The following is a 112566-nucleotide window of genomic DNA, read 5'->3' as shown; positions in this document are numbered from 1 at the left end:
TTAAGATTTCTGGAACATGGCAAGCATGCGCCGGGTGACGAGGAAGCCGCCGAAGATGTTGATCCCGGCCATGAAAACGCTGAGCGCCGCCAAGAGGATCACCAGGTAGCTGCCCGAGCCGATCTGCATCAGCGCGCCCAGGATGATGATCGAGGAGATCGCGTTGGTCACCGCCATCAGCGGCGTGTGCAACGAGTGCGCAACGCCCCAGATCACCTGGAAGCCGACAAAGCAGGCCAGCGCAAAGACGATGAAATGCTGCATGAAGCTCGCGGGCGCAAACAGCCCGACCAGCAGCAGCAAGGCGCCGCCGCCCGCCAGCAGGGTGACCTGGCTCTTGGTCTGCGCCTTGAAGGCTTCAACCTCCTGGGCGCGTTTTTCCTCCGGGGTCGGCTCCGGCACGGTTTCCTTCGGCTTGGCCGCAATCGCCTGCACCTTGGGCGGCGGCGGCGGGAAGGTGATCTCGCCCGCAAAGGCCACCGTGGCGCCGCGGATCACGTCGTCCTCCATGTCATGCACCACCTGGCCGTCCTTCTCCGGCGTCAGGTCGGTCATCATGTGGCGGATGTTGGTGGCATACAGCGTCGAGGACTGCGCCGCCATCCGGCTGGGGAAATCGGTGTAGCCGATGATGGTGACGCCGTTCTCTGTCACGATCTTCTCGTCCGCGACGGTGAGCTTGCAGTTGCCGCCCTTCTCCGCCGCGAGATCAACGATCACCGAGCCCGGCTTCATCGCCGCGACCATGTCCTCGGTCCACAGCTCCGGCGCTTCGCGGTTGGGGATCAGCGCGGTGGTGATGACGATGTCCATCTCCGGCGCCAGCTCGCGGAACTTGGCCAGCTGCGCCTCGCGGAATTCCGGGGACGAGACCGCCGCATAGCCGCCGGTGGCGGCACCGTCCTGCTGCTCCTCCTCAAAATCGAGATAGACAAACTCGGCGCCCATGCTCTCGACCTGCTCGGCCACTTCCGGGCGCACGTCAAAGGCCAGCGTGATCGCGCCAAGCGAAGTCGAGGTGCCGATGGCCGCCAGCCCGGCCACACCAGCGCCAACCACCAGAACCTTGGCCGGGGGCACCTTGCCCGCCGCGGTGATCTGGCCGGTAAAGAAACGGCCGAAGTTGTTGCCCGCCTCAATGACCGCGCGGTAGCCCGCGATATTGGCCATTGAGCTTAGCGCGTCCATCTTCTGCGCCCGGCTGATCCGCGGCACCATTTCCATCGCGATCACATTGGCGCCCTTGGACTTGGCCAGCTCCATGCCGTCTTCGTTGCCCGCAGGGTTGAAGAAGGAGATCAGCGTCTTGCCCTTGGTCAGCCGCTTCAGCTCGGTTGCATCCGGCTGGCGCACTTTAGCGACGATATCGGATGCTTTCCACAGGGCGGCCGGCGTCTTGATGATCTCAACGCCCGCTGCCTCATAGACCGCATCGGAAAAGCCAGCCGCCGCACCGGCGCCGGTCTCGATCGCGCAATCGTAGCCCAGTTTCTGCAGCTGCTTCGCCGAGTCCGGCGTCATACCGACCCGGTTCTCGCCCGCAAATGTTTCTTTTGGTGTCCCTATTTTCACCTTATGGGTCCCCCTCGTCTTGCCCGTGCCAGCAATGCCTAGGTACGGATCACAATGATTTTCTCTACTACGCGCAAGATTATTGCGCAAGGATTTTGCTGCATTGCCGCAAAGTCATGCCGCAATGCCGCGTTCCGGTCAGATCCAGCGGCGCACCTTCTGTTCGTAGCGGGCCCAGTCCGCACGGAAGGTCCGGCGCAGCCTGTCTTCTTCGGGAATGACAAACCGCTTTTCGAGCAACCACAGGAAGATGGGGATCAGCGGAAGCGACAGCACCGCGTCAAACCACAGCACCAGACCCGCGAGGATCAGAACATCGCCCAGATAGATTGGGTTGCGGCTGCGGCTGAAGATCCCTGATTGCACAAGCCGGCTGGGCGTCTGATGCGGGATGACCGTGGTCTTTTGCCGCCGCATCTCAGCAATGGCGAGCAACGCCAAAAGGAGGCCGCCGCCCAGCAGGATGCCACCAAGGAACTCAGCCCATGCCCCGCCGAAAGAGAGCCTGAATGCGGCATAAGCCGACTGCAGCCAGGCCGCCAGAACAAACCCCGCCAGCCAGATGGGCGGCACATCCAGCCACCGCATCACGCGCTGCCCGTTTGCAGAATATGTCCTGAAATCATGTACATTCCGGGCAATCTTCCCTTATCCGGCTTGGTCGTCCAGACCAGTTCGGCCGGGACTTTCAGAAAAGGACAAAATGCCCCTGATGCCGCAGAAACGACGAATCTGTTCCGGCTTGCGGCATGATCCTGCATAGATTCTCTCGGAAGCCTACGTATATTTATGTGTACTGAGGCGGAGGGGCTTACTCCCACTCCATTTCTTCGAACACCCGGCCTGCGTTTTTGGTGGCCAGTTCCTCGAATGTGTCCAGTCTCTTCCAGCGCACTTGATCCACGTAATAGGCGCTGGCGAGGTCTCCGCCGTCCTCGATATGGGCGCCGACCTTGGCCCGCAGGTCCACCAGATAATCGAGGGTGTACCGGCGCAACTGCGGCAAATTGGTCGGGTGGCCATGGCCTGGGATGACATAGGCGGGCGCAAGCGGTTCCAGCTTGTCCTGCCAGGTTTCAATCCAGCATTTGGTGCAGGTGTGCGGGAACACCGGCAGCATCCGTTCGTGAAAGGCAATGTCGCCGGCGATCATCAGGTTCCAGTCCGGAATCCAGACCTGGATATCGCCGGGATCATGCGCCGGTCCCAGATGCAGAACCTGGACCCCGACCCCGCCAAGGGTCAGGTCATAGCGGTCGTCAAAGGACAGGTTGGCGTGTTCCACCCGGGTCTCGCCCGCGCGGTCCTTGTTGTAGCCGCGCATCCGCTGCAGGATCAGGTCGCTGTTTTCCTTTGTCTCTGCAATGGCTTCGGCATGGGCCAGCACGTCCACGCCCTGGTCGCGCCAATAGCCATTGCCCAGCATCGCGTGGCCCTGGCCGTTTTCATTGATCACCAGCACCACCGGCTGATCGGTCACCTGCCGGATTTCCTCATGCAGCGCCTTGGCCAGCGCGTCCGAGGCCCCGGCATTCACCACCACCACGCCTTCGCCGGTCACGATGAAGGACAGGTTGTTGTTGTGGCCTGCATTCTCATAGCTGGGCGGTGCCGTGGCGCCGATGGCGGAGAACACATGCGGGATGACCTCCACCGGTTTGGAGTAGAGTTCGGACTGGGGGTATTGGTCGGCGATGTCCTCGCTCGAATGCACGGCAAAGGGCATCAGCAGGGCTGCGCAAGCAGCGGCAGTCATGGCTTTCATCGGATCTCTCCCTGATCAGTTACAGCGACATTCACACATGCGAATATAACTGTAAACGCCTGACCCATGCGGCGTGACGGCACGGCGGGGTTGCCAGAGCGCTCTGCCCGGATAGGCTGAGCCGCAAAACAGGGAGTCCGGACGTTCATGACATTGACAGGCAAACACGCGCTGGTGACTGGCGGCGGCACAGGGATAGGGCTGGCCATCGCCCACGGGCTGGCAGTGGAAGGAGCACAAGTCACCATCACCGGACGGCGGCAAGAAGTTCTGGAGGAAGTCGCAACGGAGGGTCTGCACCCGCTGGCTATGGATGTGCGCAGCGAGGAGGACGTGGCGGCCAGGGTTGCCGCCGCGGTCGGGGCGCGCGGCCCCATTCAGATCTGCGTGGCCAATGCCGGAGTTGCAGAAGGAGCAGCGCTGCACAAGACCACGACGGAGTTCTGGCGCAACATGATGGCGACCAACCTGGACGGCGCCTTTTTAACCATCCGGGAGTGTTTCACCTCGATGCGGCAGACGGATTGGGGCCGGGTGATCACCGTTTCCTCCATCGCCGGACTGCGGGGGCTGAAGGGCGGCGCCTGTTACACCGCCAGCAAACACGGGCTGGTCGGTCTGACCCGCGCGCTGAGCGAGGATTACCTGGGCACGCCCTTCACCTTCAACGCGCTGTGTCCGGGATACGTCGACACGCCGATTATTGAGCGCAACATTACCTCGATTGCCCAACGCGCCGGGATGAGCGCCGTGGAGGCGCTGGATGTGATGGTGAACTCCAACCGCCACAAGCGGCTGATCGAACCGGAGGAAGTGGCCGCGGCGGCGCTGTGGCTGTGCGGGCCGGGGTCCGGGTCGGTGAATGGGCAATGCATCGAAATCTCGGGCGGGCAGATGTGATGGCCTGGTTCTCAGATGCAGCTGGCTGATTAAGCTTAGACCGTCACTGGCTTAATCAATGTGGCAAGGTACTCCCGGGTTTCCTTATCCCATTGTGCGGGATCCTCCTGGTGAGCAATTTGCGCATGCAACTCCATCAATCTCCAAACCTCATCTTCGGTTTCGGCGACGACAGAGGCAGGGCAGGCTTCCATTCCCTCGCAATCACGGCAAGCATAGGAAAATGCGTTCGGCATTTCTGACCCTCCAATCCAGTTAAGGCCTTTAATCTAAAGCTCCGTTGCAGGCTGACAAGCCGACCCTTTTCCCCGCGGGCACTGGACATGGTGGATAAGATCCGATACCACCGTTAAAGCTTTAAGCTTAAAATACCCACCAGACGCGAGGCCCTCCATGACCGATTTTGCCGCAACCAAGGCGATGTTCGACCTGCCCGAAGGGGTGATCTATCTGGATGGCAACTCGCTGGGCCCCCTGCCCTGCGCAGCCAAAGATCGCGTCGGAGCGATGATGCAGGACGAATGGGGCCGGATGCTGATCACCGGCTGGAACAAGGCCGGCTGGATGGACAAGCCCAAGGCGCTGGGGGACCGCATCGGGCGGCTGATCGGGGCGGAGCCGGGCCATGTGGTGATGGGCGACACGCTGTCGATCAAGGTCTATCAGGCCGTCGCCTCGGCGCTGGAGCTGAATCCGGGGCGCAAGGTGGTGCTGTCGGACAATGGCAACTTTCCCACCGATTTGTACATGGCCAGCGGTCTGCTGAAGTCGCTGGGGCCGGAGTATAAGCTGCGGGTGGTTGATCCGGAAGCGGTGGAGGAAAGCATCACCGATGAAATCGCGGTGCTGATGATCACCGAGGTGGATTACCGCACCGGCCGCAAGCACGACATGAAGGCACTGACCGAAAAGGCGCACGCAAATGGCGTGCTGACGGTTTGGGATCTGGCCCATTCCGCCGGTGCAGTTCCAGTGGACCTGGCCGGGTGCAGGGCCGATTTCGCAGTTGGCTGCACCTACAAGTATTTGAACGGCGGCCCCGGCGCGCCGGCCTTCATCTATGTCTCCCCGCGCCACGCCGAAACCGTCCGCCCCGCCCTGTCCGGCTGGCTGGGGCATGAGGCGCCGTTTGCCTTTGACCTCGACTACCGGCCCGGCAGCGGCATCGACCGGATGCGCGTCGGTACCCCGCCGATCCTGCAGCTGACCGCGCTGGAGGCGGCGATGGACATCTGGGACATGGCCGGCATGGACGCCGTGCGTGCCAAATCCATCGAACTTTGCGACCTATTCATCGCTCTGGTTGAGGAAACCTGCCCGCAGCTGGAGCTGGCCTCCCCCCGTGACCCCGCCTTTCGCGGCAGCCAGGTGTCGTTCAAGTTCGACGAAGGTTATGCGGCGATGCAGGCGCTGATTGCCTGCGGCGTGATCGGCGATTTCCGGGCGCCCGATATCATGCGCTTCGGCTTCACCCCGCTCTATATCGACGAGGGCGACGTGCGCACCGCGGCAGAGATCATCGCCGACGTGATGACCAACGCCTTGTGGGACCGGCCGGAATACATGGTCCGCCACGCGGTCACCTGATGCCCCTCATCCGCTCATACCATCTGCCGCTTTGCCGCCCGGCGGGCTGGGTTGCGCTGTGGCGCCGCCTCGCCCAATGCGGCACCCTGAACCGGAGGACGCCTTCCTTTCCCTGACATATACTGAACTTAGGAAAAGGAACGCTACGATGACCCAACCCTATGATCCCGCCGACGACGGCGCCCAGATGTCCTTTGACGGGCGCATGTCCTATGGCGATTACCTGTCGCTCGACATGCTGCTGAACGCGCAGAAGACATGGACCAATACCCATGATGAAATGCTGTTCATCATCCAGCACCAGACCTCCGAACTGTGGATGCGGCTGGCCATTCATGAGCTGAGCGCCGCCCGCGAACGGCTGCTGGGCGGCCAGGCGCGGCAGGCCTTCAAGATGCTGGCGCGGGTGGCGCGCATCTTTGAGCAGCTCAATTCCGCCTGGGACGTGCTGCGCACCATGACGCCCTCGGACTACACCGCCTTCCGGGATGAGCTGGGCCAAAGCTCAGGCTTTCAGTCGCACCAGTACCGGCAGATCGAATTCATGTTGGGCAACCGCAACAAGGCGATGCTGCGCCCGCATTCCCACCGGCCGGACATCCTGGCGCTACTGGAGGCGGAACTGGCCCAGCCCTCGCTGTATGACGTGGCGCTGAAAGCGCTGTCGCGCAGCTTCCCGCTGCCAAACGAGGTGCTGAACCGGGATGTGTCCAAAGCCTATGTGCCGCATGAGGCCGTGCAGGCTGCCTGGACCGAAGTTTACCGCGACACCGAAACCCATTGGGAGCTCTATGAGCTGGCCGAGAAACTGGTGGATTTCGAGGACTATTTCCGCCGCTGGCGCTTCAACCATGTGACCACGGTGGAGCGTGTCATCGGTTTCAAGCGCGGCACCGGCGGCACTGGCGGCGTCAGCTATCTGAAGCGGATGCTGGACGTGGAGCTGTTCCCTGAACTTTGGCATCTGCGCACAGAGCTTTGACGCGCGCGGGCCGGCCTATCCGGCCCGTATCACCGGGGCGTCAGCCCAGCGCCGGCTAGGGCTGCCAGCTGACGCACCCCGGCCTGATAGGTCTCATAGTCTGCGGCGGTCTGCTTGATCCCTTTCAAAGAGGCGCAGAGAGTGCGGGCAATCACTGCCGCGTCGCCGTTCAGCACAGCCCGGCCGGCACCGGCCTCTTGCTGCAGCCAGTCCGCATAGATCCGGCTCAGGGCGGCTTCGCCCTCCGCGATCACCTCACCCGCCACATTTTTGGTAACTTCGAACAGCTCCATCCCGTGCGGCGAAGCCATCATCATTTGCACGCCCTCTCCGGCCTGTCCCTCAAAGGCCGCCAGCAGCCGGTCAGGCAGCGGCCCCGTCTCTGCCAGGGCGGCACGCACCCCGGCAGCCGCAGTGCCGTAGTAGGCGGCCACCAGCGCCCGGAAGATCGCGTCCTTGTTCTTGAAATGCAGATACAGCGCAGGCCGCGACATGCCCGCGCCCTTGGCGATGTCATCCATCGAGGTCTTGCGGAACCCATAGGTGGAGAACGCCATCCAGGCGGCCTCCAGGATTGCCTGCTGTTTCGGATCAATGCCTGCCATGTTCATGTTTCCGCTTCTGACATTGTTTGTAAAAAATGTCAATTGACAAAATGACAAAAATAGTCAATTTTGTCATAAGCACAGCAAGGGAGTCCGCAATGCCAACAGACCTGCGCATCAATGGAAAATCCCATCAGGTAGACCTGCCTGATGATGTTCCCCTCCTCTGGGTTCTACGGGATGAGGTTGGTCTCACCGGCACCAAGTTCGGCTGCGGAGTGGCCGCCTGCGGCGCCTGCACCGTTCATATCGACGGCGAGGCTGTGCGCTCCTGTCAGGTGGCACTGTCGGATGTCTGGGGGGAGGTGACAACGATCGAGGGCCTCGGCACACCGGACGCCATGGCGGCGATTCAGCAGGCCTGGGTCGAGCATCAGGTGGCGCAATGCGGCTATTGCCAGTCCGGCCAGATCATGCAGGCGGCAAGCCTGCTGGCGGAAAACCCGGCACCTTCGGACGTGGAGATTGACGAGGCGATGCAGGGCAACCTGTGCCGCTGCGGCACCTACCCGCGCATCCGCGCCGCCATCCATGCCGCCGCCCAGAAGATGCAGGAGGCGTAACCAATGGCCAGCATTGCAAAAATCGCCCGCCGCACCTTCCTGATCGGCTCTGCCGCCATTGTGGGCGGCGTAGCATTCGGCGCCTATTACGTCAGCCGCCCTGCCCCCAACCCGCTGAAACCGGCGGAGGGCGAAGCGGCGCTCAACCCCTTCGTGCTGATCGACCGGAACGGCGTCACCCTGTTTGCGCCGCGGGCTGAGATGGGCCAGGGCGTGAAGACCAGCTGGGCCGCGCTGATCGCGGAAGAACTGGACGTGGAGCTGGACCAGGTCCGTGTTCTTCACGGCCCCGCCGCGCAGGCCTATTACAACTCTGCCTTCATCGCCGATGCGCTGCCGGGCAAGGGCTATGACAACGGCAACTTCAAACATGCCGTGGGCGAGGCACTGGGGCATTTCGGCAAGGTGCTGAACCTGCATGGCACCGGCGGCTCGACCTCAATGAAGGACGGTTTCAAGCGGATGCGCCAGGCCGGCGCTACCGCACGCGAGACGCTGAAACAGACCGCCGCAGAGCGGCTGGGCATCAGCCGCGGCCAACTGAGCACCGTCAAGGGCGCGGTGGTTACGCCGGACGGCACACAGATCCCCTACTCCGAGCTCGCAATGGACGCTGCCAAGCTGGACCCGGTGGACGCGGACCTGCGGCCCAGCAGCGAATGGCGGCTGATTGGCAAATCGCAGCCGCGGATAGATATGGCTGAAAAAGCCACCGGTTCCGCCGAATTCGGCATCGACGTGCGGTTGCCGGGGATGAAATTCGCCTCGGTCCGCATGAACCCGCGCCAGGGCGGTGGCATGAAGGGTTTTGACGCAACTGCCGCCGAAGGGATGCCCGGCGTAGAGAAGGTCGTGGACATGGGCGCGGGCGTGGCCGTGGTGGCGCGCAACACCTGGCTGGCGATGCAGGCGCTGGACGCCATCGAGGTGCACTGGGAGGACGCCCCCTACCCGCCTGAAACCGATCAGGTCTTCGCCAGGATTGCGGAAGCTTTTGACGATGCCCCGAACTCTGTCCTGCGCGATGACGGCGATGCGGACATGCTCCCCGATGGCGCAACCGAGCTGACGGCGGACTATCAGGTGCCCTACCTGGCCCATGCCACCATGGAGCCGATGAATGCCACCGCGCTGTTGCAGGACGGCAAGCTGACCCTCTGGTGCGGCAACCAGATGCCAACCTTCGTGCAGATGAAATGCGCCGAGGAAGCCGGGCTGGAAAGCGATCAGGTCGAGGTCAATACAACTTACCTCGGCGGCGGCTTCGGGCGGCGGGCAGAGTTCGACTATGCGGTGCTGGCCACCCGGCTGGCAAGACAGATGCCCGGCGCTCCGGTGCAGCTGGCCTGGAGCCGCGAGGAGGACATGCGCCACGACATGTACCGTCCCGGCGCGCTGGCTCGGATGCGCGGCGCGGTGAAGGACGGCCAAGCCGTGCTGGTGGACGGCAAAGTCGCCGCCGCCTCCCCGGTGGCGCAGGCCATGAAGCGGCTGGCGGACCTGCCACAAGCCGGCCCCGACAAGGTGCATGTGGAGGGATTCTTCAACGCGCCCTATGCGATCCCGAACTTCCGCATGGCAGGGCATCTTGCGGACATCCAGATCCCGGTCGGTTTCTGGCGTTCGGTCGGCAACAGCTTCAACGCCTTCTTTGTCGAAAGCTTCATTGACGAGATGGCTCATGCCGCTGGCGCCGATCCGCTGGAATTTCGGCTGGAGCTTGCCCGCCGCGAATGGGCGCCCGCCGCCGCGGTGCTGGACGCGGTCAAGGAGATGTCCGGCTGGACCGGCCAGACGCCCGCAGGAACAGGCCGAGGCGTTGCCCTTTGCTACAGCTTCGGCACGCCAGTGGCCGAAGTGATCGAAGTGGTTGAGGACGACGGCAGCATCCATATCACCAATGCCTGGATAGCCTGCGACGTGGGTCAGGCCATCGATCCGGAGATCGTCAAGGCGCAGATGTTCGGCGGCATGGCCTATGGGCTGTCAGCGGCCTGCTTTGGCGAGATCACCTTTGCGGACGGGGCAGCGGAACAGGGCAACTTCCCGGACTATGACGCGATCCGTATGCATACGATGCCGCGGACGGAAGTGCAGGTGCTGGAAACCCAGACCCAGCTCGGCGGCGTAGGCGAGCCCGGCACCCCGCCCGCGGCCCCGGCACTGGCCAATGCGCTGTTTGACCTCACCGGCAAACGCGCGCGCCAACTGCCTTTGATGCATGAATTTGATCTGAGGGTCTGAACCGGTTTGCGGCCTGCCTCGCCCGGCCGGCCGCTGGCCCGTTGTTCAGCCCAGGATCTTGACCATCCGGTAGTTGTGAATTTTCACACCGCCACGCTCAAATTCGCACCGTTTGTCCAAGGCAAATCCCATCCGCTCGAAAAAACTGCGCGCTGCTTCGCTCGCCTCGACATACAGCAGCCTGATCCCCTGGCGCAGCGCGGCTTCTTCCAGTTTGCCATAAAGCATCCCCGCAACGCCTTGCCCTGCCGCACGCGGATGGCAGAACAGCATGTCGATATGGCCATCCGCCTCCAAATCGATGAAGGCAACCGGCACATCCGCATCATCCGCCGCCACCCAGACTGCCCGGCCATCGGACAACTTCCGGAGGAAAGATTCACTTGACGGCGTCTCCGGGCACCATGCGCTGATTTGTGCAGGAGAATAAAACCGACAGGCAATACCGTGAACAGCGGATGCAAAAACATCCGCCAACGCCGCTGCATCACTCGCCCTGAATTGTCTAATCCTGCAGCATGACGGCCTTCTTCCCACCTCCTGCCGCACTCCAATTTTCATATTCGAACCTTTTATGCTGACCGCTGCAAACCAGCCTGCGCCCCGCCAGCCGCCCAGGCCCTGACCGCATCACCGAACGCCTCGAACAACGGGCGCGACACCGGATCGCTGGCCGCATCCCATTCCGGGTGCCACTGCACTGACAAGGTAAACCCGGCGGCGTCCTTGATATAGACTGCTTCGGGTGTGCCATCGGGCGCCTGCCCGTCTATCACCACGCGGCAGCCCGGGCGTTTGATCCCCTGCCCGTGCAGCGTGTTGGTCATCACTTCCTTTGCCCCGAACAAGCGATGGAACGCTCCGCCGGAGCTGAATTCCACTGTGTGGCGCAAGGCAAACTTTTCTTCCAGCGTGCCATCCGGCGGCATCCGGTGGTTCATCCGTCCCGGCAGGTCCCGGATCTCAGGGTGCAACGTGCCGCCCATCGCCACGTTGACCTCCTGAAAGCCGCGGCAGATGCCGAGGAACGGCTGGCCGCGCTCCACACAGGCGCGGATCAGCGGCAGGGTGATCGCATCGCGCGCCCGGTCAAAGGCTCCATGCGCTTCGGTCTCCGCTTCGCCGTACTCATGCGGGTGCACGTTCGGGCGCCCGCCAGTGAGCAAGAAGCCGTCAAAACTCTCCAGCAGCTCCTCTACCGTCACAAAACGCGGATCCGAAGGGATCATCAGCGGCATGCAACCCGCCACTTCAGCGATCGCCTCGGAGTTCATGGTTCCGCCTGCGTGGACAGGGTACTGATCGTTGATCAGGTAGGAATTTCCGATGATGCCAACTTTGGGTCGCGCCATATTCCGCTCTTCTTGTGCTGTCTAAATAAGAGCCTAGCCCCCTGCGGGCGCCACATCAACGGGGAGCACGGCGCAACAGACTGTTCAGCCGCGCACAACGTTGCGGAATGTCCCTGCGAACTCAGATCTCGCCCTGCAAACCAGCGGCCTCGATGCCAGCCAATGCGGCAATCGCGTCGTTGTCCGAGGTATCGCCTGTGACCCCCACGGCGCCGATCACGGCACCCTCGCTGTCCTTCACCAGCACCCCGCCCGGCACCGGCACCACCTGGCCGCCATAGACACCGTTCACCGCGGCCATGAAATAGGCCTGAGCTTCTGCCCGGGCCATCTGGGCGCTGCCCGCCATGCCCAGCATGACCGAGCCATAGGCCTTGCCGTGGGCAATGGGGAACCGGCCCGGTGCGGCGCCATCCTCGCGTTCAAAGGCCTGCACATGGCCGCCTGCATCCAGCACCACAACCGATAGCGGCTTCAGCCCTATCTCATGCCCTTTGTCCAAGGCCACGCGGATGATTGTGCGGGCCTGATCCAGTGAAATCTTTGCCATGGGCGTCGTTCCTTCCGTTTGCGTGGCGTTGCGGAACAGAAAAGGAGGCCAAAAGGCCCCCTTTGACTACCCCTTTTTGCGGGGAAACTGTTTCATCCGGTCGGTTTGCCGCGGTCAGCCAGCAGCTTCCTGCGCCTTCAGTTCCAGCCGGCGGGCGTGCAGCACCGGCTCGGTATAGCCTGAGGGCTGCACCCGCCCCTTGAACACCAGATCGCAGGCCGCCTGAAAGGCAATGGTGTCAAACCCCGGCGCCATCGCGCGATAGGTGTTGTCGCCACGGTTCTGCTCATCCACCACTTTGGCCATCTTGCGCAGGGAACCCATCACCTCGTCTTCAGTGACAACCCCATGATGCAGCCAATTGGTGATGTGCTGGGCCGAAATCCGGCAGGTGGCGCGGTCCTCCATCAGGCCGACATCGTTGATGTCCGGCACCTTTGAGCAGCCGACGCCCTGATCCACCCAGCGCACCACATATCCGAGGATGCCCTGCGCATTGTTGTCCACCTCACGCGAAATCTGGCGCGGAGTCCACTTGCGGTAGGTGGCCAGCGGGATTTCCAAGATGCCGTCCACATGGGCGCGGCGGCCGCCTGCCTTGAGCCGTTCCTGCACCGCAAACACATCCACCTTGTGGTAATGCAGCGCATGCAGGGTTGCGGCCGTCGGGCTGGGCACCCAGGCACAGTTGGCGCCGGATTTCGGATGCTCGATCTTCTGTTCGATCATCGCCGCCATCATGTCCGGCATCGCCCACATGCCCTTGCCGATCTGCGCCTTCCCTGACAGCCCGCACTCCAGGCCGATATCGACATTCAGGTTCTCATAGGCGCCGATCCAGCCCTTGCGCTTGATGAAATCCTTGCGGCTGAACGGCCCCGCCTCCATCGAGGTGTGGATCTCATCCCCGGTACGGTCCAGGAAACCGGTGTTGATAAAGGCCACCCGGTGTTCGGCGGCGCGGATGCATTCCTTGAGGTTGACCGAAGTGCGGCGCTCCTCGTCCATGATGCCAATCTTCACCGTGTGGCGCGGCAGGCCCAGAATATCTTCGACCTTGCCGAAAATGCGATCGGCAAAGGCGACTTCTTCCGGCCCGTGCATCTTGGGTTTCACCACATAGACCGAGCCATGGGCCGAATTGCCGCCGTCGCGCTTCAGGTCGTGCTTGGCGATCACCACGGTGATCAGCGCATCCAGCAGGCCCTCATAGGCCTCCTTGCCGTCCTGATCCAGCACCGCCGGGTTGGTCATCAGATGGCCGACATTGCGGACCCACAGCAGGGCGCGGCCCTTGAGGGTCAGCGCCGAGCCATCCGGCGCAGTGTAGCCGAAGTCCGGGTTCAGGCGGCGGGTGATGGTCTTGCCGCCCTTCTCCAGCTCCGCCTCCAGGTCGCCCCGCATCAGGCCCAGCCAGTTGGAATAGGCCAGCACCTTGTCCGCGGCATCGACGCACGCGACGGAATCCTCGCAATCCATGATCGCCGACATCGCGCTTTCCAGCCGCACATCGGCCAGCCCGGCCTGATCGCGGGCGCCGATTGCGTGGGCACGGTCAAACACCAGTTCCACATGCAGACCATTGTTGCGCAGCAGAACTGCCTCCGGCGCCTTGGGGTTGCCGCGGTAGCCTGCAAATTTCTCCGGCTGCGCCAGCGGCAGATCGTCAATCAGCAGTTGCCCGTCCTGCACATAGTAACGGCGCACATCGGCGTGGCTGGCGCCGTCAATCGGAAACGCCTCATCCAGAAACACCCGCGCCCGCGCCACAACCCGCGCGCCGCGGCCCCTGTCGTAGCCGCCCTTGGGCGCAGGGGTGCCCATTGCATCAGTGCCATAGAACCCGTCATAGAGGCTGCCCCAGCGCGCATTGGCCGCGTTCAGCGCGTAGCGTGCGTTGGTGATCGGCACCACCAGCTGCGGCCCCGGCACAGATGCGATCTCGGGGTCGACGTTCTGGGTCTCGATCTCGAAATCGCCGCCCTCAGGCAGCAGATAACCGATCTCCGTCAGGAACGTCTTGTAGCCTTCATGGTCATGCGGTTTGTCGCGATTGGCGATGTGCCAGGCGTCGATCTTGGCCTGGATCTCTTCCCGCTTGGCCAGCAGCGCGCGGTTTTCCGGCCCGAATGTGTTCACCAGCTCCGCCAGGCCGGTCCAGAACGCCTCGGCTTCGATACCGGTCCCCGGCAGCGCTTGTTTCTCGATGAACTCCGCCAGCTCCGGCGCAACCTGAATTCCCTGCTTTTCGACCCGGCTCATGACTTGCTCCCTTGGACGGTACACCACTGTATGCTGCCCCTTAACTAGGGGAGAAGTTTCCGATCGGCAACAAAACAGCCTACCTCTGAAACCGAACTCAATTTCTTGTTTTTCAAGAAAGTGCTGCGGATTCTTCTGAACCCGTTATTCTGCGGCCAATCCGCTTGCAGTCCCGCCCCTATCCTCTACACCTGAAAAGAAGCAGTGCAGAGGAGAGCGAGAATGGCCAAAGACACGCCCCAGACCTTCTACCTGAAAGACTACACGCCCTTTGGCTATGACGTCGAAAGCGTTCACCTGACCTTCCGTCTGACGCCGGAAACCACCCGCGTCCTCAGCAGGATCCGCTTTGCCCCGAAACCGGACGCAGCGGACAAGACCTTCTTCCTGCACGGTGAAGACCTGCAGCTGATCTCGGCCAGGATCGACGGGCAGGACATCTCACCCGAAGTGACAGACAAAGGCCTCAGCTGCGACGTGCCCGGCGCCCCCTTCACCTGGGAGGCCGAGGTGGAGATCAACCCGGCCGGCAACACCGCGCTGGAGGGGCTTTACATGTCCAACCGGATGTATTGCACCCAATGCGAGGCCGAGGGTTTCCGCAAGATCACCTATTACCCCGACCGCCCCGACGTGATGTCCACCTTCACCGTGCGGATCGAGGGCGACGAACCGGTGATGCTCTCGAACGGCAATCCCATGGGCCAGGGCGAAGGCTGGGCCGAATGGCACGATCCCTGGCCGAAACCGGCCTATCTGTTTGCCCTGGTGGCGGGCGATCTGGTGAATCACCCCGGCAGCTTCACGACCAGGTCCGGCAAAGAGGTCGAACTGAACATCTGGGTCCGCCCCGGTGACGAGGACAAATGCGCCTTTGGCATGGAGGCGCTGAAAAAGTCCATGAAATGGGACGAGGACGTCTACGGCCTCGAATACGACCTGGAGCTGTTCAACATCGTCGCTGTGGACGACTTCAACATGGGCGCAATGGAGAACAAAGGATTGAACATTTTCAACTCTTCCTGCGTTCTGGCGTCGCCTGAGACCTCCACAGATGCCAATTTCGAACGTATTGAAGCCATCATCGCGCATGAGTATTTTCACAACTGGACCGGCAACCGCATCACTTGCCGTGACTGGTTTCAGCTCTGTCTGAAGGAAGGGTTGACGGTTTTCCGCGATGCGCAGTTCACCGCCGACATGCGCTCGGAGCCGGTGAAGCGGATCGACGACGTGATCACGCTGCGCGCCCGGCAGTTCCCTGAGGACAACGGCCCCCTCGCCCATCCGCCGCGCCCGGAGGAGTTCCAGGAGATCAACAACTTCTACACCGCCACCGTCTATGAAAAAGGCGCAGAGGTGATCGGGATGCTCAAGCGGCTGGTGGGGGATGACAACTACTACAGGGCGCTGAAGCTCTATTTTGAGCGCCACGACGGCCAGGCCTGCACCATCGAGGACTGGCTGAAGGTGTTCGAAGACGCCACCGGCCGCGACCTCAGCCAGTTCAAGCTGTGGTACAGCCAAGCCGGCACCCCGCGGGTGAAGGTCTCCGAGGATTACGCCGACGGCACATATTCGCTGACGTTTGAGCAGTCGACACCGCCAACGCCAGGCCAACCGGACAAGGCCCCTCGGGTGATTCCGATGGCCGTTGGCCTGTTGTCGCCCAACGGTGATGAGGCGCGCGCGACCGAGGTTCTGGAACTGACCGAAGCCAAGCAGAGCTTCACTTTCGGCGGCCTCGCTTCCAAACCCGTGCCCTCGATCCTGCGCGAGTTCTCCGCGCCGGTGATCCTGGAGCGTGAGACCAACAACGCAGAGCGCGCTTTCCTACTGGCCCATGACACCGACCCGTTCAACCGCTGGGAAGCGGGCAATGCGCTGGCCAAGGAAACCCGCGTTGCCATGGTGCTGGACGGGGCGGCACCCGATGCAGCCTATCTGGACGCGCTGGAAAAACTGGTGCGCGACGATGCGCAGGACCCGGCCTTCCGCGCCCTGGTGCTGTCGCCGCCCAGCCAGGCCGACATCGCCCAGACCCTGCATGAGCGCGGCTTCACCCCCGACCCGCAGAAAATCTACGACGCGGCTGAGACCTTTACCCAGACGCTGGCGCAGCAACTGGAAACCAGCCTGCCCCGGCTTTATGCCGCCACCACGGTCGAAGGCGCTTACAGCCCCGATGCCGAAAGTGCCGGCAAACGCGCTTTGAACAGCCGCATCCTGTCGCTGCTGACTCGGCTCGACGGCGGCGAGCAAGCAGCGCGCCAGTATGCCGCCGCCGACAACATGACTCAGCAATACGCCGCCCTCGCCGCGCTGATGAAGGCCGAGAAAGGCGAAGCCCAAAGCCAGGCCTTCTTCGACCAATGGCAGGACAACCGGCTGGTGATGGACAAGTGGTTTGCCCTGCAGATTGCCTGCGCCGCGCCGGAGAATACCTCCGCTGTGGCGGCAGCCCTCACCAAGCACGCGCTGTTCGATATGAAGAACCCCAACCGCTTCCGTGCGGTTATGGGCGCACTGGCGGGCAATCACGCGGGTTTCCACCATGCCGGCGGTGAAGGCTATCAGCTGCTGGCCGAGAACCTCATTGCGCTGGACAAGCTGAACCCGCAGACTACCGCCCGCATGTGCGCCGCCTTCCAGACCTGGAAGCGTTATGATGCGGGCCGCCAATCGCTGATCCGCGCCCAGCTGACACGGATTGCCGGAACTGAGGGCCTCAGCCGCGACACCAATGAAATGGTCACCCGGATCCTGGATGCCTGAAACGCCTGATGCACCAGCCCCGGCGGAGGACTACAGCTTCTCCCGCCGGGGCCGCTCCGCCGCCGCCATACTGGCAACGGGGGGCTGGCTGGTGACGCTTGTGGTGCTGTGGCTGGTGCTGGATGCCGCCCTGTGGCTAGTGGCCCTGCTTACCCTGCCGGTCCTACCGGCCATTGCAGATCTGATCCGCAACCCTTTGTCGGGGCTAAATATTTCCCAGAACCGGATCAAGTGGTTCACCGGAAAACTAACAGGCAAGGCAGAGCTGGCTGAAATCGAGCGGGTACGGTTCGACACCCGCTGGGATTTCTCAGTCCGCGCCACGCTGATCCTGCGCAGCGGCAAACGCATCCGCCTGCCGCAAGAGGCCACCCCGCCGCACGCCGAAGCGGACGCCGAATTCCAGGCCCGCGGCATCACGACAGAACGTCATCATTTCACTGCGTTTTGACGGCCCTGGCCTTGAACTTGCGCATCAGCTGCCAAGACCGCCGCTCTCCCCCTCGAATGTTCCCATTGAGGCGTTAACTTCCCCAGTGCCGCCATCTTTGCGCCCCAATGCCTGACGACATTGTGAGCAACAATAAGCTGCCACTCATCAGGAAGCGCAAATGCTCACAACCTCTCGACAGGCGCGGGATCTCCTGTCCCGCATTTCAGGTCTGGTTTCCCACCGCTCCAAGCCTGCCGCCACTCTTGTTCCTGTTCCTGTTCCTGTTTCGCCCCCAGCCCCGGTAGAGGAACTGCTGAACCGCCGCCTGGAAGACAGCCTGTCGATCCCGGTCTGCAGCGAACAGGGCGATCCGGATTGCATCCAGGCCCAGGACCGCGGCCAGTTTCTGGCCCGCCAGGAGCGCTGGGACGAACTGTCCCGGCAAATCTGTGAAGCAGATCAAACCCGCGCCGCTGCTCGCTGCGGGCTGCCGCTGGCGGACCTCATCGCTTATGGTGCCAGGGCGGATGTTGTAAACGCAACCGAACATGCGCTGACAGAAGACCAGGATGCCTGCAGCCGCACATTGATCCGCGGCCTGATGGCTTTTGAGGCGTTGCGGGCTGAGAACCGCCATGACCCCTATCTGACAGCGCTGGTCGCCCTTGCCCATATCGACATCGGCTGGGCTTGGCGCGGGGCTGAGGGACACGATGCAGCGCCGCAGGCGAACCAACGCCGCTGCGCCGCCCATTTCGACCGCGCTGCAGCCTTGCTGGATCCATTAGTAAACGTGTGCCGGGACAGCCCATTCCTGAAAGCCGCACATTGCGCGCTGTTTGCTGGCCGCGCTGCCGGGGCGCAGCGGGTGGCGGACGAGTTTGGCGTCCTGATTGATCTTGCTCCTGGCAACCACCGGCACATGCGCACGCTCGGCACCCATATGCTGCCACGCTGGTCCGGATCCTACGCAGCCCTTGAACTGGAGGCCCGCCGAACCGCGTCGCGCACGGCAGAAACCTGGGGGGCCGGCGGCTATACCTGGGTTTACTTCGACGCCATTGCCATCGACGATCAGGCCTGTGCCCGCGTTGACACCCGGTTCTTTCTCGACGGGCTGAAGGACATCGTCAAAGCCAACCCTTCGCAGGAGATGATCAACCTGCTGGCCGCCTATTGCACGGTCTCGCTGCGCAAGAGCCTGGGGCAGACTCTGCAAGCCGACCTGCCGCGGTTGAAGATTGCCGAGGCTGCGAACTGGCTGATCCGCGACCACCTGACAGAACTGCATCCGCTGGTCTGGGCGCATGCCGCCGAAGGCTTTGACAACAGCGCCCGCATCCGCTCTGTCAACCGCTTTGCAGCCCGTGGCCATGCCGGTGCGCTTGCCGCCATCGCCGGTCAATTCCGCGAAGAAATCGAAGGCGGGCAAAAAATCGCCTTCACCGACCGGGGCCTGCAATTCAGCCTAGCATAACCGGCCTTTTCGAAAGAGAAAAACGGGGCCAAGGCCCCGCTGCTCTACTTCTTCTTAAAGGCATCCATCAGTGCCGCACCCAACGCGCCCGCGCCTTGGCGGCTGCCTTGCCCGCCGCCCTTCGGCCCCGCAGACATCTTACCCTTACCGCCCTGAGGGCCGCCCGGCTTGCTGCCGCGGCGCGGGCCTGGGCCCTTGGCCGGGCCGCGCGCGTTGCGGTCTTCTTTGGCCGAGGCGCCGCCGTCCTTCTTCATCGTAAGACCAATCCGCTTGCGCGGGACATCAACCTCGGTGACCGTCACCTTGACCACCTGGCCAGTCTTCACCACCTCATGCGGGTCCTTCACAAACCGGTCGGCCAGCTGACTGACATGCACCAGCCCGTCCTGATGCACGCCGATGTCCACAAAAGCGCCAAAGGCCGCCACGTTCGTGACGGTGCCTTCCAGCACCATGCCGGGTTTCAGGTCGGTGATTTGCTCCACCCCGTCCTTGAACGATGCCGTCACAAAAGTAGGACGCGGGTCGCGGCCCGGCTTTTCCAGCTCTTGCAAAATGTCCCGCACGGTGGGCAAACCGAAACTGTCACTGACAAAATCTTCAGCCCGCAGCCCTTTGAGGGCGTTCTCATCACCCATGATCTGGCGGATATCGCGCCCGCAGGCCGCCACGATCTTGCGCGCCACGTCATAGGCCTCGGGGTGGACCGAGGACGCATCCAGCGGTTCCTTGCCATCACGGATGCGCAGAAAACCGGCGCATTGCTCAAACGCCTTGGGGCCCAGCCGCGCGACCTTCAGCAGTTCCTTGCGGGACATGAACGCGCCATTCAGATCGCGGTGCGCCACAATTGCCTCCGCCAGACCGGGGCCAAGACCCGAGACATGCGCCAGCAGCGGCGCAGACGCCATGTTGAGGTCCACCCCCACGCCGTTCACCGCATCCTCGATCACCGCCTCCAGCGATTTCGACAGTTTATGCTGGTCCACATCGTGCTGGTACTGGCCCACTCCGATGCTTTTGGGTTCGATCTTCACCAATTCCGCCAGCGGATCCTGCAGGCGCCGGGCAATCGACACCGCACCTCGCAAACTCACATCCAGATCCGGAAACTCCCGCGCTGCCAGTTCCGAGGCCGAATAAACCGAGGCCCCCGCCTCACTGACCACCACCTTGGTCGGCGCTTTCACCTTGGCGGGCAGATGGTTCAGCACCTCTGCCACCATCCGTTCGGTTTCGCGGCTGGCAGTGCCGTTGCCGATGGCGATCAGCTCAACCCCGTGCTCGGCGATCAGCTTGACGATGGACACTTGCGCGCCGCGCAGATCGTTCTTCGGCTGGAACGGGTACAGCGTTTCGGTGGCCACCAGTTTCCCGGTTGCATCCACCACCGCCGCCTTGACGCCGGTGCGGATGCCCGGGTCCAGCCCGAGTGTCGGCCGCGCACCGGCTGGCGCTGCAAACAGCAGGTCCTTGAGATTGCGCGCAAAAACCTGGATGGCATCTTCCTGCGCCCGTCCGCGCAGGTCGCCCATCAGCTCCAGCATCATCGACAGCGACAGCTTCACCCGCCAGGTCCAGCCCGCCACCTTGCGCAGCCATTTGTCGCCCGGGCTGGTGCCGCCCGCCTCCAGCACCGCCGCCACCATCGCCTCGGCGCGCACCACGCCCGCCTCCGGCTCCGGCCCCGCGTCCAGCGTCAGCACACCTTCGTTTGCGCCGCGCAGCATCGCCAGTGCCCGGTGCGAGGGCACATCCGCCCAGCGTTCAGTATGCGCAAAATAGTCCGAAAACTTGGCACCTTCCTGTTCCTTGCCCACAATCACCTTGGCGGTCAGCAACGCCTCTTTCTGCAGGAACTCCCGCAACCGCCCCAGCAAATGCGCATTCTCGCACAACCGCTCGGTCAGAATGTCCCGCGCCCCGTTCAGCGCGTCCTTCACCGTTGCGACCGCCTCGGTCACATACTCACTGGCCAGTTTCTCGGGATCAGCGCTGCGGTCGGACAGAATGGCATCTGCCAGCTGCTCCAGCCCGTTTTCGCGGGCAATCATCGCCTTGGTGCGCCGCTTGGGCTTGTACGGCAGATAGATGTCCTCCAGCTGCGCTTTGGTCTCCGCCTTGGCGATTGAGGCCATCAGATCATCGGTCAGCTTGTCCTGTCCCTGGATCGAGTCAAGGATCGCAGCCCGGCGCTTCTCCAGCTCGCGCAGGTACTCCAGCCGTTCCGCCAGGGTGCGCAGCTGGGTATCATCCAGCCCGCCCGTCACTTCCTTGCGGTAGCGCGCGACAAAGGGAACGGTTGCGCCCTCATCCAAAAGTCCGACAGCGGCGGTCACCTGTTTGGGTGCGGCACCGATTTCTGCGGCGATTGTCTGGGCGATACGGGCGGAAGTGTCCAAGGCGGCCTCCTGTTGGTCTGCTCGGACTGCCAGTTCTAGCCGCCTGTCCGCGCCGCGCCAAGAGGACAATGCGCAACTGGCAGCCGGTTGCCGCCACCGTTAGGATCCGTCTGGCAGATCCGGAGTATGCGCTTCCCCCCAGGCCCGGATCGCACTCATGACCGGCGCAAGCGCCTCACCGCGCTCAGTCAGGTGGTATTCCCACCTCGGTGGGTTTTGCGAATAAGCCCGCCGTTCCAGAACACCGCTGTCTTCCAGCTTGCGCAACCGCCCGGACAACGTGTTAGGTGACACTTTCAGAATGTCCTGCAAGTCCTGGAACCTGCGCCCCCCCTCCAGAAAGAACTCGCGCAGGATCAGCAGAGTCCACTGATCCCCCATCACATTCGAGGCCCTCAGCACCGGGCAATTCTGGCGTGTTATCTGGCTCATACATGAAAATGTAAGGGGCAAGCTTTCAAATGTGAAGTCACTACCTATTTTATAGTTACTTCAAAATTGAAACCAACAAAACCCGGGCTATCAGGAGCAAGGACATGTTCGAAACTTTCGCAACTGCCTACGTGCAGGCCTTCGCCGTCATCCTTCCGGCCTTCGCCGTAGGAATCCTCAGCATAGGAGCTTACAAATCCGGCCTCCCGCTCCGGCAATCGGCTACTGCTGTGGCTGTGGCGACTGTCGCCCTGGGGCTCTGGCACCCGTTGGTCGTCCTGCTAGCCAAAGCCGGGATCCTGATGCCGCCCTTGGCGGTAACCGATCCGCCATATGCCCTCATGCCCCTGATCGGCGGAGCAGCCTTCCTGTGGGGGCTGGGCCGGCTGACAGTCACCGGCCGGGCGATTCTCGGCAGTTTGGGGCACGCCGAATTGATCAGCATTCAAAGCCTCCGGCTGATGGGCAGCGTGTTTCTTCTGGGCTGGCTGATGGGCCCCCTGCCCTGGCAGTTTGCTCTGCCTGCGGGCATTGGTGACATTCTGGCCGGCATTGCCGCGATCCAGGCCATGCGCGCCCTGAACCGCGGCGATGCAAATGCCGAGGATCTGGTGCGCCGCGCCAGCTATATCGGCCTGCTCGATTTTGCCATTGCCGTCAGCCTTGGCATCGCGACATCCGCAGGCGCTTTACAGTTCATGGCCTTCGACAACCCCAACGTCATCAATGCCTACCCGCTTGCCTTGTTCCCGGAATACTTTGTGCCGGTGTTCATCGCTTTCCAGCTGTTTTCTCTCGGCGCCCTGCGCCGCAACAGCCAGCGGCTGGCCGCAGTCTAAGTGCTCCACGCGGCAGCTCGTCGGGGCTGCCGCTCACTTCCGCAATTTGCTCCGGCCGTCAGGCAGCCAACCCCATTTCAGGCCGCCTGTTGCTTTTCCCCGCCTTGCGGCTCTTGCCCCCCCTGCCGCACTGGCCTAGAACGCTTGCCAACATCGGACATTCGGATACGGCGGAAAACCATGCTCGACCTGACATATGAACTCCCCAAGCCCAAGGTGATCGCGGGCGCCAAGCATGACTGGGAACTGGTCATCGGTATGGAGGTGCATGCCCAGGTCAGTTCCAAGTCCAAGCTGTTCTCCGGCGCGTCCACCAAATTTGGCGCCGAACCGAACTCCAACGTGGCTTTCGTGGACGCAGCAATGCCCGGCATGCTGCCGGTGATCAACGAGTTCTGCGTTGAGCAGGCGGTGCGCACCGGGCTTGGCCTGAAGGCGGATATCAACCTGTGGTCGGCCTTTGACCGCAAGAACTATTTCTATCCCGACCTGCCGCAGGGCTATCAGATTTCGCAGCTGTACCACCCTATCGTGGGCGAGGGCGAAGTGCTGGTGGAACTCGGCGACGGCACCGCGCGCAACGTGCGGGTCGAGCGCATCCACATGGAGCAGGACGCGGGCAAATCGATCCACGACATGGACCCCAACATGTCCTTTGTCGACCTCAACCGCACCGGCGTCTGCCTGATGGAGATCGTCTCCCGCCCCGACATCCGCGGGCCGGAGGAAGCCGCCGCCTATATCGCCAAGCTGCGCCAGATCATGCAGTACTTGGGCACCTGCGACGGCAACATGCAGAACGGCAACCTGCGCGCCGACGTGAACGTTTCGGTCTGCCTGCCCGGCCAGTACGAGAAGTACCAGGAAACCCAGGATTTCGGCCACCTCGGCACCCGCTGCGAGATCAAGAACATGAATTCCATGCGCTTCATCCAGCAGGCCATCGAAGTCGAGGCGCGCCGCCAGATTGCGATCATCGAAGCAGGCGGCAAGATCGACCAGGAAACCCGGCTGTACGATCCGGACAAGGGCGAGACCCGCTCCATGCGCTCCAAGGAAGAGGCGCATGACTACCGCTATTTCCCCGACCCCGACCTGCTGCCGCTGGAAATCGAACAGGCCTGGGTGGATGAGATCAAAGCCAATCTGCCGGAGCTGCCGGACGAGAAGAAGGCGCGTTTCATCAAGGACTTCGGGCTCAGCGACTATGACGCCTCGGTGCTGACAGCCGATGTGGAATCGGCGGCCTTCTTTGAAGAGACCGCCCAGGGCCGCAGCGGCAAGCTGGCCGCCAACTGGGTCATCAACGAGCTGTTCGGCCGCCTGAAGAAAGAAGACCACAGCATCACCGACTCGCCGGTCTCCCCGGCGCAGCTGGGCGGCATCATCGACCTGATCGCCTCGGACGCGATTTCGGGCAAGATCGCCAAGGACCTGTTCGAGATCGTCTACACCGAAGGCGGCGACCCGGCGCAGATCGTCGAAGAGCGCGGCATGAAGCAGGTGACCGATACCGGCGCCATCGAGACCGCCCTGGACGAGATCATCGCCGCCAACCCGGCCCAGGTGGAGAAGGCCAAGGTGAACCCGAAGCTGGCAGGCTGGTTTGTCGGCCAGGTGATGAAAGCCACCGGCGGCAAGGCCAACCCCGCCGCCGTGAACAAGCTGGTGGCACAAAAACTGGGCGGCTGAACCCTCCCGGAAACCGGACACGGAAAGGGCGCCGCACGGGTGAAACCGGAGCGCCCTTTTTGTACCCAGCCAAGAGGGTGACATGCGTGCCCCCCCCCCCTGTGCCCTCCCTCCTGTGTACTCGGGATGACAAATCACGGAGGGCCGCGGCCTGTCTCAGGCGGGTGCGAAAATCGCTTCTTTGAGTCCTCTCCCCTGCCACTACCCCTGCCACCGGGCGCAGCACAGCCTGCAGCGGGTCCGGCACAGGGTCCGTATCAGGCTTGCCCCCTGCTCATCAAACTGGCCAATTCACCACCCGGATAAGCCTTTGCAGCATAGGCAAAGCTCCCCTCTTGCAGGATTTCCTCGCCTGCACGGCGCAGCGCCCCCAAGGCCGCCCGCGCCAAGGAGCCCCCGGTGCTGATCCGCGTCACTCCGGCCTCAGACAGTTCTGCAACGTTCAGCACCTCCCCCTGAAGTCCCGCCACAACATTTACTGGCTTGTCCACTTCCGAGCACAGGGTTCGGACTGCGGCCAGGTCCGGCAGCCCCGGCGCATAGAGCACATCTGCCCCAGCCTCTGAAAATGCCTGCAGACGGCGAATGGTATCCTTCAGGTCAGGCCGCCCCCAGAGAAAATTCTCAGCCCGCGCCGTCAGCAGAAAAGGACGCCCCCGGGCGGCTTCAACGGCCGCAGAGATCCTGTCCACCGCCTCGCTGATCTCATAGATCGGGCGCTCCGCCTCCCCTGTTGCATCTTCTATGGCCCCGCCAACGGCTCCGGTTTCCACCGCCTCGATAACGGTCTCGGCACAATCCTGAGGCAAATGCCCAAATCCATTCTCCAGATCGGCGGACACCGGCAGCTCCGCCGCATTGGCGATCTGCCCTGCATTCCGCAGGACTTCAGCGCGCGACAGCTCTGCAAATGAGTCTCGCTTGGCCACGGAAAATGCATACCCTGCACTGGTTGTCGCCAGCGCCCGAAACCCCATCGCGGCCAGTATCACCGCCGAACCCGCATCCCACGCATTGGGCATGACAAAGGTTTCACCCTGCTGGTGCAGCGCCCTGAACGTCTCAAATTTCTCGACCTGCGTCTGCATGGTGTTTCCTCCTGCGGTATCGTCAATCCAGCCCCCTAGAATTCCCGCGATTGGTGCGGCTCTCAAGCGGCAATTGTTCGCTCCGGAACGAAGCCTATGGCGGATGCGGGACCGCAAGCACAACCCGCGCCTTGACCCCCGGCCCTCTTCCGCTAAACCTGCTCTTCAAGACAGGAGAGCCGCATGCCAGCCTTTGAATACAAAGTTGTCCCCGCGCCCGCCAAGGGCACCAAGGCGAAGGGGGTTAAGACCCCTGAGGCCCGCTTTGCCAATTCGGTGGAGATCCAGCTCAATGAAATGGCGGCGGACGGCTGGGAGTTCCAACGGGCGGAGCTGCTGCCGAGCGAGGAACGCTCCGGCCTGACAGGCTCCACCACCAACTGGCGCAACGTGATGGTGTTCCGCCGGGCTATTGCCGCGGATCAGGCAGCAGACCCGCCCGCGCCGGGCCGCAAGGAACCTGCAGCCCCCTCAGTCGAGTTCCGGCATTCCGAGCCGCAAACCCCACCGCTCACGGCGACAGCCGGCGACCCGGAGGCGCCGCTGGAAGCCATACCGGTGCCGGGACCAGGCGCCGCCAAGATGCAGTCCGATGACGGTGTCGAAGAACTCAGCCCGGTTGCAGGCATGACCGCAGCGCTGAAGAAACGCGCCGAACAGAAAGGCGACGGGGAGGACTGATCCTCCCGCGCCCTGGTGCCTAGACCCCGATATCCAACGCCAGCGCGTGAATGCGCGGCACGATACCCCCCAGCGCCTTATGCACAGCGCGGTGCTGCGCCACCCGGTTCATCCCCTCAAAGGCTCCGGCGCGGATCATCACTGCAAAATGGCTCTCGCCCGAGCCATCGTCGCCGGCATGGCCTGCGTGTTTGTGGCTTTCGTTCACCACTTCCAATGCGCTGGGGGCAAAGGCCGCCTGCAGCGCTGCTTCCATCTCTTCCTTCACGTTCATTTTCCGCTCATCCCCATATTTTTTCGGCGCGCCCCCTTCTATCTGGCGCACCTTAGACTAAACTGCTGCCTCCGAGTCGAACAGATGCGTCTAGAAGGTGCGCCCCCATGAGCAAGTCCGATCCCTTTGGCTTTGATATGTCCATCCGCTCAGCCAAAAAGAAGAACCCGCGCGGACGCCGGGCCGCCACCGGCGCGTCCGAAACTTCCGTCCGGCAGTGCGACAAAGACGGCTGCGAGGAAGCCGGCAAGTTCCGCGCGCCCAAGGCGCCGGATGTGCTGGATGATTTCTACTGGTTCTGCCAGGAGCACGTGCGCGAATACAATAACGGCTGGAACTTCTTTGAAGGCACCACCGAAGCCGAACTGAACGCGCAGCAGTCCAAGGACAAAGTCTGGGAACGCGAAACCAAGCCGATGGGCGACCCGGAGGCGCGCGCCTGGGCCCGTCTCGGCATTGAGGACCCGCATCAGGTGCTGGGCGTCAACGCGACGCAAAACCCCGGGCGTGCCGCCAAGGCGGGCCGCCGCCTGCCGCCCACCGAGCGCCGCGCGATCGAGATCCTGGAAGCCAAGGACGACTGGACCAAGGCTGATATCCGCAAGGCGTATAAAAAGCTGATCAAGGTGCTGCACCCCGACATCAACGGTGGTGACCGCAGCCAGGAAGAGCAGCTGCAAGAGGTCATGTGGGCCTGGGACCAGATCAAGGACAGCAAAAGCTTCAAATAAGCGGCCGGAACACGGATGCGCAAAGAGCGGCCAGGGGCCGCTCTTTTTTTACCGAAGGCGCCCTCAGGCCACGGCAAGGCAAGCGCCAGGGGCCAGGCAGCTATCCTTTGGGTCAGGCGGCCGCGATTTTGCGACCGCTGCAGCGGGGTATCTATCCTTCTGCAGGCAGGCGGAACGAGCAACTCGCGCTTAAATTGAAGTTATCAACAGCGCCTAAGCCAGCAGCCTCCGCTGCACCGGCCCCAACAGGAGACAGCCCATGCACCGCCTCACCCTCACCGCCCAGCTGACCGCCGGTACCAGCCATCAGCAGATCGCCCAATTCATCAGCCGGAACCGCCCGGCGTTCCGCGATGGCGGCGCCACCGGCATGATGATCCGCAGCGGAGAAGAGGTGCACTTCATCCTGGAAGGGCCGGAAGCCGCCTTGCAGAACACCGTCAGCCAAGCCAAGTCCAGCCCTCTGTTCGTGTCTGCTGACGTCACCGGAGCGATGCCCATCCGCTCCCGCGCCTTCGACAAAATCTACCTATCCTATGCCAAGGCTGAGCACCTCGCCAGCGCAATGCGCCGCGAAGTCGCCATGCTGACCGGGCTGGCGTTCAGCAGGCAGGCGCTTGCCGCCTGACGCCCTGCACCAGCCGGCCCGCGCGCCGTGTCACGGGAAACCGCCTCAGGACAGGCTGCTATGGGCGGTCTTTCGCCGAAATCTTAAAATAGACTTTTTATTTCTTTGACGTGTGCTGCCACGACCGGCTACCCAAAGATGTGCCGGCCGCAGCCTACCCCCCAAAGCTCAGCAAGAGCCGGCAAAACGCGCCCCCCGCTGCCCGGCTGGGGGCGCTGTGCGTAAGATAGGGCGCTGCCCGCCTTTCCCTTCCCGCCCGTCCAGATCCGGAACAATCGCAACCTCAGCTGGTTTGCTGCATTACTTTCCCTTGCCCTTGCCCGCCAGATCAGGCACCAATCCCGCGAATTGACCCCTGACAGCAGGGAAGAGGGATAAGGATCGACTGCGATGACCGACGGCTTTGTGGATATGGATGCGAAACCGACCGAAACGATTTCGGTCCGCGATGTGTTCGGGATCGACACCGACATGACGGTCAGAGGCTTTGCCGAAGGCTCGGAGCGGGTGCCGGCAATCGACCACACCTACAAGTTCGACCCGGAGACCACGTTGGCTATCCTGGCAGGCTTCAGCCACAACCGCCGTGTGATGATCCAAGGCTACCACGGCACCGGCAAATCGACCCACATCGAGCAGGTCGCCGCCCGTCTGAACTGGCCCTCCGTGCGTGTAAACCTCGACAGCCACATCTCGCGGATCGACCTGATCGGCAAGGACGCGATCAAACTGCGCGACGGCAAGCAGGTCACTGAGTTCCACGAAGGAATCCTGCCCTGGGCGCTGCGCAATCCGGTTGCCATCGTGTTTGACGAATACGATGCGGGCCGCGCCGACGTGATGTTTGTGATCCAGCGGGTTCTCGAACATGACGGCAAGCTGACCCTCTTGGACCAGAACGAGATCATCACCCCAAACCCGTTCTTCCGCCTGTTTGCAACTGCCAACACCGTCGGCCTGGGCGACACCACCGGGCTGTACCACGGCACCCAGCAGATCAACCAGGCCCAGATGGACCGCTGGTCGCTGGTCTCGACCCTGAACTACCTCAGCCATGATGCCGAGGCCGCGATCATCCTGTCCAAGGCACCGCATTACAACACCGCAGATGGCCGCAAGACCATCAGCCAGATGGTGACCGTTGCCGACCTCACCCGCACCGCCTTCATGAACGGCGATCTGTCGACCGTGATGTCGCCGCGGACCGTGATCAACTGGGCGCAGAACGTCGAGATCTTCCGCAACGTGGGCTATGCCTTCCGGCTGTCATTCCTGAACAAATGCGACGAGCTGGAGCGCCAGACCGTGGCCGAGTTCTACCAGCGCTGTTTTGACGAAGAGCTGCCGGAAAGCGCCGCGAGCGTTTCGCTGGGCTAATCTGTGACGTGCCGCCCGGCCATTAGGCCGGGCAGCGCCCGTCCCGCCCTCCGTCATTCCGGAGGCGTGCTTTCAGCACGACGGGGCGGGCACACCGCTTCCCACCCCGCCGGGCCGGGCGCTGCCCTCACCGCAGCTGACCCACTGGACTTTCCCAAAAAGAGGGGGGATGCTCACAAGGGACTAGGTGCGACCATGAAAAAGCCGAACGACAACCCAGCCGATCCGTTCAAGAAGGCGCTGGCTGAAGCCACCAAGGTGATGGCCAACGACCCGGAACTGTCGGTCAGCTATACCGTTGACCCCTCGGGGCTGTCGGGTGACTCAATGCGGCTGCCGCAGGTCTCGCGCCGGATGAGCCGCGAAGAGGTGCTGCTGGCCCGCGGCACCGCCGACGCACTGGCGCTGCGCCACAAATTCCACGACGATGCCACCCACGCCAGATACGTCCCGCAGGGCGAAATGGCCCGCGATCTTTATGAGGCGATGGAAACCGCCCGCTGCGAGGCGATGGGCGCGCGCCATATGCCGGGCACCGCGTCGAACATCGACGTGAAGATCCGCAACGAGTCGATCCGCCGCGGTTATGACCAGATGAAATCCTCCTCCGAGGCGCCGCTGGCGGCCTCGGCCGGCTATCTGATCCGCCATCTGGCCACCGGGCGCCCGCTGCCCGAAGGGGCCTCCAACATCATGGAATTGTGGCGCGGCTTCATCGAAGCCCAGGCCGGCGGCACGCTGGAAAATCTGGACGAAACCATTGCCGATCAGGCTGAATTTGCCAAACTGGCCCGGCAGGTGATCTCCGACCTCGGCTATGGCGACCAGCTCGGCGATGACCCGGATGAGCTGGACGACGACGCCAACGATGAGGCCGAGGACAACGCCGAAGAGCAGGATGATCCGGATAGCAGCGGCCAGGACGACTCCGAGGACGAACAGGCCGACGCCAGCCCCGAGCAATCCCAGGAACAGCAGCAGGACGAGAGCCAGGCCCAGGTCTCGATGGACGAGATGGCGGATGATGAATTCGCCGAGGACACCGAAATGCCCGACGGCGAAGCGCCGCTGGAGCCGCCCGCCCCGCCGCCGGCCTCCGAAGCTGATCCGGACTACAAGGTGTTTCAAGACAGCCACGACGAGGAAATCGCCGCCGAGGACCTTGCAGAGCCTGCCGAACTGGAGCGGCTGCGCGCCTATCTCGACCAGCAGCTGGAGCCGCTGAAGGGCGCGGTATCCCGCCTGGCCAACAAGCTGCAGCGGCGCCTGCAGGCCCAGCAGAACCGCAGTTGGGAGTTTGACCTGGAAGAAGGCACGCTGGACGCCGGCCGTCTGGCCCGGGTTGTCGCCAACCCGACCACGCCGCTCAGCTTCAAGCGCGAGAAGGACACCGAATTCCGCGATACCGTGGTGACGCTGCTGCTGGACAACTCCGGTTCGATGCGCGGACGCCCGATTTCAATCGCGGCGATCTGCGCCGATGTGCTGGCGCGCACGCTCGAGCGCTGCAACGTGAAGGTCGAGGTTCTGGGCTTCACCACCCGTGCCTGGAAAGGCGGGCTGGCCCGCGAGGCTTGGCTGAACGACGGCCGCCCGCAGCAGCCCGGACGCCTCAACGATCTGCGCCATATCATCTACAAAGGCGCGGACGCCCCGATGCGCCGGACCCGGACCAACCTGGGCCTGATGATGAAAGAGGGCCTGCTGAAGGAAAACATCGACGGCGAGGCGCTGGAATGGGCGCACCGGCGGATGACGGCCCGGCAGGAGGCGCGCAAGATCCTGATGGTGATCTCGGACGGCGCGCCAGTGGATGATTCGACGCTCTCGGTTAACCCGGCAAACTACCTGGAAAAACACCTGCGCGATGTGATCGCAATGGTGGAGCGGCGCAAGCAGGTGGAACTGCTCGCCATCGGCATCGGCCACGACGTGACCCGCTATTACGAGCGCGCGGTGACGATCACGGACGTGGAGCAGCTGGCCGGCGCAATGACTGAGCAGCTGGCAGCGCTCTTCGACAGCGACCCGCGCGCCCGCGCCCGCGTCATGGGCATCAAACGCGCCGGCTGACGTCAGCCCTCTCTTTTCAGCCAAGAGCGCCCTCCCGCGCCTTTGGCCAGCATCCAGGATGCTGGCCAATGGCCTTGGGCGTGGCCGTGCGCTGACGCGCGCGGCGGCACCGGATGCGGAGCATCCGGTGCCCGGCCCAACGGGCCGAAGGGCATTCCAAAATGCCCTGAGACCGGGCGGGAGCCCCCCGCTTGCCCTGTGCCGCAAGGTCTGCAGCAAAGCCATGCCGTCAGGCTTGCCAGCAGCAGGGCGATTTGGGACAAGAAGGGGCGCGTGCGTTGGCCCGCGCCTTTCCTTTGCAGCGCCGCCGGAACAGTCCCGCTCCGTGCCGCCCCGCCCTCAATCAGGAGTGTTGCCCATGTATCAGAGCTTCGATGTGACTGCCCGCCCGGAACAAGGCCCGCCACGGCTGGCGGCGCTGCGCAAGGAGCTGGTGGCAGAAGGATTGGACGGTTTCCTGGTGCCGCGTTCCGACGCGCATCAGGGCGAATATGTGGCACCGCACGATGAGCGCCTCTCCTGGCTCACCGGCTTCACCGGCTCAGCAGGCTTTTGCGCAGTGCTGCAAGAGAAGGCCGGCGTCTTCATCGACGGCCGCTACCGCACCCAGGTGAAGCGTCAGGTCGCCGCAGACTATACCCCCGTTCCCTGGCCCGAAGTGCAGCTAGCTGGCTGGTTGAAGCAACAGCTCCCCCAAGGCGGTAAAGTTGGGTTCGATCCCTGGCTCCATGCTGCGGGTCAGATCACTTCGCTCACCAAAGAGCTGAAAGGCAGCGGCATCACCCTAGCGCAATGCGAGAACCTGGTGGACCGGATCTGGCAGGATCAGCCCGCACCGCCGATGCAGCCGGTTGCGGCACACCTGCTGGATTACGCGGGCGAAAACACTGCAGACAAATGCGCGCGGCTGGCCAAAGACTTGCGCGATGCGGGCCAGGCGGCGGCGGTCATCACGCTGCCCGACAGCATCATGTGGCTGCTGAACATCCGCGGCGCGGATGTGGCCCGCAATCCGGTGGCGCATGGCTTTGCCATTCTGCACGACGACGCCCGGGTGGACCTGTTCATCGCTGCGGAAAAGCTGGCCGGCCTGCAGGACCATTTTGATACCTCCGTCACGGTTCATGCTCCCCAGGACTTCCTGAAGGCCACTGCGGCGCTCAACGGCTCCGTCGCCGCAGACTCCGGCACCGTGCCGCAGATCGTGGCAGAGGCGCTTGGCGACCGCATGATACCCGCGGGCGATCCCTGCGCGCTGCCTAAGGCGCGCAAAAACGCAGCCGAGATTGCAGGCAGCGCTGCCGCCCACCTGCGCGACGGGGCCGCGATTGTGGAGATGCTGGCCTGGCTCGACGCGCAGCCTCCCGGCACCATCACAGAGATTGAGGTGGTGAAGAAACTTGAAGCGCTGCGCAGCGAAGACCAAGCCCTGCGCGACATCAGTTTCGAGACCATTGCAGGCACCGGAGAGAACGGCGCGGTGATGCACTACCGGGTGACCGAGGAAACCGACACGCGGCTGGAAGACGGGCACCTCTTGGTGCTGGACAGCGGCGGTCAGTATCTCGACGGCACCACCGACATCACCCGCACCATCGCCATCGGCTCGCCCGGAGCCGAGGAACGCGACGCCTTTACCCGCGTGCTGCAGGGCATGATCGCCATGTCCCGCCTGCGCTGGCCCAAGGGGCTGGCAGGCCGCGATATCGAATGCATCGGCCGGATGCCGCTGTGGCTGGCAGGCCAGGATTTCAACCACGGCCTTGGCCATGGCGTCGGCGCCTACCTCAGTGTGCATGAAGGCCCGCAGCGGCTGGCACGCACCAGCCACGTGCCGCTGGAACCCGGCATGATCCTGTCGAACGAGCCGGGGTATTACCGCGAAGGCGCCTTTGGCATCCGGATCGAGAACCTTCTGGTGGTTGAACAGGCCCCGGCCCTTGACACCAGCGACGCAGAGCGCGAGATGCTGTGCTGGCGCACACTCACCTTTGCCCCCATTGACCGGCGGCTGGTGAACACAGCAATGCTGTCAGCCGCCGAGAAAGACTGGCTCGACAACTATCATCAAGAGGTTTCGGCAAAGACCGGACCGCTGCTCAGCCCCGCCGCAAAGGCGTGGCTTGATGCCGCAACCGCCCCCTTGTGACACTGAGGTGTTACATAGGCTGCTACATAGACTGAACCAACGACGACACGCACGAAGAGAATGGGAAAACACGCATGACCACTATCCGTATCCGCAAGGCCGAAGGCACCTGGACCGTCCGCTCCGGCGGCGCCGTACTGGGGGAAAGCTCCAATGCTTTGGAGCTGACGGAGGGCGATATGGATCCGGTCATCTATTTCCCGCGCGAAGACATCGCCATGGCCTTCCTGGACCGCACCAGCAAGACCGCCCAGTGCCAGCACAAGGGCGAGGCCAGCTATTTTTCGATCGCCAACAAGTCGTCTGTCACCGAAAACGCGGCGTGGAGCTATGAAGCTCCGGCTGAAGCGGCGGCTGAAATCAAGGGCTGCCTGGCGTTCGTGCTGAGCGACTCTGTAAAAGTCGAACAAGTCTAAGCCGGTTATCCGGTTTGCGGGGCCGTTTCACAGAACGCGCCGCATCCGGGCAGCAGGAACAGAGCGTCCCGTAAAAATCCCCCACCGGTGCCCTGGCGCCGGTGTTTTACGTTTGCGGGGAACCTGTTCCCGCGGCCTGATGCCCGCTGCAGCAACAGCCAGCCCGGTTCCGCAACAGGAGCCGGAACCGCTGTGGCAGCTATTGTGCCGCAAAGGCCGAGTTTCAGGCTAAAACGGCGCGGCTGAGGTTCAGCCTGGCTTCCTCCAGCGCATCACCTGCGCCAAGAATGTCCGTTTCGCGGGCGCATTGGATCGCATAGTTGATCACTGCTTCCAGCGCTGCCCGTTCGTTTGCCCGTTCGTCTGCCTTGTTGTTCGCACCAGCCTCTTGCGGGCCGATTTCGAAATTGCGCATGTTTCCCTACCGTTTGAGTAAGCTAAGCAATAATCCGCTTGCAATGTTGGTTCAGGCTCCGCTGCGGAGCAATGGATTTTTTAACTTAACCTTTACGTGTCACCGAATTCGCACAGATTCGGGGGCGGAATCAGAGTTTTTCCCCGTAGCAGAGGAGGATGCACCGGTCGGGATGCGGTGATCAGATACACACCATCACGGTCCCGCCTATCTGTGTTCCTCCGCTGCGGTTGCAGCCAAGGCACGGTTGTAGGCCTTTAACGCATCTACATGATACAGTGCGCCGATGATTTCCTCTGTGCCGCCCTCTTCCATCATCACAGGCAGAAAAGCCGCCTCTGCCCGCTCGAACACCGGCATCGCGGCCTCCAGTGACGCGGAAGCGCGGATGCACAGCCCCTCCTCAACCAGTGCTTGGCAGTCCTCCAGCGGCGCACAGCGGCTGTCGCCCATCGGACGCATCACCGCACCGGCCCGGATCAGCGCCAGCAGATAGGCCTGCGGCCCGGCTGCACAGTGAATGTTGCGCTTTTCCAGCTGGGTGAGAAAGAAGGACCGGTCCACCAGCCGTGAAGCCAGTGCGGTGGACATCGACACCGACACCATCACCGCCAGGCCGATCTGCCAGTCTCCGGTCAGCTCAAACACGATTAGCGTGGTGGAAATCGGCGCCCCCAGCACAGCGGCGGCAACAGCGCCCATGCCGGCAAAGGCATATAGCGTGTGGGTGCCGGATACATCCGGCAGCACGGCCGTCGCGATCAGGCCAAAGGCCAGCCCGGTCAGCGCGCCGATCATCAGCGACGGGGAAAACACGCCACCGCCCATGCGCCCGCCCATTGTGATGGCGACAGCCGCCGTTTTGACCGCGGCAAAGATCACCGCCTGCCCCAGGAGCAGCCCGCCGGTCAGTGCCAGCACCGTGGTTTCATAGCCGACGCCGATGATATGCGGATACCACACGGCAATGACGCCCAGCATCGCGCCAGAGACCGCAGGCCGCAGCCAGCGCGGCAGGTGCAAACGCTGCTGCACCGTATTGCCCACCTTTTCGGCAAAAAAGATCGACCGCATCAGCGCCACCGCCACCAGCCCGCAGATCAAGCCCAGGATCAAAAAGGCCGGCAGTTCCACGTAGAACTGCAGCGCGCCGGGGGTGTTCAGGGTGAATTCGGTGACATCGCCGTATTCGAGCCGGTTGATCACCGTACCGGCAACCGAAGCGACCACAATCGGCGCAAAGGCGTTGACCGAAAAATGCCGCAGCACCACCTCCATCGCAAACAACGCGCCTGCTATCGGCGCGTTGAAGCTGGCCGAGACACCCGCCGCCACCGCGCAGCCCAGAAGATCCCGACCGGTGATGCCATCGGCGTTGATCCGGTTGCTGACCCAGGTGGAGATCACGCCTGCCATATGCACCACCGGCCCTTCGCGCCCGGTGGAGCCGCCGGTGGACAGCGTGATGAAGGAGGCCAGCGCCGAGGCCAGCCCCTCCTTGTGTTCGACCCGCCCGTCATGCAGTGCGGCGCCTTCGATCACATCCGCGACCGAGCGCACCCGCCCGTCCGGTGTGAAACGATCAAGGATCAGTCCAACCACCAGCCCGCCGCCAGCGGCAATGGCAACCAGCACATACCAGGGCAGCGCCTGCGCATAGGAATGCAGATAATCAAGGTCCGGCGCGCCATAGATCCAGGCCTGCAGCGCCGTGATCCCCTTGCGGAAAAACAGCGCGGCAAAGCCTGCGGCGACGCCGATCAGAAGTGCGATCAGCCAGAACTGAAACTGGCTGGGGCCGCGGTGGCGCAGCACCCTCCAGAAGTCTTTCAGGCCTGCCAGCCATTGCACAAAAACTGCGGAAAGCGATGAACGGATTTCTTCTACCATAACCTGTCAGCGGGTCTTTTCATTTCAATGGCCTACAACTGGCATAAGCCGGTTAAAGAGCCCTCACCCGCCGCCCTGTTCCGGCAGCTATCCGGCCAGCAATGCGCGGGCCGCAGCACGGGCCTCTTCGGTGATGGTATCACCCGACACCATGCGGGCAAGCTCATCCACCCGTTCAGTGTCGGCCAGCGGCACCACCTGCGACAGCGTCATGCCATCCACCACCTGTTTGCGCACCTGCCAGTGATGGCCGCCAAGCGCTGCCACTTGCGGCGAGTGGGTCACCACCAGCACCTGGCCGCTGCTGGCCAGGCTGCGCAGGCGCCGGCCCACGGCATCTGCCGTCGCGCCGCCGACACCGCGGTCAATCTCGTCGAAAATCAAGGTCTTGCTGGCATCTTCGCCGCGCAAACAGACCTTCAGCGCCAGCAGGAACCGGCTAAGCTCGCCGCCCGAGGCGATCTTGTTCAAAGCCCCCGCAGGCGCGCCCGGATTGGTGGCAACGGTAAAGGCCACCGTGTCGGTGCCCTCCGGCCCTGGCGCACAATTGGAAAAGCGGGTTTCAAACACAGCGCGTTCCATCTTGAGCGGCGCCAGTTCGGCCATCACCGCCTGATCCAGCGCCGCAGCACTTTCGCGGCGGGCTGCGCTCAGCTGTTCTGCGGCTTGCGCATAGGACGCCTCGGCGGCTTTCAAAGCGGTCTCCTGATCGGCCAGATCCTGATCACCAGCATCCAGTGCCGCCAGCTTACTGCGCAGGGTTTCAGCATAGCCGGCCAGCTCCTCCGCCTGCACATCATGCTTGCGCGCCAGCCCGCGGATGGCAAAAAGCCGTTCTTCACAGTCCTCCAGCTCGCCCGGATTGAACTCCAGATGCCCCAGCACCTGCTCAACTCCGTCTTGGGCATCGCCCAGCTCGATCATTGCGCGGCTCAGGGCAGCCAAAGGCTCCTCCAGCCCGGTGCCGCTCTCCTGACCTGTCACCCCTTCCAGCCAGCGCTGCGCTTCGCCCATGGCGCCTTCGGCGCCTTCGCTCAGCAGCGATTGGGCGCGGGATATGTCGCCGCGGATGCGCTCAGCCGCCTGCATCTGGCGGCGGCGGGTGTCCAGCGCCTCGTCCTCGCCCGGCTGCGGGTCCAGCTTATCCAGCTCCCCCACAGCATGGCGCAGGAATTCCTCCTCGGCCCGCACAGCGTCCAATGCCGCCCGCGTGGCCTCTACAGTCTTGCGCGCTTTGACTGCACCGGTCCAAGCCGCCCGCACTGCGGCCAACAGCCCCTGCACGCAGGCATATTGATCCAGCAACGCCATATGCCCGCGCGGGTTCAAAAGCCCACGGTCGTCGTGCTGGCCGTGCAGCTCCACCAGGGTTTCCGACAGCGCCCGCAGCACTTCGCCCGAGCAGCGCCGGTCGTTGACCCAGGCCGTCTTGCGCCCCTCTGCGGTATTCACCCGGCGCAGGATCAGCGTCTCGCCGCCCGGCAGTCCGGCTTCTTCCAGGATCGCATGCGCCGGATGGCCCTCGGCCAAATCAAACTCGGCCAGAACTTCGCCCTGCGCGGCCCCCTGGCGCACCAGCTCGGCCCGCCCGCGCCAGCCCAGAACAAAGCCCAAGGAGTCGAGCAGAATGGATTTGCCCGCACCGGTCTCGCCGGTCAGCACATTGAGCCCGGGCTGAAAGTTCAGCTCCAGATGATCAATGATCAGGATATCGCGGATATCAAGCGCGCGCAGCATAGCCCCGCCTCCGTGCAGCAGCGGCCGTTACAGCCACTGCCCTTTGACCGTCTGACGGTAGATCTGGCTCAACCAGTTGTTGCCGCGGTCGCGCAGTTTAAGCCCGTTCGCAGTCAGCAGCTTATAGCTGCTGTCATACCATTCGGTGGACTGGAAGTTATGGCCCAGAATGGCGCCCGCGGTCTGCGCCTCGCTGGTCAGGCCCAGCGACAGATACCCCTCAACCAGCCGGTGCAGCGCTTCGGCTGTGTGGCTGGTGGTCTGGAAATCCTCAACCACCACCCGGAACCGGTTGATCGCAGATGTATAATGGCCCCGGCGCAGGTAATAGCGGCCGATCTCCATTTCCTTGCCCGCCAGATGGTCAAAGGCCAGGTCGAATTTCAGGATCGCAGAAGTGGCATATTCGCTGTCGGGATAGACCTCGATCACCGTGCGCAGCGCCTGCAGCGCCTGGAAGGTCAGCCCCTGGTCGCGACCAACCTCGTCGATCTGGTCATAATAGCTCAGCGCCAGAAGATACTGGGCATAGGCCGCATCTTCATCCGCCGGGTAGAAGTCGATGAACCGCTGCGCAGCGGCGCGGCTGTTCTCGTAATCCTTGGTGCTGTGATAGGCAAAGGCCTGCATGATCACCGCCTGCTTGGCCCATTCTGAATAAGGATACAGGCGCTCGATCTCGGAGAAGTAATAAGCCGCGTCCTTGGGCTGCTTCTCAGCCAGCTCGAATTCGCCGCGCTCATAGATCTGCTCTGGTGAGAAGGCCTCCAGAGACTCGCCCCGCTTGACCGCGCCGCCGTCTCCGCCGCAGCCCGCAAGGGCCGCCATCAGAAGGACCGCGCCGAGGGTTTTGGCTCCCGCCCTGATGCCGTTCATAGTGCCTAACCTCACCGTCTTTGACTTACGGGTGTGCGCCCCGGTTATGCCGTCTCTAGCATATTCAATTGGCGCGCAAAACGCCTTTCGCCACTTCCGCGTTCACTTGGCAGAGAAAGCGGGCAATGGTCAAGTCCGGCCTGCTGTTCCTGCTCCCGTCTGCAGCCCCTCTTCACGGGAAAAGACCCGGGACATTTGCGCCCCGGGCCAGTTTGCCGCTCGTTTCTGGTTTTTTGCCTTATGCCACGCACCGCTGTTCTGCCGGAATTTCCGACCAGATCAGCCCTTGTCCCGGCAGCCGCGCGGTCATCGCTGCATCGCAGGCGACGGCCCGGACCGCACCCGGCTCCGCAAACAGGGCACGCAGCAATGTGTTGGTCAGCGCATGCCCCGCGCGCTCGCCAACATACCGCCCCAAGATCGGCCCCCCAGCCAGTGCCAGATCCCCCAAAGCATCCAGCATCTTGTGGCGCACAGGCTCATCCGAATGGCGCAGACCCGCGCCGCTCTCAACCCGTTCCCCGTCAAACACAACAGCGTTTTCACCGGGCACACCGCCCAAGGCAAGGCCATTGGCCTGCATCGCTTCCACGTCTGCTTGGCGGCAGAAGGTGCGGCTGTCGCACAGCTCACGTGCAAAACTTCCGTTGCGCATATCCAGGACCTTGCTCTGACGGCCGATTGCGGCCTCGGCAAAGTCGATATGGAATTCAATGGTCAGCCGGTCGCTGGGCAGCAGGGTGGCGCGGGCGCCGTCCTTCTCGACTGTTACCGGCTTCAGAACCTCATATGCGGTGGCAGGCACGCCCTGCCGGCGCACGCCGTATTGCATGATGCCGCGCACAAACGGCGCCGAGGATCCATCAACGATCGGCACTTCCGGCCCGTCGATTTCGATCAGCGCGTTGTGCACGCCGCAACCGGCCAGGGCCGCCATGATGTGTTCTACGGTGGAAACGCTGACGCCCGAGGTGTTGATCAGCCGGGTACACAGCGGGCTGCGCTCAACCAGGTCCCAGCGCGCCGGAACCAGGGTGTTGCCCAATGCAATGTCGGTGCGCTTGAAAACGATGCCGTGCCCCGCCGGAGCCGGGATCAGGACCATGCGTGCAGGCTGGCCGGAATGCAGGCCGGGCCCTTCAAATGCTACCGATGCTTTGAGCGTATTCTGCACGTTGCGCCTCGTTCCACTGTTTCCGGCCTCATGGGGCCGTGTTGCGAACGAGAGTTAAGGTTTTGCAAAAAAACCTACAACTCAATCTTTGTAACGGTTTGAAACATGACTGTAACAGATAAGCAAATCACCGCTCAAAATTGCGCAAATAACTGAAATACACAAATAAAAAGCCGCCCGAAGGCGGCTTTTGCAGTTAGTTTTGTGAACCGTCAGTTTGCCTGGCGGCGCAGGAATGCGGGAATTTCGATGCGTTCCTGGTCCGGGTCAGCCTGCTGCGCCTGCACCGGCTGCTGCTGGGCCGCGGCGGCCGGGGCCTGCATGGCCGGCTGCTGGCGTGCAGCCTGCGGCGGCTGTTTGCCTGCCGGAGCGTCGGTCGTGCCGGTCATCCGGTGGATCAAGGAATTCAGACCAAAGCGACGCTGCCCGTCGGGCTGCTGCTGCGCATTCTGCTGCTGTTGCGGCTGCGGTGCCGGTGCGGCAGGGGCGGCAGCCGCGCGCGGCTGCTGAACCCGCTGCGCCGCCGCCTGCAGGCGCTCCAGCGCTTGCGGCGACGGGGTGCCCGGAGCGGGTGCCCTCGGCGCCACAAAAGCGTCGGGCTGCGGCTCGGGTGTTGTTGCCTGCGGGCGGAATTCCGGAACCTGCGGCTGATAGGCCGGCGGCGGCAGACCGTCGTTGTCCACCAGTTCCGGCTCTTCAAAGATGTCTTCAGCCTGCTCCTGCGCGGCGGCCTGTTGCGCGTTCATCTCTTCAAACAGCGACGGCTCTTCTAGCTGCGCGGCGGCTTCGGGTTGAACAGCCTCCGGGGCCGGGGCGGCCGCGGCTGCTGCAGGCTGCTCAACCGGGGTTTCCAGTTCCAGCGGTGCCGGACGGGTATCTTCAACACTGACAGTCTGGCGCAGAGGCGCCGACATCGGACGGCGCGGCACCGGCATTTCGGTGTTCACATCCACCGCGTCGATACCGGTGGCAACAACGGAAACCCGCATCTTGCCTTCCATGCCGGTGTCCAGTGTCGAGCCGACGATGATGTTGGCGTCCGGATCCACTTCCTCGCGGATGCGGTTGGCGGCTTCGTCCAGTTCAAACAGGGTCAGGTCATGCGAGCCGGTGATATTGATCAGCACGCCGCGCGCGCCGCGCAGGCTGATTTCGTCCAGCAGCGGGTTGGCAATCGCCTTCTCAGCGGCCTGAACCGCACGGTCCTCGCCCTCGCCCTCGCCGGTTCCCATCATCGCCTTGCCCATCTCATCCATCACCGCGCGCACGTCGGCAAAGTCGAGGTTGATCAGGCCCGGGCGCACCATCAGGTCAGTGACGCCTTTGACGCCCTGATACAGCACGTCATCCGCCATCGAGAACGCCTCGGTGAAGGTGGTCTTTTCATTGGCCAGGCGGAACAGGTTCTGGTTCGGGATGATGATCAGTGTATCGACGACCTTTTGCAGGCTTTCGACACCCGCTTCGGCTTGGCGCATCCGCTTGAGGCCCTCAAACTGGAACGGCTTGGTCACAACACCGACGGTCAGCACGCCCAATTCGCGCGCGGCCTGCGCGATGATCGGCGCCGCGCCGGTGCCGGTGCCGCCGCCCATGCCGGCAGTGATAAAGCACATATGCGCGCCCGCCAGATGGTCGACGATCTGCTCAATGCTTTCCTCTGCCGCGGCCGAACCCACCTGCGGGCGGGCGCCTGCGCCCAGGCCTTCGGTGACTTTCACACCCAGCTGAATGCGGCTTTTGGCCGATGCCTGCTGCAGCGCCTGCGCGTCGGTATTGGCCACGACGAATTCAACGCCGTCCAACTCCTTGGCAATCATGTTGTTGACGGCGTTGCCGCCGGCCCCGCCGACACCAAATACCGTGATCTTCGGCTTTAACTCTTCCTGCCCGGGCATCGAAAGATTCAACGTCATGCTCATACCGCCTGTGTTACCCGCCCTTCCCGCAAAGGGCTTTTTCCTGTGCTATTACCATAATCTTACCGCGCAGAGGCTGTTTCGTCATCCCAAAAAGCACAACGAGCCACAAAATACGGCCTCATTCTAAGGCCTAAACCGCGGTATTTCGCCGTCCCTAGCAGATATTGGGGATTCAGCACAAGCCGCACACAACACAGATGTCGCATCCGCAAAATCACTTCTGCGGAAGACATATTTCCTGATACGTGGCTGGCCACTGCCCGGCCTGCTGAATCGCCGCGTTTGCCGCGGACGTTAAGAACAACCTAACGGGTCCTTCCGGCGCTGTCACGCCCTCTTTGACCCGTCAGGCAGAATTGAAAAACGGCTTACCAGTTGTCCCGGAACCAGCGCACGGCCCGTCCCAAAGTGCCCGCCGGATGACGGCTGGCGGGCATCTCGAAATCCCACCATTCGTCCTGCGGATGGGCGGCAAACAGGCACAGCCCCACCGCCGAGGCAAAGCCCGGACCGGTCGCCGATTGCGGCAGGCCATGCACCCGCAGCGGGCGGCCCAGCCGCACCTGCTGGCCCAGGATCCGGCTCGCCAGCCCGTCCAGCCCCATGATCTGGCTGGAACCGCCGGTCAGCACGATCTGCTGGCTGGGAAGGTACTCGAACCCGGCTGCATCCAGCCGTGTGCGCACCTCTTCCAGGATTTCCTCCACACGGGGCCGCATGATGCCGATCAGCTCGGCGCGGCTGACAGTGCGGCGGTCATGCTCCCAATCGCCGGTATCCCCGCCGATATCGATCATGTCACGGTCGTCGGCACCGGTGGCATGCACCCCGCCGCAAAAGGTCTTGATCCGCTCGGCATTGGTCAGCGGCACCCCCAGCCCCATCGAAATGTCACTGGTGATGTGATCACCGCCCAGACGCACCGCGTCGGCATAGATCATATGTTTCTTCATGAAGACCGAGATCGAAGTGGAGCCGCCGCCCATGTCGATACAGGCCGCCCCCAGCTCCTGCTCGTCCTCGACCAGCGCCGAAAATCCCGAAGCATAGGCCGAGGAGGCAATCCCCGCCAATTCCAGATCGCAGCGCTGGATGCAGCGCACCAGGTTTTGCACCGCGATGGCATCCACCGTCAGCATATGCATGTCGACCGCCAGGGTCTGCCCCATCTGGCCCCGCGGATCGCCCAGGCCCGAGCGGTTATCCAGTGCAAAATTCACCGGCTGCGCATGTATCACCTCGCGGCCCGCGCCGTATTCCGGCACTTCGCAGGACGCCAGCACCTGCGCCACCTCATGCTCCGAGACCACCTGGCCTTCAAGATCCAGCTTGGAATCCAGACCGTATGAGCGCGGATTGGCGCCGGAGAAACAGGCGATCACGTGATCAACCCGCACTTCTGCCATCTTCTGCGCCGCCTGCACCGCGGTACGGATGGCGCGTTCGGTTTCCTGCATGGCGTTGATTTCGCCGAACTGAACACCGCGCGACCGCGTGGTCGCCGCGCCGATCACCCGGAACCCCGACTGCCCGGCCAAGGCCCCGATCGAGCCGTCTTCGCTCAGCCGCCCGGAACCGTCGAACCGCAGCACCAGGCAAGCGATCTTGGAACTGCCCACATCCAGAATGGCCACTACGCCGCGCTGCATCGCCTGGCGCCGCATCTGCCGCATGGCCCGCTGCGATTGATAGAGATCTGTCATGCTACTGCCCGCCCCCATTCAGCTGCCGGATCCGCCACCAGTTTTCCACTGAGTTTTCGGTCATACGCACGGTCGGGCGCCCAGCCAGGCGCATATCCACCGCTGCCACATCGCGTTCCAGCAAATCCTGTACCTCACTCACCGCCAGCACCCGCTCCAGCGCGCGCTGCGGCTGCTCCGCCGGCAGCATGATCCGCTGCTTGCGGTCCAGCACCACGTCCCAGCGCCGCTCGCCCACTCGGACCAGTCCGCGCAGCCGCGGCCCCAGCGGCTTGGCCGCCGCAAACAGCCGCAGCGCCTGCGCCGCGTGCTGATCGGCCCCCTTGCCGGCGATAAGCGGCAGGTTCGGGTGCAGGTTGCGGCGGCCCAGCTCGGCCACGTGAATGCCGTTTTCATCCAGCAGCGCCAACCCTTCGCGGCTGCGCCAGATCAGCACCGGCACGCGTTCCTCGACGTCCACTTGCAGGATGCCGCCGGGGCGGATCCGCACGCGTGCGGTCTTGACCGGGTCCAGCCCGGTGATCACATCGCGGATCCGCTCCAGATCCAGATCAAAGGAACTGACGGGAAAATCTGCCGGTACCACCTCGCGGATGTCCTGCGCCACGCTGGCGCCCGCCCCGTCCACCGCCATCACATTAACCATGAACTCGGGGCGTTCCTCGATTGCGGCGCGGGCATCGCTGACCAGCCCCTGCAACGCGGCACGGCGGGTTTCATCCGCCAGGTAGGCACTGCCCGCCGCAAAAATCAGGCAAAACGGCACCCCGATGCGCAGGCCGAACCGGATACCCGGCGTCAGCATCCAGCGCTGCAACCGGTACTTCAGACGCGACGGCGCCGGATCCGCCCGCCCCTCGCCGCCGCCGCTGCGGCGGCGGAAACGCCCCTTCAGCGGTTGCATGAAGCATCCTCCACCATCCAGGCGCAGAGTTCGCCGAAGGTCATGCCTAGATACGCTGCCTGCTCCGGCACCAAAGAGGTCGGCGTCATGCCGGGCTGGGTGTTGGTTTCCAGCAGAATCAGCCCGCTGGCGCCGCGCGCCTCATCCCAGCGGAAATCGGTGCGGCTGACACCGCGGCAGCCCAGCACCTCATGCGCCTTCAGCGCATAGTCCAGGCACAGGTCATGGATTTCCCGCGGCAAATCCGCAGGCAGCACATGGCGCGATCCGCCAGGCTTGTATTTGGCGTCGTAATCGTACCAGCCATCGGTCAGAATATCTGTTACGGTCAACGCCCTGTCCCCAATCACTGTGGTGGTCAGCTCGCGCCCCGGCGCATAGGTCTCAACCATCACTTCGGCAGGCATTTCCTCGGACAGCTGCGGCGGGCCATTGGCGGCCTCATGCACGATATAGATGCCGACACTAGAGCCTTCGTTGTTGGGCTTCACCACATAGGGCGGCGCCATCACATGGCCCGCCATCACGTCACCCTTGGCAAACAAGCCGCTTTCGACAACCGGCAACCCGGCGGCACGGTAGACTTCCTTGGAGCGCTGCTTGTCCATTGCCAGCGACGAGGCAAGCACCCCGGAATGGGTATAGGGCAGTCCCAGCCATTCCAGCACGCCTTGCACGCAGCCGTCTTCGCCCCAGCGCCCGTGCAGCGCATTGAACACCACATCCGGCTTGATATCCGCCAGACGCGCGTGCAGGTCCCGGCCTGCATCCACCTCGACAACCTCGAACCCCTCACCGCGCAAAGCGGCCGCGCATTCACGGCCGCTGGACAGCGATACTTCGCGTTCGGCTGACGGGCCACCCATCAGCACCGCGACTTTCGGGAGTGCCCTGCTCGACTTACTCACCACGAAGCGCCTCAATACATGCGGGGCTTTGCGCCCCTGTTTCTTGGAGCCTGGAACAGGCCCGCATTATGTGTTTGCGCCGGTTAGGTCCGGCTGATTTTTTTGCGGGGCTGCACGCCCCTTGTATTATCAGCGGATCTGCGCCGCCTCTTCGGCACCCTACCGCCCAAAATCTTACCGGAGCGTTAATGATGCCTTTACCACGTTTAACAATTGCCGCTGCCCGCGCCCCTCCGGAGCCATATGGCCACCCCAAGCTGCGGCCAGAGAAGCCTTTGTAAGCACTCAGGTTTTCCAGTTATTCGGGAAGCGGGTCACCAATCCGCATGATTTCCCATTCTAGCGTGATGCCGGATTCATCGTAAACCTTTTTCCGCACATCTTCGCCCAGACCTTCCAAATCTGCGGCAGTTGCGCCACCGGTGTTGATCAGGAAGTTGGAATGCTTCTCGCTCATCAGCGCACCGCCGCGCTGCGCACCGCGCATACCGGCGTTGTCAATCACCTTCCAGGCTTTCAGATCATGCACGTCATCCGCACGGCCTGTGGATGAGAATCCCGCCGGATTGCGGAAGGTGGAACCGGCCGAGCGGTCGCGGGTCGGCTGGGTCTCATCGCGCTTCTGCAGCTGCGCCTCCATTCGGGCGTGCAGCTCTGCCGGATTGCCCTTGGGTCCGCGCAGTTTGGCCGAAACCAGCACCGCACCCTCAGGGAAGGCGGTCTGGCGGTACTCAAAGCTCAATTCTTCTGCGGTGATCTCGCGGATCTCACCCTCGCGGGTGACGATGGTGGCTGACACGAACACATCTGCGGTGTAGCTGCCGTAACAGCCCGCATTCATCCGCACTGCGCCGCCGATTGAGCCGGGAATGGTACGAAGAAAGGTCAGGTCGATACCCGCATCTGCCGCACGCTTCGCCACATGGGCATCCAGCGCCGCGGCACCCGCGGTGACGGTTTCGCCATCTGTGTCAATACCGTTGAAGCCCCGGCCCAGCCGCACCACCACCGCCCGCAAGCCGCCGTCGCGCACAATCAGGTTCGACCCCACCCCCATCGGGAAAACAGGCACAGCAGAATCGAGACCGCGCAGGAATGCTGCCAAATCGTCAATGTCCGCAGGCTGGAACAAACAGTCCGCAGGCCCGCCCACGCGCAGCCAAGTCAAGTCCGCCAGCGGCTTGCCTTCCAAGAGCCGCCCGCGAGCCGCTGGTAGTACCCCTTCAATTTGCGCCGCCATCGTCTTTTCCGTCCCAAGTTCCAGCCAGTGAACGCGCATAGTCCGTAAACAAGATGCCCGCCAAAATAAAGAGCCAACGCGATCTCGCGGCTATTGTGCTGGTGATCCTCCAAGCACAGGCCCAGCCCCAGCCATATCAGCACCAGCGCCCAAACTAGCACCAGGCCCGCAGCCGGCCATTGCCACCGCTGGCGGGCAAGAAAATAGAAGCCGATCAGCCAAACCGCTCCAATAGCCAGCCAAATTGCAGTAACTGCCACCATTGCCAAACCCCGCGGCCGGCAGTCCGCGGGCCGGCTTCAACACGACAAAAAACGGTACTACCGTATAAGCAGTGGCAAAGCCGGAAACATTTTGTAAACACGCGGCAGCAATCCGCCGCCGTCAGCGAGCCAGCGCACGCCTTATCCACCGGCCCAGATAGATCACCGGCCAGCGCAGCACCGACATGCCGGCCAGCAGCACCGCCAGCCCCCACCAGGGGCCGTTTTCATAGGTGACATAGCCCAGGAGCGGAATACCCAGTGCAATCAGCACATAGGCGCGCCGCCAGAGGTTGTCCCGGCTCGGGATCATCGCCAGCACATTGGCGGTCAGCGCCCAGATGGCGGCCAGGGTCAGCGACAGCGTCATTCCTCTATCTCTCCTCCCTTTGCCCAGCGCCCCAGAAAGAACCCGGCTAACAGAACTGGTACGGCAAAGGGCAGCCAAAAAATCAAGAAGAACTTGAAGGTCACCCAATCAATGGAACCTGCTCCCCTGTATTCGTAAACCAAACCGCCCGCAAACAGCACAAACAAGGAGCCAGACACCAAGCTGGGCAAAACGCCGATGCATGCGCCCACAAGAAGAATGGCAAACAAGCCCAGGATTAGCATCTAGGTGCGCAATCTATCCGGCAGCCCGTTGGCCCATGTGCTGATCGTACCCGCCCCAAGGCAGACAACCATATCACCGGGACGCGCCTGTTCGCGCACCAGGCGCTCCAGATCTTCTTCGCTAAGAATGGCGCGGGCGTGGCGGTGGCCGTGGCGGATAAGACCGGCCACCAGATCATCGCGGCCGGCGCCTTCGATCGGGTCTTCGCCGGCGGCAAAAACCTCGGCAATGGCGACCACATCGGCCTCGTTGAAACAGGCGCAGAAATCGTCGAACAGGTTCGACAGGCGCGAATAGCGGTGCGGCTGATGCACTGCGATCACCCGGCCTTCGCTGGCCTGGCGCGCCGCCTTCAGCACCGCGGCGATCTCCACCGGGTGATGGCCATAGTCGTCGATAATGGTGACGCCATCCACTTCACCCACCTTGGTGAAGCGGCGGTTCACCCCGCCGAACGCCGCCAGCGCCTCGCGGATTTCAGTGCTGTTCATGCCCAGATGCCGCGCCACGGCAACCGCGGACAAGGCGTTGGAGACGTTGTGGTCCCCCGGCATCGGCAGGGTGCAGCCCTCGATCACCCGGTCCTCGGCCTGCAGGTGCACGTCGAAATGGGCCACGCCGCCCTTGTAGGTCAGGTTCACAGCCCGCACATCGGCCTGCGCATTGAAGCCATAAGTCACCACCCGGCGGTCGGAAATCCGCCCGATCAGCGCCTGCACTTCGGGATGGTCGGTGCAGCAGACCGCGACACCGTAGAATGGGATGTTGGAGACAAACTCCAGGAACCCGTCGCGCAAGGTGTCGAAATCGCCCCAATGCTCCATATGCTCGGGGTCGATATTGGTCACCACCGCAATGGTCGCAGGCAGCCGGTTGAAGGAGCCGTCGCTTTCATCCGCCTCGACCACCATCCATTCGCCCTGCCCCATCCGCGCGTTGGAACCATAGGCGTGAATGATGCCGCCGTTGATGATGGTGGGGTCAAAGCCGCCGGCCACCATCAGCTCGGCCATCATGGTGGTGGTGGTGGTCTTGCCGTGGGTGCCGGCAATGGCGACGTTGGATTTCAGCCGCATGAGTTCCGCCAGCATGTCGGCCCGGCGCACCACCGGCAGCCCGCGCAGGCGGGCCTCGTCCAGTTCCGGGTTGCCCGGTTTGATCGCCGAGGAGATCACCACAACCGCGGCCTCCTCCAGGTTTTCAGCCTTCTGGCCGACAAAAATCCGCGCGCCCAGCTCTTCCAGCCGTGCGGTGATTTTCGAGGATTTCAGATCCGAGCCCTGCACCATATAGCCAAGGTTCAAGAGCACCTCGGCGATGCCCGACATGCCGATGCCGCCGATGCCCACAAAATGGATCGGGCCGACGTCTCCGGGCAGTTTGGTTGCAGGGTTCATGACAGTTATCCTTCCTCGGCCAGTTGCTCGACCAGTGCCGCCAATCGCTCGGTGGCATCGGGAATCCCGGCGCTCAGTGCGGCTGCCGACATTTTCACCGCAGCCTGCGGGTTACTCAGAATTGCGCCCATATGCTCTGCCAGCACCGGGATATCAAGGGCGCTTTCCGGGATCATCACGGCGGCATTGGCGTCAACCAGCCCACGGGCGTTGGCGCTTTGATGGTCACCGGCGGCTGCGGCAAAGGGGATCAGGATCGAGGGCCGTCCGATGACCGAGATGTCCGCCACCGACGACGCCCCCGAACGCGAGATCACCAGCTGCGCCTCCGACATCCGCGCGGGCACGTCGGCAAAGAACGTCTGCACATCGGCATTAACGCCGTGGTCGGCGTAAAACGCATTGACCCGGCCCAAGTCTTCTTCGCGTGCCTGATGCGACACCCGCAGATACCGGCGGATGCCATCGGGCAGCGCGGCAACCGCCGCCGGCACCACGTCAGAGAGGATCCGCGCGCCCTGGCTGCCGCCCATCACCAGCAGGGACATCGGGTAATCGCCCGGCGGAATATACGCCGCACCCGCCCGCTCCATCACCGCGCTGCGCACCGGGTTGCCCACGTGCTCATGCGCGACACCTTCGGGCAACGCGGTCGGCCAGGTGCCGCAGGCCACCCCGGCTACCCGTTTGGCAAAGATCTGGTTCACCCGGCCCAGCACGCCGTTCTGTTCATGGATCATCCGCGGCAGCTTCAAAAGCGTCGCCGCCCCAAGCGCCGGGATTGACGGGTAGCCGCCAAAGCCAATGACGGCATCGGGCCGCTCGCGCCGCATCTGCATTGCCATCGACAGCACGCCGCCTGCGATCTTCGGCGCCACCAGTGCCTTGGCGAGCAGCCCGCCACGGGCAAAGGTGGCCGAGGACACCTGCGAGATTTCCACCGCGCTTGGAAAGGACGCGGTATAGCGCGCGCCCCGTGCGTCGGTCGACAGCTTCACCCGCCAGCCGCTCGCCAGCATGGCTTCGGCCAGCGCCTGCGCCGGAAACATATGGCCGCCGGTTCCGCCAGCGGCCATCAAAAGCAGTTTCTGTGCCATCCCAAGGGGTCTCTTTCACATCTCGTCAGCGGCCGCGGCCGTTCAGGTAATCGGCAATTCCGCCCTGCGGGCGCGTCCGGGTAAAGGCCAGGAGCATACCCACCGCAATCCCGGTGGCAATCAGCGAGGATCCGCCATAGCTGACAAACGGCAAGGTCATGCCTTTGGCGGGCAGCAGCCGCACCGCAACCCCCATGTTGATCATCGCCTGCACGCCGAACATGCAGACCAGACCGGTGCCCGCCAGGCGGATGAAGGTATCGCGCTCGCGCATCAGCCTGAACAGCGATCGCACCACGATCGAGGCATAAAGCGCGATCAGAACCGCCACCAGCACCAGCCCGTATTCTTCAGCTGCGACCGCAACGATGAAATCGGTATGGGCATCCGGCAGCGACCATTTCACCTGGCCCTCGCCGACACCGACACCGAACAGCCCGCCCTCGCGGATCGCATTGGTGGCATAGCCCAGCTGAGTGGTGGGATCGACATCCGGGTTCAGGAAGCCGTCGATGCGGCGGGCAAAGTGTTCTGAGCTGTTATAGGCAAAGACACCCCCCAGCACGACCACAGCAGCCATGCACACAAGCAGCAGCATCGGCGCGCCAGCGACGAAATACATCACCCCCCAGCCGAACAGGATCAGGCTGGCCTGGCCGAAATCCGGCTGCAGAACCAGCATCATCACCACCATCATGCACAGGGCGAAGGACATCAGCGTGCCCGGCGGCCCGTTGATCTGCTGGCTGGCTGCAATCATCCAGGCCGCCACCACGATGAAACCGGGCTTCAGGAACTCCGACGGCTGCAGCGAGGCAAACCCCAGCGAATACCAGCGCACCGCGCCTTTGCCGAAATCGGTGCCGAAGATGGGCAGGAAGGCAAGCGCCACAAAGGCCAGCGCAAAGCCCAGCACCGCCAGCCGCCGCACCAGCGTGGGCGACATCACGGATGTCACCAGCATCGCTATCAGCGCCGTCAGGCCGAAAACCGCCTGCCGCTGCACATAGTGGAAATTGCCGAACCCGTTCCGCTCCGCCAGCGGCACCGAGGCGGCGAGCCCCAAGAGCAGCCCGATCACGAACAGCATCAGGATGCAGGACATTGTCCATTTATCCAGCGTCCGCCACCACTTGGGAAGAATAGGCTCACCTGCCTGCACGGGAACCGCGCCATAGACCATCTCAGTCATGGGAATACCGCCACTATATGCCTCGTTCCGCCCCATTTTTCGGGGTCTCACAGAAACTGTAACGAAACGTGAGCCGCGGCGCCAGAAAAAGAACACAGTTCGGCGGAAAACCACCGTCCGCGCGGCCGGCCATCTTGACAGGCAGGAAGCTGCCAGATCGCCGGCGCCAATCCGCCAGACAGCTCCTGCCGGCCTCCCCCTTGCGCCAGCGCCAGTTCCGTGGTCGATGCGCGCCATGCGGACAAACACTCTGATTCTCGGCGCCGGCGCAGCCGGCATGATGTGCGCGCGCCATTCCGGCGGCAGCACACTGGTGATCGACCACGCCAAGGCGCCGGGCGACAAGATCCGCATCTCCGGCGGCGGCCGCTGCAATTTCACCAACATGTATGCGGAAGCGAAGAACTACCTCTCTGCCAACCCGCACTTCTGCAAATCGGCACTGGCCCGCTACACCCAGTGGGATTTCATCGGCCTGGTGGACCGCCACGGCATCGCCTGGCACGAGAAGACCCTGGGCCAGCTGTTCTGCGACGGCTCCGCCAAACAGATCATTGCCATGCTGACGCAGGAGATGGCACAGGCCGGTGCGGACCTCTGGCTGCAAACCTCCGTCGAAGCAGTGGAACAGACTGCAGACGGCTTCCGCGTCCAGCTGCTGCGCGAGGGTAAGCCGCAGACCGTCACCTGCCGCAATCTTGTGCTGGCCACCGGCGGCAAGTCGATCCCCAAAATGGGCGCCACCGGGCTTGCCTATGATCTGGCTCGCCAGTTCGGGCTGGAAATCACAGAGACCCGCCCGGCGCTGGTGCCCTTCACCTTCCCTGACGGGCGCTTCCAGCCGCTCGCCGGCACCGCCTTGACCACGCGTCTCAGCAACGTGCGCACCAGTTTCGACGAGGCGCTGCTGTTCACTCACCGCGGCCTCTCCGGCCCCTCGGTGCTGCAGCTCTCCTCCTATTGGCGCGAAGGGGAGGAAATCACGGTGAACCTGATCCCGGAAACGCCGCTCTACGACCTGTTGCGCGACCAGCGCCAGGTTGAGGGCCGCCGCGACCTGACAACTGAACTGGCGCGTCACCTGCCCGGCAAGCTGGTGGATTTCCTAGCCCCGCAACTGGGCCTCAAGGGCCGCCTGGCAGACCAATCCGACGCCGCGCTCACAGCCCTCTGCGAGGCGCTGCAATACTGGCAATTGCTGCCCGCAGGCACTGAGGGCTACCGCACCGCCGAAGTCACCCTGGGCGGCATCTGCACCGATGGCCTCTCCTCCAAAACCATGGAGGCCAAAGCGGCGCCCGGCCTCTACGCCATTGGCGAGGCGGTGGATGTCACCGGCTGGCTCGGCGGCTACAACTTCCAATGGGCCTGGTCATCGGGCCATGCAGCCGGCACCGCCATCGCCGACAGCCGCTAAGGCCGGCTTGACACCGCGCGCGGCGGCATTCATGATAGTTATCATGATAACATAAATGGAGAAACACCATGACCGCCCCCTTCCAACTGGTCGCCAAGATCACTCCGAAACCGGAACACATCCAAGATGTGCGCCAAAGCCTGCTGGACATTCTGGAGCCGACCCGGGCCGAACCCGGCTGCCTGAAGTTCCTGCTGGCCGAAGGCCGCGATGGCGATTGCTTCTACCTGGATGAAGAATGGGCCGGCGAGGACGCCCTGGCAGCGCATTACGCGGCGGATTACATCACGCCGGTTTTCGCCAAATACGAGGCCTGGCTTGCCGCACCGGTGGAAATCCACAAAATGACCCCGCTGGCCTGACGCCGATGTTCTTCCTCAAGGACCTGCCATCGCAGCAGATGGTCGGCACCTATGCCCAGGCATACGGCGCCGACCCGGACCATATCACCAGCGCGCTCCTGATGATGCGCCGCGCCAGCCTGCTGATCCGCAGCCTCGACGCCTTTTTTGCCGTCCACGGTCTGTCGCAGCTGCGGTTCCTGGTGCTGATCGTGATCGACCGCGAACCGGAGCGCGCCTCGCTGACCCCGAATGAGATTGCCCAGCGTATCGACGTGTCGAAACCGGTGATGACCCGCACCCTGCAATCGCTGCAGAAAGACGGGCTGATAACCCTCTCGGCCAGCCCCTCCGACGGGCGTTCCAAAGAAGCCGCGCTGACAGCTGATGGCCTCCAGCGGCTGCAGGACACGCTTCCCGGCTATTTCAAACTCCTATCAGGGGAGATGACCCAGCCGTCCGCCACCGCGGGCTGACCCTTGAAGATTTTCCGCTTAGGTGAGCCTGAAGCCCCTCCCCCTAGTCTTCAACGAACACGCTGTTGCTCGGCGTCACCCCGCGGGTATAGGTGCAGAACGTGTCATGCGCCTCCGGCGTGGTGGTGTGGATCTTAATATTGGTGATCACCTCCACCGCGCCGAACTCCAGGCAGGCCTTCTCCGCCTGTTTCACAATCTCCAGCAGCTGATCCAGCTCGCCCCTCATGGTGGTTTCCATCGCCCCCACCTGGAACGGCACGCCCGACGCTTTCACCACCGAAATGGCCTGATCGACCGCCTCGAAGTTGTTACCTTCGCGCAGCCGTGGAATGACCTGAAAGGCCAGCATCACGGTATTCTTCGCCTCTGCGGCCTTAGCCATGGGTCCTGTTCCTTCCTGCCGGCGGCTTCAACCCAGCCGCGTCTTCACTTCGGCGATGAAATCCTCGCCGCGCTGCTCAAAATTGTCATACTGGTCAAAGCTCGCCGCGGCCGGCGCCAGCAGCACGGTGTCGCCCTCTTGCGAGTCCGCAATGGCCAGCTCCACCGCAGCGGCCATGGTGGTGCAGACTTCTGCCTGCACATCCAGCTGCAGGGAAAATCCCGCCGCCTCACGCCCGATCACATAGGCCTTCACCACATTGCCAGTCCGCCCCTGCAGCGCCTCCAGCCCGCCGTCCTTCTGCAGCCCGCCGCAGATCCAACGAATGTTTTTGAACGCGCTCAGCGCCTTCACCGCGCTGTCGGTGTTGGTGGCCTTGCTGTCATTCACATAGCGCACGCCGCCAGCCTCAGCGATGGTCTGGCTGCGGTGCGGCAGTCCCGGGAAGGTGGCCATCGCATCGCCGATCAGCCGCGGTGCCAGCCCCAAGGTGCGCGCCGCCGCATAGGCCGCGCAGGCGTTCTGGTGGTTATGCGCGCCGGGCAGGCCCGTCATCTCCCGCAAATCGATCGAAGCCGCCTGCCGTCCCTTGCGGTACTCGCTCAGGAACCCCTTGCGGGCAAAGACCTGCCAGCCCGGCCCGGTCAGCTTGCGCGCAGCGGATACCCTGATCACCCGGTCATCGCTTTGCCCTTCGGACAATTGCCCGGCCAGAAACAACCCCTCATCCTCGTCAATGCCAATCACCGCACGGTCCGGCCCGCCCTCGGCAAACAGGCGGCGCTTGGCGGCAAAATAGCCGCCCATGCCGCCATGCCGGTCCAGATGGTCCGGGCTGAGGTTGGTAAACACCGCGACATCCGGCGTCAGCGCACGAGCCAGCTCGGTCTGATAGCTCGACAGCTCCAGCACCACCACGCCGCCATTGCCCGGCGGATCAATGTCCAGCACCCCACGGCCGATATTGCCCGCCAACTGGCTTTCGCGCCCCGCTGCCTGCAGGATGTGATGCAGCAGCGCCACCGTGGTTGATTTGCCGTTCGATCCCGTCACCGCCACCACCCGCGGCGGCTGGTCATGCATCTGCCATTCGGCATCGGCAAAGGAGCGGAAGAACAGGCCGATATCATTGTCCACCGGAACGCCTGCATCCATAGCGGTGCGGATCACCGGATTGGGCTTGGGGTAAAGATGCGGAATGCCGGGCGAAGTGATCAGCGCCGCCACATCGTCAAAGGCGCCGGCCTTGTGCAGATCACGGCAGGCAAAGCCTTCCGCCTCCGCCGCCTCCCGCGCAGCCGGGTTGTCGTCCCAGCAGACCGCCTCCGCCCCGCCTGTCCGCAAGGCACGCGCCGTCGCCAGACCCGAGCGCCCCAGCCCCAGCACGGCAACCTTAGCGCCTTCATATCCTTTGACCGGGATCATCGCCTGCCCTCATCTTGATGTAATTACTTCTGCGGCACATTGCACAGGTGCAAGCCGGGCTTCAAGCGCTCCCCGGCACGGGCCTCAGGCCCGTGCCGGGCCCAACAATAAGCAGGCAGGCAAAGCCTGCCGAAATTGGCGGGAGCGCCAGCAGTTGCCCCCCCGGCGTACGCTGCCCTCATGGGATGTTCACCGGCGCAGATTACGCTCCTCCCGTTGCAACACAAAGACCAGGAGACCGGCCCCCCTCAGATCACTTCTTCATCGGGTGCAGGGCGGGTCCGAACAGGCCGCTAGACGGACATGGCCCCTGACAAGGGCCATCCGATGCTCCGCCCCTCCGGCGGCGCCGCCTTCTTCATAAGGAAAAACCGCGCCAAGCCTGAAGCCCCGCGCGGTTCACAAAGAGAAAGACAGCTTCACCACCCGCCGGAAGTCCTGGCGCGGCGGCTGTTCGGCGTGCCTCAGCGCACTTTCAGCGTCGCCAGACCGATCATCGCCAGGATCAGCGAGATGATCCAGAAGCGGATCACGATCTGCGGCTCGGCCCAGCCCTTCTTTTCATAATGGTGGTGGATCGGCGCCATCAGGAAGACCCGGCGCCCGGTGCGCTTGAAGTAGAGGACCTGAATGATCACCGACAGCGCCTCAACCACAAACAGCCCGCCAACGATGGCCAGCACCAGTTCATGCTTGGTGGCCACCGCAATGGCCCCCAGCGCCCCGCCCAGGGCCAGCGAGCCGGTGTCTCCCATGAACACCGCAGCAGGCGGCGCGTTGTACCACAGGAACCCAAGCCCTGCACCGAACAGCGCGGCGCTGAAGATCAGGATCTCACCGGTGCCGGGCACATAGTGCACGTCCAGATACTCGGTGAAATCGACACGCCCCACCGCATAGGCGATAACCCCCAGCGTTCCCGCCGCAATCATCACCGGCATGATCGCGAGACCATCCAGACCATCGGTCAGATTCACCGCATTGGCAGCGCCCACAATGACGCAGATCGAGAACGGCACATAGAACAGGCCAAGATTGATCAGCGTATCCTTGAACACCGGCAGCGCCAGCTGGTTCTGCAGCGCCTCCGGGTGAAACCGCGCTGCAATCACTGCACACAGGGCCGCAATCGCAATCCCCAAAGCCAGCCGCAGCTTGCCCGAAACGCCTGCCGTAGTCTGCTTAGACACCTTGGCATAATCATCCGCAAAGCCGATCAGCGCAAAGGCCAGCGTCACCAGCAGCACCATCCAGACAAAGGGATTATCCAGCCGCGCCCACAGCAGGGTCGACGACAGCAGCGCGCCGACGATCAGCAGCCCGCCCATGGTCGGGGTGCCGGCCTTGGAAAAATGCCCCTCCGGCCCGTCATCGCGGATCGGCTGGCCCTTGCCTTGTTTGCGGCGCAGCACGTTGATCAGCGGTTTGCCGAACAAAAAGCCAAAGATCAGTGCGGTCATAAAGGCGCCGCCTGCGCGAAAAGTGATATAGCGGAAGAGGTTGAAAAAATCCCCCCCGTCCGACAAAGCGGTCAGCCAATAGAGCATCTGGGCCCTTCCCTCGTTCTTTTACGCGTTTTCTGATTTGGGGCCGGATTGACCCATTTCGCGGATGCCGTCAACGATCTTGGCCAGCCCCATGCTGTTGGACCCTTTTGCCAGCACGATATCGCCGCCCTTGATACCAGCCTTCAAACCCGGCAGGGCATCGGCGCTGGTTTCATACCAGCCGCCGCGTTTCGCCTCCGGCAGCGCCGCATGCAGCGCTTTCATCAAAGGGCCGACGCAGTGGATTTTCTCAATGCCCGCAACAGCCTGCAGCAAGGCAAGGCCGGCGTGAAGCTCAATTTCCTGCGGACCCAGCTCGCCCATGTCGCCAAGATAGGCAATCCGCCGGCCCGCGCCAGGTGTCGCCGCCAGCACCGCCAGCGCTGCCGCCATTGACGTCGGGTTGGCGTTATAGCTGTCATCCAGCAAAGTGACCTCGCCGCCGTCAAGCCGGATCACCTCGCGCACACCGCGGCCCTTGACCGGCGACCACAGGGCAAGGCTCTCCACCGCCTTCGCGGGATCCGCCCCCAAGGCCTCGACACAAGCAATTGCGCCCAGGGCGTTCATCGCGAAATGCGCGCCAAGCGATTGAATGTGCAGCTCGATATCCCGGCCATTCACTGTGGCGCGGGCAACTGTTCCCTCGCCTCTATTGTCAGCTGACAATAGTTTGCAATCTTCGGCGCTTTCGCCGAACCAGCAGGCCGGGACGCCCAGATCAGCCGCAACGCCGCGCAGCACATGGGCCTCGGCGATATCGGCATTCAGCACGGCTACGCCGCCCGGCTCCAGCCCCTGCATGATCGCGGCCTTCTCAAAGGCAATGCCTTCGACACTCTCGAACGCTTCCAGATGCACCGCGGCGACTGTCGTCACCATCGCCACATGCGGGCGGGCCTGTTTCGCCAGCGGCGCGATCTCGCCGGGATGATTCATGCCGATCTCGATGACGGCAAACTCGGTATCGCGCGGCATCCGCGCCAGTGTCAGCGGCACCCCCCAATGGTTGTTGTAGCTGGCCACAGCGGCATGGGTGCGGCCCTGATCGGACAGCATCCGCGCCAGCATTTCCTTGGTCGAGGTCTTGCCGACCGAGCCGGTTACGGCAACAACCTTCGCACCGGTCCGCGCGCGCGACGCCCGGCCCAAAGCCTCCAGCCCCATCTGCACGTCGTCGACAATCAGCAGCGGCGCGTCAGAAGAAACACCTTCGGGGACACGAGAAACCAGCGCCGCGCCAGCACCTTTTTCCAGCGCCTGGGCCACGAAGTCATGGCCGTCACGCGCAGCCTTCAACGCCACGAACATATCGCCCGCCTCAATGGTGCGGGTGTCGATCGACAGGCCGGAGACAGCCCAGTCCCCCTGCGCCTGCCCGCCGGTGGCTGCGGCGGCCTCAGCTGCAGTCCAAAGCATCATGCGAGCCTCCCGTCGAGTGCGGCCGCAGCAATGCTGGCCTGCTCCGCGTCGTCAAACGGCAGCACGGTGTCGCCCACGGTCTGGCCGGTTTCATGCCCCTTGCCGCAGATGATAAGCGCATCGCCCGGCCCCAGCATGTCGGCACCGCGCAGAATCGCCTCGGCGCGGTCGCCGATCTCGATGCAATCGGGCGCGCCGCCCTTGACCGCGGCGCGGATCACAGCCGGATCTTCGCTGCGCGGATTGTCGTCCGTCACGATCACCACATCAGCATTCTGATGCGCCGCCTGCCCCATCAGCGGCCGCTTGCTGGTGTCACGGTCGCCGCCGGCACCCACGATGGCAATCAGCCGCCCCAGCACATGCGGGCGCAGCGCCTTGATGGCGCTGGCCACAGCATCCGGCGTATGAGCGTAGTCAACAAACACGGCAGAACCATTGTCGCGCGACGCCGCCAGCTGCATCCGCCCCCGAACGGTGGTCAGATGCGGCAGGGTTTCAAACACCCGCTCCGGGTCCTCGCCGCCGGCAATCACCAGCCCGCAGGCCAAGAGCACGTTTTCCGCCTGAAAGCCGCCAATGAGGTTGAGGCGCAGCTGATGGGGTTTGTCGTGCCAGGAAAACCGCACATCCTGCCCGGTGCCGTCATAGCGCAGCCCCATCAGGTTCAAATCGCCGAGCCCGCGGCCCACGCTGATCACCTCCTGCCCGCGGGCAGCGGCCACCGCGCGCATCTCGGCCCCGCGCGGGTCGTTCATGTTGATGACGGCGACGCCCTCCTCCGGCAGCACCCGGCGGAACAGGCCCGCCTTGGCGTTGAAATAGGCCTCGAATGTCTCGTGGTAATCTAGGTGGTCCTGAGTGAAATTGGTAAAACCCGCTGCCGCCAGTTGCACCCCGTCCAGACGCCGCTGGTCCAGCCCGTGGGAAGACGCCTCCATCGCGGCGTGTGTGACACCTGCTGCGGCGGCCTCAGCCAGCGCGCGGTGCAGGGTGATCGGCTCCGGCGTGGTATGCGCCAGCGGATAGCTCCAGGCGCCCTCGATGCCGGTGGTGCCCATGTTGACGGCCTCGTGGCCCAGCTCCATCCAGATCTGGCGCACGAAACTTGCCACAGAGGTTTTGCCATTGGTGCCGGTGACCGCCACCACGGTCTGCGGCTGGCCGCCGAACCACAGGGCAGCGGCATAGGCCAGCGTCTGGCGCGGGTCCTCGACCACCACAAGTGCTGCGTGGCTTTCGTCCAGCAGCTTGGCCGCGATGCCGGCCCCTGCGGCATCGGTCAGAATTGCGGTCGCGCCCAGTTCCAGCGCCGCGGGGATGAATTTGGCGCCATGCACCTGGCGGCCCGGAAGGGCCGCAAAAAGATACCCCTGCCGCACCTCGCGGCTGTCCACCGCCAGGCCGCGGATCTGCGGGTCAGCGCCGCCGCGGGCGGTCAGCCCCAATTGGCTCAGGGGCTGGTCTGGTCTGCTGCTGCTCATGGCGGCCCTTACCTGGTTCAGTTCGAGGTGAGGGTTATACCAGTCACCTCTGCGGGTTCAACTTGCGGACGCAGCCCCAGAAGCGGCGCCACCCGTCCGATCATTTCAGCGGCCACCGGGGTGGCGGTCCAGCCTGCGGTGCGGCGTTCCTCACCGTGCGCAATGATAGAGGGTTCGTCCAGCGTCACGATCAGCACGTATTTCGGGTCATGTGCCGGGAAAATAGAGGCAAAAGTGGCAATAACCTTGTCATCATAATAGCCGCCGCGGGGCTTGGGCTTGTCGGCGGTGCCGGTCTTGCCGCCCACCTGATAGCCCTCAACCTCGGCAAAGGAGGCGGTGCCTTCGCTGACCACTTTGCGCAACATCTTGCGCGCCGAGGCGGCGGTGCTCTCGCTCAGCACCCGTTCGCCCAGCTGCGGCGCGGTCTGCTTTAGAATCGTCGGCGCCACATAACGCCCGCCATTGGCAATCGCCGCATAGCCCGCCGCCAGATGCATCGGCGTGGTGGAAATACCGTGACCGTAGGAAATCGTCATCGCCGACAGTTCGGACCAGTTGGCGGGCAGCAGCGGCTTACCGCCCGCGGCTTCGGAAATTTCAAACGGAGTCGGATCCAGCATGCCCAGCGTATCAAGGAAGCTTTTCTGCCGCTCCACCCCGATCTGCTGTGCCAGCCGCGCGGTGCCGATGTTACTGGATTTGACGATGATCTTGGTCACCGACATCTCGTTGCCGTAGTTGCGGAAATCGCGGATGGCAAAGCGGCCCCAGCGCAACGGCCCGCGGGTGTCGATCACGGTGTCGGCGCCAACCAGACCCAGCTCCATCGCCTGCGCTGCGGTGAAGATTTTGAAGGTGGAGCCAAGCTCATACACCCCCTGCACCGCGCGGTTGAACAGCGGGCTGACCGAGGGGTCAAAGCCCGAGGCCGGCGGGCGCGGGCGGTCATTGGGATCGAAGTCCGGGAAGGACACAACCGAGATCACCTCGCCGGTGCGGGCATCCATCAGGATTGATGTGGCGCCCTTGGCATTCATCAGCTTCATGCCGCCATAAAGCACCTGCTCAGCCGCAGCTTGCACGGTGAGGTCCAGCGACAGTTGCAACGGCTTGCCCGCATTGGCCGGGTCGCGCAGGTAGGTGTCGAACTGGCGTTCCACACCTGCCACGCCAATCACCTCGGCGGCGTTGACGCCCTCCTTGCCGAAACCGGCGCCGCCCAGCACATGGGCGGCCAGGCTGCCGTTCGGGTACAGCCGCATCTCGCGCGGGCCGAACATCAGGCCGGGATCACCGATGTCATGCACCGCCTGTAATTGCTCAGGGCTGATTTTCTTCTTCACCCACAGGAACTTGCGCTTGCCGGTGAAATCCTTGACCAGCCGTTCCAGCTCCAGATCCGGGAAGATCTGCACCAGTTTTTCTGCAGCACCGACGGGATCGATCATCTGCGGCGGCTGGGCATACAGCGAGTGGGTTTCAAAGTTGGTGGCCAGCAGGCTGCCGTTGCGGTCGACGATATCGGCGCGCTGCGCGGCAATCACGCTGCCCGGCACGCTGGCCACGGGTTCGGCCGGCTCTGACACCGCGGTCATGCCCATGCGGGCAATGATCGCACCAAAGGCACAGACAAAGAACAGACCCAGCACCAAGAGCCGCCCCTCGGCGCGCTGGCGGGACTGCACCTGCATCTCCTGATGGCGCAGGCTGATGTTTTCCTCTTCGATCACATCCGGGTTTTCGCCGGTAGCGCGGGCATGCAGGATCCGGGCCAGCGGGCGCAGCGGAGTGCGGATCATGGCTGGCCTCCCGCATTCAGGCCCGACACTTCGACGCCATCGGTGATCACCAGCTCTTCGGGTTCGGGGTATGACACCTCATCCACCCGGCCGAACTGGTCGGGGCGCAGCGGCAACAGGCCAAGGCTGTCGAAATTGATATCCGCCAGCTCGCGCAGCCGCTGCGGGCGGTTGAGATAGGCCCATTCGGCGCGCAAAACGCTAAGCCGCACCTGCGCCGCACCGATCTGGCTTTGCAGCGCGCGGGTTTCCTTCAGCACCTGCTGGGTGGCGTAGTTTTCGCGGTAAGCCCAGAAGGCCAGGCCAAAGACGGCCAGGCAGGTTGCGGCATACAGCAGGGTCTTCATTTGCGCGCCTCTTTCAGCTGCGGCATTCCAAGGTCTTTGGCCGAGATCGGCCCAGGTTCGGCATCAGTCCGGCGTCCGACCCGCAGACGGGCAGAGCGGGAGCGCGGGTTTTCCGCCAGTTCCTGATCGTCCGGGCCGACCGCCTTGCGGGTGACCAGTTCGAACTGGGAAGGGGTTTCCTGCTGTTCCGGCGCATAGCGGTTGGCGCGGCCGGTTTTGCCTGCACGGTGCTGGAAGAAGCGTTTGACCATACGGTCCTCGACCGAATGAAAGGTGACAACGGCCAGCAATCCGCCCGGTTTCAGCGCCCGTTCAGCGGCCAGCAGCCCCTCGAACAGTTCGTCATATTCGGCGTTCACTGCGATGCGCAGCCCCTGGAAGCTGCGGGTCGCCGGGTGCGACTGGTTGGGCTTGGGGCGCGGCAGGCAGGATTCAATGATCTTCGCAAGGCGCAGGGTGGAGGTGATCGGTTCAATCGTGCGTTCCCGCACAATCGCCTTGGCAATGCGGCGGCTGGCGCGTTCTTCGCCGTAGTGGAACAGAATATCGGCGATCTGGGCCTCTTCCAGCTCTGCGACCAGATCGGCGGCAGAAGGCCCCGACTGCGACATCCGCATGTCCAGCGGGCCGTCCCGCATGAAGGAGAAGCCGCGTTCGGCCAGATCCAGCTGCATCGAGGAGACGCCAAGGTCCAGCACCACGCCATCGAGGCCTTGGGCATATTCATCCATGCGGGAGAACACACCCTGCTGCAAGATCAGGCGATTGCCGTACTCCCCTGCCCAGGGCTTGGCCATCTCAAACGCCAGCGGGTCGCGGTCAACGCCGGTAACTTCGTCAGCGCCGGCCTCAAGCAGCCCTCGGGTGTAACCGCCTGCACCGAATGTGCCGTCCAGCCAGCGGCCCGTGACCGGGGCCACCGCCTGCAAGAGCGGGCGCAGAAGGACGGGAATGTGGGGACCATTGGCAGCTTTTTGGTCCTGGGTCATGGGTCAAACGCCTCCGGCGCCATCTAGGAATTCCAGGGGATCGAAATCCTCCGGCAGGTCTTCCATCAGTTTCTCGGCTTCGGCCATCTCAACCTCCTCATAAGTCTCGGGCTTCCAGATCTGGAAGGTGTCGCCGGAGGCTATAAAGAAGGCTTCGCCCTCCAGGCCGATCTTCTGCCGCAGCTTGGCCGGCAGCACAAGGCGGCCGGTGTCATCCACATTGGTCGGCAAGGATTGGCCGTTGAACATGCGCTCCAGGATCTTGCGCGGTTTGGAGCCGCGCGGCAGGGCCGCGATCTTGGCGTCCACCTCGTCGATGGCTTCCATAGTATAGCATTCCAGGAACGGGCGGCGGTGGTCGCCGTAGACAATCACCAGTTCGGGGCTGTCGCCGGATTTCCAGTTCGGATCGGCGGCCTCCAGCACACGGCGGAAAGAGGCCGGGATTGACACCCGCCCCTTGCTGTCCACCTTGTGGTGGCTTTCGCCTCTGAACCTGCGGCCCAACTTACCGATCCTTTTCGCGCGTCCCTCGCGTTAATCCGTTCCCCAGAATGAAAAGGGGCGGGTTGATCTGCTGCCACTGATCAACCCGCCGCCTTGGCCCGCTTTGCGGGATGTCCGACTGCGCGCGCCACCTGGGGGGATGTCTGCTCGCTCGCGCGCCGGATCTCTTTGTTCGATGAAAGCGAAGGCCTGTATGAAACCTGCTCTTTTAGTTTGGCTTGGGGTCGTTTGGTGCCCCGTCCCTCGTCTCATTCGATACATTAGGGATACTATGGGAATTGATGGCCCTGCAACTGTTTTCTGTAGCAAAGCGCTGAAGGCTTGACAGAACAACTGAGTTTCAAAAGAGATTCGCGGCAAGATTTAGGCCTAAAATCGAAGTTCTTGTGCGCAACTCCACCATCAACACCAAATATAGAGACGAGTTGCGCCTGCAATTTTTTTCCCATAGTTTCCCGCGATTCCACAAGAAAGCGCGCAGCAGCTTTGGATATTCCCCTTACGTTCGCATTCCCCCGCAACAGAACCGCCGGGAAACCCCGGTATCAGCGGTTCAACACCGAGTGATTCGGGCCTTCAAGCGGAAAGCGGGGCAAACCGGGCCATAATTTCCCATGGTGCCCGTGAATTCCCGCCAGTGCCGTGAATTCCCAGCTATCCCATTCAATCGCGCCGGTCCCATGCCGCCCCATGCGGGGGCCGCGGTCTCGCAGGTTCCCAAACCGGGCGGGAAATCCCATCTGTGCCCAATCAAAGGGAGCAAACAGCAAATGGCCCGCCAATGAGGCGGGCCACCCGGGACACTAAATATAGAGAGAGCTGAGCCCTGCGGAGTTAGGCCATGCCGCCGCCGATCAGACCTTCGGCAATCCGGGCATAGGCCTGCGCCATTGGCCCCTCGCCCACCGCGATGGGCGTGCCGCTGTCGCCGGCCAACCGGGTTTCCAGATCAATCGGCAGCGCGCCCAACAGCGGCAGGCCCAGCGTCTCGGCCTCTGCCGCGACACCGCCACGGCCAAAGATGTGATGCTCACCGCCGCAATCTGGGCAGGTGAAGAAGGACATGTTTTCGATCAACCCCAGCACCGGGGTTTTCAGCGTCTTGAACATGTCCATCGCCTTGCGCGCATCCAGCAGCGCCACGTCCTGCGGGGTGGAGACCACGATGGCGCCGGTCAGTTCCGCCTTGGTGCAAAGCGTCAGCTGCACATCGCCGGTGCCGGGCGGCAGGTCGACAATCAGCACGTCCAGCTCGCCCCAGTTCACCTGCCCCAGCATCTGCTGCAGCGCCCCCATCAACATTGGGCCGCGCCAGACCACAGCCTTACCCTCTTCCAGCATAAAGCCGATCGACATAAGAGTGACGCCATGGGCGTGCAGCGGTTCGATGATCTTGCCGTCAGGACTGGCGGGGCGGCCGGTGGCCCCCATCATGCGGGGCTGGGAGGGGCCGTAGATATCCGCGTCCAGCAACCCGACCTTGCGCCCCTGCCTGGCCAGCGCCACGGCGAGGTTCGAGGAGACGGTGGATTTCCCCACCCCGCCCTTGCCGGAGGCAATCGCCAGGATGCGTTTGACGCCTGCGGGTTTCAACGGCCCGGCCTGCGGCTTCGGATGGCCGCCGACCTTGAGGCTGGGCGCGGGCTTCTGAGCGGCATGGGCGGTGAGCGCGGCAGAGACAGTTTCGACGCCGTCCAGAGACAGCACCGCGGCCTCGGCGGCTTTGCGCAAAGGCTCCATCAGTTTGGCGATCTCGGGGCTGGGCGCCTCGATCACAAAGCTCACCTTGCTGCCATCGATACGCAGGGCGCGCAGCATGTCACGCGACACCAGCGTGCCGCCGTCCGGCAAGGCCAGCCGCTCCAGTATTTCGCGAACCTGATCCTGAGTGACCGCCATGACTGCTCTCCTGCGTGTTGTCCGGCCCTATATATGTGTCCGCCATACGCCTTGGAACCCGTGTTGCGTGATTACCGCGGCTCCGTCCGCAAGGCCAAGGATCGGATCCGTCAACAGCCTGTGCCGCCAGCCATGCGCGGATTGCAGCCCCGCGCCCGGAATTTATACAGCTGCGCAACGTGCGTGCTGAAATTAGCGCCCCTTTACAATGGCATACCCTGGGTCACCCATGCAAATGCTGCATAGCAGCATTGACGACGCACGGGATTGCGACTTTTCGGAAGATCCCTAAATTACCCCTCAAGCGGCGCCGGGATGGTGCCAGACGGATACGACGATACGGTCAGACGAAGGAACAGAACAATGGCAGCAGCACAACAGATCTCCGCGGTGAGCATTGCATCCCCGGTTGGCTTCCTGGATGCGCTGATGGTGAAATTCGTTCGCTATCGCCTGTACCGCAAGACCGTCAGCGAACTGTCGGCATTGTCGGCCCGCGATCTGGCAGATCTGGGTCTGAACCGCTCCGAAATTCAGCGCGTCGCCTATCAGGCCGCTTACGAGAACAACTAATAGAGATCAGGCCTTTTCTCCTCCTCCCTTGAAGGGCCTGTCCTACGCGGTGGCATCCTCCTCCTCCCTGATGCCGCCGCACCTTACACCGGTTTACAGCCGGGCTTGAATCACCGGGATCTCCTCCTCCCTGAATTCCGGTGTTTGACAGAACGGCGGCACCCCTCCTCCTCCCTGGGTGCCGCCGTTTCTTGTTTTCCGCACAGCAAAACCGCCCCCCCTGAAGACAGACGGCTGCAGCCAAGCACTTGCATGGCCGTGTCGCGTAAACCTCGAAGGAAGGGGCGGCGCAGGCGCGGCGGGCAGCAAAGCTGCCCGCCGCGCCTGCGCCCGGATCGGATCGCTGCGCGATCCGATCCGCCGGTCAAACCGGCGTAAAGGGGGTCATCAGAATGGCACGTCGTCGGTGGCAGAGACGAAACGGGCGACCACTTTCTTGGTGCCGGCCTTCTCGAAATCCACTTCCAGCTTGTCGCCCTCGATGCCTGTAATGGCGCCGTAACCGAACTTTTGATGGAACACGCGTTCGCCCAGGGTGAAGCTGGACGTCGCAGTTAGGTCGATCACCTGATGCTTGCTTTCCTTGGGCTGCGACATCCCGCGCTCGCCTGCCCGCGCTTGCATCCGCTTCCAGCCGGGGGAGTTGTAGCCATCAGCCTGAGCCATTTTCTCTTCGATGGCGGAGCGGACCTGACCGCCGCCCATAGTGCCGCCCGGTGCTGCCGCGCCGTAGCCGCCGCCGTAAAGGCCCGGAGGGGTCAGCACCTCGACATGCTCCTCCGGCAGCTCATCAATGAAGCGGGACGGCAATTGCGACTGCCATTGGCCGAACACCCGGCGGTTGCCGGCAAAGGAAATGGTGCAGATCTGCTCGGCGCGGGTGATGCCGACATAAGCCAGGCGGCGTTCTTCCTCGAGGCCTTTCTGGCCGCTTTCATCCATCGAGCGCTGCGAGGGGAACAACCCGTCCTCCCAGCCCGGCAGGAAGACCGCGGGGAACTCCAGGCCCTTGGCCGCGTGCAGGGTCATGATCGAAACCTTCTCGTCCGCGTCCTGCTTGTCGTTGTCCATCACCAAGCTGACGTGCTCCAGGAAACCCTGCAGGTTCTCGAAAGACTCCAGCGCCTTCACCAGTTCCTTGAGATTTTCCAGGCGGCCGGGCGAATCCGGGTTCTTGTCGTTCTGCCACATGGCGGTGTAGCCGCTTTCATCCAGGATGATCTCGGCCAGCTCCATATGGGTGATGTCCGCGTCGCCGGCCATATGACCCCAGCGGGCAATGCCCTCGACAAGCTGGCGCAGGGCGCCGCCGCCCTTACCCTTGATCTGGCCAGCCTCAACGGCCAACCGGGCGCCTTCGACCAGCGAGACGCCGTTTTCGCGGGCAATGCCCTGAATGGTCTGCTGCGCCTTGTCGCCAAGGCCGCGTTTCGGCGTGTTGACAATGCGTTCAAACGCCAGATCGTCATCCGGGGAGACCACAACGCGAAAATAGGCCATGGCATCACGGATTTCGAGCCGCTCATAGAACCGCGGGCCGCCGATCACCCGGTACGGCAGGCCGATGGTCAGAAACCGGTCCTCAAACGCACGCATCTGGTGCGAGGCCCGCACGAGGATGGCCATGCTGTTGAGGCCGATGGGTGCCTGGCCGCGGGTGCCGCGCTGCATCGCCTCGATCTCTTCGCCGATCCAGCGGGCCTCTTCCTCGCCGTCCCAATGGCCGATCAGGCGGAGCTTTTCACCGTCGCCGGCCGCAGTCCACAGCTCCTTGCCCAGACGGCCCTGGTTGCCGCGGATGACGTTCGAGGCGGCGGCCAGAATATGCCCGGTAGAGCGGTAGTTCTGTTCCAGCCGCACCACCATGGCGCCGGGGAAATCCTTTTCAAACCGCAGGATATTGCCGACCTCGGCACCGCGCCAGCCATAGATCGACTGGTCGTCGTCGCCGACGCAGCAGACGTTCTTATGCGCGCCGGCCAGAAGCCGCAGCCACAGGTACTGGGCGACGTTGGTATCCTGATATTCGTCCACCATGATGTAGCGGAACCAGCGCTGATACTGCTCCAGCACGTCCAGGTGATTCTGGAAGATCGTTACCATGTGCAGCAGGAGGTCGCCGAAATCGACGGCGTTCAGTTCGCGCAGGCGGGTCTGGTATTGGGCATAAAACTCGGTGCCGCGGTTGTTATAGGCGCTGGCGTCGCCGGCCGGCACCTTGTCCGGCGTCAGCGCCCGGTTTTTCCAGTCGTCAATGATGTTTGCCAGCATCCGCGCGGGCCAGCGCTTGTCATCGATGCCCTCGGCCTTGATCAGCTGCTTCAAGAGCCGGATCTGGTCGTCGGTGTCAAGAATGGTGAAATTTGACTTCAGCCCGGCCAGCTCGGCGTGGCGGCGCAACAGTTTCACGCAAACCGAATGAAAAGTGCCGAGCCATGGCATGCCTTCAATCGCCTGCCCGAGCATGCCGCCCACCCGCTCCTTCATCTCGCGGGCGGCCTTGTTGGTGAAGGTCACCGACAGAATCTCGTTCGGGCGCACCCGGCCGGTGCTGAGGAGATGCACGATCCGGGTGGTCAGCGCCTTGGTCTTGCCGGTGCCGGCGCCGGCCAGCATCAGCACGGGACCATCCAGGCACTCCACCGCCTCGCGCTGCGCCGGGTTAAGGCTGTCCAGATAGGGCATCGGCCGCGCCTGCATGGCACGGGCCGATAATGATGCGCCCTCAAAGGCGTCCATTTCGTCAAAACTGCTCATGCGGGTGATCCTAACCTGATTCAGCCGCGGCGGAAAGAGGACGTTCACACTCTGTTCACGGGCCCATTGCTGTCCAATCCAGACCCGTTTTCAAACCCTCCCAAAGATGCTGCCGCAGAAAAATTCTTTAACTCTTATGGCAGATTAACGGTACCGAAATTAATCCGGCCTACGCTTGCAGGGGCGCACAGCCGCATTAACATAAACTACCTTTGGCGCCGGAATATGAAAAATAAATTGAGATCCAGCCTTGCTGAAAAGATCCGCAGCATGTCGCTGATCCTTGTCCTGATCGCGGCGGCAGCGGCTTCGGCCTGGGCCGTGTTTGCAGTGCCGGAACCGACCGTGGACAGGATGATTGAAAACGATCTCCGAAAACAGTCGGAGCATTGGCAGCGCAGAGTTGTACTGCATATGGCCAATGTCGAGGAAGCCTTTGAAGACGGGCTGATTCAACCCGAAGATGCCCGGGATCTTCTGCTGCTGCCCGATGAGACTGATGTGTTCCGGTTTCGGCTGCTGACCAGCGAGGGGGAGATTTTCTGGTCCACCCGCAGTGATGAGATTGGCGAATATGAGACCAACGCCTTTTTCAGCACTCAAGTGGCCCGCGGAGAGGTCTATTACATGCACGAGCCGCTGCCAGCGTTTGAGGTCGACGGGTTTCCGCTGCAGACCAACGGGTTTGACAGCAGCATCAGCCGGGAGGTTGCACAACTTTATGTGCCGCTGGTTCACAACGGGCATTTTGACGGTGCCATTGATTTCTACACAGACATCACCGACCTGCGGGATACGTTCATCCGACGCGTCCGGCTGTCGCTGATTGTGCTGACCTCCATCGCGCTGATAACGATGGCAGTGGCGGTGTATGTGGTGTTCCGAACCAACCGGTTCAGCATGAACCAGCTGCGCCAGCGCAATGAAACCGAGCGCGGCATTCTGGATGAGCAGCTGCGGCTGGCGCGCGAGGTGCAATTGCTGGGGGAGCTGAACGAATGGCTGCAGTCCAGCCGCTCATTGGATGAGCTGTTTGATATGGTCGCCCGCTTCATGACTCATATCCTGCCGACGGCTGAGGGCAGCGTCTACGTCTATTCCAATTCGCGCGATGTGCTGGACGGCTGTGCCAGCTGGAACGGCGGCAGCCACAAGGACCACATCCACCCGGAGGAATGCTGGGGCCTGCGCCGGGGCCGGACCTATGAATTCGGGTCGTCGGAGATTGAATTTGTCTGCGAGCACGCCGAGCCGCATGATGGCAGGCGCTATTACTGCTTTCCGATCCTTGCCCATGGCGAGACCGTCGGCCTGATGCATTTGCAGGCGATCAAGGACGACTGCCCGGAGTTTATCAGCAGCAAGAAGCTGGCCCAGATGTGCGCCGAGCAGATCTCGATGGCAATCGCCAATGTGCGGATGCGCGACCAGCTGCATGACCAGTCGGTACGCGACCCGCTTACCGGACTGTTCAACCGCCGCCATATGACTGAGACTTTGCGTAAAAGCATCAATGCCAGCCAGAGCAGCGGCCAGCGGCTGAGCATCGTGTCGATCGACGTGGATCACTTCAAGAAGTTCAACGACAACCATGGCCATGACGCCGGCGACATGGTGCTGCGCGCGGTGGGGTCGGTGCTGGAGCAGGCCTGCGACGGCGACGAGGTGGCCTGCCGTCCCGGCGGCGAGGAATTCACCCTGATCCTGCCCGGTCTCAGCCAGGAGGATGTGATGACCAAGGCCGAGCTGCTGCGCCAAGGCGTGGAGGACGTGGTGGTGCGCTATGGGGAAAAGGCGCTGCCGCGGATAACCATTTCGCTGGGTGTTGCACATTATCCGGCCCATGGCACCATGCCGCAGGATCTGCTGCGGGCTTCGGACGAAGCCCTGTATGACGCCAAGGCGAAGGGCCGCAACCAGGTCTGCGTTGCCGAGAGCGCGGCCTCTGCCCCGCGCAATCCGTCTGCCCGTATTGATAGCGGCGGCGCGCGGGACGACGGCAAAGATGCAGCCGCATAGGGCCTGCCCCGGTGGCGCCGGGGGCTGCGGCGCTTTTTCTTGCGGAATCCGCAGGGGAACGTACCAATGCCCGCATGGACTTGCATCAGCGATACCCCGGCCTTGATGACCTGAAGCGCCGCGCCGAGCGGCGGCTGCCCCGGTTTGTCTGGGACTATCTGGACAGCGGCACCGGATCCGAGGCCGCGCGGGCGCGGAACCGGACGGGCCTGGACCGGGCGGGGTTTCTTCCGTCGGTGCTGCATGGACCGATGGACCCGGACCTGTCTGTCCTGTTTCTTGGCAGTCGCCGCGCCCTGCCCTTTGGCATTGCGCCCGTGGGCATGTCCGGCCTGATCTGGCCGGATGCCGAGGGTGTCCTTGCCCGCAGCGCCGCCGCGGCCGGCATCCCCTTTTGCCTCTCAACAGTTGCCAGCCAATCGCCCGAGGACTTGGCGCCGCATCTGGGCGGGGATGCCTGGTTTCAACTCTACCCGCCCAAGGACGAGGCCATCCGCAGCGACCTGCTGGCGCGGGCGCGGGATGCCGGGTTCGAGACCTTGGTGCTGACGGTAGATGTGCCGGCGGCGTCGCGCCGCGAGCGGCAGACCCGCTCCGGCCTGACCCAGCCGCCGCGGCTGACCCCGCGGCTGCTGGCGCAGATTGCGCAGCGCCCGGCCTGGGCGCTGGGGATGGCGCGCAGGCGTCTTGAAGGGCGGGGCATGCCGCGGATGCGCACGCTGGACAAATACATCTCGGCGCCGCAGGCGAATTTGCCGCCAACGGCGCATATCGGCTACTTGCTGCGCACCTCTCCGGATTGGGAGTATGTGCATTGGCTGCGCCGCAACTGGGACGGGCCCCTTGTCATCAAGGGCGTCCTGCGCGCCGAAAATGCTGCGCGGCTGCAGCAGGCCGGCGCCGACGCACTCTGGGTATCCAACCACGGCGGCCGCCAGTTCGACGGCTGCCCTGCGGCAATTGACCTATTGCCGGAAATCCGCGCCGCGGTGGATGTCCCGCTGATCTTTGACAGCGGTATCGAAGGCGGGCTGGACATTCTCCGGGCGCTGGCGCTGGGGGCGGATTTTGTCATGCTGGGCCGCGCCTTCCACTATGCGCTGGCCGCGCTTGGCCCTGCAGGCCCAGCCCACCTGATCGATATGCTGGCCAAGGACATGCAAGCCAACATGAGCCAGCTTGGCCTGCCCGGCCTTGATGACGTCCGCAACCTGCAGCAGCGTGAACTGGACTGATTACACGCAGATTTGGCGCAATTCGGACAAAATCCGGGGAATTGCGCCAAAATGACGCAGCAGCCGCATCATTTGCCCGCTGCGTTGCAGAAAAATAGTTACAAAATCATGCTGCAAGTGCAGAATTTCGGCAGAATCTGCACCTGTTAGCGCCATGCCCCCAAGTCCCCGATTGGACCGGCCGGCGGGCAAACAGCAGATGACGAAAGAGAAAACAGGCCGCTTGAGAGCGCAATCATGCCGGAAATACCCAGAACTACTGTTGTGCGGTTCGATAGTATCCGCCTAACACTGCACCAACTTGCACGGACCCCGAGGGTGAAATGACCGACTTCAAAAAGATCCTGATTGCCAACCGTGGTGAGATCGCCATCCGCGTGATGCGCGCCGCCAACGAAATGGGCAAACGCACCGTCGCTGTCTATGCCGAGGAAGACAAGCTCGGCCTGCACCGGTTCAAGGCGGACGAAGCCTACCGGATCGGCGAAGGCATGGGGCCGGTTGCGGCCTATCTGTCGATCGACGAGATCATCCGCGTTGCCAAGGAATGCGGCGCCGATGCGATCCACCCTGGATACGGCCTGCTGTCGGAAAACCCGGATTTCGTCGATGCCTGTGCGCGCAACGGCATCACCTTTATCGGCCCCAAGGCCGAAACCATGCGCGCGCTGGGTGACAAGGCCAGCGCCCGCCGGGTCGCGATTGAGGCCGGTGTGCCGGTAATCCCGGCAACCGAGGTGCTGGGCGACGACATGGACGCGATCCGCAAGGAAGCGGCCGAGGTCGGCTACCCGCTGATGCTGAAAGCCTCCTGGGGCGGCGGCGGCCGCGGCATGCGTCCGATCCTGGGCGAAGCGGAGCTGGAAGAGAAAGTCCTGGAAGGCCGCCGCGAAGCGGAAGCCGCCTTTGGCAACGGCGAGGGTTATCTGGAAAAGATGATCACCCGCGCCCGCCACGTCGAGGTGCAGATCCTGGGCGACAAACACGGCGAGATCTATCACCTGTTCGAACGCGACTGCTCGGTTCAGCGCCGCAACCAGAAAGTGGTCGAGCGCGCCCCTGCCCCGTATCTGTCCGACGAACAGCGCGCCGAGATCTGCGATCTAGGCCGCAAGATCTGCCAGCATGTGAACTATGAATGCGCCGGCACCGTCGAATTCCTGATGGATATGAACGACGGCAAGTTCTACTTCATCGAAGTGAACCCGCGGGTGCAGGTGGAACACACCGTGACCGAAGAGGTCACCGGCATCGACATTGTGCAGGCGCAGATCCTGATCGCCGAAGGCAAAACCCTGGCTGAAGCCACCGGCAAAGGCAGCCAGGATGACATCCGCCTGAACGGCCACGCGCTGCAGACCCGTGTGACCACCGAGGATCCGCTGAACAACTTCATCCCGGATTACGGCCGCATCACCGCTTACCGGTCCGCGACCGGCATGGGCATCCGCCTCGATGGCGGCACCGCATATGCGGGCGGCGTGATCACCCGTTATTATGACTCGCTGCTTACCAAGGTCACCGCCTCGGCCCAGACCCCGGAAAAGGCGATTGCCCGCATGGACCGCGCGCTGCGCGAATTCCGGGTCCGCGGTGTCAGCACCAACATTGCCTTTGTCGAGAACCTGCTGAAGCACCCGACTTTCCTGTCGAATGAATACACCACCAAATTCATCGACGAAACGCCCGACCTGTTCCAGTTCAAGCGCCGCCGCGACCGCGGCACCAAGGTGCTGACCTATATCGCCGACATTTCGGTGAACGGCCATCCCGAGACCGAAGGCCGCGCAGCCCCCGCTGCCGACCTAAAACAGCCGCGCGCGCCGCATGCGGAACCGGGCAACCTGCCCTATGGCACCCGCAACCTCTTGGAGCAGAAGGGCGCGCAGGCGGTGGCCGACTGGATGAAGGCGCAGCGCCAGCTGCTGCTGACCGACACCACCATGCGCGACGGGCACCAATCCTTGCTGGCGACGCGGATGCGCTCGATCGACATGATCAAGGTGGCGCCGGCCTATGCGCAGAACCTCAGCCAGCTGTTCTCGGTTGAATGCTGGGGCGGTGCGACGTTCGACGTGGCCTACCGGTTCCTGCAGGAATGCCCCTGGCAGCGACTGCGCGATCTGCGCGAGCGGATGCCGAATGTGATGACCCAGATGCTGCTGCGGGCCTCCAATGGCGTCGGCTACACCAACTATCCGGACAATGTGGTGCAGGAGTTTGTGCGCCAGGCGGCAACCACCGGCGTCGATGTGTTCCGCGTTTTTGACTCGCTTAACTGGGTCGAGAACATGCGCGTCGCCATGGACGCTGTGGTGGAAAGCGGCAAGGTCTGCGAAGGCACCATCTGCTATACCGGCGATATCTTGGACCCGAACCGCGCCAAATACGACCTGAAGTATTATGTCGGCATGGCCAAGGAACTGGAGGCCGCAGGCGCCCATGTTTTGGGTCTCAAGGACATGGCGGGCCTGCTGAAACCCGCCGCCGCCCGCCAGTTGGTCAAGGCGCTGAAGGAGGAGGTCGGCCTGCCGGTTCACTTCCACACCCATGACACCTCGGGCATTGCCGGCGCCACCATTCTGGCCGCCGCAGATGCGGGCGTCGACGCTGTGGATGCGGCAATGGATGCGTTCAGTGGCGGCACCTCGCAGCCCTGCCTGGGATCGATTGTCGAAGGCCTGCGCAACACCGACCGCGACACCGGGCTGGATATCGCCAAGATCCGCGAAATCTCGGGCTACTGGGAGCAGGTTCGGGCACAGTACGCGGCCTTTGAATCGGGTCTCGCCGCGCCGGCCTCTGAGGTCTACCTGCACGAAATGCCGGGGGGCCAGTTCACCAACCTGAAGGCGCAGGCGCGCTCGCTGGGCCTCGAAGAGAAGTGGTCGGATGTGGCGCAGACCTATGCCGACGTGAACCAGATGTTCGGCGATATCGTCAAGGTGACACCGTCGTCCAAGGTGGTTGGCGACATGGCGCTGATGATGGTGAGCCAGGGCCTGACCCGCGACGAGGTCGAGAACCCGGAAACAGACGTGGCCTTCCCCGACTCGGTGGTCGACATGATGCGCGGCAACCTGGGCCAGCCTCCGGGCGGCTTCCCGGAAGGCATCGTTTCCAAGGTGTTGAAAGGCGAAGCGCCGAATGTCGAACGCCCCGGCGCACATCTTGAGCCGGTCGATCTGGAAGCGGTCCGCGCCGAGCTCAGCAAGGAGCTGGAAGGCTTCAAGGTCGATGACGAGGATCTGAACGGCTACCTGATGTACCCCAAGGTGTTCCTGGATTACATGGGCCGCCACCGCCAGTACGGCCCGGTCCGCAGCCTGCCGACCCGCACCTTCTTCTACGGCATGGAGCCGGGCGAGGAAATCACCGCCGAGATCGATCCGGGCAAGACCCTGGAGATCCGCTTGCAGGCGATTTCCGAGACCGACGTCAAGGGCGAAGTGAAGGTCTTCTTTGAACTGAACGGCCAGCCGCGGGTGATCCGGGTGCCGAACCGTCTGGTCAAGGCCTCGACCGAACAGCGCGCCAAAGCGGAAGCCGGCAATGCAAACCACGTCGGCGCGCCGATGCCGGGTGTGGTGGCAAGCGTTGCGGTGCAGCCGGGCCAGCAGCTCCACGAAGGCGACATGCTGCTGACCATCGAGGCGATGAAGATGGAAACCGGCATCCACGCAGAGCGCGACGCGGTGGTCAAGGCCGTCCACGTCCAGGCCGGCACCCAGATCGATGCCAAGGACCTTTTGATCGAGCTGGAATAAGCCGCAGATTCCGTCAAATTCAGAAGGGGCGCCCCGTCAGCCGGCGAGGCGCCCTTTTCAGTGTCTTTCATTGGCTGGCGGAACCGGAATTCTGCAAGAATTCCGGCGCGGAAAATACGTGTTTTCCGGGCCGTTTTCCGCGCCGGAAAACGCCATGCCTCCTGATCAGGTGCGGAACTTTGCGGTTGGCGGCAGCGTCACAGTGTCAACCGGCGCCGGCTTGATCTCTTCGATCTGACCGGCCCAGCCTTCCGCCTCAGGCGCTCTGGAATGCTGTGCCCCCTGCAGAACCACTCCCAGGACAATTGCTGCGCTCAAGCTGCCGATCCGCAGATAGTCTTTCCAAAGCATGGCCTGTATCTCCCTTCGAAAATCCGCTTGTTTGCAAATGAAACGCACGCCCCGGCCTCTTCCGTCGCTGTGGGCGCAGATTTTTTCTTCTGCCGCCGATTTTCCTCTTGCAGCGCGTACAGCCACACCCTATCTCACGGCTCACCGGATGGCAGCGCGGGCGTAGCTCAGGGGTAGAGCATAACCTTGCCAAGGTTAGGGTCGGGCGTTCGAATCGCCTCGCCCGCTCCATCGGGAAACGAACAGGCCGTCCCTCGGGGCGGCCTTTCGCTTTTGGGGATTTGCGCATACTCTACCCCGGTGCGGAAAACCTTGTGCGGAATCACCATTGCGCATAGGAACAGAGCAAGAACACAAACACACGGGCAGAGCAGAATGCTGACATCGGTAGAACTATGCGCAGGCGCGGGCGGCCAGGCCTTGGGGCTGGAGGCGGCGGGCTTTGACCACACGGCGCTGGTTGAGATCGACAAGCATTGCTGCGCCACTCTGCGCCACAACCGCCCCGCTTGGAACGTGCTGGAAGAGGACGTGCGCAAATTCAAGGACGTGGCGGGCGATTACAAAGGTATCGACCTGTTGGCGGGCGGATTGCCCTGCCCGCCGTTTTCCGTGGCCGGCAAGCAACTGGGTGAAAAAGACGAGCGCAACCTGTTTGATGACGCGATCGAGATCGTGGACGCCACCCGCCCGCGCGCGGTGATGATCGAAAACGTGCGCGGCTTTCTGGACGCGGTGTTTCATGACTACCGCGAAAAGCTGAAGAAACAGCTGTCCAAGCTGGGGTATGTGACCGACTGGCGGCTGCTGAATGCGTCGGATTATGGCGTGCCGCAGTTGCGTCCGCGGGTGGCGATTGTCGCCCTGCGCAAGGAATTCGCAGGCCAATTCAACTGGCCCGAGCCGCTGCCGCACAATCCGCGCACAGTTGGCGAAACCCTGATCGACCTGATGAAGGAACGCGGCTGGCGCGGGGCGGACGACTGGGCCGCCAAGGCGGATGAAATTGCCCCCACCATCGTCGGCGGTTCCAAGAAACACGGGGGGCCGGATCTGGGGCCGACCCGCGCCCGTCGGGCCTGGGCAGCCTTGGGGGTTGAGGGACGCACCATCGCCTATGAGGCGCCAGATCCGTTCCACAACGACATGCCGCGCCTCACGGTGCGGATGGTGGCGCGCATCCAGGGCTTCCCCGACGCGTGGCATTTCACCGGCGCCAAGACCAACGCCTACCGCCAGGTCGGCAATGCCTTTCCGCCGCCGGTGGCCGAGGCCGTGGCGCGGGAGCTGAGAGCAGCAATTGCCAAGCCGAAACTGCATGCAGTGCGAGCGTAGCGACAGCACGTTAGGGGCCATGTCCGGTCGTGCGCGGAACGCTGTATGAAACAGAAACTTCCCAACAGTCTTATTCTGCCCGGCCACCCGGATTTCACAGTCCTTTGCGAACTGGCGGAGGAGATCACGACGCGTGCAGGCGGCGCCTTGGCGTTGGAACACGACGTGCCGCAGATGCTGCGGCAATGCATCGACGACGTGATCATGACGCCCAAGACCGGGCGGCGCGCCTATGAAGAGCTGGAGAAGACCGAAAAGACCTATATCGGAACGCGGGTCGAGATTGAGCTGCGGGCGCTGCTGCGCTTGCGCAAGGGGCGGCTGGATACCGAGATCCTGGGCCGGGACGTGGACATCAAGCACACCATGGGCACGAACTGGATGATCCCCACCGAGGCGCTGGACTGCGCCTGCCTGCTGGTGGCGGCGGATGAGGTGCGGGCGCGCTGCTATCTGGGGCTGGTCATTGCCCGGCGTGACTACCTGACAGCCGGCCAGAACAAGGACGCCAAGCGCAGTATTTCTGCCGAGGGGTTCCGCCATATCCTGTGGCTGCTGAAGGACCAGCCCTACCCGGCCAACTTCTGGCGCACTGCAGAGGAGACCGCGGTGGACAGGATCTTTGCCGGCAGAACGGGAAATGAGCGGATGGCGCAGCTGTTCCGGCAGATCCGGGGCCGCCCCATCCCCCGCGACGTGGTTGAGGCGGTGGCGCAGCAGAAGGACTTCATGCGGCGGATCCGGGCGGATGGCGGAACCGGGACCCGCGATATTCTAGCCCGCGAGCAGATCGTGCTGCTGGAAGGCCAGAAGGATGCCCAGCTGATCAAGGCGCTGGAGCTGCCGCCCTGCCCGGCCAGTGCTTTTGTTTCCTGCCGGATTGAAAGCAGCTACCATGCCCGCATGGTGGAACAATCCAGGCATCACGTGGAATGGCCGACAGCCTGACACCGGAAAAACGCAGCGCCAATATGGCGAAGATCCGCGCCAAGCATACCAAGCCGGAGATGCTGGTGCGCCGGATGGTGCACGGGCTTGGCTTTCGCTACCGCCTGCACCGCAAGGACCTGCCCGGCAAACCCGATCTGGTGTTCGGCCCGCGCCGCAAGGTGATCTTTGTGCATGGCTGTTTCTGGCATTTGCACAGTTGCCGGGATGGGCGCATCCCCGGAACGCGCCGCGACTATTGGGAACCCAAACTGATGCGCAACAAGCAGCGCGATGCCGAACATCTGGCCGCGCTGCAAACGGCCGGCTGGCAGGTGCTGACCGTCTGGGAATGCGAGATCCAGGACGGCGAAGCCTTGCAGATCCGCCTGCGAAGCTTCCTGGAAAGCGAAGATTAGCGCTTATCCACAGAGACTTGCGCGGTTTTCAAAATTTCCTCTTGCGGCCCTTTTGGGAAAGCCCTAAACACCGCCTCACCGAATGGCAGCGCGGGCGTAGCTCAGGGGTAGAGCATAACCTTGCCAAGGTTAGGGTCGGGCGTTCGAATCGCCTCGCCCGCTCCATTCGAAAGCCGAAAAGGCCGTCCCTCGGGGCGGCCTTTCGCGTTTCTGCCCCAACCGAATGCGGCGTACTTTCTTCCCTCCCCGGTCATTTTCCTCTTGCGGGTCAATTCGGAAAACCCTAAATACCGCTTCACCGAATGGCAGCGCGGGCGTAGCTCAGGGGTAGAGCATAACCTTGCCAAGGTTAGGGTCGGGCGTTCGAATCGCCTCGCCCGCTCCATTCGAAAACCGAAAAGGCCGTCCCTCGGGGCGGCCTTTCGCTTTTCTGCCAATTGCGGCTTTAATTTGATCAAATTCCTTTGACGCGACTCGTGAAACGCGCCAATTCTATCGGCAATAGGCCCCATGGGACGTTCATGGGTGTTTCGCGCAAGGAGTTTGGCCATGGCCCCTGTCATCTATCCCACCACCAATTTCACCGCGACCGAGCAGCTGTGCCTGGACCGCGGCGAAGGTATTTATGTCTACGACTCGGACGGCAACAAATATATCGAAGGGCTGGCGGGCCTGTGGTGCACCTCGCTGGGTTACAGCAACACCGAAGTGATGGATGCGATCACCGAGCAGCTGCACAAGCTGCCGTTCTCGCACACCTTCGGCGGCAAGACCCACGCGCCGATTATGGAATTGGCGGAAAAGCTGAAGGCGATGGTCCCGGTGGAGGATGCCTATATCTTCTTTGGCAACTCCGGTTCGGACGCCAATGACACCCACGTGAAGATGCTGCGGTATTACTTCAACGCTATCGGCAAGCCGGAAAAGCGCAAGATCATCACCCGCGAACGCGGCTACCACGGCGTGACTGTGGCGGCGGGGTCGCTGACCTCCCTGCCCGCGAATCTGGCGCATTTCGACGCGCCGCTGGAGGCGCTGTCGATCCTGCGCTCGGACGCGCCGCATTACTACACCGGCCGTCAGGGCAACGAGACCGAGGCGCAGTTCGTCGACCGCATCATCGGCAACCTGGAGCAGCAGATCCTGGCGGAAGACCCCGACACCATCGCGGCGATGATCGTGGAGCCAATCACCGGCGCGTCGGGCGTGATCGTGCCCCCGGAAGGATACTACGAGAAGCTGCAGGCGCTGCTACGCAAACATGGCATTCTGGTCTGGGCGGATGAGGTCATCACGGGCTTCGGGCGCACTGGTGCGGATTTCGGCTGCACTACGATGGGTATCAAACCGGACCTGATGACCTTTGCCAAGCAGCTGAGCTCGGCCTATTTCCCGATTTCAGCCTCGGTGATTCCCGGCTGGATGTATGAGGCAATGATCGACCAGACTAACGAGGTCGGCGTGTTCGGCCACGGCTACACCTACTCTGGCCACCCGGCGGCCTGTGCGGCAGCACTGAAAACGCTGGAGATCTATGAGCGCGACAACCTGTTTGAGCACGCTGCGGATGTCGGGGCCTATATGCAGGCGCAGCTGCGCGGGATCTTCACCGATCATCCGCTGGTTGGCGAAGTGCGCGGCAAGGGGCTGATTGCGGCGCTGGAGCTGGTGTCGAACAAGACCACCGGCGCTAGCTTTGACAAGGGCGCCGCAGGGGCGGCGGCGCAGAGGGCCTGCGAGGCAAACGGGCTGATCTTGCGGGCGGTGGCAGGCAATGCGGTGGCGCTGTGCCCGCCGATCATCATTACCAAGGATGAGGTTGATGACATGCTGGCGCGGATGAAAGTTGCCATCGACAGCGCCTTTGAGGAGCTGAAGGACAAAGGGCTGCTTGCGGCCTGATCCGCCCTGAACCAATCAAAGAACGCCCCGGTTTGCGGGGCGTTTTCTGTTTCAGAACACCTTGTAGGTCATTGTCGTCAGCGACCGCTCGATCCCTTCGATCTGCAGCAGCTGGTCATTGATGTATTTGCCCACATCCTCTCCGGTGGGGATGTAGAGCTTCATCATGAGGTCGAAATTGCCGCTGGTGGAGTAGAGTTCGGAGTGGATTTCGCGCAGCGCGATTTCCTCGGCCACCTTGTAGGTGGTGCCGGGCTTGCAGCGGATTTGGACAAAAACGCAGGTGGACATGGGTGCCCCTTTTGGAAGGTCAGGAATTTGCGCCCAAGCTCGCACGGCGGCGGTGCTGGCGCAAGAGACCGGGATTGCTGCAACAGATTGGCCCCCATGCACAATGCCGCACTTGAGCCACGCCCCCTGCCCGCCCTATAAGCGCCCCTGCAGCTTGACGAAGGACAGCCCGCAGATGCGTACCGCCACAGTGACCCGCCAGACCGCGGAAACCGATATCTCGGTCGAGATCAACCTCGACGGCACCGGGGTTTATGACAACCGGACCGGGGTTGGCTTTTTCGACCACATGCTGGATCAGTTGGCGCGCCATTCGCTGATCGACATGACCATCCGCGCCAAGGGCGATTATCACATCGACGACCACCACACAGTGGAGGACACCGGCATTGCGCTGGGTCAGGCGCTGGTGCAGGCGCTGGGGGACAAAAAAGGTATCCGCCGCTATGGCGAGTGCCACCTGCCGATGGATGACGCGCAGGTGCGCTGCGCGCTGGACCTCTCGGCGCGCCCCTTCCTGATCTGGAACGTGGAACTTCCGACCCAGAAGATCGGCGCGTTTGACACCGAGCTGGTGCGCGAGTTTTTCCAAGCGCTCAGCACCCATGGCGGCATCACCCTGCACATCGACCAGCTGCACGGGTTCAACAGCCACCACATTGCGGAGGCGGCCTTCAAAGCCGTGGCCCGCGCGCTGCGGCTGGCGGTGGAAACCGACCCGCGCAAAGCCGATGCGATTCCCTCCACCAAGGGTGCGCTGTAACAGCCGATCCGTGATATGCTCCCTGCAGTTGTTTTGCAGGGGGGCTATTCAATGACCATTCACGACGGCGGCTGCCTGTGCGGCGCCTTGCGTTACCAGGTAACCAGCGACCCCTTGTGGGTCACTGCCTGCTTTTGCCGGTTCTGCCAGCGGGCCACGGGTGCGCTGGGAATGGTGGAACCGATTTTCGACATCACCCGTTTTCAGATCACCGAAGGGTCTCCAGCCCGCTACGCTCACCTCTCCGGCGGCAGCGGCAAGGAGGTGAACGTGCATTTCTGCGCAAACTGCGGCACAAAGACCCATCTGACATTCGAACGCTGGCCGGACCGGCTGGGGGTCTATGCGGGCACTTTCGATGACCCCGGCTGGTTCGAATTCACACCGGACAACAGCAAGTTCATCTTTCTGGACGACGCAGTGCGCGGCGCCACGGTTCCGCCGGGCTTCAAGGTGTTCCAGCAGCACGCCGCCACCGCGGATGGCACACCGCTGGCCCCTGAAGTTCTGGAGGAGGTGCTGCACATCCGCTGAAGGCTTGGCAGCGCCCGGCTGTTGCGCTAGGCAGCATGCGAGTTTCTTACCGCCTGGAGAGCCCGTTATGCTGACCGCGATTATCGATTACGAATCCGGCAACCTGCACTCCGCCGAGAAGGCCTTTCAGCGCATGGCGCGGGAAGTGGATGCGGGCGAGGTCGTTGTGACCTCCGACGCCGATGTGGTTGCCCGGGCCGACCGGCTGGTTCTGCCCGGCGACGGCGCCTTTCCCGCCTGCGCGGCAGAGCTGCGCGGCCACAAGGGCATCTATGACGCCATGGTCGAGGCGGTGGAGCAGAAGGGCCGCCCGTTCCTGGGCATCTGCGTCGGCATGCAGCTGATGGCGACCACCGGGCATGAATACGAGGAGACCCCGGGCCTAGGCTGGGTTGGCGGCGATGTGGTGAAGATCACGCCGGCAGATGCATCCCTGAAGGTGCCGCATATGGGCTGGAACGATCTGGTGATCGAGACAGCACACCCGGTATTTGACGGTATTGCTTCCGGCGATCACGTGTATTTCGTGCACTCCTACCATTTCCGCGTGTCCACCCCGGCAGAACGGCTGGCACATGTGGATTATGCCGGCGACGTGACCGCGGTGGTCGGGCGGGACACCATGCTGGGCATGCAATTCCATCCTGAGAAAAGCCAGGCCACGGGCCTGCGGATGATCGGGAATTTCCTGACCTGGAAACCATAATGGAACGGCGCTGGCGCGCCGTTGCCTCCCCTCTCGGCGGCAAAGCCGCCTGCCGGGCAGGGGAAAGGGAGTATTTGAGAAAAGATGAAATGCGCTGCCTGCTCTTTCACCTTTTTATAAATACTCATTTACGCCGCACTGCCAGCCTGAAACAACTTTCCTAGACAGCGAGCATCCTAAGCCGCACGACGCAACGAAACCGGCGCGACACCGTAAACTTTGCGGAAGGCGCGAGTGAATCCTTCGGGCGAACCATAGGCATAGCGGCGTGCCACCGCCTCAACCCTGTCGCCGCGGGCAAGATCCTGATGCGCGAGGATCAGGCGCCAGCGGCGCAAATACCCTATTGGGGTTTCCCCGACCTCCGACGCAAAAAGTTCAGAAAAGCGCGACAGCGACAGCCCCGCTTCCTGCGCCAGATCTGCATTGGTCCAAAGCCTGCCGGGATGGTCGTGCATTGCCACAATGGCCCGGCTGAGGCGCGGGTCTGCAAGGCCTGCCAGCAGCCCCGGTTCAGTGGCCCCCTTTTGGATCTGATTGCGCAACAGGCGCACCATAAGCACCTCGCCCAGCCTGTTGATCACAGATTGCGCGCCGCAATGCTGCCCCTCGGCCTCGTCCCGCATCAAGCGAACCAGCCCCTGCGCCTCGGCATTGCTGCCGATGCCGTAGTCCACAACCGGCGGCAGGGCCGCCAGGAACGGATTGCTGTTGCCCGACCATTCCACCCGCGCGGCCCACATGACCGTGCCGGGGTCGGGATCCGCCAGCGTGCCCTTAGCGCGATAGAGGATCCGCACCGGCTGCCCCGCCTCATCTGCCAGCGCAATCAGATTGGCCTCTCCAGGCCCGGCGGCCTGCACGGCGAGCTGAAAGCGGTCCATCAAAGTAGTGAGGCGGTCCATGATTTCGAGGTTCCCGTCATGTTTTTCGGATTTATAAGACATTAAGCTGCGCAATACAGTGGTTCAACCACCACTCACGCCACCACTCACACCACGACTTACAAGGAGCATCCCCATGCTGATCCCCCGCCAGAAAACCCCAGAGCTGACCCTGCCGACGCTGGACCACGGTCCGTTCGACCTGTCCGCGGAAACTGCTGAGCGCGGCACTGTGATCTGTTTCTACCGCGGCCTGCATTGTCCGATCTGCGCCACTTATCTGAAGGAGTTCGAGAAGAAGGTCGCGGCCTTCGCTGAGCGCGGTGTTGATTGCATCGCTATCAGCTCGGACGGCCAGGAGCGCACCCGCGCGATGGCCGACAAGATCGAAGCCAAGGAACTGCGATTTGGCTATGACCTGCCGCTCTCGGCGGCCAAGGACTGGGGCCTCTATATCTCTACCTCGCGCGGCAAGACCTCGATCGGGATCGAAGAACCCGCGCTGTTCTCGGAACCCGGCCTGTTTCTGGTGACACCGGAGCAGACGCTGTATTACGGCGCGGTGCAGACCATGCCGTTTGTGCGCCCGCATTTCGCGGAACTGGTGGCGGCGCTGGATTTTGCGATCCCCAACAACTACCCGGCGCGCGGCGAATACACCGGCGATGTGTAGCTCCGGCGCCAGCCTCTAAAATCGGCTGTGTACGGTAATGGACAAAAGGTCCGCTTCGATGCATACGGTGCGGACCTTTTTACGCGCCCCGGGTCCCCCATTGCACATCCGCTTCGAGAAATACGACCATAGTGAAGGCAAGCACCGCTATTGCCAGCTGAGCCTGACGCCGACGCTGTTCGGCGACTGGTGTGTTGAGCGTGTGTCGGGACCGCTGAATGCGCCAGGCGGGGTTCAGAAGCGGACGTATTTTGCCGCCCAAGCAGAGGCGATGGCGATTTTTGAACGCTTCCGGGACCGGCAGATGAAACGCGGCTATGCGCCGATCCCGGTGCAGCTGGGGCTGCTGTAGGCCCCCGCCGAGTTTACTTGATCCGCATCCAGGTCTGCTTTGAGCAGATCAGCCCGCCCGCCACACAGCCTCGCAGGGCAAGGCTATTTCCGGCCATGTCCATCTTGCCGATGTAGACTTTATCGTTGGACGGCCTCCAGACCTTGCCCTCGTAAGAGCCGTCGCCGTTGGGCACCATATCGATCACCAGCGTTTTGCCGATGTTGGGGGACTGATACTCGCCATCGCTATTGAAGGTACGGGCGATCTTGCCGCAGACCGCGGCACCGCATTCGGCCATCTGGATATGGGCATAAGAGCCGTCATCGGGTTGCGTTTTCCAGATGCCGAGCACCGGATCCGCCGCCGCGGCGCCCGCCAGCCCAAGGGCCACGGCCATACCTGCCAGTAGATGCTTCATTCCATTTCCTCCCTGTTTTTCAGGCAGCCTGTCCCTGATGGGCCGCTTCTGGCAAGGTTGACTTCGGGTCGCGTTGCAATTCAGGCCGCGCTTGTGCAAAACACCGCCAGCTTGATTTCACGAAGGACCGCCCGGATGATCCTCTACCCCGCGATTGACCTCAAAGACGGCCAGGCCGTGCGCCTGCTGCATGGCGAGATGGACAAGACCACCGTGTTCAACGACAACCCCGCCGCCCAGGCGCTGGAATTTGTCGCGGCGGGCTGCGAATGGCTGCATCTGGTGGACCTCAACGGCGCCTTTGCCGGTGAGCCGGTGAATGCCGCGCCGGTCGAGGAGATCCTGAAGCAGACCAAAGTGCCCGCGCAGCTGGGCGGCGGCATCCGCGATATGGCCACCATCGAACGCTGGATCGGCAAAGGCCTGGCGCGCGTGATCCTGGGCACCGTGGCGGTGGAAAACCCGGATCTGGTGCGCGAAGCGGCACGCGAATTCCCCGGCAAGGTCGCCGTCGGCATCGACGCCCGCAACGGCAAGGTCGCCACCAAGGGCTGGGCTGAGGAGACCGACGTGATGGTCACAGATTTGGCCAAATCTTTCGAGGACGCCGGTGTTGCCGCCATCATCTACACCGACATTCTGCGCGACGGCGCCATGAAAGGCCCAAATGTCGAGGCCACCGCCGATCTGGCCAATGCCGTCAGCATTCCGGTGATTGCCTCCGGTGGCGTGTCCTCGCTGGACGATCTGCGGGCGCTGAAATCCTGCGCCGCACCGCTGAACGGTGCCATTTCAGGCCGGGCGTTGTATGACGGGGCGATAGATCTGAAAGAGGCGCTGGCTGTTCTGAAGGCCTGACGCTTTACCGGAACCGGGAGGCCGCATGCGCTGGATCCGCCGCATCCTTGCCATTCTGGCCTTAGGGCCCATCGTCCTGTGGCTGCTGTGCATTGCCTTTGTGATGCTGCTGGGGTTCGGCTTTGGCTGTGAAATCCACGAGGGCTTTGCCAATCCATGTGTGGTGCTGGGCCGCGATCTGGCGGAGACCGCCTATACCATGGGTGTCTTTGCCGCCTGGGGGCCGCTGATCTTTGGTCCCGTCTCTCTTGGGGGGGGGGGTTATGGGCGATTGCTGTGGCGATCGACCGCCACCGTTCCCGCCCGCACCGCTAAGGCACAGCAAGGCCGGCAACAGCTCCCGCGGCTTATTGCGCCGCTGCCTCCGTCAGCTTGCCCAGTGCGCCCTGCATCTTGGCGATGAAACCGGCATCGGCAGGAATATCGAGACCGGAGAGCATCTCCGCCGGATCTTCATAGGTCAGCCAGACCTGGCCCTCAGCATCCTCATACGCCAGTACCTTGAGCGGCAGATAAAGCCCCGCCCGCATGTCGGCCTGCATCGCCGGGGTGCCCAGCTTGGGGTTGCCGAAGATCAGCAGCTGCGAGGCCGCCAGTTCCAGCTCTGCCTGCTGCCCGCCCGCAGCATGGTCCACCCGGGCAAAGACGGTGGCCCCGGCGCCTTCAACGGCGGCCTGCAGCGCGTCCATGGTTTCGGCCACGGGTTTCTGGCTTGGCACTTTCATCAGCTCGGCGGCGGCGGGCAATGCGGACATGAGGGCGATGGCTCCGGCAAGGATAAGGGGTTTTGTCATAACAACTGCTCCGAAATGTGCGGTGATAGGATGAAAACAAGGCAAGCGGTCCCGGCTGGCAATTCACGTTTCCGGCATGGGCAGAACCTTGCTGCCCTCCAGAAGCTCTGCGCGGCAGAATACCACAGCAGCCCGCCCGGACCAAAACGCGCACGGGCGGCCATACCTGTTGCGCTTTCAGCGGTGTTTGCGTACCCACGGCGCAAGCAGCTTGAAAGGCAGATCATCATGCTGAAGACCCGTATCATCCCCTGTCTCGACGTCGCCGACGGGCGCGTGGTCAAGGGCGTCAACTTTGTCGGCCTGCGCGACGCGGGCGACCCGGTGGAATCGGCCAAGGCTTATGATGCGGCCGGCGCGGATGAGATCTGCTTTCTCGATATTCACGCCACCCATGAAAACCGCGGCACCATGTTCGACGTGGTGCGCCGCACCGCCGAGCAGTGCTTTGTGCCGCTGACCGTGGGCGGCGGGGTGCGGACCAAGGACGACGTGCGCGCACTGCTGCTGGCGGGGGCTGACAAGGTCTCGTTCAATTCCGCCGCCGTGGCCAACCCGGATGTGATCGCCGACGCGGCGGATCAGTTCGGCAGCCAGTGCATCGTCTGCGCCATCGACGCCAAGACGGTGCAGCCGGGCCGCTGGGAGATTTTCACCCACGGCGGCCGCAAGCCCACCGGCATCGACGCAGTGGAATTTGCCCGTACCGTGGTGGCCAAGGGGGCCGGGGAAATCCTGCTGACCTCGATGGACCGCGACGGCACCAAAGCGGGCTTCAACCTGCCGCTGACGCGGGCGATTTCCGATGCGGTGGACGTGCCGGTGATCGCCTCAGGCGGCGTCGGCAACCTGGATCACCTGGTGGAGGGTGTGACCAAGGGCGGCGCAAGTGCTGTACTGGCGGCCTCAATCTTCCATTTCGGCGAATACACCATTCAGGAAGCCAAGAACCACATGGCCGCCGCCGGCATTCCGATGCGGTTGAACTGAAGGGGCATGTAATGAGCCTGCTGCACGATCTCGAAACCACCATCCTCTCGCGCAAGGGCGCTGATCCGGACACCAGCTGGACCGCCAGGCTGCTGGCCAAGGGACCGGAGAAATGCGCCGAGAAATTCGGTGAGGAAGCCATCGAGGCCATCATCGAAGCGGTGAAGGATGACAAGGCGGGGCTCGCCTCAGAAGGGGCCGATGTGCTTTATCATTTCCTGGTGATGCTGGCCGCCCGCAATGTGGCGCTGGACGATGTGCTGCAGGTGCTGGCGGAACGCCAGGGCCTGAGCGGCGTCACCGAGAAGGCCAGCCGCCGCAAGAGCTGACCCCCCTCCTGCGGCCGCGGATCAAGGCAGGCGCAACCTCCGCGCGCCAGCGCGGCTTGCCCTTGACGCGCATTCGGAAAACACAATCAGAAAGGCCCTTGAGGGCAGGGCTCCGCCCGTTCGGGCCTGATTTGATCTCCCGAATCAATTCCTAGACGGCCCTCACCCTCTCAAGGGTCTCACAGCAAAACCTTCTTCTTGCGCCGCGCAGCGGAGCCCGGCCCAACCGTGGAGGCCGCCCCGAAGGGTGCAGGAATGGGCGGGAGCACCTCCGCCCCGCGCCCCCTCAAAGTTTCGAGGATATGATTCCGGTGGCGAAACCGCCGAACCGCAACTCTCCGAACAAACGCTGATATTCGATCTTGGGACAGCGGTTCTGGATCACCGTCACACCGCGCGCCTCGGCCTTGGCAGCAGCCTCAGCATGTTGCACCCCGATCTGCATCCAGATGGTCTGCAAGTCAGGAAACATTTCCAGCGCCTCGTCCACAATCGGCGGCACCGCTTCGGAGCGGCGGAAGATGTCGACCATATCCACCGTGGCATCGATATCAGAAAGACTGGCCCGCACCGTCTCTCCAAACAACATCTTGCCAGCATGGCCGGGGTTCACCGGAATCACCCGGTACCCCTTAAGGCCCAGATAGCGCGCCACGTAATAGCTGGGGCGCACCGGGTTCATCGACACGCCGACAACCGCCACCGTCTTGGCCTGCTCCAGGACCGCTTTCAGATGCTTATCACTGTATTCTGTCATGCCGCGCACCCTAGCTTTGCCGCCCGCCTGCGCAAAGCCGGATTCGCCGCCCGCAAACAAAAAAGCGCCCGGACGAACCGGGCGCTAGGTATGGAACGAGGGACAGTGAAAAAGATCTGCGGTGGTTCCACTCCGCAGTCCCTATTGAATATGGGTCACAGTCTGAAAAATAAAAGAGCACCTCTCGCAATCGTGAGGTGACAGGCTATTTCCTCAAAACCGCAGGCCAATGCGCGCGGCCATCCGCAATCATCTGCACGGTGTCCTCCTGCCACAGATGTTGGACAGTGCGGTTGTTCAGAAGAAACAGTTCACCGTCAACGATGGCCCAAATCTGCGGGTTTCCATCATGAAGCCGCCCCTGCGACATCGCATAGGCGCAGTAGCCGCCAAAGGCCGGCGCATAGGCCCGCGGGTTGGCCTCGAACTGCGCCTGATTGCGGGCCGATGCAAACCGCCAGACAACGCCCTTCCACATCACCGCATGGCCGCGCCGTCCGGGTTTGGCCGTGCCAGTTTCGAAAAACGCGACGGCGTCATAACCTCCGATGGCGACCCCCGCGCGCGCTGAAAACACAGAAGCATTCGCCCGCGCCACACCCGGCAGGGACAGAAAGATCACCGCAACAGCCATCAGGGCCAGACGCAAGGCCACATTGCACCCCATTCAATTCTTGCAACAGACTTCCGACTCTGCCGCACCGCACTGCCCCTGCAAAGACAGCATACGCAGATGTGATCAGCCCGTGATGGCCAGTGCCGCGGCCCTACCGGGCGATAGAGGCATATAGCGCGATAGCCGCCGCATTGGAGACATTGAGCGAGCCAAAACCGCCCGCGGCGTCAATTTTGACCAGCCCGTCGACGGTTTCTTTGGTCTTCTGGCGCAACCCCGGGCCTTCAGCGCCCAGTACCAGCGCCACCGGCAGGTGCTTTTTGCTGTCCAGCGCGGTCTCGATGGTGTCCTCCGCTTCGCCGTCCAGACCCAGCACGATGAAACCCATGTTCTGCAGCTCGGTGATAGTGTCGGCCAGGTTGCGCATCCGCAAATAGGGCTGCCGTTCCAGCGCGCCGCTGGCGGTCTTGGCCAGCGCCCCGGTTTCCGGCGCCGAATGGTGGCGGGTGCCAATGACGGCGCTGGCGCCCAGCACCTCTGCCGAGCGCAGGATGGCGCCGACGTTATGGGGATCGGTGACGCGATCCAGCAGCAGCACCCGCGGCGCCTCCCGCCCAATGCAGTTGTCGGCCAGCCCGCCCCAGTTCAAGGGCTTCACTTCCAGTGCGGCGCCCTGATGCACCGACTGCGCGTCAATCGGAGGGTTGAACTTGCGCGGGTCGATCACCTCGGCTTCGACGCCCGAGGCTGCGATGGCATCGGACAGTTTCACTTCGGCGTTCATGGTCACCATCAGGCGCAGTTTTTCGCGTTGGGGATTCATCAGCGCATCGCGCACCGCATGCAGCCCGAACAGCCACACGGTTTCTGCCGAGGCGGCTTTTTTGGACTGTTCTTTTGCGACGACCCATTTGGGCTTCTTGGTCATTTTGCTCTCCGGCAGAAAGAATTTTCAAGGCGTGCTGAAAACTTGCGTTTTTCCGGTTGACGCCCCTTTGGCCTGCTTGTAATCACGCCTCCACATCAGGTGCAACATGCAACTGACAGTGGGCGACAGGCCGCAAGGTGTGGCAGGGGACTGTAACTCCCTCGCGGAGACGCACGCCTGGTTCGATTCCAGGGTCGCCCACCATCTTCTCTCTTTTTCAGACCGGACGATGGTGGTTCAGCTGCAGGCGCGCGCGCCCGCGCGCTGCCCGGCGCAGCAAAAAGCCCGCGTGAAGTTCGCGGGCTTTCCGTTTGATTTGAAATGGGAATGCGCGAGTCAGGCGGTTTCGGCCACGGCCTGTTCTGCCCAGGCGACCAGGACCTCAAGATCCGGTCCTGCCTCCACGGCCATGCCGTCGGCAAAGGCCTGGAACGGCTCCACATTCATCTTATTGACGCCGGAAATCACCGGAATGCCAAGGGCCAGCGCCTCGCCGATGACCGGCCGCATACCGCGCCCGTCGGCCTCGTGCTTGCCGAATTTGTTGACGATCATCAGTTGCGGTGCCGGGTCCGATTGCAGCGTGGCAGAGACCTGGCCGACAGCCTGTTCCAGCGCTTCCGGGTTGAGGCGGCAACCGCGCGCGCCTGCGCCCAGGGATTGCGAAATCCGGATGGTTTCGCCGTCAGGCAGCACCCGGACATCCATGTCGCACAGCTCCTTGTCGTAGCATTCGACATTGGTCTGCGCGATGCCTGCCAGGCGGATGCCCTTGGCCTGCAATTTCTCAGCCAGCTCACTCAGCAGGCGGTCGGTGGCACCGCGTTCTTGGGTCATCACATAGGCCAGGTGCATCGGTCGTTCTCTCCAGTCTCGTCTCAGTTCATAGGTGGTCATGCGGCGGGCGGGGTCAACCCCTACCACGGCAACGGGCTGTAGCCGATGACCGGGGCGTGCAGGATCAGCAGGACCAGGAACACCGCCGCCGCCAGCGCCACCTCAGCCGCAGACGGGCGCAGGCGGGCCAGATTCAGCCGTGCTGTATTGCGGCTGAGACGGGTCCATTCGCCCTGCCCCATCCGCCGCTGAGTGCGCCGGTCGATCAATGCCATTCCGGTCCAAGCAAACCCCGCAAACAATCCGAACAGGATCACATGCGCCAGATCGCCATTGGCCAGCAGATGCGCCCCGCCCCACAGCGCCATGGCCGCAAGCAGCGGATGGCGGCTGACCGCCAGAATGCCGGGTTTTGCCGGGTCAAAGGCCCGCAGCCCCAGGCCGCCAAAGCTGAACGGGTTCTGCCGCATCATTCCCGCCACCGCCAGCAGGCAGGCCAGCGGCATCAGCAAAAGCGGCGCCCATCGGAAGATGTCCCAATAGGGCAGCACGCCGACATAAGGCGCCCGTGCCGCCGCCATGACCAGCCAGGCCAGAATCGCCAGCGACAGAAGGCTGTAGGCGATGATATAGCCGCGCAGGCCGAGGCGGCTCACCAGCCAGGGCCGCACCGGCGGGCGCACTGGTATCGCATGGCTCAGCAGAAACAACGCCAGCGCCGCGATGAATTCAAGCCAGCCCATCGGGGTCTCTCCTGCCTTAGATCAGTCTGTTGTGCAGCTATAAGCGGGCGAACAGTATAAGACGTTGCCCCAGATCAAAAAAGGGCGCCGCTGGGGCGCCCTTCTCACTTCGCTGCAGCGGGGCTTAAAGCCCCAGTGCTTTGCGCCGTTCCTCGGCAAAGCCCTGCACCATGCGGTCGGCGATCAAGGCAAGAATCGCCATTGCCGCACCGGCAGAGATACCCAGCCCCACATCCGCCTGCCCCAGCGCCAGATAGATCGACTGGCCAAGGCCGGTGGTGCCGATCAGCGCTGCAATGACCAGCATCGCAAAGGCATAGAGGATGGTCTGATTGAGCCCCAGCAGGATCGAGGGCGCCGCATAAGGTGCGCGGATATCCTTGAGCATCTGCCATTTGGTGGCACCGGAGGCTGTTGCGGCTTCGATCATCTCCTCCGGCGTCGAGACCAGCCCGTGCCGGGTGTAGCGGATCATCGGCACGATGGCATAGGCGATGATCGCCAGAAAAGCCGAGAACTCACCGATCTGAAACACCATCAGCACCGGGATCAGGAAGACAAACAGCGGGATTGTCTGCAGCATGTCGCAGATCGGATGCACCACGCGCCACACAGCCGGCGACACGGCAGAGACAAGGCCGATCGCCCCACCCATCACCGTGCAGGCAAACACAGCAGCGCCCGACAGATACAGCGACAGCAGCGCCCGCTCCCACAGGCCGGAGACCAAAATAGTGGCCAGCAGTGCAACCGTCATAATCGCCAGACCACGCCCGCCGGCAACCCAGGCCAGCGCGCCCGCGCCGATCAGCACAAAGGGCCAGGGCAGTTGCGAGATACCTGTCTCCAGCATGCCGGCGGCAATCAGCAGCATCACGCCCAGCGCCAGCTGGCCGCGTAACGCAAAGACCGCGCCGGCAGCGGCACCCGTTGCAAACAGTCCCAGGCTCATCATCGGAGTCCAGGAAAACCCCCAGGTGAAGGGCAGCACTGCCTGATCCAGCCCGATCCGCAGCGGCAGCAGCACATAGAACAGCACGTTGTTCTTGAATGCAGTCAGCACGTCTGCATTGGCAGTGGTAAAGGCCGACAGCCCCCTGTCCACGCTATCCGCCACTGGGTTGAACAGGGCATAAGCGCCGGGCTGCTGAATGTGGCCCCAAAACACGGCGCTGGCTGCGGCGCCCACGGCCAGGATGCCCCAGGCGATGCGCGGATCGTGTTTTTCGCGCCGGTCCTGGGTCAAGGTGCCGCTCATCCGGTCGATCAGGATGGCAAAGATCACGATCACCAGACCGGCCAGCAGGCTTTGCCCGAACTGCGCCTTGCGCATGGTCAGCAGAACTTCCCAGCCGATGTCATCGAAACCGCCGATAACGGCTGCGATAATCACCATCGACAGCGCCGCCATCAGGCATTGATTGACGCCCACCATGATCTGCTGCCCGGCCGAGGGGATCTCGCACTGGAACAGCTGCTGCAGCCGGGTGCCGCCGGCCATGATGGCGGCTTCCTTGATCTCCGGCTCCACCCGCTCCAGCCCCAGCAGCACATTGCGGGCCATTGGCGGCGCGGCATAGATGGCGGAGGCAATGAGGCCAACAACCGGGCCAAAGCCGAACAGTACCAGCAGAGGGGTAAGATAGGCAAAAGTCGGCACCGTTTGCATGATGTCCAGCAATGCCTGCACCGGTTTTCGGACGCGCGGGTATTCATTGGCCAGGATACCGATGCCGCCGCCGATGATCAGCGCCAGCGGCACCGAGACAGCGACCAGCGCCAGCGTGTTCATGCTTTCGGGCCAGTAACCCGATGCCAGCACAAACCCGAGGCCGACAAGGGCCATCAGCGCCATCCGCACGCCGCCCAGGATCCAGGCCAGCGCCGCAGTGGCGCAGATGACCAGCGGCCAGGGCGTGTTGCTCAGCACATAATTGGCGGCCTCCATCGGGTAAAACATCAGCGCCGAAAAGCCGCGCGCAGTGGGTTTGATCAGCGCCAGCAGCCACTCCATCGCCGCGCCTGCCCAATCGGTTGCGGGCAGCACCCAGGCGGCAGGGAATTTGACCAGCCACGGCAGGCTGCTTTCCAGCAGCAGGCACAGCGCCCCGGCCGCCGCCGCGATCAGCGCCGCCACGGATCCTTTTGTCAGAAACGCCATTACCCCTGCTCCACCTGCAGCGCCGCTGCCAGGTCTGCCGGGTTCACGACTCCCACCACGTTGCCCTCGGGCGAGCGTACCGGCACCGGCTCGTACAGCTCCATGCAGCGTGCCAGGGCGGCATCCAGCGTCATGTCCTGGCGCAGGCCGGGGTCATCGGCGCCATACGCCAGCCCCGCGCCGGTCTCCATCACCGAGGCCACCCGGGCGTGCCGGCCCTTGGCCACATCCTTGGAAAACTCGCGCACGTAGTCATCCACCGGGCGCAGCACGATGTCGGCAGGGGTGCCGATCTGCACGATCCTGCCATCGCGCATGATGGCGATGCGGTCGGCCAGCTTCAGCGCCTCGTTGATGTCATGGGTGATGAAGACGATGGTGGTTTTCAGCTTGGCCTGGATCTCCAGGAACTCATCCTGCAGCTGGCGCCGGATCAGCGGGTCGAGCGCCGAGAACGGCTCATCCAGGAACCAGACCGAACAATCCGCCACCAGTGAGCGGGCGATACCGACGCGCTGGCGCTGGCCACCGGACAGCTCCCGCGGATAGTGGTTTTCGCGGCCGCGCAGGCCGACCAGATTGATCACCTCTTCCGCCTTGGCCTGCCGTTGCTTTTTCTTCACTCCCTGCACCCGCAGGGGATAGGCGACGTTTTCGGCCACCGTCATATGCGGGAACAGGCCGAAGTGCTGGAACACCATGCCCAGCTTCTTGCGGCGCAGCTCGATCAGCCGTTTGGCGCTGGCCTCGACGATGTTTTCGCCGTCGATGCGGATTTCGCCGCCGGTGGCGTGCAGCAGGTGCGAGATGCAGCGGATCAGGGTGGACTTGCCCGACCCTGACAGCCCCATGATCACAAACAGCTCCCCCTCCTGCACTTGGAAGGACGCGTTCTGCACCGCCGGGATCAGCCCCTTGCTGCGCAGCTCTCCGGCGGCGTCATCCGGCGAGGGATGGTTCGCCAGCACCTCTTTCAAGGCGCTGTCTGCGTCATTGCCAAACACCTGCCAGACATTCTGGCAGGTGATGGCAGGCGTTTCAGAGCCACTCACTGGGCGCGGCTCACTTAATGGCGGCGTCGACAACCGGGCGCCATTTGCCCTCATTATCGGCCATCCAGGCGGCAACCACCTCTTCGACCTTGCCGCCATCCACGTCGATCGCGCCCATCATCGGCTGCTGGTCTTCCACGGCCAGGGTGTAGTTCGACAGGATTTCATAGGCTGCAGGCCAGGTTTCCTCAGCCCCGGACCAGGCCGCCTTGAAGATGCGTGAGGGCGAGAAATCGCAATCGTTCACCGCATTCGGGTTCGGGCCCCAGGCCGGATCAGAGAAACAGGCCTCCTCGCCCGGCGGCAGATCGACGAATTTCACGTCATAGGCCGACATTGCCCAATGCGGCTGCCAGAAGGTGACCAGCAGCGGCGTCTTGCGCTCGGTTGCGGCGCGCAGTTCGACGATCAAGGCGGCTTCGGAGCCTGCAGGCACCGCCTTGAACGGCAGGTCCAGCCCGGTCATGCGGTCGGCGCCCGGCGTGCCCCAGTCGGCGGGGTAATCGACCAGGCGGCCGTTGGGCAGGGTTTCCGCGGTGGCGAATTGCATCGCGCAGTCCTTCAGCGCCTCCCACGCCGGCAGGCCAGGGCAAAGCTCAGCCACATGGGCCGGATAGGCGATGCCTTCGCGCGCGTTCAACTCCAGATCGCCAAGCTCAACGACGGTGCCTTCTTCGATCTTCTTGGCGTATTCATCCGAGACGTTCGACGACCAGATTTCCAGCGTCGCGTGAATGTCGCCATCGGCAATCGCCTGGAATTGGTTCATCATGCCGGCCGAGACAAATTCCACCTCATAGCCCGCGGCCTTCAGCATCTCTGCGGCGATATGGGTGGTCACATGCTGGCCGGTCCATTCGTTCACAGCCAGCTTGATCGGCTTGCTGGTATCACCAAGTTCCGCTGCCGAAGCCAAGCCCGCAGCAACCGTCATCGATGCGGCGCCCAGCGCCAGCGCATATCCTTTGAAGTTCATTGTTCTACTCCCTGTCATTGGTCTTGCGCCGCCGATTGTCCGGCTTGGCGCGTCTTTTGGAACCCGGCGGTTCATGGCGTCTGCCTGGCCTTGCGGCTGGTCTTAATTCTTGTCAGCAGGCACCCATTGTCCAAGTGTGGCCGGGGATAATGCAAGTATTGGAACATATTACGACAGTTTGTCGAGTGATTGCGGCATAAACTGCGAAATATTTTGATTGACGGTTCAAGTTTCTGTGCAAGCGGACAAGTTCCGGAATCACCTTGCGCCCGCGTGGCAAACGCCCGCAACCAGCATGCCGCGGCCGGGGATCCGGCCTCAAGGCCCGCCCCGCACACAAAGACAGCGCCCCTGCCTCGGGCAGGAGCGCTGAAATCTAAACCCGGATCTTGCGGGTCAGGACCGGCCCTTGCCGGTGGCTTCCTCGACAACGGGCATCCATTTGGCCCGGTTCACCGCCAGCCAGCCGCGGGCGGCGCCCTGCGGGGTCTCGCCCCGGACATCCACAAGCCCGATCAGCGGCTGCTGGTCCCAAATGCTCAGCTGATAGTTCTTCAGGATCTCATAGGCAGCCGGCCAGCGGTCCTTAAGGCCAGGCCAGCTCGCCTTCATCACCCCGCCGCGGGCAAAATCGCAATCGCCGGTGGCCTTGGGGTTCGGCCCCCAGGAGGGATCGGTGTAACAGGCCGGTTCCGGCTTCGGCAGGCGCACAAATTGCAGTGCATATGACGACATTGCCCAATGCGGCGCCCAGAAGGTTGAGATCACCGGGCGTTTTTCCCGGTAGGCCTGCTGGAAGGCCTCAATCATCGCGGCCTCAGACTCCGCAGCGACCACATCAAACGGCAAATCCAGCGCCCGGATCCGGTCCGCCCCGGGCGAGCCCCAGGAGTCCGGATAGGCCAAATAAATGCCGCGCTTGCCCTTGCCGTTTTCCGAAAAGATGCCAGCACAATCGCGCAGTGCATCCCAGTTGGGCAGGCCCGGGCACATCTGCGCCACATAGGGCGGGAACACCACACCGTTGCGGGCATCCAGGCCCAAGTCGCCCAGCTCTTCCACACGACCTTCATCGCGGGCCGCAAAGTAATCCGCCGGGGTGCTGCTGGTCCAGATTTCCACCATTGCATGCACTTCGCCGCTGGCGATGTCGTCATACATGGCGCCCTGATCGGCTTCGACGTATTCGACGGTATAGCCTGCTTCCTCCAGCATGCCGCCGGCGATATAGGTCGACAGGTGCTGACCGGTCCAATTGTTCAGGGACAGCCGGATCGATGCTCCGGTCTCCCCCATGTCGGCGGCTTCGGCGGCCCCCGAAACCGCCAGCGCCGTCAAAGCGGCGGTAAACGCTTTGAATTTCATTGGCGTCACTCCCGTACTGCCAGTATTTCCACGTTCCGCACCCCCGGGCACGGCTCTGGTTCCGGCATAGCAGGCGGGAATTGACAAAGATTAACGCACTGCTGGAAGCCGCGGCCTTAGAGCGGGGAAAAAACCTAAAACTTGCCTCAAGCGCGGAATGCGCGCACCAAGAGCCATGGCCGGCTAGGCGGCCCTGCGCGCCACCAGAAGTACCGGATCATAGGTCAGCGGCAGCTTGCCGCCACAGCCGAAACGCTGCCGGTAGGCGGCTTCAAATTCCTGCAGCCGCCTGCGGCTCCAGCTTTGCTGGGCGTGGCCGTTGACGCCGGTCCGGCGCAGATGTTTCAGCAGACCTAGCGCGGTATCGAATTCCAGCACGGCAGGGCGCTGCTCGATGGCCAGAATCTCCAGGCCTTGCGGCAGCACGGACGGCCATTCCCCGGCATCCAAATAGCTGGGCGCCGCCGCGGCCGAGCCGAGCGCCGCCAGCTCGCGGAACTGGCTCCGGCCAAAGCCGGACAGCGCCAGCCAGCCGCCCGGCCTCAGCCGCACCGACAGCCGCGCTGCCAGCGCAGACAGATCAGGGATCCACTGCACGGTCGAGGCTGAGGCGATCAGGTCAAGCTCATCCGGCAGCGGCAGGGTCTCGACAGGGCCTGCCTCAAAGCGCGCCTGCTCCGGAGCAGCATCGCCAAGCGCCTGCAGCACCCCTGCGGCCTCGGGCACCAGATCATTCAGCAGCAGGCTGCCGATACCGAACCGCTGCAGCAGCTGCCGGGTCAGATGGCCGGTGCCGCAGCCGAACTCCATCGCGGTCCGGAACCGCCGCGGTGCACCCTGCGCCTGCAGCAGCTCCGCCAGCCGCCGGGCGATATCTTCCTGAACAGCTGCCGCGCGGTGATAGCTGTCCAGCCCGCGGCGGAAGCTTTGGCGCACACGGGTCTGATCCAGTTGCGGGGGCTGCATGTCCTTCATCAGAACAGCTCCTCCCACTGTGCAAATCGGTCAAACGGCGCATGCGGCGCGTCCAGGTCCGCAACATTGCGCCCGGCCCAGGCCCGCAGCAGATTGGCGGGCGGAAAGATCTTGTCGCCGGAGCTGATCCAGACCTTGTCAAAGCGCGTCTGCGGCGCGTCTCCGCGCTGCTCCACGGCCAGCAGCTCAGCCCGGCGGGTCGGCACATCCAGCGCTTCTGCCGCTTGCGCAACGCCGAACACGCGGGTCAGAAAGCTTTGGTAACTTTCCAGGCTCAGCATCTCCATTGTCCTGCGGAAGACCGCAGGCGGAATGCCCGCACCGCGGTTCACTGGCTGCAGGCTGCCGTTCACCGCCGTCTTGCGCTGGAACGGGTCAGGCCGCCCCTGCTGCCAGTGGGCATAAGCGGCCACACCAAAAGACCAGGCCAAGAGGCTGACCCGGTCATAGCCGGACAGATCCGGCAGCTCAGTGTTCAGATCGGTGTAATCGCTGGCAAACAGGATGTCCTGCGCACCGTCCAAGTGCCAGAACACTTCCGGCCCCACAGCCCAGCCGCCGAAGACCACGATGGCCTCGGCTGCATTGTTCTGTTTTAGCCAGCGGAACTCCATGGCTCAGAGCTCCCGCGCCAGCCGCAGCATGCCTGCGGTGATTTCGCTGAGCTGATCCGGCGTGGTGATGAACGGCGGCATGGTATAGATATTCTTGCCGAAGGGACGCAGAAACACGCCCATGCCGTGCGCCCGGGCATGGGCCTCATCCGCAGACACCGCGTGTTTCATCTCGATGACGCCAATCGCGCCCAGCACCCGCACGTCCGCCACATTGGGCAGATCGCGCGCCGGGGCCAGCTCGGCCTGCATCTGCTCTGCAATTGCCGAAACTGTGCCGCGCCAGTCCTGGCCGGTCAGCAAATCCAGCGAGGCCTTGGCCGCGGCACAGGCCAGCGGGTTGGCCATATAGGTCGGCCCGTGCATGAAGATGCCGGGATTGCCGCCGCCGACACCCTCGGCCACCCGGTCATTGGTCACAGTGCAGGCAAAGGAAATATGGCCGCCGGTCAGCCCTTTGCCGAGGCAAATGATATCCGGCTCGACTGTACAGAAATCGGTGGCAAACAGCTCGCCGGTGCGGCCGAAACCGGTGGCGATCTCGTCAAAGATCAACAGGATGCCCAGTTCATCGCACAAGGCGCGTGCCTGGTTCAGGTATTCGGGGTGATAGAAATACATGCCGCCAGTGCCCTGCACCACGGGTTCCAGAATGAAGGCGGCGATCTTTTGTGCATTCGTTTCAAACACCGCGCGCAGTTCGCCCAGCCCGTTCCGCGCCGGATCGTCCACCCAATCCTCATGGATACGGATGGGCGGGCGAGAGACGAAATGCTGCACGCTCAGCGCGCCCTGGAACAGGTGGTGCATGCCGGTGTCAGGGTCGCAAACGCTCATCGCCTTCCAGGTATCGCCGTGATAGCCGGAGCGGATGGTGGCAAATTCCTTCCGGTCCGGCTGGCCGATGGCGTGCTGGTACTGCACCGCCATCTTCATCGCCACCTCGACCGAGACCGAGCCGGAATCGCAGTAGAAAATGCGCGTCAGGCTGTCGGGCGTGATCTCCAGCAGCTTGCGGCCCAGGTCGATGGCCGGATCATGGGTCAGCCCGCCGAACATCACATGCGGCAGGGTGTCGAGCTGGTTGTGGATCGCTTTGGTGATCGCCGGGTTCCTGTGGCCGTGCATCATACACCACCACGAGGACATAGCGTCGATCAGCCGGGTGCCATCGTCGAGCGTGATGTGGACGCCTTCGCTTTCCTTGACCACAAAGGTCGGGCCGGGCTTGGCCACATTGGTATAGGGGTGCCAAAGATGCTGCTGGTCGAATTCGAGCTGGGTGAGATCTACGGCGCTCATGTCAAGCTCTCCTTGATCAGGTCCACCCGGATGCTGGCCTGAAAGGCCACGGCCAAGGCGTCAGAGGTCAGCTCGCCCAGAACCGGCAGGCGGCCCAAGTGCGCCACCTGGCCGAACTGGCAAATGGTTTCCTCGACCGCAGGTTCCGGATCGCCGATAAAGGCGACGCCTACCACAGGGCAGCCTGCATCACGCAGGGCTTTCAGCGACAGAAGCGTATGATTGATGGTCCCCAGCTGTGTCCGGGCGCAGAGGATCACCGGCGCGCGCCAGCGGACAAAGAGGTCCAGATACAGAACCTTGCGGTTCAACGGAACCATCAGCCCGCCTGCCCCTTCGGCGACCAGCACACCATCAACCTCAGGCAAGGGCAGCGCGTCGGGGTCGATCTCCACTCCTTCGGCCTCGGCAGACAGATGCGGCGAGGCAGGGAGCTGCAGCAGGTAGCCTTCGGGCAGCACGGGCCGGCCGGAGAGCCGCGCCACAACCTGGCTGTCGGTTTCCTCCTCCAGCCCGGATTGCACCGGCTTCCAATAGGTGGCGCCCAGCGCCTGTACCAGGCCTGCCGAGAAGATGGTCTTGCCAATGCCGGTATCGGTGCCGGTCACGATCAGCGCGCTCATGCGGCGGCCTCCATTTCCCGGGCCAGATCGGTGAACATCGCCGTGATCACCTCCGGGCCAGTATTCAATGTAATCGACAGCCGCAGCCGCGCGGTGCCGCGGGGCACCGTGGGCGGGCGGATGCCGCGGATGTCATAACCGCAGGCCTGCATGTGCGCGGCCAGCGCCATGGTGTGCTTGTCATCGCCGATCACCACCGGCAGGATCTGGCTGTGATAGCCGCCCAGCCCGCACAGGCGCTTGGCTTCGTCTTGGGCATGGGAGATCCCCTCCCAAGCCTCTTCGCGGCGTGCCGGGTTCTCCCGCAGCTCTTGCAGGGCTGCGCGCACCAGCGCGGCATTCAGCGGTGACGGCGCGGTGGCATAGATGAAACTGCGGGCCTTGTTGATCAGCGTCTCGACCAGCACCTTCTGGCCGCAGATCAGGGCACCCGAGGTCCCAAGCGCCTTGCCGCAGGTGTGCAGGGAGAGAACATTCGGGCGGTGTGAGATATTATGCGCCAGCCCGCGGCCCTGATCGCCGAACACGCCGGTTGAGTGCGCCTCATCGACCACCAGCACGGCACCCGCGGCATCGGCCAGCGCCATTAGTTCGTCCAAAGGCGCCAGGTCGCCGTCCATCGAATAGACTGCCTCAACCGCGATCCAGACCTGGCCTTCGCCGTCTTCAGCGCGCCAATCTTTCAGAACGCGCGCCGCGTCTTCCGCATCGCTGTGGGCAAAGCTGCGGGATTCGGCCCGGCCCAGCCGCATGCCGTCATGGGTGCTGGCGTGGATCAGCGCGTCAAAGAGCACCAAATCGCCCTGCTGCGGCAGGGCCGAAAAAATCGCCTGGTTGGCATTGAAGCCGCCGCCCATGAACAAAGTCGCTTCGGTGCCGAAAAACTCCGCAGCTTCGGCCTCCAGCAACTGATGTTCCGCATCGTTGCCGCGCAGCAGGCGCGCGCCGCCTGCCCCGACCGGCACGCCGCGCGCCAGCGCATCGGCTGCGGCGGCGCGCAGCACATCGCTGCCCGCGAGCCCAAGGTAGTCGTTGGAGGCAAAGTCATGCCCGTCCCGCGGCATCAGCTGCCGGTAGCGCCCGCGGTTGCGCAGCGCTTCCAGCGATTTCTCATGTCTTGGAAAGGCGCCCGCCATCAGCGGCTGCCGTCACATCCCACCGCCATTGCGGTGATGCCCAGACGGTCGAACAGCTGCTGATCCTTGTCTTCTTCAGGATTGTCCGCGGTCAGCAGCGTGTCACCCACAAAGATCGAGTTGGCGCCGGCAAAGAAGCACATCGCCTGCATCTCGTCCGACATATCGGTGCGGCCTGCGGACAGGCGCACGTGCGATTTTGGCATCAGGATCCGGGCCAGCGCCACCGAGCGGACAAATTCGATCGGGTCCAGCTTTTCCACATCGGCCAGCGGCGTGTCGGCAATCGGGATCAGCATGTTGACCGGCACCGAGTCGGGATGCACCTCCAGCGTCGCCAGCGCCAGCATCATGTCGATGCGGTCCAGCTGTTTTTCTCCCATACCGACGATGCCGCCGGAGCAGACCTTGATACCCGCCTCGCGCACCCGGTTCAGGGTATCGATCCGGTCAGCGAATGTGCGGGTGGTGATGATCTCGGAGTAATACCGCTCGGACGTGTCGATGTTGTGGTTGTAGTAATCAAGGCCGGCATCACGCAGGCGGAACACCTGTTCCTCGTCCAGCATGCCCAGGGTCATGCAGGTTTCCATGCCCAGGTCCTTGACGCCCTGCACCATGGCTTCGAGTGCGGCCATGTCGCGGTCCTTGGGCGAGCGCCAGGCCGCGCCCATGCAATAGCGCGTCGCGCCGCCTTCCTTGGCCTTCTTCGCTTCGGCAATCACCCGCTGCACCTCGATCAGCTTGGAGGCCGACAGCTGCGCACCGTTGCGCGCCGACTGCGAGCAATAGGCGCAATCCTCGGCGCAGCCGCCGGTCTTGATGCTCAGCAGTTTGGATTTCTGCACCTGGTTGGGGTCGAAATACTGCCGGTGCACTGTGTGCGCCTGAAACAGCAAGTCCATGAAAGGCTTGTTGTAAATCGCTTCCGCTTCTTCGCGGGTCCAGTCGGTGCGGATGGGTGCAGCGTCCAGCATGCTGTCTCCTGTTCTCGTATACCAGTTGGCCATGCGCGGATGGCGGTTCGGGATTTTATAGATAATTTCTCCACCTGCGATCAAGCACCAAAGCTGCGCTGCAGCGATTTGCCCCGCACGCGCTTTGAATACTCAGATAATCAATTGATAATAATAATCAAAAATAATCTACAAAGTTTTCGGTTGACGCGAACCCTGCGTCTCCCCTACCCCTAAAGCCACGCAGGGGAGTCCCGCCCAAGGGACTGAGAGGCGTTCAGGTGCGGGGCAACCCGGACCGGCGGCGCGACCCTTTGAACCTGACCCAGTTGATACTGGCGTAGGAAGCTAGGACGCGCCTTTTGTCCCCGTGTCCCCGCGGGGACAGCCGTTTGAAACGGGCGCATTCCGGTCAAGCAGGCCCCCTCGCCTGCCGGTTTCCCAGCCAAAACTCATCTGGTGTCTTTTCTGAGTTTTCGGCTTTGAGGAGCACCAAAATGAACGTCCCCAACCCCAAGATCACCACGGGTGCCTTGCCCGCGTCGCGCAAGATCTATGTCGCAGGCGAAGTCCACCAGGACATCCGCGTGCCGATGCGCGAAATCGCCACCCACCCCACCGCGGGCGAAGCGCCGCTGCCGGTCTATGACAGCTCCGGCCCCTACACCGACCCGGATGTGCTGACCGACATCCGCCAGGGCCTGCCGCAGCTGCGCCGCCAGTGGATCGAGGCGCGCGGTGACGTTGAGGAATACACCGGCCGTGATGTGACACCCGCGGATAACGGCTTTGTCGCGGGCGACCGGCTGACCCCGGAATTTCCGGTGAAACCCGCGCCGCTGCGCGGCAAGGACGGCGCTGCACCAACCCAGCTGGCCTATGCACGGGCCGGCATCATCACGCCGGAGATGGAGTTTGTGGCAATCCGCGAAAACCAGCTGCGCGAGCTGTCGCCCTGCCACGGCCAGCGCGACGGTAATGACTTCGGCGCCAACATCCCCGATTACGTGACCCCGGAATTCGTGCGCTCCGAAATTGCTGCCGGCCGTGCGATCATTCCCGCAAACATCAACCATCCGGAAATCGAGCCGATGATCATTGGCCGCAATTTCCTTGTGAAGATCAACGCCAATATGGGCACCTCGGCCGTGACCTCGTCGATGGAAGAGGAAGTCGACAAGCTGGTCTGGTCGATCCGCTGGGGCGCCGACACGGTGATGGACCTGTCCACCGGGCGCAACATCCACAACACCCGCGAATGGATCATCCGCAACAGCCCTGTGCCGATTGGCACCGTGCCGATGTATCAGGCGCTGGAGAAGGTGAACGGCATCGCCGAGGATCTGACCTGGGAAGTCTTCCGCGACACGCTGATCGAACAGGCCGAACAGGGCGTCGACTACTTCACCATTCATGCCGGCGTGCGTCTGCATATGGTGCCGATGACGGTCGAGCGCGTGACCGGCATCGTGTCGCGCGGCGGTTCGATCATGGCCAAGTGGTGCCTGCATCACCACAAGGAATCGTTCCTGTATGAGCATTTCGAGGAAATCTGCGACATCTGCCGCCAGTATGATGTGAGCTTCTCGCTGGGTGACGGTCTGCGCCCCGGCTCCATCGCCGACGCCAATGACGAAGCGCAGTTTGCCGAGCTGGAGACCCTTGGGGAACTCACCAAGATTGCCTGGGCCAAGGACTGCCAGGTGATGATCGAAGGGCCGGGCCATGTGGCCATGCACAAGATCAAGGAGAACATGGACAAGCAGCTGGAGTGCTGCCACGAGGCGCCGTTTTATACGCTTGGGCCGCTGACCACCGATATTGCGCCGGGTTATGACCATATCACCAGCGGCATCGGGGCGGCGATGATCGGCTGGTTCGGCTGTGCGATGCTGTGCTACGTGACCCCCAAGGAACACTTGGGCCTGCCCGACCGCGACGACGTCAAGGTCGGCGTGATCACCTACAAGATCGCCGCCCATGCCGCCGATCTGGCCAAGGGCCTGCCGGGCGCCCAGCGCCGCGATGACGCGCTGTCCCGCGCGCGGTTTGAATTCCGCTGGGAAGATCAGTTCAACCTGTCGCTGGACCCGGATACCGCACGCGAGTTCCACGACCAGACTCTGCCCAAGCAGGCCCATAAGGTGGCCCATTTCTGCTCCATGTGCGGGCCGAAGTTCTGCTCCATGCGGATCAGCCACGACATCCGCGCCGAGGCCCAGAAAGAGGGCATGGAGGCAATGGCGGCAAAGTTCCGCGAAGGCGGCGAACTGTATGTGCCCGCGCCTGAGACTGCGGAACCGGCGGAATGATCACCATCGCAGGCGCAGGCCTTGCCGGCCTCGCCTGCGCCTATGAGCTGGCGCAGCGCGGGGCCAAGGTCACGGTCTATGAACGGGGCAATACCCCCGGAGACAGCAGCGTCGCGCGCTTTGCAGGCGGCATGCTGGCGCCCTGGTGCGAAAGGGAAAGCGCCGAGGAGGAGGTCATCACCCTCGGCAGCCGCACCTTCGGCTGGTGGGCCAAGATTACACCAGTCCACAGGCGCGGCACGCTGGTGGTAGCGCCTGCCCGCGACCGGGCGGAACTCACTCGCTTTGGCCGCCGCACTTCGGGGCACCGGGAGGTGAACAGCGCAGAGATCACCGGGCTAGAGCCAGCGCTGGGAGGGCGGTTTTCGCAAGGGCTGTTCTTTGAGCAGGAGGCACATCTGGACCCGCGGCGCGCGCTGCGGGATCTGAGCGCCAAAGTGCAAGAGATGGGCGTGGAAATCCGTTATAGCACTCCTGCCCCTGCCCGCGTCACGCTGGATTGCACCGGCATGGCGGCATCCCTGCCGGGCTTGCGCCCGGTGCGCGGCGAGATGGCGGTCCTGCATTGCCCGGAGGTGAAGATCAGCCGCACCCTGCGTCTGCTGCATCCACGGATGCCGCTGTACCTTGTTCCCCGCGGGGACGGATATTTCATGATCGGCGGCACCATGATCGAAAGCAGCTCGGACCGGGCAATCACCCTGCGGTCGCTCAGCGAACTGCTGAACGCCGCCTTCACCCTGCACCCGGCATTTGCCGAGGCCAGCGTGGTGGAGACCGGCGCCGGCCTGCGCCCCGCCTTTCCCGACAACCTGCCGCGGCTGACCGAACAGGGCGGCACGCTATTTCTCAACGGGCTTTACCGCCACGGCTTTCTGCTGGCGCCCGCGATGGCGCAACAGGCTGCAGACCGCCTGATACCGGAGACGACAGATGAAAATCATCGTGAACGCCAAACCGCATGACCTATCGGCAACCGACCTGAAAACTGCCCTGAATGAGCTGGGCTTTGCCTGCTCCTCTGTCGCGACCGCGCTGAACGGCACATTTGTGGCCCGCAGCAACCGGGAACAGGTGCAACTCTCTGAGGGCGACCACCTGGAAGTGCTTGCCCCGATGCAGGGAGGTTGAGATGCAGTTTTACGGAACAGAGATCCCCTCGCGGCTGCTGCTGGGCACTGCGCAATACCCCTCGCCCGCGGTTCTGGCGGAGGCGGTGAAATCCAGCGGCACCGGGACCATCACCGTCAGCTTGCGCCGCGAAACCGCTGACGGCTCCGGGGCCGGCTTTTGGGAGACTTTGCGCGAAACCGGTTGCCGGATCCTGCCCAATACTGCCGGCTGCCACTCGGTGCAGGAAGCGGTGACCACCGCCCATATGGCACGGGAGCTGTTTGATACGCCCTGGATCAAGCTGGAGGTGATCGGCCATTCCGACACCCTGCAGCCGGATGTGTTCGGGCTGGTTGAGGCGGCCCGGATCCTAAGCGATGAGGGTTTTCAGGTCTTTCCCTACACCACCGACGATCTGGTGGTCGGCGAGCGGTTGCTGGAGGCGGGCTGCGAAGTGCTGATGCCCTGGGGCGCGCCGATCGGCTCCGGCCAGGGATTGCGCAACCCGGATGCCCTGCGGGCGATGCGGGCGCATTTTCCCGGTGTGCCGCTGATTGTGGACGCGGGCATCGGGCGGCCCTCGGATGCGGCGATGGCGATGGAGCTGGGTATGGATGCGGTTCTGCTGAACACGGCTGTCGCCAAGGCCGGCGACCCTGCCCGAATGGCCGCAGCCATGGCGCAGGCAATAGACGCCGGACGCGCGGGCTTTGCCGCCGACCCGATGGAGCGGCGCGACATGGCAGTACCTTCAACCCCCGTTCTGGGACTGGCGGAGTTTGCATAATGGAACGTTTCTATCTGATCACGGGCCACGTCGGCCGGCTGGAGCTGCTGGTGCCCCAGGGGGCCAAACTGGTGCAGCTGCGCATCAAGGACGAGCCTGAGACTGAGGTGCGGCGCCAGATCGCCCGGGCGCGGGATTTCTGCGCAGTTCACGACGCGCAGCTGGTGGTAAATGACTATTGGCAGGCCGCGCTGGATCTGAACTGCAACTTTGTCCATCTCGGCCAAGAGGACATGGACAGGGCCGATTTTGCCGCGCTGGGCCGCAAAGGCGTGCGCTTTGGCCTGTCCACCCATGACGAGAGCGAACTGGAGCGCGCCCTGTCGTTCGGGCCTGCCTATGTGGCCTTGGGGCCCGTATATCCGACATTGTTGAAAAAGATGAAATGGGACCCGCAGGGGCTGGAGCGGGTGACGCGCTGGAAGCAGATGGCCGGTGAGACTCCTCTGGTTGCGATCGGCGGGCTGACGCCGGAACGGTTGCCCGGGGTGTTTGCTGCGGGTGCGGACAGCGCCGCAGTGGTGACCGACATCCAGCTGGCAGAAGACCCCGAGGCGCGCACCCGCGAATGGGCGGAGGCCTGCCGGGTCAAGGAGGCCGCATGAGCCGCTATGCCCGCCAGATGATCCTGCCGGAGGTTGGTGCCGAGGGCCAGGAACGGCTCGCCCGGGCGCATGTTCTGGTGGTGGGCGCCGGGGGTCTCGGCTGTCCGGTGCTGCAGTATCTCGGCGGCGCAGGCGTGGGGTGCATCACCCTGATGGATGGCGACGCAGTGGAGGAGAGCAACCTGCACCGGCAGGTGCTTTATACTATGGGGGACCTTGGCCAGCCTAAGGCAGACGCCGCCCGGCGGCACCTGCTGGCGTCCAACCCGGCGCTGCAGGTGACAGCGCGGGTTGCGCCTCTGGATGCGGCCAATGCTGTGGGGATGGTGGCAGCAGCTGATCTGGTTGTGGATGCGGCGGACAGTTTTGCGGTGTCTTACATCCTCTCGGATGAATGCCAGCGGCAGGGCAAGATGCTCATCTCGGCCTCGGCGCTGGGGCAATCGGGCTATGCCGGGGGCTTTTGCGGCGGCGGGCCGTCCTTAAGGGCCGTGTTCCCGGATTTGCCCGCACAGGCGGCGACCTGCGCAACCGCCGGTGTTATGGGGCCTGCCGTGGGCATGGTCGGCGCCTTGCAGGCACAGCTCGCGCTGAAGTCCCTGCTGAATCACCAGCCGTCCCCGCGGGGACAGTTGTTTGTTCTTCGGCTAGCGGACCTGCAGATCAGCAGCTTCCGCTTTGATGAGGCAGCGGAACCGGAGGACGCTCTGCCCTTTGTCGCCACCGCGCATATCACCGCAGAAGATACGGTGATCGAACTGCGCGATGCCGCTGAGGCGCCCGGATTGCCCGCGTCCCAGGCCCGCCGGATTGCCCGCGCCGATCTGCTGGCGGCGGAACTGCCGCGCAAGGGGCGGATTGTGCTGTGCTGCCGGACCGGCCTGCGCGCCTGGGGCGCGGCTTCGGATCTGAAGGCTGCGGGCTATGGCAACCTCGCCCTGCTGGCCGCCGGAGACAGCGCGTGACCGCGATCCTGGCAATAGGCGGCACCGACAGCAGCGGCGGTGCCGGCCTCACCCGCGATACGGCCATGGCAGCCGGGCTTGGCGCGGTAGTGCGCCCGGTGGTGACAGCTGTGACTGTACAGACCGATGCCGCAGTCCTGGCCATTCACCCCAGCACGCCGCAGGCCGTTGCAGACCAGACGCAGGCTGCTTTGACCGCGGTGCCTGCACCCGCCGCAGCCAAGATCGGAATGCTGGGGTCTGCCGCAGTGGCCAGCGCAGTTGACGCGGCCCTTCCTAGAGAGATGCCTATCGTGTTGGATCCGGTTCTTAAAGCAACCTCCGGCGGCAGGCTGATGGCGGCAGACGGCTTTGGCGCATTGCTGAAGCGGGCGGTCTTAGTCACACCGAACCTGGCGGAGCTGGAAGTGCTTTCCGGCTCAACCGGCAGTATTGAGGCGCAGGCGGCAGTCCTTTTGGCGCAGGGATGTCAAGCAGTGCTGGTCAAAGGCGGCCATGGCACAGGCCCGCAGAGCATTGATGTGCTCTGCACTGGCGGCGGCGCCGTCCTCCGCTTTGCTGCACAACGGCTGCCGGGCTCCAAACGCGGAACAGGGTGCAGCCTGGCCACCGCGATCACCTGCCACCTGGCCAATGGAGAAAGCCTGGCGGAGGCCTGCCGCCTGGGCAAGGATGCAGTCCACGGCTGGCTTGCCCGCTGAGGCCTGCCCGCAGAAGCCCGCCAAGTCGCTGGCAGACGCTTTTGAGGCCGGTTTCAGAAGGGTCCCGCCCGGCACCGGTTCTTAGTCTGACGGCAGCACCCCTTTCAACCAGCACCGGAAGACCTGCCGCATGACAGACATCACCGCCCTCTCCGCCGAGGATATGGCCGCCAAGCTGCGGGCGCGTGAACTGAGTGCCCGCGACGTTCTGGCGGCGCATAAGACGCAGACCGAAGCGCGGGAAAGCACCGTAAATGCCTTTGTCACCCTGGACTGGGATGCAGCAGAGGCGCGGGCCGCGGAGCTGGATACGACGGCGGCCTCGGGCGCATTTGCCGGACCGCTGCACGGCCTGCCTATTGCCATAAAAGATTGCTTTGAAACCAAGGGCTTGCGCACCACCTGGGGATCCAGGAGCTTTGCATCCCATGTCCCGGATTTTGACGCCCTGCATGTGGCCCGTCTGCGCGCCGCAGGTGCAATGATCACCGGCAAAAGCAACACGCCTGAGTTCACCTTCTCCGGCCAGACCAGCAATCTTGTGTCCGGCACCACCCGCAACCCGCTGAACCCGGAAAAAACAGTGGCCGGCAGCTCGGGCGGCGCGGCGGCCGCGCTGGCGGCGCACATGGTGGCGCTTGCGGATGGCTCGGATCTGGGCGGCAGCACCCGCACGCCCGCAGCCTGGTGCGGTGTCGTGGGCTTCCGGCCGACCCCGGGCCTTATCCCCTATGACCCGAACCCGGCGCCGTTTGACGGGCTGTCAGTGCCCGGTCCGATGGCCCGGACCGTGCGCGATCTGGTGCTGATGCTGGAAGCCATGCAGGGCAACACCCCCCGCCAGCCGCTGGGCTTCTGGCAGGACATGCCGCGGCTTGCCAGCCTGGAAGAGGCGCCGCCCCGCAGCGCAGGCAGGGTTGCCTTGTCGCTGTCCCCTTTCGGAGCCTGCGTTGACGCTTCGGTGCAGGCAGCGATTGCCCCGGCAGAGGCGCTGTGCCGGAGCCTCGGCTGGCAGGTGGCGGCGGACGCCCCCGACCTGGCTCCGCTTTTGGCGCATGGCGGCATCATCCGCGGCCAATGCGCACTGCAGATCCAAACGCAGCTGCAGCCGCAAATAGCGCTGGCAGGCGAAAGCTTCCGCACTGCCTGCGCCCAGGCCGAAGGACGCAGCCTGGCGGAGCTGGCCGCCTATCAGAAAACCCGCGCTGCGGTTTGGGCGGATGTCAGCAGCTTCTTCGAGCGCTATGACTTTGCCCTCTGGCCCACGGCCACAGGGATGCCCTTCTCTGCCGGTCTGCGCGACAGCGAGCTGACCGAGGACTGGCGCACCGTGACGCTTACCCCGCCGCTGGAGCTGCCTTCGGTCTCGATCCCTTTTGGCACCTCTTCGGACGGAATGCCTACCGGACTGCATATCACCGGCCCGAAAGGCTCGGATGCGCGGCTGCTGCAATTCGCCCGCAGCATCGAACGTGCCGCCGGGGCCTGAGCCGAATGCCCTAGAACTGGCTGCGATGCGCTGGAAACGTTGATTGTTCCGCGTGCCCGCGACCTCGGCGGTTTCGAGGTCAGCCGCGCCTTGCCTTCGCCCAAGCGTCAAATGGTCGGACCTTTCATCTTCTTCGACCAAATGAGCGGCCCCGCTTGAGTGGTCCAAGTTGAAAGTTAGTGCATGGTTGGCCTTTGGTCTACCGGAACAATGGCCTCTGGAGCCGGTGGGCGGTAGCCCAGAGCACTGTGTGGTCGTCTGGTGTTGTAGTGTTTTCTCCAACTTTCGATGATGATCTGGGCTTCCCGCAGCGAGTAAAAGACCTCACCGTTCAGCAGCTCGTCGCGCATGCGCCCGTTGAAGCTTTCGCAATATCCGTTCTCCCACGGTGACCCGGGTTCGATGAATGCGGTCTTAGCCCCAACTGCTTTGATCCAGCCTCTGACGGCCTCAGCTATGAATTCGGGGCCGTTGTCAGACCTGATGTAAGCAGGCACGCCCCGAAGAATGAACAGGTCGGTCAGAACATCAATGACCTCGGTCGAGTTCAGCTGCCGCCTCACCCGGGTCGCCAAACATTCCCGACTGTGTTCGTCCAGAATATTCAATGTCCTGAACGCTCGNCCATCGTCTGTTCGATGATGCACGAAGTCGTACGACCAGACGTGATTGCGATACTCTGGCCGCAGCCGAACACACGAACCATTGTTGAGCCAGAGCCGCCCTTTCTTGGGCTGTTTCATGGGAACCTTTAGCCCCTCTCGCCGCCATAGACGTTCGACGCGCTTGTCGTTCACCTGCCAGCCTGCGTCTCACAGCAGAGCGGCAATCCGACGGTAGCCATATCGACCATACTGACGTGTCAGCTCGATCATGTCCTCGACCAGGCGGTCTTCGTCAGCACGCCCAAGTGGCAACCGGCGCTGCGTGGATCGGTGCTGGCCCAGGACGCGGCATACACGGCGTTCGGAAATCTTGATTTGGCTACGCACATGATCGATGCAGGCACGGCGGCGCGAGGGGCTCAGAAGTTTCCCTTTGCGGCCTCTGACAGGATCAGTTTGTCGAGTGTAAGATCTGAAACGGCACGGCGAAGGCGCTCGTTCTCCTTCTGGAGCCGCTTCAGTTCCTTGAGTTGTTCTGTGCCCATTCCGCCGTACTTCTTCTTCCAACGGCAATAGGTTTGTTCCGTCACACTGATCTGCCGAATGGCGTCTATTCGGGGCATGCCTTGCCCCATCAGCACTTCAACCTGCCGTAACTTCACGACAATCTCTTCAGGCTTGGGTCTCTTAATCGCCATCTATGGCCCTCCGCTTTCCTAATCATAGGGGCGGACCACTTCATTGGGGGAGGCTCAGCTCTGGCAGGAAACCGCTGCCGCAATTCGCGCCTGGATCGCGATCAGACCCGAAGTCGGCGACACCGCGCTCTTCCTGAACAATGCCGGTCGAATGATGACGCGTGCCG

General features: G+C 63.2%; 106 protein-coding genes, 4 tRNA genes, 2 pseudogenes and 1 riboswitch. Of the genes and pseudogenes, 51 read left to right on the top strand and 61 right to left on the bottom strand.

The annotated features are described in order from the left end of the window. The 3 genes from AQUI_RS0115860 to AQUI_RS0115850 form a co-directional block, all read right to left on the bottom strand. Positions 1–1572: a Re/Si-specific NAD(P)(+) transhydrogenase subunit alpha gene (locus AQUI_RS0115860; RefSeq protein ID WP_027258382.1), complete on the bottom strand. Its 1572-nt coding sequence runs from the start codon at positions 1570–1572 to the stop codon at positions 1–3. Between the two features lie 138 nt (positions 1573–1710). Next, complete coding sequence (locus AQUI_RS0115855) at positions 1711–2160, bottom strand: methyltransferase family protein (RefSeq protein WP_027258381.1); 450 nt, start codon at positions 2158–2160, stop codon at positions 1711–1713. A 223-nt stretch (positions 2161–2383) separates the two neighbouring features. Continuing rightward, positions 2384–3337, bottom strand: coding sequence for an MBL fold metallo-hydrolase (locus AQUI_RS0115850; protein ID WP_027258380.1), 954 nt, complete (start codon positions 3335–3337; stop codon positions 2384–2386). 147 nt (positions 3338–3484) lie between these two features. On the opposite strand from AQUI_RS0115850, the gene AQUI_RS0115845 reads away from it, so the two are divergent. Next, positions 3485–4237 (top strand): SDR family NAD(P)-dependent oxidoreductase, encoded by a 753-nt coding sequence (locus AQUI_RS0115845; protein WP_027258379.1) that lies wholly within the window; start codon positions 3485–3487, stop codon positions 4235–4237. 35 nt (positions 4238–4272) lie between these two features. Here the strand turns inward: AQUI_RS0115845 and AQUI_RS0115840 are convergent, their stop codons facing one another. Then, positions 4273–4473, bottom strand: a complete 201-nt coding sequence (locus AQUI_RS0115840) for a DUF1059 domain-containing protein (RefSeq protein ID WP_027258378.1) — start codon at positions 4471–4473, stop codon at positions 4273–4275. Between the two features lie 157 nt (positions 4474–4630). On the opposite strand from AQUI_RS0115840, the gene kynU reads away from it, so the two are divergent. Together kynU and kynA are read left to right on the top strand one after the other, a co-directional pair. Further along, complete coding sequence (kynU, locus tag AQUI_RS0115835; protein WP_027258377.1) at positions 4631–5824, top strand: kynureninase; 1194 nt, start codon at positions 4631–4633, stop codon at positions 5822–5824. 148 nt (positions 5825–5972) lie between these two features. Continuing rightward, on the top strand, positions 5973–6806 hold the full coding sequence (gene kynA / locus AQUI_RS0115830; protein WP_027258376.1) for a tryptophan 2,3-dioxygenase: 834 nt from the start codon (positions 5973–5975) through the stop codon (positions 6804–6806). A 29-nt stretch (positions 6807–6835) separates the two neighbouring features. On the opposite strand, the gene AQUI_RS0115825 is transcribed toward kynA, so the two are convergent. Continuing rightward, positions 6836–7417, bottom strand: coding sequence for a TetR/AcrR family transcriptional regulator (locus AQUI_RS0115825; protein WP_027258375.1), 582 nt, complete (start codon positions 7415–7417; stop codon positions 6836–6838). 92 nt (positions 7418–7509) lie between these two features. Between AQUI_RS0115825 and AQUI_RS0115820 the strand changes: the two genes are divergently transcribed. Together AQUI_RS0115820 and AQUI_RS0115815 are read left to right on the top strand one after the other, a co-directional pair. Next, a complete protein-coding gene (locus tag AQUI_RS0115820; protein ID WP_027258374.1) occupies positions 7510–7974 on the top strand; it encodes a (2Fe-2S)-binding protein in 465 nt (154 codons plus the stop codon). A gap of 3 nt (positions 7975–7977) precedes the next feature. Next, entirely contained in the window at positions 7978–10218 is a 2241-nt protein-coding gene (locus AQUI_RS0115815) for a xanthine dehydrogenase family protein molybdopterin-binding subunit (protein ID WP_027258373.1), read from the top strand. Positions 10219–10263: 45 nt separating this feature from the next. Here the strand turns inward: AQUI_RS0115815 and AQUI_RS0115810 are convergent, their stop codons facing one another. The 4 genes from AQUI_RS0115810 to AQUI_RS0115795 form a co-directional block, all read right to left on the bottom strand. Then, entirely contained in the window at positions 10264–10779 is a 516-nt protein-coding gene (locus AQUI_RS0115810) for a GNAT family N-acetyltransferase (RefSeq protein ID WP_051371915.1), read from the bottom strand. A gap of 11 nt (positions 10780–10790) precedes the next feature. Continuing rightward, positions 10791–11570, bottom strand: a complete 780-nt coding sequence (locus AQUI_RS0115805) for a gamma-glutamyl-gamma-aminobutyrate hydrolase family protein (protein WP_027258371.1) — start codon at positions 11568–11570, stop codon at positions 10791–10793. A gap of 121 nt (positions 11571–11691) precedes the next feature. Next, positions 11692–12120, bottom strand: a complete 429-nt coding sequence (locus tag AQUI_RS0115800; RefSeq protein WP_027258370.1) for a GlcG/HbpS family heme-binding protein — start codon at positions 12118–12120, stop codon at positions 11692–11694. A gap of 114 nt (positions 12121–12234) precedes the next feature. Then, positions 12235–14382, bottom strand: coding sequence for a malate synthase G (locus tag AQUI_RS0115795; RefSeq protein ID WP_027258369.1), 2148 nt, complete (start codon positions 14380–14382; stop codon positions 12235–12237). A gap of 222 nt (positions 14383–14604) precedes the next feature. Between AQUI_RS0115795 and pepN the strand changes: the two genes are divergently transcribed. The 3 genes from pepN to AQUI_RS0115780 all read left to right on the top strand — a co-directional run bounded on the left by pepN (position 14605) and on the right by AQUI_RS0115780 (position 19067). After that, entirely contained in the window at positions 14605–17157 is a 2553-nt protein-coding gene (gene pepN / locus AQUI_RS0115790) for an aminopeptidase N (protein ID WP_027258368.1), read from the top strand. Beyond that, positions 17150–17608, top strand: coding sequence for a hypothetical protein (locus AQUI_RS0115785; RefSeq protein WP_027258367.1), 459 nt, complete (start codon positions 17150–17152; stop codon positions 17606–17608). Before pepN ends, AQUI_RS0115785 begins: the two co-directional genes overlap by 8 nt. Positions 17609–17768: 160 nt before the next feature. Then, on the top strand, positions 17769–19067 hold the full coding sequence (locus tag AQUI_RS0115780; RefSeq protein WP_027258366.1) for a hypothetical protein: 1299 nt from the start codon (positions 17769–17771) through the stop codon (positions 19065–19067). Positions 19068–19111: 44 nt separating this feature from the next. Here AQUI_RS0115780 and AQUI_RS0115775 read toward each other — a convergent pair whose 3' ends face one another. Then, the gene (locus tag AQUI_RS0115775) at positions 19112–21469 is read right to left on the bottom strand and encodes a Tex family protein (RefSeq protein WP_027258365.1); all 2358 of its coding nucleotides are present in this window, start codon (positions 21467–21469) and stop codon (positions 19112–19114) included. Between the two features lie 99 nt (positions 21470–21568). Further along, a complete protein-coding gene (locus tag AQUI_RS28170) occupies positions 21569–21901 on the bottom strand; it encodes a winged helix-turn-helix transcriptional regulator (RefSeq protein WP_035920032.1) in 333 nt (110 codons plus the stop codon). A gap of 104 nt (positions 21902–22005) precedes the next feature. Between AQUI_RS28170 and AQUI_RS0115765 the strand changes: the two genes are divergently transcribed. Continuing rightward, on the top strand, positions 22006–22740 hold the full coding sequence (locus AQUI_RS0115765; RefSeq protein ID WP_027258364.1) for a hypothetical protein: 735 nt from the start codon (positions 22006–22008) through the stop codon (positions 22738–22740). 180 nt (positions 22741–22920) lie between these two features. Then, a complete protein-coding gene (gene gatB / locus AQUI_RS0115760) occupies positions 22921–24432 on the top strand; it encodes an Asp-tRNA(Asn)/Glu-tRNA(Gln) amidotransferase subunit GatB (protein ID WP_027258363.1) in 1512 nt (503 codons plus the stop codon). A 257-nt stretch (positions 24433–24689) separates the two neighbouring features. Here the strand turns inward: gatB and AQUI_RS0115755 are convergent, their stop codons facing one another. Then, positions 24690–25520: an isocitrate lyase/PEP mutase family protein gene (locus AQUI_RS0115755; RefSeq protein ID WP_027258362.1), complete on the bottom strand. Its 831-nt coding sequence runs from the start codon at positions 25518–25520 to the stop codon at positions 24690–24692. Between the two features lie 183 nt (positions 25521–25703). On the opposite strand from AQUI_RS0115755, the gene AQUI_RS0115750 reads away from it, so the two are divergent. Beyond that, entirely contained in the window at positions 25704–26201 is a 498-nt protein-coding gene (locus AQUI_RS0115750; protein ID WP_027258361.1) for a DUF4177 domain-containing protein, read from the top strand. Between the two features lie 19 nt (positions 26202–26220). Here the strand turns inward: AQUI_RS0115750 and AQUI_RS0115745 are convergent, their stop codons facing one another. Next, positions 26221–26475, bottom strand: a complete 255-nt coding sequence (locus AQUI_RS0115745; protein ID WP_027258360.1) for a BolA family protein — start codon at positions 26473–26475, stop codon at positions 26221–26223. Between the two features lie 107 nt (positions 26476–26582). On the opposite strand from AQUI_RS0115745, the gene AQUI_RS0115740 reads away from it, so the two are divergent. The 6 genes from AQUI_RS0115740 (at position 26583) to AQUI_RS0115715 (ending at position 33849) form a co-directional block, all read left to right on the top strand. Then, entirely contained in the window at positions 26583–27206 is a 624-nt protein-coding gene (locus tag AQUI_RS0115740) for a DnaJ domain-containing protein (protein WP_027258359.1), read from the top strand. 259 nt (positions 27207–27465) lie between these two features. Next, the gene (locus AQUI_RS0115735; RefSeq protein WP_027258358.1) at positions 27466–27834 is read left to right on the top strand and encodes a BLUF domain-containing protein; all 369 of its coding nucleotides are present in this window, start codon (positions 27466–27468) and stop codon (positions 27832–27834) included. A 390-nt stretch (positions 27835–28224) separates the two neighbouring features. After that, the gene (gene cobS / locus AQUI_RS0115730) at positions 28225–29211 is read left to right on the top strand and encodes a cobaltochelatase subunit CobS (RefSeq protein ID WP_027258357.1); all 987 of its coding nucleotides are present in this window, start codon (positions 28225–28227) and stop codon (positions 29209–29211) included. Between the two features lie 195 nt (positions 29212–29406). Continuing rightward, positions 29407–31284 (top strand): cobaltochelatase subunit CobT, encoded by a 1878-nt coding sequence (gene cobT, locus AQUI_RS0115725; RefSeq protein WP_027258356.1) that lies wholly within the window; start codon positions 29407–29409, stop codon positions 31282–31284. A gap of 358 nt (positions 31285–31642) precedes the next feature. Further along, positions 31643–33433: an aminopeptidase P family protein gene (locus tag AQUI_RS0115720; protein WP_027258355.1), complete on the top strand. Its 1791-nt coding sequence runs from the start codon at positions 31643–31645 to the stop codon at positions 33431–33433. A gap of 74 nt (positions 33434–33507) precedes the next feature. Then, a complete protein-coding gene (locus tag AQUI_RS0115715; protein ID WP_027258354.1) occupies positions 33508–33849 on the top strand; it encodes a DUF427 domain-containing protein in 342 nt (113 codons plus the stop codon). Between the two features lie 223 nt (positions 33850–34072). On the opposite strand, the gene AQUI_RS0115710 is transcribed toward AQUI_RS0115715, so the two are convergent. From AQUI_RS0115710 to ftsW, 15 genes are all read right to left on the bottom strand, one after another. Beyond that, positions 34073–34264 carry a hypothetical protein gene (locus AQUI_RS0115710; protein WP_027258353.1) on the bottom strand — a complete coding sequence of 64 codons (192 nt, stop codon included), beginning with the start codon at positions 34262–34264 and terminating at the stop codon, positions 34073–34075. A 207-nt stretch (positions 34265–34471) separates the two neighbouring features. After that, entirely contained in the window at positions 34472–36154 is a 1683-nt protein-coding gene (locus AQUI_RS0115705; RefSeq protein ID WP_027258352.1) for a chloride channel protein, read from the bottom strand. A gap of 87 nt (positions 36155–36241) precedes the next feature. Then, entirely contained in the window at positions 36242–37891 is a 1650-nt protein-coding gene (gene recN / locus AQUI_RS0115700; RefSeq protein WP_027258351.1) for a DNA repair protein RecN, read from the bottom strand. 27 nt (positions 37892–37918) lie between these two features. Then, positions 37919–38767, bottom strand: a complete 849-nt coding sequence (locus AQUI_RS0115695) for an outer membrane protein assembly factor BamD (RefSeq protein ID WP_027258350.1) — start codon at positions 38765–38767, stop codon at positions 37919–37921. Positions 38768–39005: 238 nt separating this feature from the next. Further along, positions 39006–39941 carry a UDP-3-O-acyl-N-acetylglucosamine deacetylase gene (gene lpxC / locus AQUI_RS0115690; RefSeq protein WP_027258349.1) on the bottom strand — a complete coding sequence of 312 codons (936 nt, stop codon included), beginning with the start codon at positions 39939–39941 and terminating at the stop codon, positions 39006–39008. A gap of 212 nt (positions 39942–40153) precedes the next feature. Continuing rightward, a complete protein-coding gene (gene ftsZ, locus AQUI_RS0115685; protein WP_027258348.1) occupies positions 40154–41857 on the bottom strand; it encodes a cell division protein FtsZ in 1704 nt (567 codons plus the stop codon). A gap of 374 nt (positions 41858–42231) precedes the next feature. Further along, positions 42232–43566, bottom strand: coding sequence for a cell division protein FtsA (gene ftsA / locus AQUI_RS0115680; protein ID WP_027258347.1), 1335 nt, complete (start codon positions 43564–43566; stop codon positions 42232–42234). Position 43567: 1 nt separating this feature from the next. Then, positions 43568–44470: a cell division protein FtsQ/DivIB gene (locus AQUI_RS0115675; RefSeq protein ID WP_027258346.1), complete on the bottom strand. Its 903-nt coding sequence runs from the start codon at positions 44468–44470 to the stop codon at positions 43568–43570. Further along, a complete protein-coding gene (locus AQUI_RS0115670; RefSeq protein WP_035920030.1) occupies positions 44458–45336 on the bottom strand; it encodes a D-alanine--D-alanine ligase in 879 nt (292 codons plus the stop codon). Before AQUI_RS0115670 ends, AQUI_RS0115675 begins: the two co-directional genes overlap by 13 nt. Before the next feature lie 340 nt (positions 45337–45676). Beyond that, on the bottom strand, positions 45677–46618 hold the full coding sequence (gene murB, locus AQUI_RS0115665; RefSeq protein ID WP_027258344.1) for a UDP-N-acetylmuramate dehydrogenase: 942 nt from the start codon (positions 46616–46618) through the stop codon (positions 45677–45679). 384 nt (positions 46619–47002) lie between these two features. Then, positions 47003–47251: a DUF2484 family protein gene (locus AQUI_RS0115660; protein WP_027258343.1), complete on the bottom strand. Its 249-nt coding sequence runs from the start codon at positions 47249–47251 to the stop codon at positions 47003–47005. Beyond that, positions 47248–47496 (bottom strand): hypothetical protein, encoded by a 249-nt coding sequence (locus AQUI_RS0115655; RefSeq protein ID WP_027258342.1) that lies wholly within the window; start codon positions 47494–47496, stop codon positions 47248–47250. The genes AQUI_RS0115660 and AQUI_RS0115655 overlap by 4 nt, the downstream gene beginning before the upstream one ends. Beyond that, positions 47497–48894 carry a UDP-N-acetylmuramate--L-alanine ligase gene (gene murC, locus AQUI_RS0115650; protein WP_027258341.1) on the bottom strand — a complete coding sequence of 466 codons (1398 nt, stop codon included), beginning with the start codon at positions 48892–48894 and terminating at the stop codon, positions 47497–47499. It abuts the gene before it with no gap. 5 nt (positions 48895–48899) lie between these two features. After that, positions 48900–49991 carry a UDP-N-acetylglucosamine--N-acetylmuramyl-(pentapeptide) pyrophosphoryl-undecaprenol N-acetylglucosamine transferase gene (locus AQUI_RS0115645; RefSeq protein ID WP_027258340.1) on the bottom strand — a complete coding sequence of 364 codons (1092 nt, stop codon included), beginning with the start codon at positions 49989–49991 and terminating at the stop codon, positions 48900–48902. Between the two features lie 25 nt (positions 49992–50016). Then, complete coding sequence (gene ftsW, locus AQUI_RS0115640; protein WP_027258339.1) at positions 50017–51183, bottom strand: putative lipid II flippase FtsW; 1167 nt, start codon at positions 51181–51183, stop codon at positions 50017–50019. 235 nt (positions 51184–51418) lie between these two features. Here ftsW and AQUI_RS0115635 point away from each other — a divergent pair, with 235 nt between their 5' ends. From AQUI_RS0115635 to AQUI_RS0115625, 3 genes are all read left to right on the top strand, one after another. Beyond that, positions 51419–52600, top strand: a complete 1182-nt coding sequence (locus tag AQUI_RS0115635; RefSeq protein WP_027258338.1) for a BaiN/RdsA family NAD(P)/FAD-dependent oxidoreductase — start codon at positions 51419–51421, stop codon at positions 52598–52600. Between the two features lie 68 nt (positions 52601–52668). Next, positions 52669–52962 (top strand): putative quinol monooxygenase, encoded by a 294-nt coding sequence (locus AQUI_RS0115630; protein WP_027258337.1) that lies wholly within the window; start codon positions 52669–52671, stop codon positions 52960–52962. Positions 52963–52967: 5 nt separating this feature from the next. Then, the gene (locus AQUI_RS0115625) at positions 52968–53417 is read left to right on the top strand and encodes a MarR family winged helix-turn-helix transcriptional regulator (protein ID WP_027258336.1); all 450 of its coding nucleotides are present in this window, start codon (positions 52968–52970) and stop codon (positions 53415–53417) included. A gap of 43 nt (positions 53418–53460) precedes the next feature. On the opposite strand, the gene AQUI_RS0115620 is transcribed toward AQUI_RS0115625, so the two are convergent. The 10 genes from AQUI_RS0115620 to AQUI_RS0115575 form a co-directional block, all read right to left on the bottom strand. Next, positions 53461–53802, bottom strand: coding sequence for a thiamine-binding protein (locus AQUI_RS0115620; protein ID WP_027258335.1), 342 nt, complete (start codon positions 53800–53802; stop codon positions 53461–53463). Between the two features lie 27 nt (positions 53803–53829). Next, a complete protein-coding gene (gene murD / locus AQUI_RS0115615) occupies positions 53830–55227 on the bottom strand; it encodes a UDP-N-acetylmuramoyl-L-alanine--D-glutamate ligase (RefSeq protein ID WP_027258334.1) in 1398 nt (465 codons plus the stop codon). A 464-nt stretch (positions 55228–55691) separates the two neighbouring features. Then, positions 55692–56774: a phospho-N-acetylmuramoyl-pentapeptide-transferase gene (mraY, locus tag AQUI_RS0115610; RefSeq protein ID WP_027258333.1), complete on the bottom strand. Its 1083-nt coding sequence runs from the start codon at positions 56772–56774 to the stop codon at positions 55692–55694. Positions 56775–56795: 21 nt separating this feature from the next. Continuing rightward, positions 56796–58196: a UDP-N-acetylmuramoyl-tripeptide--D-alanyl-D-alanine ligase gene (locus tag AQUI_RS0115605; RefSeq protein WP_027258332.1), complete on the bottom strand. Its 1401-nt coding sequence runs from the start codon at positions 58194–58196 to the stop codon at positions 56796–56798. Next, complete coding sequence (locus AQUI_RS0115600) at positions 58193–59680, bottom strand: UDP-N-acetylmuramoyl-L-alanyl-D-glutamate--2,6-diaminopimelate ligase (RefSeq protein WP_027258331.1); 1488 nt, start codon at positions 59678–59680, stop codon at positions 58193–58195. The genes AQUI_RS0115605 and AQUI_RS0115600 overlap by 4 nt, the downstream gene beginning before the upstream one ends. 17 nt (positions 59681–59697) lie before the next feature. Beyond that, complete coding sequence (locus AQUI_RS0115595) at positions 59698–61482, bottom strand: peptidoglycan D,D-transpeptidase FtsI family protein (protein ID WP_027258330.1); 1785 nt, start codon at positions 61480–61482, stop codon at positions 59698–59700. After that, positions 61479–61829: a cell division protein FtsL gene (ftsL, locus tag AQUI_RS0115590; RefSeq protein ID WP_027258329.1), complete on the bottom strand. Its 351-nt coding sequence runs from the start codon at positions 61827–61829 to the stop codon at positions 61479–61481. The genes AQUI_RS0115595 and ftsL overlap by 4 nt, the downstream gene beginning before the upstream one ends. Continuing rightward, entirely contained in the window at positions 61826–62818 is a 993-nt protein-coding gene (rsmH, locus tag AQUI_RS0115585; protein WP_027258328.1) for a 16S rRNA (cytosine(1402)-N(4))-methyltransferase RsmH, read from the bottom strand. Before rsmH ends, ftsL begins: the two co-directional genes overlap by 4 nt. Before the next feature lie 3 nt (positions 62819–62821). Next, entirely contained in the window at positions 62822–63325 is a 504-nt protein-coding gene (gene mraZ / locus AQUI_RS0115580; protein ID WP_084294432.1) for a division/cell wall cluster transcriptional repressor MraZ, read from the bottom strand. Between the two features lie 834 nt (positions 63326–64159). Beyond that, positions 64160–65224 carry an Mrp/NBP35 family ATP-binding protein gene (locus AQUI_RS0115575; RefSeq protein WP_027258326.1) on the bottom strand — a complete coding sequence of 355 codons (1065 nt, stop codon included), beginning with the start codon at positions 65222–65224 and terminating at the stop codon, positions 64160–64162. Positions 65225–65587: 363 nt separating this feature from the next. On the opposite strand from AQUI_RS0115575, the gene AQUI_RS0115570 reads away from it, so the two are divergent. Then, positions 65588–65797 (top strand): DUF1127 domain-containing protein, encoded by a 210-nt coding sequence (locus AQUI_RS0115570; RefSeq protein WP_027258325.1) that lies wholly within the window; start codon positions 65588–65590, stop codon positions 65795–65797. Between the two features lie 387 nt (positions 65798–66184). Here AQUI_RS0115570 and AQUI_RS0115565 read toward each other — a convergent pair whose 3' ends face one another. Then, positions 66185–68554, bottom strand: coding sequence for an ATP-dependent helicase (locus AQUI_RS0115565; RefSeq protein ID WP_027258324.1), 2370 nt, complete (start codon positions 68552–68554; stop codon positions 66185–66187). Positions 68555–68779: 225 nt separating this feature from the next. Here AQUI_RS0115565 and AQUI_RS0115560 point away from each other — a divergent pair, with 225 nt between their 5' ends. Both AQUI_RS0115560 and AQUI_RS0115555 read left to right on the top strand, forming a co-directional pair. Beyond that, positions 68780–70573 (top strand): sensor domain-containing diguanylate cyclase, encoded by a 1794-nt coding sequence (locus AQUI_RS0115560; protein WP_027258323.1) that lies wholly within the window; start codon positions 68780–68782, stop codon positions 70571–70573. 74 nt (positions 70574–70647) lie between these two features. Then, positions 70648–71808 carry an alpha-hydroxy acid oxidase gene (locus AQUI_RS0115555; RefSeq protein ID WP_027258322.1) on the top strand — a complete coding sequence of 387 codons (1161 nt, stop codon included), beginning with the start codon at positions 70648–70650 and terminating at the stop codon, positions 71806–71808. On the opposite strand, the gene AQUI_RS30855 is transcribed toward AQUI_RS0115555, so the two are convergent. Then, positions 71809–71964: a hypothetical protein gene (locus AQUI_RS30855; RefSeq protein WP_156916848.1), complete on the bottom strand. Its 156-nt coding sequence runs from the start codon at positions 71962–71964 to the stop codon at positions 71809–71811. 167 nt (positions 71965–72131) lie between these two features. On the opposite strand from AQUI_RS30855, the gene AQUI_RS0115545 reads away from it, so the two are divergent. Then, complete coding sequence (locus AQUI_RS0115545) at positions 72132–75575, top strand: pyruvate carboxylase (RefSeq protein ID WP_027258321.1); 3444 nt, start codon at positions 72132–72134, stop codon at positions 75573–75575. A 165-nt stretch (positions 75576–75740) separates the two neighbouring features. On the opposite strand, the gene AQUI_RS0115540 is transcribed toward AQUI_RS0115545, so the two are convergent. After that, a complete protein-coding gene (locus tag AQUI_RS0115540; protein ID WP_035920028.1) occupies positions 75741–75926 on the bottom strand; it encodes a hypothetical protein in 186 nt (61 codons plus the stop codon). A gap of 156 nt (positions 75927–76082) precedes the next feature. Between AQUI_RS0115540 and AQUI_RS0115535 the strand changes: the two genes are divergently transcribed. From AQUI_RS0115535 to AQUI_RS0115505, 7 genes are all read left to right on the top strand, one after another. Next, a tRNA-Gly gene (locus AQUI_RS0115535) sits at positions 76083–76157 on the top strand. A 144-nt stretch (positions 76158–76301) separates the two neighbouring features. Next, complete coding sequence (locus tag AQUI_RS0115530; RefSeq protein ID WP_027258319.1) at positions 76302–77261, top strand: DNA cytosine methyltransferase; 960 nt, start codon at positions 76302–76304, stop codon at positions 77259–77261. A 45-nt stretch (positions 77262–77306) separates the two neighbouring features. Further along, positions 77307–78209 (top strand): NaeI family type II restriction endonuclease, encoded by a 903-nt coding sequence (locus tag AQUI_RS0115525; protein WP_027258318.1) that lies wholly within the window; start codon positions 77307–77309, stop codon positions 78207–78209. Continuing rightward, the gene (locus AQUI_RS0115520; protein WP_027258317.1) at positions 78194–78607 is read left to right on the top strand and encodes a very short patch repair endonuclease; all 414 of its coding nucleotides are present in this window, start codon (positions 78194–78196) and stop codon (positions 78605–78607) included. The genes AQUI_RS0115525 and AQUI_RS0115520 overlap by 16 nt, the downstream gene beginning before the upstream one ends. A gap of 90 nt (positions 78608–78697) precedes the next feature. Continuing rightward, positions 78698–78772 (top strand) — tRNA-Gly (locus AQUI_RS0115515). A gap of 145 nt (positions 78773–78917) precedes the next feature. After that, positions 78918–78992, top strand: a tRNA-Gly gene (locus AQUI_RS0115510). Positions 78993–79156: 164 nt separating this feature from the next. After that, positions 79157–80509 carry an aminotransferase gene (locus AQUI_RS0115505; protein ID WP_027258316.1) on the top strand — a complete coding sequence of 451 codons (1353 nt, stop codon included), beginning with the start codon at positions 79157–79159 and terminating at the stop codon, positions 80507–80509. Positions 80510–80560: 51 nt separating this feature from the next. Here the strand turns inward: AQUI_RS0115505 and AQUI_RS0115500 are convergent, their stop codons facing one another. After that, positions 80561–80800, bottom strand: coding sequence for an Lrp/AsnC family transcriptional regulator (locus AQUI_RS0115500; RefSeq protein ID WP_027258315.1), 240 nt, complete (start codon positions 80798–80800; stop codon positions 80561–80563). A 175-nt stretch (positions 80801–80975) separates the two neighbouring features. Between AQUI_RS0115500 and hisB the strand changes: the two genes are divergently transcribed. The 4 genes from hisB to AQUI_RS31545 all read left to right on the top strand — a co-directional run bounded on the left by hisB (position 80976) and on the right by AQUI_RS31545 (position 82967). Further along, positions 80976–81563, top strand: a complete 588-nt coding sequence (hisB, locus tag AQUI_RS0115495; RefSeq protein ID WP_027258314.1) for an imidazoleglycerol-phosphate dehydratase HisB — start codon at positions 80976–80978, stop codon at positions 81561–81563. A 51-nt stretch (positions 81564–81614) separates the two neighbouring features. Continuing rightward, the gene (locus AQUI_RS28165; protein ID WP_051371914.1) at positions 81615–82097 is read left to right on the top strand and encodes a GFA family protein; all 483 of its coding nucleotides are present in this window, start codon (positions 81615–81617) and stop codon (positions 82095–82097) included. A gap of 67 nt (positions 82098–82164) precedes the next feature. After that, positions 82165–82803 (top strand): imidazole glycerol phosphate synthase subunit HisH, encoded by a 639-nt coding sequence (gene hisH, locus AQUI_RS0115485; protein WP_027258313.1) that lies wholly within the window; start codon positions 82165–82167, stop codon positions 82801–82803. Further along, entirely contained in the window at positions 82803–82967 is a 165-nt protein-coding gene (locus AQUI_RS31545; RefSeq protein ID WP_156916847.1) for a hypothetical protein, read from the top strand. Before hisH ends, AQUI_RS31545 begins: the two co-directional genes overlap by 1 nt. A gap of 12 nt (positions 82968–82979) precedes the next feature. Here the strand turns inward: AQUI_RS31545 and AQUI_RS0115480 are convergent, their stop codons facing one another. Next, complete coding sequence (locus tag AQUI_RS0115480) at positions 82980–83708, bottom strand: AraC family transcriptional regulator (protein ID WP_027258312.1); 729 nt, start codon at positions 83706–83708, stop codon at positions 82980–82982. A 115-nt stretch (positions 83709–83823) separates the two neighbouring features. Here AQUI_RS0115480 and AQUI_RS0115475 point away from each other — a divergent pair, with 115 nt between their 5' ends. Further along, entirely contained in the window at positions 83824–84360 is a 537-nt protein-coding gene (locus tag AQUI_RS0115475; RefSeq protein ID WP_027258311.1) for a peroxiredoxin-like family protein, read from the top strand. A 100-nt stretch (positions 84361–84460) separates the two neighbouring features. Then, positions 84461–84712, top strand: a complete 252-nt coding sequence (locus tag AQUI_RS0115470; protein WP_027258310.1) for a WGR domain-containing protein — start codon at positions 84461–84463, stop codon at positions 84710–84712. A gap of 13 nt (positions 84713–84725) precedes the next feature. Here AQUI_RS0115470 and AQUI_RS0115465 read toward each other — a convergent pair whose 3' ends face one another. Next, on the bottom strand, positions 84726–85112 hold the full coding sequence (locus AQUI_RS0115465; protein ID WP_027258309.1) for a DUF2147 domain-containing protein: 387 nt from the start codon (positions 85110–85112) through the stop codon (positions 84726–84728). A gap of 135 nt (positions 85113–85247) precedes the next feature. Between AQUI_RS0115465 and hisA the strand changes: the two genes are divergently transcribed. Then, positions 85248–85970, top strand: coding sequence for a 1-(5-phosphoribosyl)-5-[(5-phosphoribosylamino)methylideneamino]imidazole-4-carboxamide isomerase (gene hisA / locus AQUI_RS0115460; protein WP_027258308.1), 723 nt, complete (start codon positions 85248–85250; stop codon positions 85968–85970). Positions 85971–85995: 25 nt separating this feature from the next. Further along, positions 85996–86373: a hypothetical protein gene (locus AQUI_RS30845; protein WP_156916846.1), complete on the top strand. Its 378-nt coding sequence runs from the start codon at positions 85996–85998 to the stop codon at positions 86371–86373. On the opposite strand, the gene AQUI_RS0115455 is transcribed toward AQUI_RS30845, so the two are convergent. Then, positions 86318–86764, bottom strand: coding sequence for a DUF302 domain-containing protein (locus AQUI_RS0115455; RefSeq protein WP_027258307.1), 447 nt, complete (start codon positions 86762–86764; stop codon positions 86318–86320). The two genes, AQUI_RS30845 and AQUI_RS0115455, sit on opposite strands and share 56 nt — an antisense overlap. Before the next feature lie 228 nt (positions 86765–86992). On the opposite strand from AQUI_RS0115455, the gene hisF reads away from it, so the two are divergent. Together hisF and AQUI_RS0115445 are read left to right on the top strand one after the other, a co-directional pair. Next, complete coding sequence (gene hisF, locus AQUI_RS0115450; protein ID WP_027258306.1) at positions 86993–87754, top strand: imidazole glycerol phosphate synthase subunit HisF; 762 nt, start codon at positions 86993–86995, stop codon at positions 87752–87754. A gap of 11 nt (positions 87755–87765) precedes the next feature. Next, on the top strand, positions 87766–88083 hold the full coding sequence (locus AQUI_RS0115445) for a phosphoribosyl-ATP diphosphatase (protein ID WP_027258305.1): 318 nt from the start codon (positions 87766–87768) through the stop codon (positions 88081–88083). A gap of 286 nt (positions 88084–88369) precedes the next feature. On the opposite strand, the gene AQUI_RS0115440 is transcribed toward AQUI_RS0115445, so the two are convergent. From AQUI_RS0115440 to rlmB, 3 genes are all read right to left on the bottom strand, one after another. After that, positions 88370–88840, bottom strand: coding sequence for a CoA-binding protein (locus AQUI_RS0115440; RefSeq protein ID WP_027258304.1), 471 nt, complete (start codon positions 88838–88840; stop codon positions 88370–88372). Positions 88841–89045: 205 nt separating this feature from the next. Next, positions 89046–89495 (bottom strand): YHS domain-containing (seleno)protein, encoded by a 450-nt coding sequence (locus tag AQUI_RS0115435; protein ID WP_245596928.1) that lies wholly within the window; start codon positions 89493–89495, stop codon positions 89046–89048. Between the two features lie 112 nt (positions 89496–89607). Beyond that, positions 89608–90384, bottom strand: a complete 777-nt coding sequence (gene rlmB, locus AQUI_RS0115430; protein WP_027258302.1) for a 23S rRNA (guanosine(2251)-2'-O)-methyltransferase RlmB — start codon at positions 90382–90384, stop codon at positions 89608–89610. A gap of 120 nt (positions 90385–90504) precedes the next feature. On the opposite strand from rlmB, the gene AQUI_RS30840 reads away from it, so the two are divergent. Next, a tRNA-Tyr gene (locus AQUI_RS30840) sits at positions 90505–90588 on the top strand. Between the two features lie 132 nt (positions 90589–90720). On the opposite strand, the gene AQUI_RS0115425 is transcribed toward AQUI_RS30840, so the two are convergent. The 12 genes from AQUI_RS0115425 to bioB all read right to left on the bottom strand — a co-directional run bounded on the left by AQUI_RS0115425 (position 90721) and on the right by bioB (position 103145). Continuing rightward, positions 90721–91239 carry a DUF2478 domain-containing protein gene (locus AQUI_RS0115425; RefSeq protein WP_027258301.1) on the bottom strand — a complete coding sequence of 173 codons (519 nt, stop codon included), beginning with the start codon at positions 91237–91239 and terminating at the stop codon, positions 90721–90723. Between the two features lie 62 nt (positions 91240–91301). Beyond that, complete coding sequence (locus AQUI_RS0115420) at positions 91302–91964, bottom strand: NnrU family protein (protein WP_027258300.1); 663 nt, start codon at positions 91962–91964, stop codon at positions 91302–91304. A 124-nt stretch (positions 91965–92088) separates the two neighbouring features. Beyond that, complete coding sequence (locus tag AQUI_RS0115415; protein WP_027258299.1) at positions 92089–94125, bottom strand: ABC transporter permease; 2037 nt, start codon at positions 94123–94125, stop codon at positions 92089–92091. Beyond that, a complete protein-coding gene (locus tag AQUI_RS0115410; protein WP_027258298.1) occupies positions 94125–95177 on the bottom strand; it encodes a quaternary amine ABC transporter ATP-binding protein in 1053 nt (350 codons plus the stop codon). Before AQUI_RS0115410 ends, AQUI_RS0115415 begins: the two co-directional genes overlap by 1 nt. A gap of 10 nt (positions 95178–95187) precedes the next feature. Further along, a complete protein-coding gene (locus AQUI_RS0115405) occupies positions 95188–96153 on the bottom strand; it encodes an ABC transporter substrate-binding protein (protein WP_027258297.1) in 966 nt (321 codons plus the stop codon). Between the two features lie 396 nt (positions 96154–96549). Continuing rightward, positions 96550–97518: an ABC transporter substrate-binding protein gene (locus tag AQUI_RS0115400; RefSeq protein WP_027258296.1), complete on the bottom strand. Its 969-nt coding sequence runs from the start codon at positions 97516–97518 to the stop codon at positions 96550–96552. A 183-nt stretch (positions 97519–97701) separates the two neighbouring features. Next, a complete protein-coding gene (locus AQUI_RS0115395) occupies positions 97702–98493 on the bottom strand; it encodes a methyltransferase domain-containing protein (protein ID WP_027258295.1) in 792 nt (263 codons plus the stop codon). After that, on the bottom strand, positions 98493–99107 hold the full coding sequence (locus AQUI_RS0115390; protein WP_027258294.1) for a pimeloyl-ACP methyl esterase BioG family protein: 615 nt from the start codon (positions 99105–99107) through the stop codon (positions 98493–98495). Before AQUI_RS0115390 ends, AQUI_RS0115395 begins: the two co-directional genes overlap by 1 nt. A gap of 3 nt (positions 99108–99110) precedes the next feature. Continuing rightward, positions 99111–100409, bottom strand: a complete 1299-nt coding sequence (gene bioA / locus AQUI_RS0115385; protein ID WP_027258293.1) for an adenosylmethionine--8-amino-7-oxononanoate transaminase — start codon at positions 100407–100409, stop codon at positions 99111–99113. Continuing rightward, positions 100406–101032, bottom strand: a complete 627-nt coding sequence (gene bioD, locus AQUI_RS0115380; protein ID WP_027258292.1) for a dethiobiotin synthase — start codon at positions 101030–101032, stop codon at positions 100406–100408. Before bioD ends, bioA begins: the two co-directional genes overlap by 4 nt. Continuing rightward, entirely contained in the window at positions 101029–102168 is a 1140-nt protein-coding gene (locus tag AQUI_RS0115375; RefSeq protein ID WP_027258291.1) for an 8-amino-7-oxononanoate synthase, read from the bottom strand. The genes bioD and AQUI_RS0115375 overlap by 4 nt, the downstream gene beginning before the upstream one ends. After that, the gene (gene bioB / locus AQUI_RS0115370) at positions 102168–103145 is read right to left on the bottom strand and encodes a biotin synthase BioB (protein WP_027258290.1); all 978 of its coding nucleotides are present in this window, start codon (positions 103143–103145) and stop codon (positions 102168–102170) included. The genes AQUI_RS0115375 and bioB overlap by 1 nt, the downstream gene beginning before the upstream one ends. 214 nt (positions 103146–103359) lie before the next feature. Continuing rightward, positions 103360–103488, top strand: a riboswitch (TPP riboswitch). A gap of 133 nt (positions 103489–103621) precedes the next feature. On the opposite strand from bioB, the gene thiC reads away from it, so the two are divergent. The 9 genes and pseudogenes from thiC to AQUI_RS31985 form a co-directional block, all read left to right on the top strand. Further along, positions 103622–105436 (top strand): phosphomethylpyrimidine synthase ThiC, encoded by a 1815-nt coding sequence (thiC, locus tag AQUI_RS0115365; RefSeq protein WP_027258289.1) that lies wholly within the window; start codon positions 103622–103624, stop codon positions 105434–105436. Further along, entirely contained in the window at positions 105433–106401 is a 969-nt protein-coding gene (locus AQUI_RS0115360) for an FAD-dependent oxidoreductase (protein ID WP_027258288.1), read from the top strand. Before thiC ends, AQUI_RS0115360 begins: the two co-directional genes overlap by 4 nt. Then, positions 106370–106567 carry a sulfur carrier protein ThiS gene (thiS, locus tag AQUI_RS0115355; RefSeq protein ID WP_027258287.1) on the top strand — a complete coding sequence of 66 codons (198 nt, stop codon included), beginning with the start codon at positions 106370–106372 and terminating at the stop codon, positions 106565–106567. Before AQUI_RS0115360 ends, thiS begins: the two co-directional genes overlap by 32 nt. Position 106568: 1 nt before the next feature. Beyond that, positions 106569–107336, top strand: a complete 768-nt coding sequence (locus AQUI_RS0115350) for a thiazole synthase (protein ID WP_027258286.1) — start codon at positions 106569–106571, stop codon at positions 107334–107336. Continuing rightward, positions 107336–107941 (top strand): thiamine phosphate synthase, encoded by a 606-nt coding sequence (locus AQUI_RS0115345; protein WP_027258285.1) that lies wholly within the window; start codon positions 107336–107338, stop codon positions 107939–107941. The genes AQUI_RS0115350 and AQUI_RS0115345 overlap by 1 nt, the downstream gene beginning before the upstream one ends. Continuing rightward, the gene (locus AQUI_RS0115340; protein WP_027258284.1) at positions 107938–108906 is read left to right on the top strand and encodes a HesA/MoeB/ThiF family protein; all 969 of its coding nucleotides are present in this window, start codon (positions 107938–107940) and stop codon (positions 108904–108906) included. Before AQUI_RS0115345 ends, AQUI_RS0115340 begins: the two co-directional genes overlap by 4 nt. Then, positions 108903–109607, top strand: coding sequence for a bifunctional hydroxymethylpyrimidine kinase/phosphomethylpyrimidine kinase (gene thiD, locus AQUI_RS0115335; protein WP_027258283.1), 705 nt, complete (start codon positions 108903–108905; stop codon positions 109605–109607). Before AQUI_RS0115340 ends, thiD begins: the two co-directional genes overlap by 4 nt. 130 nt (positions 109608–109737) lie before the next feature. Then, the gene (locus tag AQUI_RS0115330; RefSeq protein ID WP_027258282.1) at positions 109738–111096 is read left to right on the top strand and encodes an amidase; all 1359 of its coding nucleotides are present in this window, start codon (positions 109738–109740) and stop codon (positions 111094–111096) included. Between the two features lie 30 nt (positions 111097–111126). Then, positions 111127–111252 (top strand): annotated as a pseudogene (locus tag AQUI_RS31985) (pirin family protein); the annotation flags it as partial. 20 nt (positions 111253–111272) lie between these two features. On the opposite strand, the pseudogene AQUI_RS28160 reads toward AQUI_RS31985, so the two are convergent. Beyond that, positions 111273–112399, bottom strand: a pseudogene (locus tag AQUI_RS28160) (IS3 family transposase). Positions 112400–112566 lie beyond the last annotated feature (167 nt).

It is taken from the genome of Leisingera aquimarina DSM 24565, from assembly GCF_000473165.1.
In the GTDB taxonomy this organism is placed as follows: Bacteria; Pseudomonadota; Alphaproteobacteria; order Rhodobacterales; family Rhodobacteraceae; genus Leisingera; species Leisingera aquimarina.
This window is presented reverse-complemented; position numbering and strand designations above follow the sequence as displayed.

Bases quoted from the DNA above. Each gene is read 5' to 3' on its own strand.
- AQUI_RS0115555 (WP_027258322.1), top strand. From the start codon at position 70,648: ATGGACTTGCATCAGCGATACCCCGGCCTTGATGACCTGAAGCGCCGC.
- thiC (WP_027258289.1), top strand. From the start codon at position 103,622: ATGAACGTCCCCAACCCCAAGATCACCACGGGTGCCTTGCCCGCGTCG.
- AQUI_RS0115540 (WP_035920028.1), bottom strand. From the start codon at position 75,926: ATGCTTTGGAAAGACTATCTGCGGATCGGCAGCTTGAGCGCAGCAATT.
- AQUI_RS31545 (WP_156916847.1), top strand. From the start codon at position 82,803: ATGGAACGGCGCTGGCGCGCCGTTGCCTCCCCTCTCGGCGGCAAAGCC.
- AQUI_RS0115565 (WP_027258324.1), bottom strand. From the start codon at position 68,554: ATGAGCAGTTTTGACGAAATGGACGCCTTTGAGGGCGCATCATTATCG.
- AQUI_RS0115500 (WP_027258315.1), bottom strand. From the start codon at position 80,800: ATGTCCACCTGCGTTTTTGTCCAAATCCGCTGCAAGCCCGGCACCACC.
- AQUI_RS0115740 (WP_027258359.1), top strand. From the start codon at position 26,583: ATGAGCAAGTCCGATCCCTTTGGCTTTGATATGTCCATCCGCTCAGCC.
- AQUI_RS0115765 (WP_027258364.1), top strand. From the start codon at position 22,006: ATGTTCGAAACTTTCGCAACTGCCTACGTGCAGGCCTTCGCCGTCATC.
- AQUI_RS0115340 (WP_027258284.1), top strand. From the start codon at position 107,938: ATGAGCCGCTATGCCCGCCAGATGATCCTGCCGGAGGTTGGTGCCGAG.
- thiS (WP_027258287.1), top strand. From the start codon at position 106,370: ATGAAAATCATCGTGAACGCCAAACCGCATGACCTATCGGCAACCGAC.
- AQUI_RS0115390 (WP_027258294.1), bottom strand. From the start codon at position 99,107: ATGGAGTTCCGCTGGCTAAAACAGAACAATGCAGCCGAGGCCATCGTG.
- AQUI_RS0115350 (WP_027258286.1), top strand. From the start codon at position 106,569: ATGCAGTTTTACGGAACAGAGATCCCCTCGCGGCTGCTGCTGGGCACT.
- rlmB (WP_027258302.1), bottom strand. From the start codon at position 90,384: ATGACCAAGAAGCCCAAATGGGTCGTCGCAAAAGAACAGTCCAAAAAA.
- hisB (WP_027258314.1), top strand. From the start codon at position 80,976: ATGCGTACCGCCACAGTGACCCGCCAGACCGCGGAAACCGATATCTCG.
- AQUI_RS0115560 (WP_027258323.1), top strand. From the start codon at position 68,780: ATGAAAAATAAATTGAGATCCAGCCTTGCTGAAAAGATCCGCAGCATG.
- AQUI_RS0115635 (WP_027258338.1), top strand. From the start codon at position 51,419: ATGCGGACAAACACTCTGATTCTCGGCGCCGGCGCAGCCGGCATGATG.
- recN (WP_027258351.1), bottom strand. From the start codon at position 37,891: ATGCTGCGCGCGCTTGATATCCGCGATATCCTGATCATTGATCATCTG.
- AQUI_RS0115720 (WP_027258355.1), top strand. From the start codon at position 31,643: ATGTATCAGAGCTTCGATGTGACTGCCCGCCCGGAACAAGGCCCGCCA.
- AQUI_RS0115645 (WP_027258340.1), bottom strand. From the start codon at position 49,991: ATGGCACAGAAACTGCTTTTGATGGCCGCTGGCGGAACCGGCGGCCAT.
- AQUI_RS0115800 (WP_027258370.1), bottom strand. From the start codon at position 12,120: ATGGCAAAGATTTCACTGGATCAGGCCCGCACAATCATCCGCGTGGCC.
- AQUI_RS0115705 (WP_027258352.1), bottom strand. From the start codon at position 36,154: ATGGTAGAAGAAATCCGTTCATCGCTTTCCGCAGTTTTTGTGCAATGG.
- AQUI_RS0115715 (WP_027258354.1), top strand. From the start codon at position 33,508: ATGACCACTATCCGTATCCGCAAGGCCGAAGGCACCTGGACCGTCCGC.
- AQUI_RS0115330 (WP_027258282.1), top strand. From the start codon at position 109,738: ATGACAGACATCACCGCCCTCTCCGCCGAGGATATGGCCGCCAAGCTG.
- AQUI_RS0115455 (WP_027258307.1), bottom strand. From the start codon at position 86,764: ATGACAAAACCCCTTATCCTTGCCGGAGCCATCGCCCTCATGTCCGCA.
- AQUI_RS0115545 (WP_027258321.1), top strand. From the start codon at position 72,132: ATGACCGACTTCAAAAAGATCCTGATTGCCAACCGTGGTGAGATCGCC.
- AQUI_RS0115420 (WP_027258300.1), bottom strand. From the start codon at position 91,964: ATGGGCTGGCTTGAATTCATCGCGGCGCTGGCGTTGTTTCTGCTGAGC.
- AQUI_RS30845 (WP_156916846.1), top strand. From the start codon at position 85,996: ATGCGCTGGATCCGCCGCATCCTTGCCATTCTGGCCTTAGGGCCCATC.
- hisF (WP_027258306.1), top strand. From the start codon at position 86,993: ATGCTGAAGACCCGTATCATCCCCTGTCTCGACGTCGCCGACGGGCGC.
- AQUI_RS0115695 (WP_027258350.1), bottom strand. From the start codon at position 38,767: ATGAACGGCATCAGGGCGGGAGCCAAAACCCTCGGCGCGGTCCTTCTG.
- AQUI_RS0115375 (WP_027258291.1), bottom strand. From the start codon at position 102,168: ATGGCGGGCGCCTTTCCAAGACATGAGAAATCGCTGGAAGCGCTGCGC.
- ftsL (WP_027258329.1), bottom strand. From the start codon at position 61,829: ATGAAGACCCTGCTGTATGCCGCAACCTGCCTGGCCGTCTTTGGCCTG.
- AQUI_RS0115480 (WP_027258312.1), bottom strand. From the start codon at position 83,708: ATGGACCGCCTCACTACTTTGATGGACCGCTTTCAGCTCGCCGTGCAG.
- ftsZ (WP_027258348.1), bottom strand. From the start codon at position 41,857: ATGACGTTGAATCTTTCGATGCCCGGGCAGGAAGAGTTAAAGCCGAAG.
- AQUI_RS0115670 (WP_035920030.1), bottom strand. From the start codon at position 45,336: ATGGGTGGCCCGTCAGCCGAACGCGAAGTATCGCTGTCCAGCGGCCGT.
- murC (WP_027258341.1), bottom strand. From the start codon at position 48,894: ATGAACCCTGCAACCAAACTGCCCGGAGACGTCGGCCCGATCCATTTT.
- AQUI_RS30855 (WP_156916848.1), bottom strand. From the start codon at position 71,964: ATGGCGCTAACAGGTGCAGATTCTGCCGAAATTCTGCACTTGCAGCAT.
- AQUI_RS0115400 (WP_027258296.1), bottom strand. From the start codon at position 97,518: ATGAAATTCAAAGCGTTTACCGCCGCTTTGACGGCGCTGGCGGTTTCG.
- AQUI_RS0115530 (WP_027258319.1), top strand. From the start codon at position 76,302: ATGCTGACATCGGTAGAACTATGCGCAGGCGCGGGCGGCCAGGCCTTG.
- AQUI_RS0115810 (WP_051371915.1), bottom strand. From the start codon at position 10,779: ATGAAAATTGGAGTGCGGCAGGAGGTGGGAAGAAGGCCGTCATGCTGC.
- hisA (WP_027258308.1), top strand. From the start codon at position 85,248: ATGATCCTCTACCCCGCGATTGACCTCAAAGACGGCCAGGCCGTGCGC.
- AQUI_RS0115710 (WP_027258353.1), bottom strand. From the start codon at position 34,264: ATGCGCAATTTCGAAATCGGCCCGCAAGAGGCTGGTGCGAACAACAAG.
- cobS (WP_027258357.1), top strand. From the start codon at position 28,225: ATGACCGACGGCTTTGTGGATATGGATGCGAAACCGACCGAAACGATT.
- AQUI_RS0115655 (WP_027258342.1), bottom strand. From the start codon at position 47,496: ATGCTAATCCTGGGCTTGTTTGCCATTCTTCTTGTGGGCGCATGCATC.
- AQUI_RS0115630 (WP_027258337.1), top strand. From the start codon at position 52,669: ATGACCGCCCCCTTCCAACTGGTCGCCAAGATCACTCCGAAACCGGAA.
- mraY (WP_027258333.1), bottom strand. From the start codon at position 56,774: ATGCTCTATTGGCTGACCGCTTTGTCGGACGGGGGGGATTTTTTCAAC.
- AQUI_RS0115855 (WP_027258381.1), bottom strand. From the start codon at position 2,160: ATGCGGTGGCTGGATGTGCCGCCCATCTGGCTGGCGGGGTTTGTTCTG.
- AQUI_RS0115440 (WP_027258304.1), bottom strand. From the start codon at position 88,840: ATGACAGAATACAGTGATAAGCATCTGAAAGCGGTCCTGGAGCAGGCC.
- AQUI_RS0115750 (WP_027258361.1), top strand. From the start codon at position 25,704: ATGCCAGCCTTTGAATACAAAGTTGTCCCCGCGCCCGCCAAGGGCACC.
- AQUI_RS0115345 (WP_027258285.1), top strand. From the start codon at position 107,336: ATGGAACGTTTCTATCTGATCACGGGCCACGTCGGCCGGCTGGAGCTG.
- pepN (WP_027258368.1), top strand. From the start codon at position 14,605: ATGGCCAAAGACACGCCCCAGACCTTCTACCTGAAAGACTACACGCCC.
- AQUI_RS0115805 (WP_027258371.1), bottom strand. From the start codon at position 11,570: ATGGCGCGACCCAAAGTTGGCATCATCGGAAATTCCTACCTGATCAAC.
- murD (WP_027258334.1), bottom strand. From the start codon at position 55,227: ATGATCCCGGTCAAAGGATATGAAGGCGCTAAGGTTGCCGTGCTGGGG.
- AQUI_RS0115575 (WP_027258326.1), bottom strand. From the start codon at position 65,224: ATGGCGGTCACTCAGGATCAGGTTCGCGAAATACTGGAGCGGCTGGCC.
- AQUI_RS0115600 (WP_027258331.1), bottom strand. From the start codon at position 59,680: ATGAGCAGCAGCAGACCAGACCAGCCCCTGAGCCAATTGGGGCTGACC.
- AQUI_RS0115425 (WP_027258301.1), bottom strand. From the start codon at position 91,239: ATGCACCTGGCCTATGTGATGACCCAAGAACGCGGTGCCACCGACCGC.
- AQUI_RS0115660 (WP_027258343.1), bottom strand. From the start codon at position 47,251: ATGACGCTGTCGCTGACCCTGGCCGCCATCTGGGCGCTGACCGCCAAT.
- AQUI_RS0115845 (WP_027258379.1), top strand. From the start codon at position 3,485: ATGACATTGACAGGCAAACACGCGCTGGTGACTGGCGGCGGCACAGGG.
- cobT (WP_027258356.1), top strand. From the start codon at position 29,407: ATGAAAAAGCCGAACGACAACCCAGCCGATCCGTTCAAGAAGGCGCTG.
- AQUI_RS0115525 (WP_027258318.1), top strand. From the start codon at position 77,307: ATGAAACAGAAACTTCCCAACAGTCTTATTCTGCCCGGCCACCCGGAT.
- AQUI_RS0115825 (WP_027258375.1), bottom strand. From the start codon at position 7,417: ATGAACATGGCAGGCATTGATCCGAAACAGCAGGCAATCCTGGAGGCC.
- murB (WP_027258344.1), bottom strand. From the start codon at position 46,618: ATGGCGGCGCAAATTGAAGGGGTACTACCAGCGGCTCGCGGGCGGCTC.
- gatB (WP_027258363.1), top strand. From the start codon at position 22,921: ATGCTCGACCTGACATATGAACTCCCCAAGCCCAAGGTGATCGCGGGC.
- AQUI_RS0115820 (WP_027258374.1), top strand. From the start codon at position 7,510: ATGCCAACAGACCTGCGCATCAATGGAAAATCCCATCAGGTAGACCTG.
- AQUI_RS0115620 (WP_027258335.1), bottom strand. From the start codon at position 53,802: ATGGCTAAGGCCGCAGAGGCGAAGAATACCGTGATGCTGGCCTTTCAG.
- AQUI_RS0115465 (WP_027258309.1), bottom strand. From the start codon at position 85,112: ATGAAGCATCTACTGGCAGGTATGGCCGTGGCCCTTGGGCTGGCGGGC.
- AQUI_RS28165 (WP_051371914.1), top strand. From the start codon at position 81,615: ATGACCATTCACGACGGCGGCTGCCTGTGCGGCGCCTTGCGTTACCAG.
- AQUI_RS0115405 (WP_027258297.1), bottom strand. From the start codon at position 96,153: ATGAACTTCAAAGGATATGCGCTGGCGCTGGGCGCCGCATCGATGACG.
- AQUI_RS0115755 (WP_027258362.1), bottom strand. From the start codon at position 25,520: ATGCAGACGCAGGTCGAGAAATTTGAGACGTTCAGGGCGCTGCACCAG.
- AQUI_RS28170 (WP_035920032.1), bottom strand. From the start codon at position 21,901: ATGAGCCAGATAACACGCCAGAATTGCCCGGTGCTGAGGGCCTCGAAT.
- ftsA (WP_027258347.1), bottom strand. From the start codon at position 43,566: ATGACAGATCTCTATCAATCGCAGCGGGCCATGCGGCAGATGCGGCGC.
- AQUI_RS0115520 (WP_027258317.1), top strand. From the start codon at position 78,194: ATGGCCGACAGCCTGACACCGGAAAAACGCAGCGCCAATATGGCGAAG.
- kynA (WP_027258376.1), top strand. From the start codon at position 5,973: ATGACCCAACCCTATGATCCCGCCGACGACGGCGCCCAGATGTCCTTT.
- bioA (WP_027258293.1), bottom strand. From the start codon at position 100,409: ATGAGCGCCGTAGATCTCACCCAGCTCGAATTCGACCAGCAGCATCTT.
- AQUI_RS0115475 (WP_027258311.1), top strand. From the start codon at position 83,824: ATGCTGATCCCCCGCCAGAAAACCCCAGAGCTGACCCTGCCGACGCTG.
- AQUI_RS0115625 (WP_027258336.1), top strand. From the start codon at position 52,968: ATGTTCTTCCTCAAGGACCTGCCATCGCAGCAGATGGTCGGCACCTAT.
- kynU (WP_027258377.1), top strand. From the start codon at position 4,631: ATGACCGATTTTGCCGCAACCAAGGCGATGTTCGACCTGCCCGAAGGG.
- bioD (WP_027258292.1), bottom strand. From the start codon at position 101,032: ATGAGCGCGCTGATCGTGACCGGCACCGATACCGGCATTGGCAAGACC.
- AQUI_RS0115360 (WP_027258288.1), top strand. From the start codon at position 105,433: ATGATCACCATCGCAGGCGCAGGCCTTGCCGGCCTCGCCTGCGCCTAT.
- ftsW (WP_027258339.1), bottom strand. From the start codon at position 51,183: ATGACTGAGATGGTCTATGGCGCGGTTCCCGTGCAGGCAGGTGAGCCT.
- AQUI_RS0115675 (WP_027258346.1), bottom strand. From the start codon at position 44,470: ATGCAACCGCTGAAGGGGCGTTTCCGCCGCCGCAGCGGCGGCGGCGAG.
- rsmH (WP_027258328.1), bottom strand. From the start codon at position 62,818: ATGACCCAGGACCAAAAAGCTGCCAATGGTCCCCACATTCCCGTCCTT.
- AQUI_RS0115840 (WP_027258378.1), bottom strand. From the start codon at position 4,473: ATGCCGAACGCATTTTCCTATGCTTGCCGTGATTGCGAGGGAATGGAA.
- AQUI_RS0115745 (WP_027258360.1), bottom strand. From the start codon at position 26,475: ATGAACGTGAAGGAAGAGATGGAAGCAGCGCTGCAGGCGGCCTTTGCC.
- AQUI_RS0115815 (WP_027258373.1), top strand. From the start codon at position 7,978: ATGGCCAGCATTGCAAAAATCGCCCGCCGCACCTTCCTGATCGGCTCT.
- AQUI_RS0115505 (WP_027258316.1), top strand. From the start codon at position 79,157: ATGGCCCCTGTCATCTATCCCACCACCAATTTCACCGCGACCGAGCAG.
- AQUI_RS0115785 (WP_027258367.1), top strand. From the start codon at position 17,150: ATGCCTGAAACGCCTGATGCACCAGCCCCGGCGGAGGACTACAGCTTC.
- AQUI_RS0115570 (WP_027258325.1), top strand. From the start codon at position 65,588: ATGGCAGCAGCACAACAGATCTCCGCGGTGAGCATTGCATCCCCGGTT.
- bioB (WP_027258290.1), bottom strand. From the start codon at position 103,145: ATGCTGGACGCTGCACCCATCCGCACCGACTGGACCCGCGAAGAAGCG.
- AQUI_RS0115415 (WP_027258299.1), bottom strand. From the start codon at position 94,125: ATGGCGTTTCTGACAAAAGGATCCGTGGCGGCGCTGATCGCGGCGGCG.
- hisH (WP_027258313.1), top strand. From the start codon at position 82,165: ATGCTGACCGCGATTATCGATTACGAATCCGGCAACCTGCACTCCGCC.
- AQUI_RS0115780 (WP_027258366.1), top strand. From the start codon at position 17,769: ATGCTCACAACCTCTCGACAGGCGCGGGATCTCCTGTCCCGCATTTCA.
- AQUI_RS0115735 (WP_027258358.1), top strand. From the start codon at position 27,466: ATGCACCGCCTCACCCTCACCGCCCAGCTGACCGCCGGTACCAGCCAT.
- AQUI_RS0115795 (WP_027258369.1), bottom strand. From the start codon at position 14,382: ATGAGCCGGGTCGAAAAGCAGGGAATTCAGGTTGCGCCGGAGCTGGCG.
- AQUI_RS0115595 (WP_027258330.1), bottom strand. From the start codon at position 61,482: ATGATCCGCACTCCGCTGCGCCCGCTGGCCCGGATCCTGCATGCCCGC.
- AQUI_RS0115605 (WP_027258332.1), bottom strand. From the start codon at position 58,196: ATGATGCTTTGGACTGCAGCTGAGGCCGCCGCAGCCACCGGCGGGCAG.
- AQUI_RS0115445 (WP_027258305.1), top strand. From the start codon at position 87,766: ATGAGCCTGCTGCACGATCTCGAAACCACCATCCTCTCGCGCAAGGGC.
- AQUI_RS0115395 (WP_027258295.1), bottom strand. From the start codon at position 98,493: ATGAAGGACATGCAGCCCCCGCAACTGGATCAGACCCGTGTGCGCCAA.
- AQUI_RS0115850 (WP_027258380.1), bottom strand. From the start codon at position 3,337: ATGAAAGCCATGACTGCCGCTGCTTGCGCAGCCCTGCTGATGCCCTTT.